The following is a 115,343-nucleotide window of genomic DNA, read 5'->3' on the forward strand; positions in this document are numbered from 1 at the left end:
GGACTCATCTCGGGGAGACGGTCCTTTCAACTATTCGAGATTTGGAATGATCGGATCCCCGGATGGGGCTTGTATCGGCACTGACTCTTTGACATTCTCCGCCCTAGGGCGGGAATCTGGCTGTCTCTCGTGCTCAATACAAGCCAGGGCTTCGTGGTTGCGATCCTCGAAGCCCTGCTCCGATTCCACGAAGCATTTTACCCTCCGTGGTAATCAAATATTAGCTCTTTTTATTATTTGAGGCTGTCTCAGTCGGATTTTTCAATCCTTCATGAGACAGCCTCTTAGCAATTGTTTTTTGAAAAAACGATTTAGTTGGCGGAGCCTTCTTCCTGCTGCGGAACAAGAACAACACGAAGAGGAACGCGAGTGATGATTTCGCCATCAAGCGTGATGTCCACGGAGTAGGTACCGGCGTTGGCAAAAGAGAGTCCCTGGAAGTTCATAATCAGGTTGCGGGTGAAGAAGGAAGCTCCTTCGGGCAACTGAACATGCAGATCGCCGGAAATGGGCATGCGTTCCTTGTCAAGAGCTTCACCGTCTTCGTCAACGATGCTGATGCCGAGTTTATGGTCACCTTCGTCTTCGGGGGTCAACGTGATGCGGAGAGCAAGAGCGCAGGAGGGATGCACAACCGGGGTCTGGCGGGCAAAGAGAGTGTCGAAAGCGCCTTGGACGCAAAGTTTGCCCTGATAGTCTGCAGCGTAGTCGCAAAGAGTGGATACTTGGAAGTCCATAGTGTCTTGTTGGATTATTTATGTTAAACCGCCGTGTAAGAACGTGCGGCAGCTCTTTACAAGCTAGTACCAAACTCGCCATCTATCAAGCCTAAGAGGAATGTTTTTTTGTCATTTTGGATATTCGTTCAAGTTGGGCATTGTCCCGGGCCCCTGCGACATGTAGAAAAGGAATAGGTTTGTTGCAGCACAATTCATGATCCGGCCCCTACAGTTCATTCAGAAAAAAATCGGACATTGGCGCTTGCGTATGTTGCGTTTGCTTGCCGGGCACTTGCCTTGGTTGAGCCGGGATGACGGTTCCATGCGCCGCGATGCCGGGACGGTCGTCGATTTGTTTGCGACTATTTTGATGAGGCACCGGCATATCAATGCCAAGGATGCCGATGCTGCATTGGATATTTTGCGGTATACGTTTCCGGAGGTTGAACATTACTGGTTGGCGTCCCGTCTGGAACAATCCATGTCTGCTTCCTATACGGTACGTGAAGTGCTGGCCGCCGCCGCCGCCGGACGCGACGAAGCGGAACGCATAGCCATTGCTTTGGAAGTATTGTCCTTGTTGAAGAATTCGGGAGATCAGTCTTCCCTGGGCAATCTGTTTGAACGTGTCACTTACGGTCTTGAGCTTCCCGGCGCCGCCGAGGGGCTGATGAATCTGTTGAATGTTCCAGGGACTGAAGCGGAAGATCCGGCCTTTAGCGTTAGTTTTTCTTCATCCGGAAGAGGCGAGGTTGCCCTTCCGGAATCGGATGCGGGGGTAGAATTTCGCTTGATTCGTTGTTCTCGCTTGGTGATGGTCGTCAATGACGGGAAGAAATCCCTGATTGTCCGCGGCCGTCCTTTGGCTCCCGGGCGGGCCATGCCGTTGACGGTGGGGCAGGTTGTCGTCATTCCTTCCGGCCCGATCAGTTACGAAGACTTTAATTTTTTCCTGGAAGCCAAGCGAACCGGGAGGAAGGAAGCTTTCTTCTTCTTTGTTCAGCACGACAGCCTCCAGATCACGCGTGTCCGTAATCGTAACAGTCTGTTGAAGATCATGATGGGATTGCAGGGAGATGTGACGATCCTGCGTCCCGATGTCGATTTCCGAGTCGGAAACAAAAAGGTCGAACCGGGGGAAATTACCGAACTTTCCTACCATACTCCCTTCATGTTGCAGGGAGCTGGTCCGTTCCTTCTCAACGATATCAAGGAAGTGACTTCCGATATCGGCAAGCAGTTCCAGATCGATCCTGCTGCACGTAAAGTACGTGTGACGAATATGCCGGAAAAGGCGCGCAAAGGGGATTTGCTGTTGACTCCCGGATTGGCTTCGGACGTCGTGTTCGAGGTATCGTTCTCCAGCGATACCAGTTCCGGGACACTGGACGTTTTGGAAGCAGCCAGCCACATATCCGTCAATAACAGAGTCGTGCGCGGTCGGATGGAGCTGCAGGATGGCGATATCATTAAACTGAATGCTTTCCAGAGTTTGAGGTGCAATTTTTCCTCAGGCGTTCTGGATGAAGAATACAACGCCATCCGTTCGCTGTGCGTCGAGAGCGTGACAAAGGATTTTCCTCGTTCCGGTCGTGTTGTGGACAATATTGACTTTGAAGTCAAACGCGGCGAGATGGTGTGCATTCTTGGTCCGAGCGGATCCGGGAAGAGTACTCTTCTTTCTATTTTGGCGGGGCACTTGCGCCCGACTCGCGGTCGTGTCCGCTACAATGAACAACGCCTTTACGAACAGCCGGAAAACCTGCGTCCCTATATCGCGTTCATTCCCCGCGAGGATATCTTGGATGCTTCCATGTCCGTGGCTGAACACATCGCCCAGGCTACTATTGTCCGGCGCCCGCGTCTCCAGCGTGCGGAACGCATGCGACGCGTCAATGCCATTCTGAAATTTTTGGGATTGACGCATATTGCTTCCCGCCGTGTTGGGGGGCCTCATGAACGAATGATTTCCGATGGGGAGAGAACCCGTCTGAATCTGGGGTTGGATTTGACGGGGGGGTCCGACGTCTTTCTGATGGACGAGCCGATCAGCGGGCTATCGTCCAGCGATGCTACCAAGGTTGTTGAAACTTTGGAACGTCTGCGGCGCGACAAAATCGTCATTGCCACGATGCACCGTCCGAGTGCCAACCTGATGAATCGCTTCGATAAGATTCTCGTGCTTGACCATGGCGGGCAGATGGCTTTTTGGGGGGAACCTGCGGCGATGATGCACTATTTCCGCAAGGCTGCGACCGATATGGGGATTCAGGTTTCGGCGGACAGCATCAAGGCTGGTGGCGCTGATTATGTCTTTGAAGTTTTGGAGGCTCCCTTGCAGTGGCACGACAGACGGCGTCTCCAGCATCCCCGTCTCTGGCAGGAACGCTTTGAAGGCTTCCGGTTCCGCAATTCAATGGGAGCCGATTTTGGTGCGGCACTGCCGAAAACCATGCTGGGAACCAGCGATATCATTCCTCCGCCTCCCAAACGTTCCGTCATTCAGTTTTGGAGGTTGTTCCGCCTGTGGCTGGTGCGTACCTTTCTCGGGAGGGTTCGCAGCCGGATGGGCTTGTACACAACTTTGCTGGAAGGTCCTTTACTGGCTCTGCTGATAGCGATGACCCTGCGGGCATCGTCAACTCCGGTGTTTACCTTCAAGACAGCGTTGCACATTCCTCCATACTTGTTTTTATCGTCTGTTGTGGCGATGTTTTTTGGTTTGACCGGAGCGGCGAGTGAGATATTGAAGGATAATCCGTTGCTCAAACGCGAAAGCAATTACCGTGTTTTCGTATCGGGGTATATTGCGGCCAAGGCCTTGGTGTTGACCTTTCTTGCCGCTATTCAGTCCGCTTTGTACTTGGTCATAGGCAACGCCATTTTGCAGGTGAATGAGATGTTCGTGTCGTATTGGTTGATCATGGTGCTGACGGCATTTGTCGGTGTCAGTATTTCTCTGCTTGTATCTGTTTTTGCCAAGACCGAACGCGTTGCGTTGAATATGGTGCCCCTCGTACTGATCCCGCAGGTATTGCTGGCTGGGGCGATGATTCCGTTCGAGGAGATGAATCAGTTCATCCCCTGGTCGGCTCACAGGACGGATGAGAATGGTAGGTTAAAGCCCGGACGAGTCCCTCTTGTGGCCGAAGCGTGCCCATTGAGATACTCCTATGAAATGTTCGTTGTGGATCAGGCAACCAATAATCTGTGGGAATTGGAACGTTCTAAAATTCAGAAAAGCGTCGATATCCTGAAGAACAAGCCCGGCATGCTTACCTCGGCTGAAAAGGATAAGATGCGTATGTTGCTACGAGGATTGACGGCTATTTCATCCCTGGAAGCTACCGACGCGGACGAGGCAAAGCGCCATTTGCGCGCGCTACGCCGGTATGCCATGGGGGATTCCGAAGAGGGGCTTGATACCTATATCAAGGATTTGGAGAAGGTCAAAAAACAGACGATGGTGTCGTATTTCGTCAATGACCGTATCCAGGGTATTTACGAATTTGCCGAAGCCCAGCGACAGAGCCGCGAAACGGTAGATCGTCCGACGATTTTCCTGGCCCATCTTCAGCCCATTCCCTGGATGGGAGACGGCAAACTTCCGGACGATCCCGGTTATAGCGCAGATCATGGTACGGTGGAAACCTTGTGGAAGGACGGGGTCGTCCTGTTTCTCATGGGATTGATTCCCCTGGTTGTTGCCGGATGGGCCGTGAAGAAACGCATGGAAGTCAAAGTGCCCGTGACCCGTTTTTGACGATTGGGGTGGGAGTGCCGGTGAAATGTCTTCCCTTGATTCGGCAGGAGAGGTAGAATCTTTCTGCCTTCGACAGGGGAGCATGCCGTGCTGAGACAGGATACCCGTTCCGCGTATCCGAAACCCTCCGAACCTGATAAGGTTAATACCTTCGCAGGGAGTCGCTGAGTTAGGTCCTGCCGTGCATGGATCTCTGAAGGAGGTTGTTTTATCTTCATCAACATTCCTTCCATGACTGACAACACCAAGAATGTTTGCCTTTCCTACCCCGGATCGTCCCGCGTGTATGTCGCCGGGAAACTTTTCCCCGGGATTCGCGTTCCCTTCCGCGAAGTTTCCCTGAGTGAAACCATCTTTCCCGACGGTTGCCGGGAAGACAATGCTCCTGTCCGGTTGTACGATTGTTCCGGTCCCTGGGGGGACGATTCTTTCTGTGGATCTGCTGATCAGGGAATTCCCTCGTTAAGGAAGGATTGGATTACTTCCCGTGGCGATGTGAAAACGGTGGAGAACTCCCACGGCTCATGTCTTGTTTCGGACGGCTCCCATCCGGTAACTCAGCGGTGGTATGCATCTCAGGGAATGGTGACTCAGGAAATGGAGTTTGTCGCCATCCGTGAAAATCTGGGAAGGGAAGCAGCCTTCAAGGCGGTGTATGACCGCTTTCCCCATGAGAAGACGAGACCGGAAGAAGCGGAACGCATGCTTGAAAGTCTTTCCGTAATGCCGCGACCTTCCGCTCTGGAAGCGGAAAAAGGATTCGGTCCCGGCAGTCTGGTCCGTCGTGACAGCCTTGATTTCCAGCATCCCGGAGAACGGCGCTGCGGATGCCGGATGCCGGTTTTCTACACGCCGGAATTTGTCCGTGACGAAATTGCTTCGGGCCGTGCTCTGATTCCCGCCAATATCAATCATCCCGAATGTGAACCGATGATTATCGGTCGCAATTTTCTGGTTAAGATCAATGCTAATATCGGCAATTCTGCTCTCGGTTCAAGTTTGGAGGAAGAGGTGGAGAAATTGCGCTGGGCTATCCATTGGGGGGCGGATACTGTCATGGACTTGTCCACGGGAAATGACATCCATGCCACCCGTGAAGGTATTCTCCGCAACTCCCCCGTTCCCATTGGCACGGTTCCCGTGTATCAGGCTTTGGAAAAAGTTCATGGAAGAGTAGAGCAGCTGACGTGGGAGATCTTCCGAGATACGCTTGTAGAGCAGGCGGAACAGGGCGTCGATTACGTGACCGTGCATGCCGGGCTTTTGCAGCGGTTCATTGCCCATACGGCCCGCCGTATGACCGGTATTGTGTCGCGCGGCGGCTCCATTATGGCTCAGTGGAGCATGCTCCACGGCAGGGAAAACTTCCTCTACGATCATTGGGACGAAGTGTGTTCCATTCTTGCCGCCTACGATGTGGCCGTTTCCATCGGGGATGGTTTGAGGCCTGGTTCCATTGCGGATGCCAATGATTTTGCCCAACTGGCGGAATTGGAAGTGCAGGGAGAGTTGACCAAACGCGCCTGGGACAAAGGGGTGCAGGTGATGAATGAAGGCCCGGGGCATGTTCCCATGCACCTGATTGCCGAAAACATGAACAAGCAGTTGGAGTGGTGTATGGAGGCGCCGTTCTATACCTTGGGGCCGTTGGCTAGCGATATTGCCCCCGGTTATGACCATATCACCGGAGCTTTGGGGGGCGCTGTGATCGGTCAGCTCGGATGTTCTATGCTCTGTTATGTCACGCGGAAGGAACACCTGGGATTGCCGGACAGGGAGGATGTCCGCGAGGGAGTCGTGACCTACAAGTTGGCTGCCCATGCGGCAGATCTTGCCAAGGGGCATCCTTTTGCGCAATACAGGGACAACGCTCTCTCCAAGGCTCGTTTCGAATTCCGTTGGGAAGATCAGTTCAACCTTTCGCTGGATCCGCAGAGAGCTCGTGAATACCACGACCTGACGCTGCCGCATGCCAATGCAAAGAACGCTCATTTTTGTTCCATGTGCGGCCCCAATTTCTGTGCCATGCGTTTGTCCCAGGATATTCGTAAAATGGCCGGGGAGAACGAGCCTGAATCCTGAACAAACCGGAGATTTGATCCTTATGAACGGAGAGAAACCAGCCTTTGATTTCTTCTGAAAAAGTTTGTTGTAAGGGCGAATTGGATTGTCAGCAAGGGACTCATATGCCAAAAGAACGGTTGTTTCCCTATGAAAAATCGATTCCTGCTCCTGACGTTGACCGGCATTGTGGCTGCAAGCTCCGTGCTTGAAGCCAGGGTGTGGACTAATGGAAACGGAGCGACGATTGCGGGAAACCTGGTCGAGGTACGCGATGCTGAATTGGATATCCTGCTGGCCGACGGGAGGCGGGTAACGATTCCCCGTAAGATTTTGTCCGGAGTGGACAATGCCTATGCCGATGAATGGCTGCGCCGTTCTCGCGATGGGGAAGGACCTCCTCCGGAGGACCAGTTCCCTCAGCCGCAGCAAGTAACGGATACGAGTACTGACAAGAAGGTTGTGCCGACCAATTGGATGGATCCGTGGCCGAAAAAGTCGGGATATGATGGCGTCATTATGTTCAAGGTCCTTCAGCAGCTGGACGGGTACAGCGTCTATGAGTCCGATCATTTCCGGATAGAATCTCCCAAACCTTTGGATCGTACGGAGCTGGATGCCTTGTTCATCCGGTTTGAATCGGCTTTGGCCGCTTTGGCCGCGCTGCCGTTTAACCTTCGCTTGGCAATGGCTCCTCCGGTGCGGTATGTGATACGAGTTTCTTTCGACGATGCCGGCTGGAAAGAATCCGGGGGAGGCGACGGTGAAATGATCGGGGTTTCCGGTACACATTTTATCGTCCGCTTAAATAGGACGGATCCGGATTTTCCTGTTAGTATTGAATTGAGAAAGAGAGCGACGATTCCGGATTTTTCCTACTTGAAGCCCATCCATATCATGACCCATTGGGTCATGCAGTTCTTGGGCAAAATCTATTGGCTGAACGAGGGACTGGCTTCCTACATGGAGGTGATGCCGGAAAAGGAAGGCATGTTCGATTACGAACATGACATCGCTTTGTCGGCCCGTTCCGTTCCGCGTACAATCCGCAAAAGCAGTCTGTCCCTTCCTTCCTTGGAGAAGATTTTGACTCAGGAAGGTGCCCCTCAAGGTTCCGAACGGGACTTGATGAGGATGAAAGCCGGTGTTTTGTTGGTTACCGTGTTCTTTATTCGCATGGATCGTGGCGGAGGAGAAATGAAAAATCTGCGTCGTTACCTCCAGCAGATCCAGCGCGATGGAAAGGGGAATCCGGTTGAGTTGCTTCTCGATGGCAGAACATGGGAGGAATTGGAAAATGAGATAGTCGACGCATGGCGTCCTCACCGCGTAATCCTGAAATTCGACAGCAAGTGATGCCGGTGTCCGAATGCCATTGGCAACGGTTGGCATGCACGCAATTAAGCATTGATCGCGGACAGGAGGCATAGTAGTTCATCCGTATGATACGAAGCGTTCGCGGATGGTTGTTGTCACTGGGTATGGTTTGTACTGTCCTGGCGGTCGATTCATGTCCGGGAGCTGTTTCTGAACCACCTCCTCTGGATCCCGGGGTTTTCATCGGTGTTCCGTCTCTTGCTCCGTCCCGGGGCGAGGGTAGAGGGGCAGCCGTTGTGCCGGCCTCGGAAAATATTCCGACTGCGGAACCCGTAGCGGAGGAGAATATCCCGACTGCGGTGCCGGTATCCCCCGAGGAGCTGGCTCCAGCCAATACTCAGGCCGTCCAAGTGCCCGTTATACCCAAGGCATCCCAAATCCCGGTGGATCAGAACAAGACTCAGGTTGCCATCCTGTGCTATCATGATTTTAGCGAGGAAAAACCTGTGACGGAGATGCGTATTCGTACCTCTGTTTTCCGTCGTCAGATGCAGGCATTGAAGGATGCAGGCATGCCCGTTATTACCCTGAAAGAATTCAGGGAATGGAAGAATGGCGACCGTCGCCTTCCGGAGTATTGTGTGATGATCACGGTCGACGATGGCTGGAAAAGCCTCTATACGGACGCCTTTCCGGTGTTGAAGGAAATGGAATTTCCGTTCACGGTGTTTCCCTATACCAATTATTTGACTGGCCGGGGGGCGTCGTTGAGTATTGAACAGGTTAAGGAAATGGTGCGTGCCGGGGCTACTCTCGGAAGCCATTCCACAAGCCATCTCTACCCCTCGGCATGGAAGCGAGTCCAGCGTAAGGGGCAGGAAGCCTATTCCACTCTGATCGACCGGGAAATCGGCAAGTCTCGGGAGTGGCTGCAGGCCAATTTTAATGTACCGATTGAATTCTACTGTTATCCCGGAGGGTATCATACGCCGGAAATGATCGAAAAACTGCCGACATACGGTTACGTGGGCGCTGTGACAGTCGTCCAGAGGAAGACCTTGCATGAAACGGACAATTGGCAGATTCCCCGTTACGTCGTATTTGGCAACAATCCGAGGATTTTTGCCAATGCCGTGACGTTCCATCCTTTGGGAGAATCGGGGGCTTCGGGGGTATCCGATTCCGGGGCAGGAAGCATATCGGTTGCCTCCATGTCTTCCTCATTGCTTCCTCCTCCTATGCAAACTGTTCAGCCTACTGCCAATGCCGTGATTGCGGATCTAGCTCCCGTCATATCGATTGATTTGAGTAATGAACGGGATGTAAATCCGGACTCTATTGTGATGATGATCAATGGATTGGGTAAAGTTCCCGCTTCCTATGATCCCGTCCGGAAAATGTATTCCTGGAAAGCGAACCGTCCGTTCCGTGTCGATACCGTGACCGTGTTCGTATCCTGGAAAACCTTCTCTTCTTCCCAGCCGCAGAGTGTCCGGTGGCAATTCGGTGTGTCGGAACCCAAGTCTCATTATGTGCCGGCAAATGTTGTAAAGTAACACTCTCTTCAATTTTCAATTTGGTGTTGACCTTAGGAATAAAATTGTGTTGATTGCGGGCATGGATTCGCCATAGAGCGGATCACAGACTTCTATGTTCAATTTTCAATTTGGTGTTGACCTTAGGAATAAAATTGTGTTGATTGCGGGCATGGATTCGCCATAGAGCGGATCACAGACTTCTATGGAAGCCCGTGGCACGGGCAGGCAATAGATGGGGAATACCGGTGAAAATCCGGAGCTGTACCGCAACTGTAAACGGAAGCATGCTTCCGTAAGCCAGAAAACCAGCCATGGGAGTTGTCCTATTTGACCGGCGAAGTACCGGTTTTAAGGCGTTACAACTATGATATGCTATAGAAAAGCACTCGAAATGGGTGCTATTGCTGTCGGTCTGGCCCTTGTGGCTTCAGGCCAAGTCTCTCTCGGAGCGAATGCTGACAATCAGTCGGCAACCCAGCCAGCCGGTGCTCAGGAGCAGAAAACTGTACCTGCCCAGACTGTCGCTGTCTTACCGGAAATGACTGTTTCCTCCCATTATGTAGGAGTGCCATACACGTCTTCCGGCGTCTCTGTGAGTATTATTGATCCGAAGGCTTTCGAAGAACGCGGGATTGAAACTCTTTCCGGCGCCCTTGCCCGTACTCCTGGCGTGTATATGCTGGAAGACGGTAGTATCGGCCAGCGCGGCTCCATGGGATACATGACTGTTCGCGGCGTTAATTTGGCTGGCGGTACATCTTTGATGATCGACGGCATGCGCGTATCCGATGTGCGTAATGCCATGTCGTACGACAGTCTTGGTTCCGGCCCGGGACAACTTTATGGCCAGGGTAGCCTCTTTGACTTGGGTGGCGCGGAACTTGTCAAAGGACCTCAAGGGGCCGTCTACGGCAACAACTCGTATGCCGGCGTTTTGGCTCTTTCTACACCGGAAGGATCGGGCAAACCCTCCCTTTCCATTTTCAACGAGGCTGGTTCTTTTGGTTCCTATACGGGAACGGTGACGTCTCAGGGCAAAATCAAAAAACTGGGCTATTTTGTAGGAGTCGGTTTTGAAACGACCGAAAACGATCTTCATTATTTGGGGGCTTCCGGTCCTTATGCCTACCCCAATCCGGGACAAGCCAATAATTACGGTGATTTTCGCCAATGGCAGGAAGCTCTGCGCCTGACCTATGATATTAACAAGGACAACAAGTTGAGCTTGACCTACCGCCGGATGGATTCGCAATTGGACAATCCGAGTTTAGTCTATGGAGCAACAGGTTCGACTGTTGAGCGCGACCGTTTCGATATGCGCAGCAACTTGTTGACTGCAACGTTGGATTCCAACATCAACAAGATCTGGTCGACTACCTTCATGATGGGGTACTATGACCGTCATTTTAAGGATAACCTGATCGACGGAAACTCCTGGACGGATCACAGCAAGTTTCAGATGGAATGGCGTAATGCATTGACGTGGAATAGGGAATGGAAAACAATCCTTGGCATGGCCTGGGATCGTACGGATTACAGCTGTTTGAATAATTACGTCGATATCGACGAAATGGAGAGCAATCTCGCCTGGTTTGCCGAACAGATGTGGTCTCCGACCCGTTATCTGGATTTCAGTGCCGTCGGCCGTTTGGAACACAGCACCATCTGGAACAACAATGCTACATGGCGTTTTGCCGGATCATGGAAAGTAAACGGCCGTGAAGATTCTCCGACTCGAATTTTCGGTTCCGTTGGTTCCGGTTTCCGCGCTCCTTCCGAATGGGAACGCTACGCGAATTGCAATATAGGAGGCTGGCCGTATATCGGCAACCCTGATTTGAAAATTTCCCGTTCCCTTGGCGGCGATCTGGGCATTGAACAGCGTCTCGTCAAGAACCATTACCTGACGGTTACCGGTTTCTGGACGCGTATTAATGACATGATCAATTCCAAAACGGGTTATACGACTCCCGGCGACTATTCTACCGGCTTCTCCACATGGGAAAATACAAGTCATGGCACGATGACTGGGGTGGAAACTTCCCTGCGCGGGGAATTCAGCTGCGCCTGGAAACCCGGCTACACCCTTGGCTACACCTACGTGATGCCCAAGGATAATGATGGCAAACAGCTTCTCGGGACGGCTCGCAATACGGTCAGCGGTGAAATCCATGTTTCACCTCTGGAACGCCTGACTACCGGTCTTGGTATTTTGTCCGCCAGCAACCGTTGCGATACATCGACATCGGGCGGCAAGTATCTGGATGATTATGTAACGCTACGTTGGTTTGTCCGTTATAAAGTGACGGACAACATGACTCTGCATTTCCGTGTGGAAAACCTTCTCAACGAGAAATACATCGTGACGAACGACTACAACTTCGGTGCCTTGCAGGCCCGTGGAATCGGGGTGTTCGGCGGTGTTACCCTTGAGTTCTAAAGATCGTTTCTTCATATTGTTGTTGAATTGCTGAAAAGGTCCATCCCTGTCGGGAATCCTCATGTTCGGTAGGCGAAGACCGGACGGAAGATTCTTCTGCGGGGATGGATTCTTTTTTCTGATGGATGAACGGCGGTTTTTCCCGCATGATATCTCCCGATGCTCAAGTGGTTGTCAATCATGGCTGCGGCATTTGCCGCCGTATTCCTGGCAGGAGTATGGTGGTTGTCGCGCGATGTAAGGGAAGGACTGGATACGGGGAAGATGAGCATGGCTTCGGGACGCGATGGCATGCCCGCGTATTTTGAAGGATTTGTCGGGCGTTGGAATCGGGAGGTTGCCCATTGGCTTGCTTCGGAAGTTGAACGATTGAAGAGGGAAGGAGGGGATCCGGGGGAACTTGATTTGTTGAAAAAGCGGACCCTGTCGGGTGATTTTTTACAGATACTCCCCTCTTCGTCACTGCCGGGAGGACTCGTTTGGCAGGATGGTATGGACCAGCCGGATATTGGTGATCCGAGAGCCATGAAAGGCGGTGAAATCGATATTTGGGGAGGAGTGATGTTCCCTTCCACGTTTCGCCCTTTTGGCCCGGAGAGTACTAGTTTCTTCGGCTATTCGATGTACGGTCAGGTAGATATGAAACTGGTTGCCATCCATCCCCAGACCGAAGAGATTATTCCAGGTCTGGCGGATCGTTGGGCCGTGTCCGGCGATGGCAGGAAGATCTACTTTCATCTGGCTCCTGAGGCTGCCTATTCGGACGGTTCTCCGATCAAGGCGATGGACTTTATCCTGTACCTTTGCCTGAGGACGAGTCCGGCTGTCAAGGATTCCCTCTATTCCAATGAGGTCAAGAAACAATTGGCCGGTATCCGCGTGTACGGGGATGACATTTTGGAGATGGAATTGCCCCGTGCCGTTCCGTGGGCTCCTTTCAAGGCTGCCGGTCTTCTAGCCCCGGCTCATCCGGGATTTTACGCGGATTTCAATGCCGGATACGTGGATAGATACCAGTGGCGCATTCCTCCCGGAACGGGAGGATATATTCTGGATGCGAACCGAATTGTCCGGGGTAGGGCGCTGACGTTGAAGCGTGTGAAAAACTGGTGGGCAGCCGACAGGAAATACTATCGTTATTCGTGCAACGTGGATGCGATTACGCATCACTTTTTCCGGTCGGATACAAAGGCGTATGAGATGTTTCGTCTCGGGCAGTTGGATTATTTGACGGTGTATAAGCCAGAATTGTGGGAAGCTCTTCTTCAGATTCCTCCCGTCCTCGACGGGTATGTTGAGATGGTTTCCTTTACCCGTCGGTTTCCGGAGCCTCCCTATGGCATTTACCTGAATACGGGAGCTCCGCCACTTGACAATATTGATGTCCGGACGGGGCTGTTATATGCCATGCCGATGCAGGAAATACTCGATAGCTTGTTCCGGGGGTACTTTTCCCGGTTGTGTTCTCTAACGGACGGATATGGCAGTATGACGGCTGATCTGGCATGGCCGGATTATTCGCCCACGAAGGCGCGAGCGTATTTTGCCCGTGCCGGATATAGCCGGGTGGGACCGGACGGTATTCTTGTCAATGGGCGTGGAGACCGTCTTTCTATTGAATTGGCATATGCCGAACTTTCGCCATTGATCGGCAATGTTTGCCGCAAACTGAAGGAGGGAGCCAGGGCTTGCGGGGTTGACTTGCGGCTGGATCCGTTGGACGGTTCTGTGTGTGCCCGCAAGGTGAATGAAAAAAGGCATATGGCTGTGTTTTGGGCGACGATGTTCGATTACCCCGTCCCGAATCTCTTTCCGATGCTCCATTCATCCCAGGGCAGGGATGCTGCGGGGAGGCTTGTCTCCAATACGGAGAATGTGTTTTCCATAGCCGATGCGGAATTGGACAGTGCGTTGGCGGAAGCCGCGGAAGCTTCCGGCAGGGATGATCTACGGAGGGCTCTCAAGAGGATTCAAACACGAGTTCGCGATTTGGCCATTTGGGTGCCCGGCTGGAAGGACGATTCTGCAAGGATGGCTTATTGGAGATGGATTCAGTGGCCGGATTCGGAGACGACGCGTTTTTGTTATCCTATTATTTTCAACCCATTGGAGTCACATCTTTACTGGATTGATCCGACTATACGACAGGAGGTGAATGAGGCCAGGAGAGAGGGGAGGAAGTTCCCCGAATCCGTGAAGAGGATTTCCCCGATTGAGCCGGAAGGATGATCGCCGGGAAGGCGATTGCCGGAATATGAGGAATTGCGGGTTTTTGACTTGGCAATTGGAGAATATGTGTACAATAAGGAGTAAAGGATATTCCGCGTCTTCTGCTATGAGCCGGAGGCGGACTTTTGGAACCCGATAAGCTTATTTTGACACCCATGGAAGAAGACCTGAAACAATTAGCCGTTCAATCGCTTGAAACTCTCCTCCAATCGCTTGGTTTCGAAGGGACTGTAACTCCTGAAGAGATGGACAATATCATTTGCCTCCAGATTAGTTCTCCGGACGCAAAATTCCTGATTGGAGAAGATGGAGACCGCCTGGATGATTTGCAGTATCTCGTCAACAGGATGATTCAGCACAAAATCCCGGATGCTCCTAGGGTGAAGGTGGATTGTGATTCTTACCGCCAGCGTCATGAGAAGAAGCTTCTCGACAAGGCGCTCTCCATTGCGGAAAAAGTTAAGGAAACGGGCAAGCCTATGAAATTGTATCCCTTGAATGCGTACCACCGTATGCTTGTTCATAATGCCTTGAAAGAAGTTCCCGGTATTGTGACGGAGTCTGAAGAGGGCAATGCCCGGTTCAAACGGATTACGATTCGTCCGGAATGATGAGGATGGTTCGATCTACGGAAAAGGGCTCCTGCCGATTCCTGTTGAAGCGATGGATTTATGGGTTCCTCGTGCTTGTAGCGGGGGGGGCATGGCAGGTTTATGGTGCGGTCGAATGGTCTCTTTCTCCGGAAGGTTCTGAAATACGTGCACGCTCGGCAAAAAAGGATATACTTTATCTTTACGTGTCTTCACAGCCGGGGCCGGCGGAGAAAGGATGGATGCAGTGGTTGGATTCCTCCCGGTTTGATGAATCGGGATTGGACGGTAGTTTTGTATTCTGCAAATTGGAGCTTCCTTCCGGAAGGGTTAATCCTGGCAGTCCGGTTACATCGGAGGTGTTGGGGCGTGCCGCGCGTCATGGCGTGAGAATGTTGCCGACGATGATTCTTTGCGATGAGAAGGGCAAGCCGTATGCGATGGCAGTTGGAGGATCCCGGAATGATGATGAGGCGGATACCCTGGCGGCCAGGCTTCTTCTCTTGCGCGGGGAGAAAGCCAAGCGTGATGAAATGCTGGCCCGTGCTTACGCTGCGCAGGATCCGGAGGAGGCCGCTTCCATGGTGCTTCTTGCCCTGGAACATGTTCCGGTAGAATCCTGGGCTCTCCATTATGCTGCATGCATGCACATGCTGGAGAAATCCTCCTGTGCCGATGCCAGGTATCTAGAAGCTGTTGCTGCGTCAAAGCGTATCCTTCATGAAGAGGCGTTGGGGGATCTGGTCCATAAGTTTTCCTTGCTTGTCGGGGAAAAGGAAAGGGAAGATGTTTTGAAGGGCTTTTTGCATTTTTTAGAGGAAAAGGATCTGGAAACACCGACAAGGCAATGCGTGCTTGTAGCCTATGTTTATCCTTTGTTAGTCAATAGGTGTCGGGAACTCTTCCGAAAAATAGGTTCCAACTCACCTGAACTTGAGAAAACATTCAACCGTTCTGTGGAGGTCTTGGAAGAAGCTCGAGATCTGGATCCTGCCTCCTACTGGGGACGAATGGCACATGAAACCCGCGAGAATTTGAGGAAGGCTCGCTTGGCTGCCGCCCGCTACGATTGATTCCTTTGATCGAAGTCCTGCGAATACAAAAAACCGCCATTCCGTGAAAGAATAGCGGTTTTTTGTCAGAAGAAAAATCCTGTAATGAACGAGGAAGAAACCGGGTTAGCAGCTCAATTCGCGGCAGAGGTCGATGATTTCGGGATTGACCGAATATTTTTGGCCGGCAACGGCATTCAGCGATGTTGTGGCGTAACTCCCGTCGCGGTAGACCATGATCTGGTTGTTGTTACCCTTGTGCAGAGCTTCTACGGCACGGGTGGCGAAACGTGTCGCCATCAGGCGGTCTCTCGCAGTCGGGGAGCCGCCGCGCTGAACATGGCCCAGAACGGTGAGGCGTGTATCCATCCCCGTTTTTTCATTGAGCCAGCGAGTCAGATACTGAGCGACACGCGTTCCTTCGGCGACGACGGCGATGATGTAGCCGATGCCTTCTTCGATTTGAGGGCTCAGACGGCGGTAGATGGAGTCGAGGTCGTAGGGGATTTCAGGAACAATACAGATATCAGCGCTGCTGCAGAGAGCCGTGGTCATGGCCAGGTATCCGCAATCGCGCCCCATCGTTTCCACGACAAATGCCCGGTGATGTGACTGAGCCGTGTCACGGATGGAATCAATACAATTGAGAATGACGTTTTGGGCGGTGTCTACACCGAGGCAGTAGTCCGTCGACGCAATATCATTGTCGATCGTGGCGGGAATCCCGGCAAACGGGACTTCGAAATCATTGTAAAAGTCGTTGAGGGCTCGGAAGGATCCGTCTCCTCCCATGATGATCAGTTTTTCAATGCCTTTGGCCTTCAGGTGTTCGTAGGCCTGTTTGCGATATTCGTACTGGAAAAACCTTTTGGAACGTGAGGAACGCAGAAGCGTGCCGCCGCGGTAAATCAGTTCATTGGTAAGGTTGCGGGATGGTTCTTCAATCTTTCCGTCGATGAGTCCTTCCAGTCCGTCGTATACCACGTATGGACGCATTGAGAGATGTCGTGCATGGTCCACGGCGGCCTTGATGGCGGGATTCATTCCTGCTGCATCACCGCCCGATGTCATAATGGCTATTCCACTCATTGGCTGAAGGTATCGTTAGTAGTTCCGAAATTTAGCGTATATGATGTGGGAGGAAAAGCAAGTCCCGAGTTTTTTGCTGGCACGATATAGGTGGAATAGGCATGATTCCGGCATGGTATCAATCGCAGACCAATTGCTCCAGGCTTCCGCGTTTCTGGCGGATGAGATGGATTCCCTGTCGTTTTCCTTCCCCGTCGCTTATACGTATAATCCGCTAAAGTATGCGTGGGCTCCGTATGAACAATATGTACGCCGGTATGGAGATTCGGAGAAGAGGACTTTTTTTCTGGGGATGAATCCCGGTCCTTTCGGGATGGCCCAGACGGGTGTTCCGTTCGGGGAAGTGGATGCTGTCAAGAACTGGCTGGGTATTGAAGCTGCCGTGGGGAAGCCTTCCCTCATGCATCCGAAAAGGCCTGTGGATGGATTTGCATGTAAGCGCTCCGAGGTAAGCGGCAGGAGATTGTGGGGGCTCTTTCGTGATGTCTATGGAACTCCGGAAACATTTTTCAAGGATCATTTCGTCGTTAATTTTTGCCCGCTTGTCTGGATGTCCGAATCCGGAGCCAACGTTACTCCGGACAAGCTGTCCGCAGACATTCAGGAGCGTATTGACGCTCTGTGTCTGTCTCATCTTGAGAGTATGATACGGATTATGGAGCCGGAAATCCTTGTCGGTGTAGGAGCTTACGCGACGAATAAATTGAAAGATGCCTCCTCTGCCATGCCGGATCGTACGTTTACCATCGGTACTCTTCTGCATCCTAGTCCTGCGAGTCCGGTTGCCAATAAGTTTTGGCCTCAGCGTCCCATGGAACAGCTGCGCGACCTGGGTATTCTGCCCGTCGGTAAATAAACGGGAGGCGTAATAAGAGAAGCGCCTCCATCGTCCGGGACGGTGGAGGCGGGAAAATAGTGTTCCTCCCTGAAAGGGGGGAAGAACGAATAGATTGGCGGGATTATTCTCCTGGGACGACGGTTGCGTCTTTGGGGCCTTTTACTCCCTGCTTGAATGGATCGAACGGGATGGCTCCGGTAATACGGAGGCTTCCATCGGGAAGATAGACGAGAGAAGGCTGGTAACCATTGATTCGCTTGTAGTATTGCAGGGATTTCCTGGTTCCGTCCGGAGCGATGATTGCCCCGGCGTAGATGGTTGGTGTCGTCAAAAAAAGAACATGAAGGTTAGCCTTGGAATCAATGCGGCATGCCGGGTCGAAGAAGCTCAACCATTCCCCGAGTCCCGTGGCATTGATGGGAGTACCCACCTCTCCGTCCTTGACTTGAACGTACAGGTGGGATTTTTGGTTATTTTTCATGCTGCAGACGACGTACTTGCATCGGCGGCCTCCCGGAGGAGTTGCGATCTGGGACCAGACGGGCATGCCGGACATGATGGTGAACATTTTTTTGCCCGAGGAAAACATGGTGCGCATGTCCGGGCCGCGGACAAGGGCTGTCGCCTTGTAGTTGCCGTCACGGGAAAAGTCGTAGAAGTGGCGCAGGTTGATTCGGCGGGAAACGCTTTTACCGGTGGGGATGGAGAGTGGAGGAAAGTTGGCGAAGCGCGATTGGGGCAGGGGCATGCCGCCGTCGTTGCTTTCGACGTTGATGTCGAGCCAGGAGATTTGGTCGCTGCTGCTCAGATGGATGGGAGCTCCGGTGTTGTTGCTGATGGTTAGGCGAACGGTGACAGGTTCTCCGCTGAGGAATTGTTTTTTGATTGGTTCCATTCTGACGATCAACTGGGAAAACGCCGGGAGGCAGAGAGCTCCTAGAAGAAGAATGAATGATAGGATACGTTGCATGATAGAAGGGGATGGTGTACGAGAATCGATGGCAGATTGTTTTACTGGAAGATTCGCAGGTACGACGACTTCCGATGTTATTTATGTATGTATGACCGGTGAGGGGGATAAATCAAGGGAATTATTGTTCGTGAACGGTACGGAAACCAATTGTTTTGGATCTGATGTCCTGGGATGGAACGTAGATGACTCGTTGTTTTCCGGGGAGTCCGCTATGTCCTCCGCAGACAATGGGGCGTTCCGCTTCCATAGGCATGGAGGGATCTTTTCCTTCACTGGATGTCCATTCCGATACTCCGGAATTAAAACCGCACAGGTTGTGTTCTCCCACGTCCCGGAGATAGTTGTCAACAGGACCCATAGGATCTTGCCCGTGCGTAGAAACCCGGTCGGCAATCGTTTTCCATTCTTCCAAGGTAGGAAGGCGGTATCCTTTCCATTTGGCATAGGCATAGGCATCCCAGAAATCGACGTTGAAGACAGGCGTCCGCATACTCATGGCATAGTCTTCCCAGACCTTGCCATGTTGGGCGGCATCGAGCATGGCCTCCCAGTCGAGAGGGGTGTGACCGGTTTTTCCTGGAGGCTGATTGGGATGGTCGTATGACTTGCGTCCCTGTTCCGGCATGTTCTTGATGGAGTCGAGAAAGTTTTTGTAGGCGCCGATGGTGACTTCGTATGCGTCGCAGATAAGGATGGGGGCTCCGTTTCCCGGATTGATGGGGATTCCCATATGGTCGCGCCCATCGAAAACGGGATGTGTCAGTTTAGGTTTTGTAGCGGTGGAATGATGATCCGGATCATTGTTGCCGATGAGAAGGAAAACCGCTCCGGCGGCAAGGATGGCGACAATGGCGACCAGAAGGATCTTGTAACGGGATAAAGGAGAAACAGGAGATTGTTCAAGAAGTCCAGTGGTGGCGTTTTGCCCGATCCCCAACTGGTCTTCGACGGTATCCACCATTTCGGCTACGTGCTGCCAGGTGAGCGTTTTTCCTTCCTGCCCGTCCCGCATCCAGGTGGCAATAGTACCTATGCGGGTGGCTCCGGGCACGTTGGGGGTGATAAGGGAGGGAAGAATGTTGCCGAGGGAGATCATGTCCAGGGCAGATGTGTCCGGCTTTCTTGTCCCGGGAATGACCGGGTTGATCATGCGGAATCCTCCGCTCGAGTCTTCAAAAAAGGAATCGGGAGAAATGGGAGAAGTGGCGAGATTGTGGGAATCGAAGAATTCTTCTGCCTTGCTGACGGTTTTCAGTAGCTCCAGAAGTTGATGGGTGCTAAAGGTTTTCCCGATGCTGATGGCATTGTCCAGTCTGGCCCCATCCGGTTTTTCATAGCTGAAGTACCATTTCCCGTCGGTCTTGCTGGCTTCGTAAACGGTGGTGAAAAGGGGAGAATCGACTGATGCTTTGACACGAACCTCATGAAGGAACTCCTGGATGGATTCCTCGGTACTCGTTTCCGGATCGGGCATTTCCAGGATGACTTTGCGGCTTGTGCTAATTTGGATGGCGTCAAAATACAACCGGCCATCCTTTTCTTTGATCAGGGAAAGAAGCGTGTAGTCGCCTAGAGTACAGGGGAAGGAAAGTGTCATGAGGGAGGAAATGCAGGGTTATTGAGCTGCGGGAAGGAAGTCGGACATTTGTTGAGCGTCAAGAATAGAAGAACCTCCTTCTTTGGGGGGAAGGAGCCCTTCTCCGTAATTGTCGTCCTGGTAGGGTACATCCGGTTTTTTCATCTGCATTTGCTCGATGAGGAACAGAACGCGCGGAGAGGCGTAGCAGTCCATGGGCTCTCCTTTGTAATAGAGTTTGGCGGTGAATCCGAAATATTTGAGATCGCCGTAGGCAGCGATTGCCTCTTCGGTCAGAGGAGGCATGTGGTAGCGGACTTCAAGGGTTTCCTCCCCGTCAGCCCAGTCAACGGGTTCGCTCATCCAGCGGACCTGGGGTTCTTCCGCTCGCGTCAATTCGATTTTTCGTCCATTGACGGAATCGTAGAAGAGGATGGGGATGTAGAGGTCTTCCGGGCGGATATTGAGCCCTTCTTTCATGAGAATGGGAATGGTCAGGACGACGCGTTGTCCGTCTCCCGCGTTTTCTTCCTTGTACTCCAGAATGGTACCGAAAGCCATGTCTCCCCGTCTATCGGACGGAGCCTCGAAACCGGTCTCGAGGTGTTTGGCGGCCATTTGGCAGTATTTGCCGGCTTTGTCGCGCATAGTGAATACTTTGAGGAAGTATTCACGGGACTTTTCGGCATTGCGCAGAGCCTCGTAAGCGAGGCCGAAATAGTAGAGGAGGACGGGATTGCCCGGTTCAAGAGCCGAAGCTTCTTCGAGTTTGAGAACGGATTTTCTCATGTCTCCTTCGATTTGGGCATAACGGGCTTCCTTGAGAAGCTGGGCAAGCTGTGGGGGAAGGGGGATATCCGGTTCTTTGCGGGTCTTGTTTTCGGCGTAATCCTGTACATTGTTCGGTTGACGGATAACGGGCGGAGCAATGACAGAAGGCTGGGGACCTGAGGCTTTTTGATCGGCATCCCGTAGCATTTCCTCAACGGTTCGCGGCCTGATAGATGTGATGAGTTCGTCGGGTAGGGGGGGCTGTGGCTTGTCGGGCACGGGATCTTTCTTGTCAGGAACCGGCTGTTGTATAACGGGCGGTGGAGGGGACGAAAGCTTGAGTGTCAGTGCGATGCCTACTGCCATCAACTGAATGAAGGCAAGGCAGCCAAGCACAATGTATACGCGGCGCAAGGCCTTTGTTGATTTTGGGGGATGAGGCATCTCGGTCTGCTGCATGAAACTCGTTGGGCTGCTCTGTTTAATCTACTCTTCCTGTCCCGCTCTGTGAAACAAAAAATAAGAGTTGCCGAGCTTATCCGGCCTGAGGAAGAAGAGCAAGGGACTTTATTGAGGTTTCCGGCTTTTCTTTTGACCGTATATGTCCGGAGATATCTGGAGGGGAAGGGATATCATGTTTCGTTTTGAGATAGGATATTGTCCGGGAGGATCGACTGTTTTCAAGGAGGCTCTTTCCAAGCCATTCTGCTTCATGTGGTTGAAGATACACTGGGTAATAGCCTGAAAGCACTGAAAGGAAAAACTTATCATACGGTACTTCATTCTGTGGATTTGGTGTATCCGCTGTTGTATGAAAATAAGCGAATTAAATATGTAGGGTACTGAAAGGAAATTGTACTCGTGTGCGTATTCATCCCTGTTATGAAAAGCTTTTTCCCATTATTGTTGATGTGCATGGTGTGTTCCGGAGCTGAATTTGTCTTTTTGGATGGAGCAACGCCTTCTCTTGTCGGCAGCCATATATCGACTCAGGGGGGATTTTTGAGATATTGGGATGGCGTCGGCAGTGGTGCAGAATGGAAATTTGCCATTTCGGAGAAAGGAATGTATTATCTGAATTTAAAAATGGCATCTCCGGCTGGCCAGGGCGGAGTTGCGGAAATTATCCTGGATGGGAAGAAGGTCTGCGATTGGAATGTCCCTTCAACGAAGGATTTCAATGATTTCAAGACAGTTCGCGTTTGGCAGGGACAACTGGAGGCCGGAGAACATACGTTTCGGATTGTGGCTGGAAAGTTAAACCAACAGTATTTCATGGATGTGAAATACGGTTTTTTATCTTCCGATTCGTCCGAAAAAGCCTGGGAGGATGCAGTCGGGAGAGAATGCGCGAAAATTGAAGAGACAATGAGTAAGGTTTCGTCCTGGAACGAGTCTTTGGTTGTAGCTTCCGGACTGTTGAGGAATGGCAGATTGTTGCCGGATTCGGAGAACCGCCTTCGTGTTTTGCTGGAGAATGGGTTTCCTCACCAGGAAGTATGGCTTCGTCAGGATCTGGGCAAGGGAGGAATGGAGCTGCTGCTTTCGGAGGATTCCGTTGTGTTGATTCGGGGTGCGGTGGAGAGAATGCTGGTCAATATCCCGGAACTGAAGATTTTTTCGGATGAGATCACTAGACTGAAACAACATCCGGATGCCTCTTTCTCCCAGTGGTGCGGATTGTATGAACGCATGGGCTATGCAAGGCGCCAGGTCCGTTTGGATCGAATCAGGACAAAGTCTCCGAAGTTTATTTTTGCGAAACACCATGTTTTTGGCAGCGTCTCCGGCATTTATTTGATTACGGAGACGGAGGGATCCAACAAGAAATCAGCCCTTTGCACTCTGGATTTAACGCAGGACAAGGATGGTGCCTTTGCCCGTGAGGAAATGCTGGTTGATCCAGGGGAGGGGAGTGTCCGGGATCCTGAGCTTTCCTTCGATGGAACGAAGCTTCTTTTTGCGATGCGTCCGACGAGGAAGAATTACAATTCAACTTTTTTCCCGGGCAAGAGCCAGGGGGATGTCAATCTGGCTTCATCGGGATGTCCGGAAAGCAATTATCAGATTTACGAACTGGATCGTACGACTGGCAGGATTCGCCCATTGACGACTCCTGAAACTTATGGCTCCAGCATGGAACCCTGTTATCTGCCCAATGGTGACATCATGTTCAGTTCCTCCCGCATCGTCCAGCACATTACCTGCGGGTGGGGAGACCTGAGCAATCTGTTTATCATGAACAAAGACGGCAAGTATGCCCGCCGTGTCGGATTCGATCAAACGAATACGGCTTTTCCGAGCTTGCTCAATGACGGTCGCGTGATTTTCACAAGGCGCGACTACAATGATCGCGGCCAGGCCTCGGCCCATGCCCTCTTCCAGATGAATCCCGACGGGACGGCGCAGACGGAGTTCTACGGCAACCAGACGGGGTTGCCCAACAGCTTCCATCATGCGCGGGCTATCCCGAACTCCAACAAGGTGATTTGCATTATCGGCGGATACCACACGACGCAGGGAGGCAAGCTGGCTCTGATGGATGTTTCCAAGGGTGTGGAATTGGATCAGGGAATCGTGGAAATGCCCGGATACAGGACGCCGAAAAGCGGCAATGGTTATGATGACCGGTATGGCAAACAGGGGGAACAGTTTTCCAATCCCTATGCATTGACGGAACGCGACTACCTCGTGTCGATAGCCCCGCACAACGGAGCCGATTATTCCCTGTATTACTTGAATGACAAAGGAGAACGGGAACTTCTGGCGTCAGACCCGGGCACCTCCTGCCTGCAGGTGATTCCGGATGCTCCGCGCAAGCGTCCGGGAGTACGTCCCTCCGAGGTTGATTACACGAAGGATGAGGGTATTTTTTATGTACAGAATGTATACTATGGCGAAGCGGCCCAAGGGATTGAACCGGGAAGCGTCAAGAAGATCCGCGTGATTGAAATGCTGTACAAAAATGCAACGATCGGGACAGGGCGTGGCGTAGGCCCTGGAGGTTGCTGGGATACGGTGATGCCGACGGGACATGGCCTTGCCTCCTTCGATTCGAAGAAGATTATCGGCGATGCAACGGTCTATGAAGACGGTTCGGCGATGTTCAAGGCACCTGCTCGCAAGCCTGTATACTTCCAGCTTCTGGATTGTAAAAACCGGGTCATTCAGACGATGCGCTCGTGGGCGACGCTGATGCCGGCAGAGAAGTTTTCATGCGTCGGCTGCCATGAGGACAAAAACAAGACGCCGCTCAACCCGCTGCGTCGTACGATTGCGTCGATGAAGCCGGCGGAGGAGCTTGAGCCTTTTTATGGTCCACCTCGCGCCTTCAGTTATATTCATGAGGTACAGCCCGTGTTCGACAAGCATTGCATAGCCTGTCACCGCGAGGGAGGGGAAGGGAAGAAGCTTTTATTGACGTCCAAGCCTTATGTGGATGATCCGGCGGCTAAACGTCGGTATTACCGTTCCTATTTCGAACTGACGAAGGCACGTCCGGAAAATGGTCACAAACCTGAGGAATTCGGATTCTATCCCTCGGATAAGGTATGGGGACCGCGTATTCTGGGGCAGCGTCTGCCGGACGAACCGAACAAGTATGTATCGTGGTACACCCGGTTTGAACTGATGCACCAGTATCCTCCCTACAGGGCTGGGGCCGTCCGCAGCGGATTGGTCAAACTGCTCGAAAAAGGGCACAAAAATATCAAATTGACTCAGGAAGAATGGGATAAGATCTGTGCATGGATCGACTTGAATATTCCATTTGCCGGGGAGTACGATGAATCCAATATCTGGTCGGATACAGAAAAGGCCTTCTACAGGGCAAGGGTGAACGAACGTGCCAGAAACGAGGCCATCGAAGCTCGCCATATCCGTGAAATGATTCAATTCGGCCACAAATAACCAACTGTTTTGAACATGAGTTTTTTCCATAAACAATGGAGAGGGATCACCTGTGTGATGTTTGGAGGTGTGGCTGCCGGTTTGTCCGGTGCGGCGGATTCTTCTATCGATATTCCGGATCGCGCGCGGACGGAACAGATTGTTTCAGCTTGTTCCGGGGTGTGGAATTCGTGGAATCCGCAGGACAGTTTTTCCAATGACTTGCCTCGGACGGCATTGCTTGGCAACGGTGATGTCGGGATTGTGTCGGGAGGGAGCGGAATGGAAAAAACGTATTTGATTTCCAAATCTGATTTTTGGTCCTGCGGAAATTTAAAAGGTAAATTCAGTGCGGATAAACGTTATAAAACGCAACCTTTGCCTATTGGCGGTGTGACGATCAGACCGGTTGCCGAGTCCTCGGCATTGGCGGAAACAAAATCTTTCCATGAGAAATTGGATATTTGGAAGGCATGTCTGGAAACAGAACTGACGGGAATGAGCGGCGAGTCCGTATCCATGAAGGCATGGATGGCGGCAACGGAGAACGTGTTAATCGTCGAGTTGAAGTCTCCGGAGGCTATGGATCTGGAAATCGATGTGTGGTGCAAGGCTGATCAGGAATGTTTCCCTGCGGATGTGGGTACGGACGAGAATGCCGGGGCGGTTTCGAGGTGGACCTTCAATGGAGCTCCTGAAAACCCCGCTTCATGGCGTTCCCAGGCAGTGCTGGCTCCATCCGTTGTCCATGCCGGCTTGCCCGACCATTGGAAGAATAAATCGGAAGCAACTGTTTCGAGGATAGTTCGTTTACAGCCGGGACAATCCTCCTGGCTGGTAGTTGCTATCGGAGGGGGAGGGCAGACCTACGGACACGATGGCAGGCTGAAGGGCTGGGACCCTTGGGTGAAAGCCCGGGAATTGCTGGGCTTGGTTCGGAATGAGGCTGGTGTTGCCTCTCTTCTCAAGTCCCATGCCGATTGGTGGAGGGAGTATTGGACTGTTTCTTCTATCGACCTGTCTCCGTCCGATGAAGAAACGGCTCTGGCGGAGCGTTATTATTACGGAGCCCAGTATTTGATGGGGTCGGGTATCCGGAATGGAAAACTTGCTCCGGGACTTTTCGGAGTCTGGCATACGACGGACACGCCGAATTGGTCTTCTGATTATCATCTGAATTATAATTTTATTGCTTCGTTTTACGGGACGGCATCCAGCAATCGGTGTGATTTGCTGATGCCTGCCGCAGAAGCCATGCTTGCGATGGAGAGGGAAGGAATGGAGCGTGCTGCGAATCAGATTGAACTGCAACGGATTAACAGGGAATATGTGAATTCCCGTTCCGCTCTTCGGAAGGGTATTGCGGATGCTATTCTTTACCCCGTTGGGATTGGCCCGTGGGGGACTGTTACAGATGATTCCTACCATCGTGAACTCCTCAATGTTTCATACAGTTCATGGCCGATTATCCAGTATTACAACTATACGCTTGACCGTGATTTTTTGGCAAGGACATACGGGTTCTTGAAAAAATGTGCACGGTTGTATGAAGTCTGGCTGGAAAGGGATGAGGATGGAAGGTGTCTTCTTGTAGCCGGGTACAATGAGGGTTCGTGGGCGCATAATCCCGCTGTTGAGCTGGCGACGGTGAAGATGTTGCTGGCGTTTTTGATCAAGGCATCGGAGGAATTGGATATGGACGCCGGAAAACGTAGCTTCTGGAAAGATCTTTTGACTCGTCTGCCGGAACAGCCGGTTTCCGAATGGAAGGGTAAACCTGTTTTCTCTCTGGCAGAGAGGGAATGGAAAAAGAACACATGGAAGCAGTTGGACAATCCGATCCCATGGGATGGAAATATCCTTCCGTTGGATGTGATTCTTCCGGCCGGAGAACTCGGGTATTATTCCCCGGCGGAACAGCAGCAAGTAGGTAGGAATACGATTGATGCGTTTGGGGATGGAGCATGGGGGCAAATCAATAATTTTCCACGTATTTTCTATGATGCCGTCCAACTTCGTTATCCGGCGGAAAAGATTTTGAAACACATGGCGGGCGTTCTGAAAAAACAAATGGGAAATAATCTTGCCGTTCGGGATGGCTATCACGGTCTGGAAAAAGTCGGGGCGACGGCTGCCATCAACAGTATGCTGGTGCTGAAACACAAAGGTGTGATCAAGGTGTTTCCCAATTGGCCTAAGGATCGAAACGCCGCTTTTTCACGGTTGAGGGTTCCGGGCGGGTTCCTGGTCTCGGCTGCCTATGATGGTTGTCGGGAAACGGTCGTGAAACTGGAAATAACAAGCTTGCTGGGAGGCCGGTTGACGATGGCTTGTCCGTGGGAATATGGAACTGTGGTTGCCCTGGATTCTTCCGGGAAAAAGCTTCCCATTATCGAATCCTCCGAACCGGAATGGAATGAGCGAACTTTGTCGTTGCCGGAAACCCGGGCTGGAGAGACCTATCGTTTTTCTTCTTTCCCATGAGTGAATGGGAAAACGGTAGATATCCGGTGTCGTGAGTGAAAGGCAGAAGGATGGAGACTCGTATACTTTGATGATTATGAAGCTCCTTCTCTTCTCTTTTCTGGCTTGGGGGTGTCTGGGTACTGCCATTGCAGCCTCCTCTTCTTCTCCGGAACCTGTCTCCGTAGTTGCGGATAGCGGAGTGTCTTTGCCTTTCATTTTTCTGGATGGAAGCGAAGCCCGGTTGACCGGGCGCGGTGTGACGAAGCGCGGCGGTTTTGTCCGTGACTGGACAGGAACAGACAGCGGTCCGGAATGGAAATTGGAGGTTCCTGCGACGGGTACGTATTATTTCTGGCTCATGATGGCATCTCCGGAGGATCAAGGGGGAACGGCTGCCTTGTTTATGGATGGACGGGAAAAGTCTGTATGGACGATTCCTTCAACTGGAAATTTCAATGATTTCCAACTGGTATGCATGTGGTCGGGAGAGTTAGAAAAAGGGGAACATGAAGTTCTCGTGAAGGCCCGGGAATTGAAAGGCAGGTTTCTGATGGATGTAAAATATGCTGTGTTGTCGTCCAGTCCGGTTCCGGAAGCTTGGGAACAAGCCCTTGCAAAGGAAAAAAAAGCAGTGGAAGATAGGATTCTGAAACCCGGAAAATGGTCGGAAACTTTTGCTGCTGTTTGTGATGTATTGCGGTGTCCGTTGTCGAAGAAGAATGTAGAAACGGCGGGGCGCCTTATGGAAAAAGCCTTCCCTCACCAGATGGACTGGTTGAAACAGGATGCGAGTAAAACGGTTGAAGAACTTTTCTCCGTGCCGGATATGAGGGCATTGCTTGCTGATGCCGTGGGTGTGGCGCTGAAAACCGTGCCGGATCCGGAGAACTTTGCTGCAGAGGCGGCCCGATTGGAACGGAACGATTCCTCTGCTTCGGTTAAGGAGTGGGTAACCCTGTATGACCGGGTGGCATATGCCCGCCGGCAAATGCGTTTGGATCGAGTACGGGCTTTGGCTCCGAAATTGATTTTTGCAAAGCACCATGTTTTTGGCAGTATCTCCGGCATTTATCTGATTACGGAGACAGAGGGCTCCAACAAGAAATCGGCCCTTTGCTCGCTGGATTTGACTCAGGACAAGGATGGGGCCTTTGCCTGCGAAAACATGCTGGTGGATCCTGGCAAAGGAAGTGTCCGTGACCCTGAACTCTCGTTTGATGGAACGAAGCTCCTGTTTGCCATGCGTGCGTCCAGGAAACATTTCAATTCCTGTTTGACGTATTCGCACTACGCGATCTATTGTCCAGCGCCGGAACGGGATCATTATTTGGAGAATGCCTACGGATGTCCCGAATCAAATTATCAGATTTACGAACTGGATCGTACGACTGGCAGGATTCGCCCATTGACGACTCCTGAAACTTATGGCTCCAGCATGGAACCCTGTTATTTGCCCAATGGTGACATCATGTTCAGTTCCTCCCGCATCGTCCAGCACATTACCTGCGGGTGGGGAGACCTGAGCAATCTGTTTATCATGAACAAAGACGGCAAGTATGCCCGCCGTGTCGGATTCGATCAAACGAATACGGCTTTTCCGAGCTTGCTCAATGACGGTCGCGTGATTTTCACGAGGCGCGACTACAATGATCGCGGCCAGTCCTCGGCCCATGCCCTCTTCCAGATGAATCCCGACGGGACGGCGCAGACGGAGTTCTACGGCAACCAGACGGGGTTGCCCAACAGCTTCCATCATGCGCGGGCTATCCCGAACTCCAACAAGGTGATTTGCATTATCGGCGGATACCACACGACGCAGGGAGGCAAGCTGGCTCTGATGGATGTTTCCAAGGGTGTGGAATTGGATCAGGGAATCGTGGAAATGCCCGGATACAGGACGCCGAAAAGCGGTAATGGTTATGATGACCGGTATGGCAAACAGGGGGAACAGTTTTCCAATCCCTATGCATTGACGGAACGCGATTACCTCGTGTCGATAGCCCCGTACAACGGAGCCGATTATTCCCTGTATTACTTGAATGACAAAGGAGAACGGGAACTTCTGGCGTCAGACCCGGGCACTTCCTGCCTGCAGGTGATTCCGGATGCTCCGCGCAAGCGTCCGGGAGTGCGTCCCTCCGAGGTTGATTACACGAAGGATGAGGGTATTTTTTATGTACAGAATGTATACTATGGCGAAGCGGCCCAAGGGATTGAACCGGGAAGCGTCAAGAAGATCCGCGTGATTGAAATGCTGTACAAAAATGCAACGATTGGCTCGGCAATGGGTAAAGGTCCCGGAGGTTGCTGGGATACTGTGATGCCGACGGGACATGGCCTTGCCTCCTTCGACTCGAAGAAGATTATCGGCGATGCAACGGTCTATGAAGACGGTTCGGCGATGTTCAAGGCACCTGCTCGCAAGCCTGTATACTTCCAGCTTCTGGATTGTAAAAACCGGGTCATTCAGACGATGCGCTCGTGGGCGACGCTGATGCCGGCAGAGAAGTTTTCATGCGTCGGCTGCCATGAGGACAAAAACAAGACGCCGCTCAACCCGCTGCGTCGTACGATTGCGTCGATGAAGCCGGCGGAGGAACTTGAGCCTTTTTATGGTCCACCTCGCGCCTTCAGTTATATTCATGAGGTACAGCCCGTGTTCGACAAGCATTGCATAGCCTGTCACCGCGAGGGAGGGGAAGGGAAAAAGCTTTTATTGACGTCCAAGCCTTATGTGGATGATCCGGCGGCAATGCGTCGGTATTACCGTTCCTATTTCGAACTGACGAAGGCACGTCCGGAAAATGGTCACAAACCTGAAGAATTCGCCTTTTGGGAAACAGACAAGGTTTGGGGGCCTCGTCCATTGGGCAAGCGCCTGCCGGACGAACCGAACAAGTATGTATCGTGGTACACCCGGTTTGAACTGATGCACCAGTATCCTCCCTACAGGGCTGGGGCCGTCCGCAGCGGATTGGTCAAACTGCTCGAAAAAGGGCACAAAAATGTCAAATTGACTCAGGAAGAATGGGACAAGATCTGTGCATGGATCGACTTGAATATTCCATTTGCCGGGGAGTACGATGAATCCAATATCTGGTCGGATACGGAAAAGGCCTTCTACAGGGCAAGGGTGAACGAACGTACCAGAAACGAGGCTATTGAAGCACGCAATATCCGTGAGTTGATTCGTGACGGACAATCGTAAAAAACACTTGAATAATCAATTTTTAAGAGCAAAACAGTGACGGACGCTCGGAATCGTGAAAAAAAAGGAAAGTTTTCCGCACTTTTCACTTTCCTTGATGGATAAGAAAGGTTAAATATTTCTTCAGTCCGATTAGTCGGAATGGCGTTTTGATTCTACCCATGAAAGAACAGGAACAACAGTACAGGAAAATGAGTCTGGATGGCCCTCCGTCGCCAGTTGCCGGAGGTGTGCCTGTCCCTGTCGTTCAGGATGATATGGAGGAGGCTCAGCGCAAGCTGGAAGAACTCCGTCGTAAAAAGGCGGAGATTGATGATTACAAGCGGCGCATGGAGGAAATTGCGCAGAAGAAAGCCCGCTTTATTGCTGATCAAAACGAGTTGGGCGACCGGATGTTCTCCGCTGTGGAAAGGATTGAGCAGGAACTGGAAAGCCTTGCTAATGAAATCAAGGAGCTGGAACAGATCCGCCTGTGCTTTACCAAGGATCTGAAGGTTCTGGGGGCGATCCGCCCCGATGACTGGGGACAGGATAATCTGGAACAGCAATTAACCGATGCTGCTGAAATCATGGATCATTGTGAAGCCGATTATAATGATGCGGTCGATCACTGCTCCCATATGCGCCATACCAAAGTATTGACCCGTTCCCGCAAATCTTCCCGTCGCCTGCTGATCTCTTCGCGTGAATTTGTGACGCAGTTCATCCAGGGTTTTTCCTTTCACCTGCCGTTGTTTATCTTGTTAGTCATCTTATACGCAATCGTCAGTTGCGGTCACTCCAACAATTTCTAATACCATGTTTCTGAGAAAAAGAAAACAGAGAGATTCTGAATTCAGCGATTTGGATCGTGCTTCCCGTGAGTTGATGCAGAAAATCAGCGAACTGGAAGAAATGGTCGGTCAGGGATCTCCCGTTTCCATGCAGCCCCAGCGCAATACTCTTCCACCTCCGGACAGAGTGCGGCAAACACGCCAGCAGAACACGCTGAAAGTAGCCGTCGCACGGGGTAATGTCCGTAATGCCAGGCGTGAACTTCATGAGAGTACGGCTCTTCTGCTGGTTCTCATTTGCTCCATTGCCGCTTCCACATTCTGGATCATTCGTCTGCTGGACCAGGGTTGAAAAATATCTCCCAGCATGACCTTATTTGCTGTGTCTTCCCAGGAGATGCCTTGCTAGACTGAGTCTGCCCATGAATCAGCCGCATATTGACGTTGCCTATATTGCCCGATTGGCGAGTTTGCACCTCACGGAAGAGGAAGTTGACCGCTTTTCCGAGGATCTGACTAAAGTTCTCAACTATGTTGATCAGTTACAGAGTTACGACGTCACCGGAGTAGAGCCCATGTACCATCCCTTGCCGGTAATGGATGTTATGCGCGATGATGTAGTTCTTTCCGGTCTTTCGACAGAGGAAGCTCTGGTCAATGCTCCTCAGCAGGCCTCGGAGCAGATTCGCGTGCCCAAGGTTGTTGAATCCGCTTGATTTCCCTTCGGATCCTTTTCCCCACTATTTTTCCTTTTGCCTCATACTTTTCCTAGATACATGTCCCTGCCTCTAAAATCCCTTGCCGAGTGGAGAGATTGTCTACGCGACGGCTCCGTTTCTTCTGTCGAACTCGTCAACATGGTGGCTGATGCTATCGATAAAGAAGACGGCGCAACTCACGCCTATCTTTCCTATGACCGGGACGCTGCCCTGAAGATAGCCCGGAATGTTTCTCAGGATTCCCTCCTGGCCGGGATTCCCATTGGCGTTAAGGACAATATTAGTGTCAAGGGGCAGCCGACGCGTTGCGCATCGCGCTTTCTCGAACCTTATGTTGCTCCTTACAATGCTTCGTCCGTCGACAGAATGATTGCGGCGGGAGGCATCCCTCTGGGACGCATGAACATGGATGAATTCGCCATGGGATCCACCGGGGAAAATTCAGCTTTCGGACCGACTTACAATCCATGTGCTCCCCATCGGGCGACGGGAGGATCATCCAGTGGTTCCGCTGCCTCGGTTGCGGCCGGTACCGCTATTGCCGCATTGGGCTCCGATACCGGCGGTTCCATCCGCCAGCCGGCTTCCCATTGCGGAGTCGTAGGATTGAAACCTACCTATGGCCGGGTTTCCCGGTATGGACTTGTTGCGTTCGCTTCGTCCCTGGATCAGATAGGACCGATTACGCGAGACGTACGCGATGCCTCGATTCTGCTGGAAGCTATCTGTGGTCATGATCCTAAGGATTCTACCTCGCAGAATCATCCGGTGGAGCATTTCGAAGATGCCGTTGGCAAAGACATCAAAGGGCTTAGGATCGGAATCCCCAGGGAATATATGACTTCTGGCAACCATCCCGGTGTGTCCGAGGCCATATCCGGTGCTCTTGCCCGGTTGGAATCCTTGGGGGCTGAATTGGTGGAAATTTCTCTTCCGCATGCCGAAGCCGTTGTGGCTGCCTACTACATTATTGCTTGTGCGGAAGCTTCGTCCAATCTGTCCCGCTTCGACGGAGTGCGTTATGGGCGTCGTTCGCCGGACGTATCGGATCTTTCCAACCTTTTCGAACTTTCTCGTGAGGAAGGCTTTGGTCCCGAGGTTAAACGCCGTATTATTTTGGGCACTTACGTTTTGAGTTCCGGCTTCTACGATGCCTACTACACCAGAGCGCAGAAAGTTCGCTCCCTTGTTGCCGGAGACTTTGCCCGCGCCTTTGAGAAAGTAGATCTGATTGCCGGTCCCACTGCCCCGGCTCCGGCTCCCCTGCTTGGTGTGGCGGCTTCGGACCATCTCCAGACCTATCTGGCGGACATCTATACCATTCCTGCCAATCTTGTCGGACTTCCCGGAATTTCGGTACCCTGTGGTACGGCTGCGGATGGCGACGATCTCCTTCCGGTTGGTCTCCAGTTTCTCGCTCCTCACTTCAGGGAAGAGACTTTGATCTCGGCCGGATACGCTTTGGAGCAAAGCATAAAATAATTTGAATGCGGCTTTTGTCTGCCTTCGCGAATTCCATTATTTCCCGTGAGAGAGGGAGGTGGGGAAGTCTTATCGTAAAATGAATTTGGAAAAGGATACTCCTTAAACTATATTGATTCCGTTAATGAATCATGTCCCCTTTTTCTTGAACCCTGAAGCCCGTAGTGCCAGATCCATCCATTTGAGACGTTGGTTGGCGGACAGGAAAGGCCTTTTTGATATTGTGGAGCCGACATCGCCGGAACACATGCAGGAAAGCCTTAGGGAATGTGCTCGTAAAGGTTTGGAAACAGTGGCTGTTGCCGGTGGAGACGGTACCTTGCGTCTGGCTGCCGGAGCCTTGGCGGGAACGGAGACCAAATTAGTCGTTATACCCTCCGGTACTGTCAACGTCTTCGCTCGTGAAATAGGCATTGGTTCCGGTAATTTTGATCGTGCCCTCCAGGCTTACAATCAAGGCTGCATCAAGGAAGTGGACGTTTTTGCGGTGAATGGCGAACCCTTCCTGCAAATGGCCGGAATCGGTATTGATGGACGTGCCGTGGAGCTGACTACCAGCCAGGCCAAGAAAAAATGGGGTCCTATTGCTTATGGTATAGCTGGTCTCAAGGCTGCCTGCGAACCTCAGCCTCGTCTTCGTATAACCCTCAGTGATGGAAGAATTGAAGAAGGCATAGCCGTGATCATGGGCAACGGCGCCCGATACGGCGGTTCTTGGACTATGTTCGGAGATGCAGACAATGCGGATGGTTTGCTGGATGTCCTGGTATTCAGACGCCACATGGGAACCATCATCAAAGACTGTCTTCATGCTTTCCTTCGCGGGGGATTCAGTCCGGTCATGAAGGGAGACTTTTCCTACCTTAAAGTGGAAGGTTGTTCTATAGATCCTGTTGACACGCCTGCGTCTTATGAACTGGATGGCGATTTCGGTGGGCATGGTGCCCTCAAAATTGAAAAACACCCCGGGAGCCTCAAGGTTTTTGTCCCGTCTTCCAAACCTTCCAAGTAATTTGGAATCAATTTCTTAGGAAATATTCTTCTTTCGCCATTTGTCCTTCTCAAGAAAAAATAAACCTGATATCAAAAAATACTTGCCATCGGGCTTTTTCTTCACTATAATTTTCCCCGTCCTCACGGGATACCGAGACGAAAGTCGAGGGGCATTAGCTCAGTTGGTAGAGCGCTTCAATGGCATTGAAGAGGTCAGCGGTTCGAACCCGCTATGCTCCACCAAATAAAGCCCGCAAGTTAATCGCTTGCGGGCTTTTCTTTTGCTTATTTTCAATGAGTTATGAAGAGAAATAAGGCTTTATGAGGAGTTTGCGGCGATTTTCAAAAAGGTGTGTCATTTTCATGATTTGAGGCTTTTTCCGTTGAATTTCTGAAAATAATAGACATAAAAGACAAAGAATTCGCCTATGGGACGGTCTCTCAAGTTTGCAATCCACAAAACGAAGCGCGGTAAAAAGACTCTGTATAGGATCTGGCTGCCGGCAAGGTTTTCCGCAAGTGGCAAAATTACGGCTCTCTATTATGAGACTCGTGATGAAGCAGCGCGCGATCAGATGATGCTACGCGATCGCTTTTCACAAGGCGAGCTATCGGATAATAATGTGCTGGCTCCTACTCAAATACGTGAAGCCAAGGATGCATATGGGTTACTAAAAGATTCTGGGTTGGGTTTGTCTCTTCTTGATGCGGTAAAGATTGGTATTGAGCAGCAGAAGGCTAGGATGGTCGGCCTGTCTGTAAATGAACTGATGACGAAGTATAGGGATGTGGTGTCTGCTGACAGGGGGTGGTCGGTGAAGTATGAGGGAAATTGGCGCCATTATTCTTCACGTTTTGTTGAGGTGTTTGGCGGTAGGAATGTGGCCGATCTTGAGGCGCATGATATCAGGGTGTGGCTGGCCGATTCTTTTAAGAGTGCGACGTATTTCAATTCTGCTCTGGGGGTGTTGAGTCCGGCGTTTACCTGGGCGGTGAAGCAGGGGATCATTTCCAAGTCTCCGTGGAGTCAGATTGAGAAGAGAAAGATTGTTTCTTCAGATGGCGTGGATGTGTTTACGGTGGAGGAAGTCAAACGTCTTCTGGCTTCGTGCAGGTCTTACAAGGATGAGGAGGGGCACCCGATGGCTGCTGAGGATGGCCATGTTGAAGCGATTTACAAGCTGGATTGTACGGATGCTTTGCTTCCGTTTGCTGTGTTGTTGTTCGCAGGGATTCGCCCGGAGGAGTTCCAGAAGTTGACGTGGGATCACGTGCTGTTGGATGAGGGGTTTATTAATGTTCCCCCATCGATCGCGAAGACTCGCGAGGTGAGGCATGTGGCGATCAAGGATAATTTGAGAAGGTTTTTTGAGGCTGTTCCGGAATCAGATCGGAAAGGGCTTTTGAGGCCGACGAATTGGGTAAGGAAGGCGAAGATTGTGCGAAAGGCGGCCGGCCTTCAGAACAGGTCCGATGCGGCGCGCCATTCGTTTGCGTCGTATTCTCTGGCAATTGATCCGAATATTGACCGTCTCCGTGAAGATATGGGGCATGCCAAGGGCTCGGATATGCTGTTCAAGCATTACAGGGCTGCTGTCTCAAAGCAGGCTGCCGAGGAGTATTGGCAAATTGGGTTGGAGGAGATGTGAGTCCATTTTGTTGGATGTCACAAAATGGTAGGACTTCTTGGATTAAAGTCTGGAATCTGCCAAGCGGGTGCAGTTCTCGGAGGGAGGGCTATTCGTAGTGTTTGCGGAGGGAGCGGATGAAGATGGTTGCCGTTTCTTCGTCTACGGAATAGATGATGCGGTCTTTGGTGTTGATGCGACGGGACCAGTAACCGGAGAGGTTGCCGACAAGCTGCTCGGGTTTGCCTTTGCCAGCATAGGGAGTTTCAAGTATTTCCAGCAATAGGGCAGTTACTTTCTGCGCAGCCTTGCGATCTGCCTTTTTCCAAAAGGCGAGATCTGACAGGGCTGTTTTTGAGAATTCAAGTTTCATGCTCCAGGGGTGTTCATGAAGTTCATGAGGTCATCCGCTGTCATGATGATGGTTTCCCCACGGCGTTTTTCTTCGAGGGACTGGTCCAGGTGGCGTATGTTGGACGGGGTGTCTAGCTGGTGGATGGTTTCCATCCACGAGTCGTATTCTTCACGAGGGATCATGACTACTTCTCGCTGCCGCGATTTGATGATGACGGGCACGGAATCGTCGACGCAGGTCTTGATGGTATCGGCCAGATGCTGCCGGGCTTCACTGTATGAAAGGGATAATGGGGTCATGAATAAAACGTACAAGTTTTCTGTACTCTTGTCAAGTGGTCTCTCGGAGGGAGGGCTGACCTGTTTCTGTTTACGCAGTCACGCATTCTGCGCGATTCACGGTTGCCCAGTTCAAGGTGTTGGGGGAGGAATGGATTTACCAACCGTCTGGCATCTTCGTATCTGGCTTTTGGGCCATTTCTTGCATGTGAGCCAGGTGTTTTTTGCGCATTTCGTATTGCTTCTTGTCGCACATGTCGGTCATGATTTTGTCCTCTAGTTTTTCGAATGCGAAGAGGACGTATATGTATTGTATGCAACAAGAAAGCAGGAGGCTGGCTCCAAGGCTGATGATGAGATTGCCTATAATCGGAGTACCAAGTACTGTTTTTGTGGAGAAAAATAGTATAAGGGATGTGAGGAAGCTCAACAGGACGAGGTTTGTCAGGCAGCAGCTGGTTTCTTCCATGTTCCGCTTTGCGTATTCCTGAGGGCAGCCTTGGTCTACCAATTTGAGGGAATAATCAAATGCCTTGATCCGAAGGTTGTATGAAGATGCGGATAGGATGGCGGCAATGGCCGCAGTGAGTTTGAAGAAATCCGGTATGCCTGGCCAGTAAGCGATGACGGAGAAGCCGGAATAAGAGAGGCAGGCCCATATACCTATGCCTAATACGGCGGGCAACCATACTCCAAGCTGGGTACGGAGGAATCCGTTTCTGAGCCGTGTACGGATGGTTGCCATGTGGCTAAATTGTATTTTCTTCAACAAGTGATGTCAACCATTCCGATAGTTTCCTCATAGCAGCAGGTGAGTTGATGACTCCGGCATCAAAGGGGATGTCGAGGGTGGCGTGTGGGACAAGTTTGTCTTTGGTGATGGTTATTCCATTTTTGAGTTTGATTTTCAGGTTATCCAGGTCGGTCTCAGATATACGCGATGCGAGCAAGGTGATTGTTTCCAGATTTGAATGGCGTCTGCCTCCTGGTGAAATGGTCACTTTGATGCTACATTCATCCAATGGATTTTTGCCGTCTGTTTTGACGATGGGATCTTCCAATGAGTCGATCAATGCCGAGGTAAGCGATTGGGCATAGTCGCTTCTCTCGCTCCCGGAAGCATAGGATAAATCGATGGAACTAACTCCGTATTTTGAGATTTGTTTTTTTACATCAATGCAAATTTTATTTTTCAAATTAATAACTGCGGAGGAAAGCACCCTTGAATCGAGGAACAACCAAGAGAGGAATGACTGGAGGCGGGCATCTCCATTATTTGAATTGGAAATATAGGCGATGTGGTTGCCGGTGATTGCGAAGACAATGGTGCTTTCTACAGGCGGAGCTACGCCTGCTTTTGTGACTGGTTCTGCGGAGGTGATAAAGACGCCTTCTTTGGATTTACCTTTTGCAGGAACGTTTTTCCCCTCTTCTGCAATAATGATGCAGCCACATTTGCATGCTCCGAATTTGGCCAATTCCATGTTTGGAGCCATGAGTTCTTCAAGTGCATTGGAATTAGCCCTGCATTTTCTACTGATGACGGTCACTCCTTTGTTTGCAGATGCCAGTAAGGCCGCATCAAACAACTCCTCAAGTGTTTTCCTGGACTCCCATTGAGAAAAAAGGTCGTCTCTGGATTCTACAGTACATTCCCGGTAATTGGCTTTTCTTTTAAAGTAAGTTGTCTCCATGGCAGCACGAAATTATTATCTTTCCATTTGACGATTATTGTTTTCCTTTCGCATCCATGTAGCGTATATAGGCATTCATAATTTCTTTGCCTTCAGGGAATGGAATTATGAATCTTCTTACCCCTGAAATTCCTGGAATATTGATTTCAAATACATTGTTTAATTCATTTGAGAATGTAATTGAACTGAATGGGATCCCCGCGGACTCTTCATCACGTTCTATTTTGACGCCATCAATTATACCTCGTTCGTCTTTACTCCACTGAATTATTTTTACGCTGTTTTTCATTGCTTTATATTTTTGAATTTTTCAGAAAAATTATATCGTTATTTGATCATGTCGAAGTTGTCTAAATAATAGTAATCAACTTCTTCGGTGATGTTTCCGTTGTAGAATTCGAGTTTCCCGTTATTCATTCTGATTTTAATGGATGCATTACCGTTTGGATAACTGATGGCACCTTTTCTGATGAGTCGTTCTAAATCAATGGAACTTAAAATTATGTAGCGATTGATGTAGGCGCTGTTTGTCAGGTATCTGAAAACAATGGTGTAAAAAATATTTGTATTTGTGTTATTGACAAAGTTGTTTGGCTTTATTATGACGGATATTTTGTTGTCAGCAAACAGGGTTGTCTTTACTTGGATGAAAAAGAATTTGTCATTTTTTGAAGCTGTGATGTCAATTCCTTCATCAACGGACATGATGCTGGCACTGTAGCCTCTGAATAATAATTCGCTGACTACTGCAAATTCTCCTGCTTTGCCGAAATATAGTTTTCCGGTATTTGCCGTTATCCCTGTTTCATTGAAGGATGATGCTTGAGGCTGTTGCTGTGCAGGAAATAGAGGGAGAGCAGTTTGTGAGTTTTTGTCTGGGCGGATTGAGGATTTTATCTTTTTAGGAGGAGCAATAGAATAGACTCCTTTTTTGGGACGTCCAGTTTTGGGGTTGATCGTTTTTTTGTAGATTTTGTTTGTTTTGCTTTTGACGCTGGCAGCAAGAAATGCATTCACCCTTTTTTGGATATCCGTAGATTCCTGGTCTTTATACTCATCAATATTTGATTTAATGTATTCTGTAATTTCATTCACATGAAGAGACGATTGGTTCTTCAATTTGAATACAAGTGCAATAGCTTCTTTTATGGTCATGATTATTCGGAGATGAATTTGAGTAATTTCCCTATGGTTCCGCCGAGGGCTTCGATGTCAGAGCCAACGTCGGAGAGAAGGCTTTTGAGGTGTTTGAGCTTCTGTTCTGCTGTTTGAGCTCTCTGCTGCCATTCGGATTCCTGAATGTTTGCTGTGTCGGTAGCTTGGATGGGGATATCAGAGACACCCCAGAGGTAGTCCATGGAGACACCAAGAGCAGATGAAATTAGGAAAAAACGTTCAGCTGACGGTATAGATTTTCCTTTAGTATAGTCTGAGATCGTCGCTTGACGAATGCCTGTAATTCGTTCCAATTCACTTTGACTTAACGACTTCTCACGAATAAGAGAGTTGAGTCGAGCTAGATATATAGAAATATCTGTAGTTTTTCCTTGCTCGTTCATAGAAAATTCTATAGTTGTTTTCTCGTAACGGTTCTCCATTGGCACGGTGTGACCGTCACGCAATCTGAGAAACTACATAAAACGAATGAGAAAGGGAAGAAAATCATGACGCTAACACCAGAATATTTAGCTGGGCGCGGCTATACGATTTCACGCGCGGCGCGGGCCGTCGATGTGAGTACGACGCATTTGCGTTTGGTGCTCAAGGGGCAACGCACGGGAAGCCGGGAGCTGCTCAAGAAGTTGAGGACGCTGCCGAAGTATCATCCGATTACTCCGCGTGTGAGCTATACGGAGACGAAACCGGAAAAGTGATAGGCGTAACGGAAAACCGATAGAAGGCCGTATGAAGTCATTCCTGATTCACAACTGGCTCAATGTCTTAGGGATTCTCTGCTGGCTGTTCAATATCGTTTGGATTTGTCTCAAGATACGGAACCGAAACTCATAACTATCTGATTAATCAATCATAAAACTGAAACACAAACCTCAGGAAATCATCATGAAAGAAAAACTGAACTACTCGAATTGCACCGAAATAACAATGGAATGCTATGTCGAACTTCTCCAAAAGGGAGAAGTCCTTCTGACCGGATTCCCAATGAGCACAATCTACCCGACAGAACCCGCAGATGAGTTCTGGGGATCAAGGGAAAGATACAGGGTTGTAGGCTACTCGAAGGATGGAGCCACTGCCGTTATCTTGCCTAGCGTAGTTTTCGATGTATGTCGTCAACTTTCCGCTCGATATCCCGAATCTTTGCTTCCAATCGATCGAGAACAACCTTCAAATCAGCAATTTGGTGAGCAAGCGTCCCATACATTACAGGATTAGCTTGGTGTTTTATTTCATCAATAATCTGAGATTCACTCATAGGGCTTTAATGTAAACAAAAGGAACAGGGCGCACAATCATTTCCTCATAGCGTGTGCGAGCAAGGCCGAGACGAGACTGAGGCAGTTCCACCCATTTTGAAAGGAACAAAACAATGATCTATTACACGGTCAATACCGTAGAAAAACGAATCTACGAAGACGAAACGGACAACGCGCTCAACGAACGTGAAGCGCGAGCTCTTATCAAAGAATACACGGATCGCATTAGCGAGCTGGAGGATTGTCTACAGACTCTTGATTACTCCTATGGTCCCGATCCCATGGACGCCTACAAAGCCCGTATTGAAGCTCTATGAACGAAGAACCCGTGATTGAAGAACTCAAGAAACTTGGATGGTACGAATTATGAAAAAGAACCCAACTGATGAAATCAGAGAAATAGACATGGATGATGTCTTGACGAGTGCTGAACTTGTGAAGGAGTTCCCGAAGTTTTTCACTTCCCAGCCGTCTGTTGTGAATTATGCGCGGAATTATGGACTGCCCCATTGGGGGTTGAAGCCTAGGACGTACAGGTTTTCCCGCAAGGAAGTGACTGAATGGTTGTGGGCTCAATATCACTCTGGAAGTTCTCCTTTTAAGGCTGAGTCAAAGCTGAAGATTGTGAAATGAACCTATCTGATGAAGAGGAGGAAGTCGGCATGAAGGATGTGATCGAAGGCATCGCGTTTGCGCTGTGTGTGGCCGGGTTGCTCGGCTGCTTCTACCTGATGGATGCCCTGTTTTGATTTTTCCAAAAAGAAACCGCCCCGGACGGCATCCGGGAAACGAACCAATACAACAATAATGAATACTGAAGAACTGAAAGAAATCCTTGAAAAGCACCGGAAATGGATTAACGGCGAAGATGGCGGCAAGCGTGCCTACCTGAGCGGTGCCAACCTGATCAATGCCAACCTGCGCGATGCCGACCTGCGCGATGCCAACCTGAGCGGTGCCAACCTGAGCGGTGCCGACCTGCGCTATGCCGACCTGCGCGGTGCCGACCTGCGCGATGCCAACCTGAGCGGTGCCGACCTGCGCTATGCCGACCTGCGCGGTGCCGACCTGCGCGATGCCAACCTGAGCGGTGCCAATTTAGGATTTGATTGTTGTTTTGCACGTGTAAAAGGTCAGCCGATTTACCAAGTGTGCGGAGTTGGTCTATCCCGTCGTACTTTAACCTTGAACGCCAAAGGATTACGCAATGATTGGGTTTGGTTTGCTGGGTGTTTCCGCGGAAATGAAAAAGATTTGCGGAAGGCGGTAGAAGGAAAGTACGGGAAGGATTGCGATTACATGGATGCCATTGAGTTTTTAATCAAAACCGCAAAACGCCATTCGGGAGACTTCAAGCAGGAAGCCTAAAAAATGGCGGAAGTCCGCGGCAACGGACGACCGCCTGTAAACAATGATTTCTATCAAAATATCTACAGACATATGACTACTAGAACAGTACGCCCGGATCAAGTTGAAAACACGGGCAATAATTCACAGGAGGGTTTGATTCCTTCTTTTTCTTCGGGCGGCGGTGCGTTGGCTGCTATTACCGGCAATGCGGCGGCAACGTCAGTTCTTGCGTCCATCTGGGTGGCGAAGCAGTTTCCGCGCAATTTGGCGGAGGTAACGGCGAGGATGAGTCAGGCGTGTTCCAGGCTGTCTTTGGCGCAGTCGGCTACGTATGCTTTCCCTCGCGGCGGAACGACGGTGGAGGGGCCGAGTATTCGACTTGCAGAGGCTTTGATTTCTGCCTGGGGGAATGCGGAAGCGGGCTGGCGCGAGGTTGCCCGGCATTGGGATCCTCAAGGGGCTGATGGGCTGGGTTGCAATGTTTCGGAGTGTGTGGCGTTCTGCTTCGACAAGGAAACGAATGTTCGCCGTGAGATTGCTTTTACGGTGAACCATACTCGCGATAAGAGCGAGGTTGATTCGCGTGGGCGAAAAACAGGAAAGATGTTGCGCGTGCCGCTTGATAGCGAGCGGGATGTGTATGAACTGTGTGCCAATATGGCGAGTCGCCGCATCCGTGCTTGTATTTTACAGGTGTTGCCGGGGTGGCTTGTTGATGAGGCTCTTGAGGTAACGGCAAAGGCGATTAAGGAGGGTGATACTCGCCCTCTGGCTGATGTTGCCCGGAGTATGGAGGCGAAGTTTCTTGAGCTTGGCGTGACGCGCGATCAGTTGGTTGCCAATCTGGGTCACTCTATTGAGGAGATTACCCGGCAGGATGTTGTCCGGCTTGGGAAGATTTACAACTCCATTAAGGAGGGGATGGTTTACGTGAAGGAGGTTTTCCCGCCTGTTGCGAAGAAGCCTGATATTCCAGCCGAGCCTCTGGACCCGACTGTGACGGATGATATCCCGTTTGTGAATGAGGTTGCCGCTGCATCTTCTGCTGCTGAAGAACCCCAAACCCTGCTTTGAACAATGGAACTTGTTACTCTTAAAATTGAAACGCGCGGCGAGGTGTTGTACTCGAACCTGAAGGAATTCCGTGAGTCTGTTAAAATGGCTTTGTCGTCTATCAATCAGAAGCCAGAGACGGATGAGGATTTCGGGAAGGCTGAACTCGACGTGAAGGCCCTGAAGAATGCGGAGTCTGTTGTGGAGCAGGCAAAAAAGGAAGCTCTTGCTCAGGCGGAGGACCTGCAAAAGCTTTTCGCAGCTCTCGATGAGTCGAAGGGCGAAATCAGCGCGGCTCGTCTGGGGTTGGAGAAGGTGATTGATAAGCGCAAGAAGGAGATCCGGGCGAACCTTGTTGACAAGGCGAAGGATCGTCTTGATTGCGCATCGCATTTACGGAGTCGCTACGATGATTTGATTGAAAGCTCTATTAAGGGAAAGCGGACGATCAGGTCTATCCAAGAGGGGTTGGATGTGGCTGTGGCTTGCGCGAACAAGTCGATTGCTGAGACGAAGAAGGTGATTGATGAGTTTGTGGCGGAGTACGGAGAAGACATGGTGATGGATCGCGAGGAGTTGGAGATCAAGCGGGCTGATGTTGTGGGCGTTGAGCTCAGGCGTCGTCTGGAGGTCAAGCGGGCAGCGGAGGAAAAGAAGCGTCTTGAGGAGGAGGCGAGGATTGCCCGCGAGGCCGAGAAGGCGGCGAGAGAGGAAGCGGCGGCGAGGGATTTACCCCCTGCGTTGCCGACGTTGCCCGAACCACCGCCGAATGTGTCTTTTGTGGGAACTGTTTCCAAAAAGAAAACAGTTCAGGAGACAGAAGAACAAGAGCTTGCGGGGTTCTGTGCCCGTGTGGTTTCTGTGTTCGGCGGATTGCGTGCAGCCCGTGAAGCCTTGAAGCATCCCGGAAATATTGAACTGGTGAATGAGTTTGCTTCATCGGTGAATGAAGCATTTGCCAAGCTGAAGAAGGGAGGAAGCGCTCAATGAAGGTGTGGCCGAATATGGAGCAACGCTCTGAGGAGTGGTTTCGGGCGAGGGCGGGGCGGTTGACGGCGAGTAATTTTGGAAGGTTGCTGACGCCGACGGGGCGGGATTCTTCGCAGTGGGAGAGTCTGGCTATTGAGTTGTGCTGTGCGTGTATCCGTCCGGATGAGGTGCAGTGGGAGGGGAATTTCCATACGGACCGGGGGGAGGCTTTGGAACCGGAGGCTTGCGAGGAGTTTTCGCGGCTGATGGGGCTGGAGGTGGAGGAGGTTGGGTTTGTGACGCAAGATAACAATTTGATTGGTTGTTCTCCGGATCGACTGATTCGGGTGAATGGTGCGTTTGTGTCCGGCCTGGAGGTGAAGGCGCCACTGTCGAAGAACCATGCCCGGTATCTTCTGAAGGGGGAGTTGCCTGATGAGTATAAGGGGCAGGTGCATGGGGCGATGGCGGTGACGGGGTTTCCGTGCTGGTATTTTATGTCGTATTGCCCGGGTTTGGCACCGTTTATCAAGAAGGTGTGCCGGGATGATTATACGGCGAAGCTGGAGGATGCCCTGGAGCGGTTCGTGATTTATTACGCGGATTTCCGGCAGAAGACGATGCCAGTTCTGTTGGGAAGGGGGGAGTCATGAGACTGGTGAATGAAGCCTATAAGAGAGCAATCAATTCGATTTGCGAGAGGATTGCGAGCGACGGATGTTTTGATGTGATGTTCTACCAGAATTATTTGGGGGAACACGTTGTTGAAATCCGTAATGTATTACGCTCCGATGAGGATTTTGTGTCTATTTCGGACAAGTCTCCGCGTGTTGTTTGGGACGAACTTCGCGAGTTCTCGCCAATTGAAGATATTATTTAACTACTAACCATTTATACAATTATGAAAAAGATTAAAAAAGTTTATCTCATACCTACTTTCAAAGATACGATTCTTGCTTTTACGGATTTTACAAAGGCTTGGAATTATGTTTGCGAGCACCCTGATTGCATGATTTGTGACCACAAGGGGAAGCCGATTGCCCGGTTTGCACCGGTGCTTGTTCCGCAAAAGGAATTGCGAGTTTGTGAATCCGAGGCGTTGGATCCGCACACGGAGAAGATGAATTCGGAGATTGATGCTATTTGTGATGCGGTGAGGGATAGTATTGGGATTCGCAAGTATGAGAAGATTCGCCAGGATGCGATGAATTCGAATATCCCATTGGCTATGAGTTTTTCCGTAAAGGTTGAATTTTCGAGGCATACGGTTACGGCAAGTTCTACTGGCCGCATTTCCGTGAAAGGTGAGGGGATGGCGACGATTCCCGATTTTGACCAGCCTGAATTTGATTTCAGCGAAGAAGACGAGGAAGAAGAAGATTATGAAGACTTTTAAGAATCTTCCGTTGTTGACTGTGATCCTGCCCCATCCGGGGCGGGAACTTAGCCCGAATGGTCACAAGCCGATGACGAAAAAGGGCGCCATGATTGCGAACAAGATGGCCGTGACATCGAAGAAGAAGGCGCGTGAACTGGCGAAGCTCAAAGCGATTGAAGCTGGTGCAAAGGAGTTAACGGCGAAACCAAATGCGTACAAGATCTATTGGTATTACATCGGTCAGAAGCGCGATGCCGACAATACGGTTGCTTCGTGCAAGGCGTACATGGATGGAATTTGCCAAGCGATTGGAATGGATGACCGGGATTTGGAAATCGTCGGCGTTGAGCGTGTTTATGACCGGGTAAGACGCGGGCATGTTGTGATCCGATTTTATGAACGTGTGCTGATGGAGAAAGGAGGTGACCAATGATTCATATCCTTCTATCCATCAAGCAGCCTTTTTCCGGGAAAATCTTGTCCGGAGAAAAGACATGGGAACTGCGGAAAAACGTACCGCGTCTCAAAAAAGGCGACTCCGTAACGCTTTGGCTTTACGAGTCCGGAAAAGATGGGGCGAGGGCTATCATCGGCAAGTGCCGGATGGTGTCCTATGTGGCTCTGCGTCATATGCCATTTGGGGATGCCCTGGATTTACTGATGCGTGAAGCATGCGTAACGGCTGTTCGCATCTACTCCTATCTCCCTTGCTACGCCTGGGGAGTTCAGGACCCCGTGAGGCTGCCCGCCGCCGTGCCGCTCTCCGCCATTGGCCTAAGCCGTCCGCCTCAGAGTTGGCAGTACCTTACTGACGAACAGGCGGCTATATTGGAAGGAGGCGAACGATGAAAAAAGGATATAGCGTTTACGTGTGGCGACTTGTCGTAAACAGGGAAAATGGAATCAATGTTGAGCCTAAGCCGATTTTGATCGCTGAAGGACTCAATACAAAGAATACAGCAAAAAAGTTTATCGAGTTCTACAAGTCTTATAAATACAAGCTTCGGGGCGCGAAATACGAAATCCGTGAAGATGGAATATCTTAACATACCAACTGCCTTGTTCTCTTCCGCTGAGTTCATCGGTGCGGAACCCGTTCAACGTGCAACGTGGATTGCCTTGCTGGCGTGGTGCTGCGAACAAGAGAATGGAGGAATAATCCATGAATGCCGGTCATGGGGAATGCGTCGGTGGATGCAGACATGCGGCGTTACACAGGAAGAAATCGGCGAAGGCTGTGAGCTTTATTCCTGGGATGGGAATAATCTGATGGTTTTCGGTTATCCCAAACACATTCAGGCAAATCTTGAAGTTAAACGCACGATTGCTCGGGAAAACGGGAAGCTTGGAGGGCGTCCTCGGAAAACCAACGTTGGAACCGATATCGAAACCAATGTTGAAACCGACGAAAAACCTATGTCGGTTTCTAAAAAAACCGATGTTGGAACCAACGTCGAAACCGAAATAGGAACCAACATAGAAACCGATATTGCAACCTATGGAAAAACCGTAAGGAAGGAAGGAAGGGAAGAAAGGAATAATATAACTACTACTACCACTACCCCCGCACGGAGCGATGTTGATCCATGGCCGTCTAGCGTCGATGAAGTCGAACGCTACATGGCAGCCCAGGTTATGAAGCCCAGCGATGGACAGCTACCAATCTGCGCCCAGAAGTTTTACGACGAAATGGAGGCCGTGGGCTGGAAGAACAAGAAGGGAATCCCCCTTGCGAACTGGATGCCTCTTGCCCGGCAGTATGCAGCCAATTGGATGCGCAATGAGGGGCAGGATATGGCAAATGGGCTCAGGCAGCCCAAGAAACAAGGAAACGTCCGCATGGACACTAACGACTTAGGAATCAAATGGGAATGAATGATCTAAAGAAAATACTCGAAGAACAAAGGTTTGAAGAGCGGATGAAAAAGCTCATGGAGCATGCCATATCAGACGATGAAGCTGCTCGCATTGAGGAGCTGAACCGACGTGTTGAAGCAGAAGAAAATGCGCGATACGAAGCTGAGAACGGCACTCCAGATGTCAGGCGTCTTGTCAGGGCTGGCTTTGGACGACGTGAGGCGGAGGCTGTCTGCCATGGAAACCTGAAGGGCGACGGGTGGCATGCGAAGCTGAAGCGAGTCCTGGAGATCATGGACGGTAAGGGTATTGCCGTGTTGGCTGGCGACTGCGGAACCGGGAAAACGGTGATGGCCGCTGCCATTGGCAAGGTCTGGCAGGAACGAAAGCGAGATGTCCGATATGTTCGGGCAGCTGATTTTTTCTGCGGGTTAAAAGCGACCTGGGCGAAGCAGTCAGAAGTTGGCGAGAAAGACTATCTCGAAGAGTTCCGGGAAGTGTCGTTGCTGATTGTTGATGAGATCCAGGATAGATCGGCTGGAGACTGGGAAAACATGATCCTGAACACGCTGATTGATCATCGGTATGCCGACATGATGCCGGTGCTGATACTGACCAACAAAGTAGGCAATGATGCCGTGGCGACATTGCCGAGGTCTGTGGCGTCCAGAGTCGAGGGCACTGGAAGCTTTGTTTCGCTAGACTGGGGAAGCTACCGAAAAGGAGGTGCAAGGTGAATAAGTACAAAAACAGAGAGGAGAAAAGCAATGACTGAACGGATTAATCATCCAGGTATTATCTTCCCCGACCCTCCGCGGCGCAAGGTGAAGGTGAGTGAATCAATGAGCGAACCGCCAGACTGGGGCATGACGACGAGGGATGCGGCGCGATTGCTTGGGATAAGCATGAGCGGGGTACGCGCGTATCTTGCCAGGCACAAGGTGCGTTGCGTGAGTGTTAAGGGCGTCCTGTATTGGAACAGGCACAAGGTTAATTCTCTCGCCAACTCCAGACCTGATCTTGTCGAGGGGCTGCCGAATGGGTGGGTATCAACCCGTGAGGCGGAGGTGATGCTCGGAGTAATCAGGGCGCGGCTCTACTATCTTGTGACTCACGGTAGGTTGACGGAGCGTAAGTTTCGCGTGAGGGGCAGGCGCGGGATCAGGGAGGTCAGCGGATATTCTATCATAGAGTTAGAACGTTTACATCATGAGAGACAAGCCCGGTTAACGACGTATTCCGAGGCGAAGTAAGTATCTGAGTTGTAAAAGTGTTATGCCTCACCTGGGTTTTCTGGGTGGGGCATTTTTTATGTTGCATGAATGAACATGATGGGGGTATTCTGTGATTATGTTGAATGAGAACACTACACATAAAAACATACAGAGTCTGATGGCTCAGTATTTCAAAAATGCTGGATTCAGAGTAGAGGAATGCTATGAAATTCAGTTTATTGTTGATGACCCTATAAAACCGGATATTGTCGCAGAAAAAGAATTTCCACTTGGAGGTTGGCATTTGCTATTCGGAGATGCAAAAGACCCTGAAAATGAATATATAGGTTGTTCTGATACAGAGGAACGCATAACTAAATATATTTTTACTTTGATTGAAATTGTAAATAATGATGAAAACATCAAAAAGGCTACATTTGTTATTGGATCATCTGGTTCATCTGAAATATATAACAATTGGAAAAAATGGATATCAAGAACAGTAGGATTATCTATATATGGAAAACGAAATATAATTTACAAGGGAATTAAATCAAAAGTTATCGATTCGAAAAACGGTATCTATATAATATGGGCCACTGTTGAAAGAAAAGACCCACCGGAAGAAGGATTTTATGACAAGGTGCTAAAAAGTTTAAATATTAATATGCAATAAAACCAGTGTAGTAATAAATCACGCGTTCATTCTTATTATATGTATATGTGGCATGAATACCGCCGTATATTGGTGAATTGAACTTGAAGGACTCCCGGGTATCATTTTGTTATGATATTCGGGAGTTCTGATTTTTGTGAGTTATTGCGCCGAGCGCGTGCCGGTGGTCTGACGCTTAGCCAGGTGCAGGTGCTGTCTGTGCTGGCGATTGCACCCTCTACGGTGCAGGAGATCGGGGGATTGACGGGGCTAAGCGCCGAAGGTGTGGTTAAGACGGTCAAGAGGCTCAGCGAAATCGGAGATGTGGTTCCGTCTGGTGTGGCGACGACTGCAACGAAGATGGCCCGTGTGTGGAGGCTCAGTGAGCAGGGCGATGGCTTTGTAAGGAGGTTGTCCGATGGCAGGATTGACGGATAAGCAGAGGGAGTTTTGCAGGCTCTTGGTCGAGGACAGATTGTCCAAACCGGACGCATATCGTAAGGCTTTCAAACGCAAGGATTTAAGTAATCCAGCGGCATCTAAGGCGGCAAGCAGGTTGTCCAAGGATGATGAAATTTGTCGCTATATTGATGAATTAAACGCCGAATTGGACAAAAAAGCCATTATGAGTAAACAGGAACGCATGGAATGGCTGTCTCGCGTGGTGCGAACTCCTATGAATGCCGTTGATGGTGAGTCGGATCTGTGTCAGGAGTACACAGAGACACAAGGGGACACATTTTCGTCCACGAAGTACAAAATGCCTTCAAAAATTCAGGCCATACAAGAGCTAAATCGTATGGACGGTGCTTATGAGCCGGAGAAGGTGGAGACAACTGTGAGTGTGGTCGGCTCCGTGCTGGCTGGAATTTTATCGAGTCCTATCATCAAAAAGAACCATGAGCGAGTCTGAGCAACTTAAAGAACTCCTGGAAGACAGGAAATGGAGACTGAACCATCTTTATTGGATCACTGACAAGAACGGGCAGTTGATTCGCTTCCGGATGAAGGATGAACAGGAGAGTTTTTATGACAGCATCTGGTACAGGAATGATATCTTGAAGGCTCGTCAGCTTGGGTTTTCGACCTTGATCGCGTTGCTGATTCTTGATGCTATGATTTATAATTCCAATTTTTCAGCAGGAATTATTGACAGGACAATTCCGGATGCGCAGCAGAAGCTTGGGAAGATTAATCTGGCATACGACATGCTTGACTATCTCCCTATGGATCCAACTGATGAGGATATTGCTTTGGCTCATGTTGGAGCGGAGATAAAAAAGTGGTGCCCGGTTGAATCGAAAAGCAAAACCGAGATGTGCTTCAAAAATGGGTCGTCTGTTAAAGTCGGAATGTCGATGCGTGGAAGAACTCTCCAGCTTCTTCATGTGTCGGAAATGGGCTATGTTTCAATCCATGACCCGATGAGAGCAAGGGAAATTCTGACTGGAGCCATTAATTCTGTGCCTGTTGATGGGATTGTCATTCGCGAATCGACGCACGAAGGGGGAAGATTTGGTCTCAACTACGAGATGACGAAAAAGGCGATGGAAATGTCGGGGCGGGATTTGTCGCAGTTGGATTTCAAGTTTTTCTTTTTCCCGTGGTGGAGAAGTCCTGAATATCAATTGCCTGTCAATGGAGAGGTAAGGATGACGGAGGATCAGAGGAGATATTTTGCGAGCCTGAAGGAGGCTGGGATTGAGTTGTCGATGGAGCAGATTGCCTGGTATGTGTCGATGGAGAGGACACAGGGGTATTCGATGCGTCAGGAGTATCCGAGTACCCCGCAAGAAGCTTTTGATCGTCAAGCCGAAGGCGCGATTTATGGAGCGATTTTCAGCCAATTGAGCGAGCAGGGACGGCTTAATTGCCGGTTTGAGTTTGACAAAATGGCTCCCTTTTACGTGTCGTTTGATATCGGGATGAGTGACTCCATGTCTATCTGGGCTTTTCAGGAGATGAGGACGGAACATCGAGTGCTTGATCACTTTCAGGCAAGTAACGAAGGTTTAGGATTTTATGTCCAGCTTCTGCGTGAGTGGGAGCGCAAGTACGGAATGATCCGACGGGTTTTCCTCCCTCATGATGCTGTTAAGAGAGATTGGGAAAAGACAAGCTTTGAACAACGCCTGCAGGAAGCGGGATTCATAACAAAGGTTGTTCCGCGGACTCCGGATATTTGGCAGGGCATTAGCTCGACAAGAGACTTGTTGAAGGATTGCGTATTTCATGAACGATGTGGTGAACCTGTTGTTGCTAATGGTGTTGAGTATATTTCAGGGCTGAATGCTCTGATGAATTACAGATCTCAGCCTCCGGGAACTAATGGGGTGATGCGGGAAATGCCCTTGCATGATATTTGTTCTCATTCTGCGGATGCGTTCAGGACTTTTGCCGAGGCATTTGCAAATGGCTTTGTGGACTCATACCAATCTGGGATGGTCAACACGAAGCATAAGACGCCGAAGACTGGCCCCGGTGCTTTGCGGCTGAAGTGGAGATAACGGACAAAGGTGTATTTTTTATTCCCAGAAATATGGCCATGATGTGGGCATGACAACGAAATGCGATCATACGGAGGCCATTGCCAAGGAGTTTTACGCCATCCTTGCCGATGAAAATGCTGTTGACAAGCCGTGGAAGCCTTGGAATGAACTTACTGACACCCAACGCAATGCAATCAAAGTGCTTGCTCAAAAGGCACTTCCGATCATCGGCAAGCATGCCCTGGGTGACATTAAAGACTACCTTGGAGACAAAGCCGCTGGCGAATCGGGCTTGAAAAAGATCCTGCTCTGGCTTGCGGCCGCCGCTGTCGGAGGGCTTGCAACACTGGGGCTTTCCGGGTGTGGGCATGATGTACACGTTACACCTGACGCCACTGTTATCACTAAAGATGGTTCCGCCATGGTGATTCGCAAGGGGTTCTTCAGTTTCAGCCAGCCGACGCCAAGCATCATTGATCCCCCCGTGATTGTTCAAAAGGGCAAGTGATTTTCTCGGAATAGTGCAAAAGAGAGAGAAAGCCCCGGCCTGTAGTGTGGTCGGCCAGACTGCACAAAAACGCGTTCAGGCCGGGGCAATCCAACTATAAAAGAATACTTACAAGTTCAATTTATGAAAATAATCACTGAGTTGATGGTTTACATCTGTGTCGCGTTTGCGTCTATGGTGTTTGGTTATTCTACCGCAAAAGACAAATATAACCCAGTAGGATCGATAGATGTCGATGCCAAGGGTTTTGGATATATCGTGTCTGTCCCCAAAGGTAAATCAATAACACTCAGAGCACCAAGCGAGCGCGAAATTACTGTTGTCCCTGATGCTAAACATTTTATCGGAGAAGATCATGAAGATTGCGATTGATATAGGACATGCGAACGGAACGGGATCACGTGGAAACGGGATGGAAGAACATGCTGTGGCAACAAAGATCGGCACCCACTTAGCTGTGATGCTGGAAGAAATGGGGCATAAGACGGATGTCATCGACTTTCCTGAACTCTCGAATTCCGACGACCTGAATAAGACAATCAAAGCCGCCAATGAGGGATGTTATGAGTTGGGTATCAGCATCCATTGCGATTGCTCCGACAATCCGAATGCACATGGTGCCCACGTCTGTTACTACTCGGCATCCGGTCAAAAAGTGGCAAAATCCATCGCCGATAGGCTTTGCAAAATCCTTCCGGGACGCGCAGAGGAGACCGTCAAGCGTGACAATCTCGCCGTCCTGAAGAAAACCAAACCCGTTTGGGTGCTCGTCGAATGCGGGTTCATCAGCAATGCGGATGATGCGGAGATGATGCGCACGGCACCCAACACAATCGCCCAGCAAATCGCGTTGGGCATTCAAGATTATTGTCATGTGTGAACCATTCAAAACATGGGGTTCGGAACTCATTAAACGCTACGGGATCGCCGTGGTGGGATTTATTTTTGCCGCATGGGTCTATTCGGACTTCAAGAATTTGATCGGTGAGTTCTCGGAGTTTCAACGCCGTCAGGTTGAGGTACAAGCCCAACAGACGGAGATTTTACGTACAATGGATCTGAGGATTCAAAAACTCGAAACGATACGATGAAGATTGACGTATGCTATGATTTAGAGGATGTACAGCCATCCAGGCTGCAACTTCAGCGCGGGGAGAAGCTCCAGCTTGAAGTGTGGTTCCATGGCCCGAACTGGGACAAGGTGTATGATCCGGGGCTTGCTATCAAGTTTGGCGCGAAAGAAGCCGGGAAATATTCGAGTAGTGAGCCGATTATGGTGTACTGCGATACTTTCACTCTTGATGAATCCGGCTGTTACAAGGGTGTCCTGCAGCTCAACACAACAAACCTCCTGAACCTGATTGGCGATGAGAAGTCTGTGACGCTGGATGCCCAGTTTGAATTTTCAGGCAAGGATACCGTGTACAAGACCAAGCTGTTGAAGCTGGTTGTCTCCAATGACATCATTAAGGGTGATGAGGGTGTACCTGTGCCTGCGCCGTCATACGTCACCAAGGATGAACTCGGACAGGAGGTCAAGTCTCAGGTGGATGGCATCATGTCGGACAAGATGGACGAAATGGCTGGCATGGCAAACGATGCGGCGGCAAGTGCGGAAGCCGCCGAACAGTCTAAAAACAATGCTGCTACATCGGCCACGAATGCGGCAAACAGTGAATCACTGGCTCAGAAATGGGCGATTAACCCGCGTGATTTACCCGTGACTGGATCAGGTGCGACGGCTAAATATTCATCCTCTCACTGGGCAACCTATGCACAACAGTACGCTCAGACGGCCAGTGATGCGGCGACTTCGGCGGCAAGCAGTAGAGCGGATTGTGAGTTGTTCAAGAATTTTGCCTATCAGCAGGCGCAGGCATCTGCTGATAGTGCGGTTGTGAGTGCTGCTCAGGCTGAGATTGCGGCTGATTTGGTGGCTGGCGTGGCCGGGGTTGGTGATCAGGTGGAGGCGGCACAAAATGCGGCGGCGACTGCGGCCTCTAAAGCAACGGAGGCGGCCAATAGCGCGACGGCTGCAGATAACAGTGCGACGGCGGCGGACAGTTCCAAAAAAGCGGCGGCAACGTCAGCATCAAACGCTAAAACGTCGGAAACAAATGCGGCTAACAGTGCGAAGGCGGCGGCGGACAGCAAGACGGCTTGTGAGGGTATTCTGGCTCAAATGCAGGGGCTTTTGAAGAATGTCCCCTTGCTGGATGGAGACAATATCTTCACCGGCATTAACCAGTTCCCAGGTATCAATATCAAAAACAGCGACAATAGTTCTGTTTACGGGTTGGGCTTTTTAGGTACAACAGGATCATTCGGCTTGATCTTGGCTCCTTATCAGGACTTCCAGAATTTAGGACAGTCCCCGTTGTATTATGGGGCTAATGGGAGATGGAACATTTATGGAGGCGGCGGAATCAATCTAGGAGGCAATCTCACCGTGACTCATCAGGCGACATTCAATAATGGCATCATCAATAATTCCGGCATTTACTACACACCAACAGGAACGCCTGTGCAAATAGGCGCAGTGACAACAGCCGCAGATGGGGTTTACCATGGCTGGTTAGTGATGAATAACGGGGAAGTTAATGGAGCTCAATTGTCAGCAAAAGCTATGACTACTACAGGAGTATCACCTGATCCAGTCTTGGCGTTTACCGATAGGACTGCGGTCCTGTACGCAGGAGGATTGGACATGAGGTCTCATAAAATTCTCAATGTCGCTTCAGGCACAGCTCCCACGGATGCGGCCACGGTTGCCCAGGCCGGAAGCGGTGGTTCGGTGCCGGAAAATGTGATCACGACGGATAATATTGCCGAACATGCTGTAACGAGCATCGACGAGCATCATGGAGATTTGCTATTGAGCGGAGCTTTCAATTGGGAGGAAGACCCCGGACTACCCGGATTATGGTACGGTCAACTTGAGTTACCGAGTGAAATTATTACAACTGGCAACATTGCGAATTATGCTGTAACTGAGTTGGGCGGGAGACGTGGTACACTCGGAATTGGCACGAATTTGAGTTTTTCGGGTAATACGCTGAATGCCTCTGGCGGTGGAGGAAGCGGAAGCGTTGATCTTTCGAACTACAGAGGGAATGTGAGTATTGCCGACCACAGCGGATATAATATTTTGAAATATGATTCTGATTCGGACACGATCACGATTGGTTTTTCGAGCAGGAAAGTACATGTGGAGTCTTTTGATTTTGAGGTACAGACTCAGGATCATGTGTCTCTGAGTATGGGATCGGGAGTGTTTGAAATTGATAACAATTCAGAGATCAGGATGGTTGCGAATGGTCTTTTTTATAATGATACTCCAATCAATCCGTATGCAACGCCTCTTGATATCTAATTTTTTATGATGATGAAGCCACGTTTTTTTGTTTTTTGTTACCGGGGGGACGCGAAGTTGCTTCCCGGGCGTATTGAGAACATCCGCTGGGTGTTCCCGGGTGCTCCGATTCATTTGATTGACGACAAGGAGAACCCCATATCTCCGAAATGCGCCAGGGAGTTGCAGGAAATGGGGGTATTGTATGAGCAGTCGGATTTTCCGCGTTACGGAAATTTGAATGGTCCGGGGTGCATCATTGGGATGCTGGATGTATATGCGAAGCACCTGAAAACGGATGAAGTCCTCATCAAGACGGATGCGGACAGTTTGTTCATTGACCGTGATTTTCTCCAGAAGGCAGTTGGCGCGGGGTTTGGATTTATGGCCGCACAGGTTGCGGATTACCTTTTCGGAGGGTATTTTTATTTGATCCGCGCTGATGTCCTGTCATTTGTTCGAAGGTGGCTTCCGTCTCCGTCTGCGATTTTGCAGGGGGCGCATGAGGATGTCACTATTGGCTCCCTTGCCTATACGTGTTCGCTCATGCTGAATTACCACTGCCAAATTTTATATGATGGCCGTCTCGGTGGGAGAACGGGAGGGTTTGCCTACAAGCATGAGGGTGATGAACGCGTAAAGTATATTGATCGCCTGTTCAAAAAAGATGGGAAAATCTGGATGATGACATTGGGGAATCCCGGCATTGGCAAGGATCAGGTGCTTGAAGTGCAACGGTTGATGCTGGAGCGAGCCAGGCGGGAAGAAGAATCACAAGGAAACAATAAAAAGGAGGAAGACAATGGCAACGTTTGATCAAGCGGCAGCGGATGCCGCAGCGGCGGCGGCCGCATCAGCCAAGACGGCAGCGGAAGCGGCGGCATTGATTCTGAGCAAGTACGGCGATTTTCAATCATCGGCGAATGAACTTGTTTCTCAGACGGCGCAGACTCTTCGGGGCGAAATGACAACATCGGAGGCGAATCTTCGTAGTGAGTTCCAGGCGGCGGATTCGGAGTTACAGACCGCCCTTAATGCGACGAATACGAATGTGGCGGACAACTGCGTGAAGTGGACTGACAAGGCGACGAAGACGAAGGCGGGCATTGTGCAGATTGGCGACAATTTGACTGTTGATACCACGGGCAAGATATCGGTGCCAGTTGCGACAAATTCCACATTGGGCGTGTCTCGTCCGGGTAATGGCATGTCTGTGTCCAATGGTGCGTTGACTTATTGGCTTAACGGTCACCAGGAAGATTTCACCCTGAAATCCACAAACGGGAAATCCCTGCTTGTCCTGAATGCCGATTATGCGGCGGTTTCTTCTGGGGATCAGGGGTCCGGATCCGGAATCACCCTTAATGGAAACAATGCAGGTGGCATAATTGCGCTGTCGAGTCCGAAGATTGGGGCTGGAGCCTTGCGTGCTGTTGCTGGCGGAGCAGTCTATGCGCCATGATGAACGCGATTGAGGAGACACTGGCGTATTACTCGGATTCGGGGCGGCATCCTGATGTTGACAGGTATTTGCATGAGCGTTCCGGGGTATGCGTCTGGTCTCCTGAGATGGTTTTGATGGCGCGCCCGGTTGATTCGGGTGCGCCTCTTCGTTATGTGACGGATCCGGCACACGGGTTCCCAGTGGACAAGTGCGATGCCTGGCACATTCATTATGCGGCTGGCGATTTGTCGGGAGTGTCGGATGTTTTGATGCTGTCCAGGATGTTCCGATGGGTGACTTTCCAGCGGTGTTTTAGGGGTGATGGCAGGTTGCACAAGGTGGACGGACAAAGGTGTATTTTTTATTTTTGCGGTCGGCGCTCATGATTCGCTCATGAGTTTCAAGCAATCCGCACCACCTCCCGCCCCTACTCCAACGCCGATTACGGATGCCGGTGATTCCAAGTTGGATGCAAAAGATAATCTTCAGGACAAACTCAAGAAGAAGCGCGGTCTGGCATCCACAATCAAGAAGCCGGCAGCAAGTTATCTTTCTGGCGGCGGCACGACTGACGGCAATGGCAATCAACTTCGTAAGACTCTTGGGTAATGGACGATCCGCGTGCAAAGGAAGTCATCAAGTCGATGGAGGGTCTGGAGGATCTCCGCCGTCCGTGGGAGGGTATCTGGGACAAGTTGCGACGGCGCATCATGCCCAGACGCGGGACGGATGAGACGCAATCACAGATTCCTGATGATGATATTTATGAGTTCTCTTCGGTGGCCTGCGAGTCCCTTAACACTCTAGCCGCTGGTCATCTGACGCATATCACGCCGTTTAACCAGGTATGGTTCAAGTATAATGGCTTGGTTAAGTCTGACGCGTCTGACAAGTGGTACACTCTATGTTCTGAGCATACCTGGTCTGTGCTGGGTAGGAGTAATTTCTATTCCGAGGCACACGAGATGTATATTGACAGGTGCCTCTATGGCATTGGCTGTTTGTATATGGGAGGTGAGACGGCCAGGACGATCTCTTTCAAATACATTCCATGCAAGACCTATGCGGTGGCGGAGAATTCGTCCGGGACTATTGATACTCTGGGACGCCGGTTCAGGTTTAGCGCGAAGCAAGCTGCCGATGAATGGGGTGAAGACAATCTTGGGAAGAAAGTCCGTGAAGCTCTGAATGACGAGAAGAAGAAGTATGATGTCTGCTTTGAGTTCATTCATCTTGTACGACCTAGAAAGAAGTGGATGCCGGGCAAGGTGGCTGGCAAGGATCGGAAGTTTGAGAGTATCTATGTGTCGGTGGAGGATGCTATTGTTATTGAGGAGTCGGGGTACTATGAATTTCCCTTCCTGGTGACGCGCTTCCTGAAGTGGGGATCCGGTCCGTATGGGTTGCCTCCCGGTTTGTTCGCGTTCCCGGATATCCGTCGAGAGTTGTTTCTTGACGACACCTTGGATACTCTCGGTGAATTGTCCGCTAATCCGCGTTTTGCTATCCTGGCTCAGCAGTCGGGTGAAGTTGATATGCGGGCGGGCGGCATGACTGTTATTTCCGAAGAAGCGGCAAGGCTCAATATGCCGCGCGAACTGGGAACGCAAGCGCGGTATGATATCGGAACTGATCGCCTGGAGAAGACGGAGGAGAAGATCCGAAAGGCTTTTTATGCGGATGTGTTCCGCATCGTGTCGAATGTCGATCGAGAGATGACGGCAACGGAAGTTGTGGCTCGACAAAGCGAGATGGTGCTTTCTTTTGCTCCGGCGTTTACGCTGATGGTGTCCGATTTTCGCCCGTGGCATGAACGCTTGTTCGCCATTCTAATGCGTGCGGGTGAATTTGATCAATTTGGTGCCCCGCCCAAAGATGCTATTGAGGTGTTGCCCGGCGATGAGCGGAGAGTACTTGATCCGGTTGTGACCTACAGCGGCAAGATGGCTCTGGCTTTGGATCTCCTTCAGGGCGACGGGATTGACAAGGCGATGCAGTTTGTGGGCGGGTTGGCTCAATTTGATCCGGGAGTACTGATGAATATCGACCTGGACAAGTTGACGAGAATGAAGTGGCGAATGAATCACGCGCCGGAGGATCTTTTGAATGATGAAGAAGAGGTACAGGCAGCGAAACAGCAGCAAGCACAGGCTGCCGCTGCGCAACAAGAGATGGAAACTGCGGGTGCTGGGGCGAAGGCGGCCAGAGATGGCGTTGATGCGGCAGCACGTGCAAAGGAAGCTGGAATTGACTTATGAACATCAAAGACAAACTAGGAAAGCTGGAAAGATATTTTGTCCAGAAGAAGCGTGTCTATCGGCGCGTTTTTGGCTCTAGTGATGGTCGGTATGTCCTGAAGGATCTGGCGAAGAAGTTTGAGGTTAACTTGCCTGCTTTTCAAGGAAGCCGGGGAGCATTTGATCCTCTGGATGCCATGCGCAGGGACGCGTACAAGGAAGTTTTTGCCTACATCGAACTGTTGGCGAATAACACAAACAAAGAAATAGAAGAAGATGATACGACGCTTATTGATGGGTAATATGTTCTGCCGTGAAGAAGCTCCTACTGGCGGCGGTGAAGGTGGCGGCTCTGCTGCTCCTCCTCCGGCTGGTGGCACGCCTCCGGCAACTCCTCCGGCTGGTGGTGATGGGGCTACTGAGGTTCCCAAGCTGTTCAGTGGTGGCAATGATGCTCCTCCTGCTGGTGGTGAGCCGCCTGCTGATACTGGTTCTTCGGATACCCCTCCGGCTGAGGGTAAATCCTTGGCTGATTATCTGAGTGATCCTCAGAAGCTGTCCGAATTCCGCAAGCAAATGGGAATCCCGGATGCCCCGGAGGCGTACAAGTTCGACGCGCCGGAAGGTTTGGATGATTCCATGAAGGCTTTGCTGGCGAAGGCTGGCGTGGATTACGGCATTGCGCCGGGTGCCATGGCTGGTCTGGTGAAGGATTTCACGGCCGCCCAGGCTATGGCTGATGCGGCTGCCGAGCAGTCTTATCAGCAGGATGTGGGCAAGCAGTTCAAGGATCTTCAGTCCGAGTGGGGACAGGATTTCAAGGCTCATTGCGACAGTGCTGCCGTGGCGGCCAAGAAGCTTTGCCAGATGGCGGGCGTGGATCCTTCCGTTCTTTCCCAGCGCGGGATTGATGACAATGCCGCTCTGGTGAAGGTGTTCTACAAGGTTTCGGAATTGCTCGGAGAAGGTGCCATGAAGGGTCTTGGCAATGAACAGTTCCGAAGCGGCATGGAGGAAGCAAGACGGATTGAATCCGATCCGACACATCCGCTTCATGAAGCCTATATGAATTACAGTCATCCAAACCATGCTTACGCCAATAGCCAGTATGATCGTTTGATGGGTATTCAGGGCTTCACGCAATAACGGACAAAGGTGTTGTTTTTATTTTAACCGGATTCCGCAAAATACAGACACAGCGAAAGGTAAAATATTATGTTACAAATTCCAGACCATTATCAGGTAAAATATACCGGCAAGTGGGGAGGTCTTCTTCAGCAGCAGACTTCCAGACTTGAAAAATACACGACTGTCGAGCGTGGGCTTGACGGCAAGGTTGTTTTCTTCGATCAGTTCGGGCTTCTCGACTTCGATGAAAAAACTGAACGCATGGGCAAGACTGTCCTCGACGAGGCTCCCACCATGCGCCGTTCCATGCGTCCGCGCGTCTTCACCAAGGCCATTGGCTATGATGAATTCGACGGTAATCAACTCGGCTCCCTGGACGTTCCTGTTTCCAAGACGATCGAGGGGCTTCGTTCTGCTGCCGGACGCCGCATGGACGACGTGATGATTGCTTCCTTCCTCGGCACCAACTATGTCGGAGAAGAAGGGGTTACTCCTGTTGAAATCCCGGAGTCTCAAACTGTTCCAGGCAACTATGTTGAAACCGGAACTGCCAAGGATTCCAATCTCACTGTTGCCAAGCTTCGTGCCATTGTGCAGAAGTTCCAGGAGAATGAAGCCTGGGGACAGGATTCGGAGAACTACGGCGACAAGCTTGTGATGGCTGTGACGAGTTCACAGATCATGAGTCTGTTGCGCGAAACCGAAGTCAGCAGCTATGACTATAATAGCGTCAAGGCTCTTGTGGATGGCAAGGTTAGTAGCTTCATGGGTATTGAGTTCCTCCGTACACAGCGTCTTCCGCTTGTGAACGGAGTACGCACCTGCCTTGCGTGGGTGAAGAGTAAGGCTCAATTCGGCTTCTGGAGTGATTTCAAGGTCAAGCTTTCCATCCGTGACGACATGGACGAAGCTCTTCAGATTCGCGCGAAGTTTGCTTGCGGGGCTACTCGCTTGCAAGAAGAAGGCTTTGTGAAGGTTCTTTGCAAGGAAGGCGCATAACTCAAACGAATAGAAAGGAATTAATAAAATGGCTGAACATTTTTCAAAGGTCGCGAAGTTGCAGAACCAGAGCATGACCTGTACGGGGCCGCTGACGGCGAACAGTACGGATGTGTCTCCTGTGGTCTGCATGGCTACGGCTGTTGTCGAGATGAAGGGCACGGAAGCCGTGAATGATACGATCAAGCTGGTCTATCTGCCCGGTAATGCTGTTGTCCTGCCGCATCTCTGCCGCGTGCAGGGTGCCGCTCTGGGTGCCGCCCTGAGTGTCAAAATCGGCGACGGTGTTGACGATGACGCCTACTCGACGGCGTTGGATATCAAGGCTGCTCACGACGTGGCGTTTACCGGGGGTGTTAAGGCTCCTGTGAAGCATGACGGCGGGTACTGGGTGACGGCTACGGTGACGGCTGCTACGACGCCTACGGCTGGCGCGGTCACGAATGTGCTGATTGCCTACTCGGTTCGATAATTCTCTGTTGGTATTATTGTTGTATGTTCCTGGGGGCGGGGTTGAGAGGCTCCGTCCCCAGTTTTCTTTTACAGGCTTATGAAAAAGGAAGACGTGTATAATTTGGCCCTGGGTCGCGTGGGTGCAGCAAGGTATGCGGAGGGATCGCCGCAGGGGTCGCATTGCGTGCGGGAATATGCCGGCGCACTGAATGAATTGCTCTGTGCCGGGCGGTGGAGTTTCGCAACCCGTGTGGAGATGCTTTGCGGGTGTCCGCGGGAGACTGGCACGCATTACGCTTTGCCGGATGATTGTATTCGTCTTTTGGAGTGTCGTGAGCCGCATTGGGAGCTTCTGGGGCGTGAGTTGGTCGTAGAGGGAGACGGGCCGGAGCGGTTGAGGATTACGTATTTGACGCGTGATTTGGATGAGCTGCCGGATCATGCGCCTTTGTTTATCGATGCTCTTGTGTGTCTGCTGGCTGCCAAGATTGCGCCGGGTGTGACGGGTGACTTCAACCTCACTCAGGCTCTCAGGCAGGAGTATCATTCTGTTGCTCTTCCGGCTGCCCTTCATGCTGAGATGGTGCAATCGTGGAGTAACGACCAACACCCCGAAAGAGGGATCCGGAACAGGTCTTTGAGGAATAGGAGGGGGAACTGGTCGATATGATTCGCAATGCTTTTTACGGGGAGATTTCCCCTTCGGCTGTTCTTCGTGCAGACTTTGACAAGTTCCATCAGGCGTGTTCATCTCTCGTCAATTTCGATATTGATCAGATGGGAGGTCTTCAGCGTCGCCGCGGCCTGAAGCACATGGCCGATGCGAAGTCCGGCAGCAGGATTATTCCGTTTGTGTACAATTCGGGCGATACGGCAATCATTGAATTGTCTAACACTCATGTACGGGTGTTCAAGAATGGCTCATTAGCCAACACGACGGCTACCAGTCTGTTCAGCGGTTGGAGTCAGGCCGCCTTGCGCCGGATCCGGTATCAGCAGATCAATGACGTAGTGTACCTGGTGAGTCCCGACATGCCGCCTTATATGCTGACGCGGTATGCGGATAGCAACTGGCAGCTTGAGAAAATTGCTTGGGATAATATCCCGGAGGAAACGTCTCTCTATCAAGACGACCTCATGAAGGCTATCAATGGGGAATTGTCGTGGTCTGGCGTGGATGACGTCCTGGTTGGCGACATTGTCCGAGTTACACGCAGGCTTCCGGGGACGTCTCTGATTCATCCCAAGCCTTATGACCAGTCCAGCTCAACTCCTCTTAACCAGATTGTTTTGAGAGGCATGTCTGTCCAGTACAGCAGCGGATCGACAATCAATTATTATACATGCATCCAGGACTGGGATCCGAGTTATAAGGGAGAGTCTAATGATCCGGGATCGTATGGTAATTATTTCCGCTGGGGGGCGTTTGTCACCGGAAAACAGCCTTTGCCTTGCAAAACCGCATGGTCTGTAACAACGGCGGGCGAGTGGAAAGCAGGCTGGTATATCGTCCGGCAAAAAGAGGGTGCCGGGGTTCTCAATGGGTATTTCGATTGGGATTGGGAAACGATGAAATACATGGAATCCTCAGATGGAAATATGCGTAATTATTCGCTTTCCGGCCTGGAGGATGATCTATGCTTGATTGGCCTTGTGATTTGCTGGTCGAGCGGGAACAATGTGGGAAATCCACAACTTGACGTGGACGGCTTCGACTTAAAGCAATACTGCAAAATCACTTCAAAGAGGCCTGGATTTGCCGGGTTCGTCGTCTCTAATTACATCGGGCTTTCCGGCTCGTGGGAAACTCATGACTGGTCTTTGGAGGCATTCGGCCACAAGAACGGTTACCCCCGCGCCATTGGCTTCCACCAGGACCGCATCTGGTTTGGCGGTACGGCCAAGCAGCCGCAGACTGTTTGGGCGAGCGCGGTTGGTGACTACTACAATTTTGACGCTGACGAGGATGGGGCTGATGCCTCTCTTCGCTTCACGATGGCCGCCAGTGGCCAGAACATGATTTGCTGGATTTCTCCTCAGCGAGGGCTTGCTGTTGGGACGACTGACGCGGAATGGACGTTGACGGGTGACAAGGGGATTATTGATGCCGAGGGGTCTTTCTTTTCGGTTCAAAGCCATGTTGGTTCTGCGGCTGATGTTGATGCTGCAGGTATTGAAAACGGCCTTGTGTATGTGCAGAGGGACAAGCGGCACGTCAGGCAGTATGCGTATAGTTTAGAGGCTGACGGCTACATGGCCGAGGATCTTACTTTGCTGGCGGATCATATCCTGCAGGCGGGTGTTGTTGAGGTGGCGTACCAGCGCAGCCCTTACCCTGTCCTGTGGTGTTTGCTGGCTGATGGGACGTGTGCTTGTTTGACGTATAACATGCTTCAGCAGGTCAAGGCATGGGGGAGAGTCGATACAGACGGCTCCATCAAGAGCATTGCTATCCTGCCGCGGGCGGATGGTTTGGCCGATGAGGTCTGGATGCTCGTCGAGCGTAGCGGTTCATGGAGGCTGGAGGCGATCAAGCCGGACAATCCTTTTGTGGATGGTGTCTCTGACTATACGTCTGAAATGATCACGAATGATCTCGAATTCGTACAGTCCATGGGCGCCAAGAAGCAGGATAGCAAGCTGATGGCTTATGTGAAGAGGGATGGCGACAATGTGGTGACGGTCAGTAATGACGGCGTGGATTGGTACGCTCCTGGTATCGACGCTTCGGAGATGGACGGCTGGACTGCGTACTGGGGTATGCCGAAGTGGGATTACTCGCACCGGGCGGGCATCCGCGTTTCGGGTAATGGCAAATTTGAACTATACGGAATCAAACTATGAGCTTCAGTAAAGAAAACTTCGGGTTAGGAGGTATTACCGACAAGGGAACCCTGAATGCGATTGGGAACACGGCTGGCGTTCTGTCGGTCGGATCGTCAGCACTAGAGGGGATTATGGGCTATCAGTCTGCCATGGGTCAGGCACGAGTGCTTGATCAGAATGCGGCCAGTCTGGATCAGTCGGCACGGCAGACGCTGATTGATAGCGGCATCAATGGTCGTCGTGGACGACTTAACCAGGCGGAGGCTGTTAGTCAGGCTAATGCGGCTCTTGGCGCACGCGGGATGACTGCGGATGGATCAGGCGGCAAGCAGAGTCTCTCTATCGCTCAGCAGGCGGAGGTGGCCATCAATGATGCGGCGGGTAAGGCTGTACAAGAGGCTCAGGTGATCAATTACCAAGCCAATCTTAAACGATGGGAGGCGAAGCAGACGAGGAAGGCTGCCAAGTGGGGTGTACTTGGGTCTGCCGTGAAGACGGCGGCTCAGGTTGGCGGAACTCTTGTGGCTGGTCCCATTGGAGGACAGATTGCCGGTACTGCGGCGCAACAATTCACACAAAGATAAAACAATGGCATATATACCATATTACAAACCAGCGGACGGGCGACTTGGCAACCAGGCTAACCCAGGATACGGAGGCATGGCCGCGGGAGCGGCGGCGAATTCTCTTCGTACCGCATCGCAGGCTATGGCTTTCATTCAGGAGAAAGCGGGCAACCAAATTGAGAAGATCAACAAGATTGAAGACGATGGAGCTGCGTCTGGATACAAGATCAAGGTCAATGACATTAACGCCCAGCTCCAGGCTAAGATTGCGGCAGATCCTTTCGCGTTCGATAAACATCTGAAGTGGGCTGACGATGCGGCCGCCAAGATCAGGGAGCTGAAACCGACGTTCAACAACCCGGAACTTGCTGCGCGGTATGGAGGCAACCAGCAGGAAGAGGACGCGCAGGTGTTGCTTATCAATACGGCGAAGGGGGTGCAGGTGGGCAGAATTCAGGTTGCAGGGAGAAATGCCAGGGCATTGACAGATATGTACATCAAGCAGGGAAATTATGATGCTGCTGTTGAATCTACGAAGTCAAATCCAACTCTAACGGAAGATGAATCTCAGGCTCAAAGTTGGGAAATATATGGAATGAAAGAATTTAATGATATGAGAAATCTCATTAATATATCCCCTCAAGAAGCCGCAAAACGACTAAATGATCCTAGTGATCTGACTTATTTGACATTACAGCAAAGGAATGCTCTAGAATCCAGCCTTGCGCAATACAGAAAAGCAAATGAAGAGAAGATCTATAAGGACAACAAGAGTGGTAAATTGACTCCTGAGATGGTCAGAGATGGCGTTAATAATGGATTTATCAGGATTGGAGATGCAAATATTCTCATGCTCCAGGCATCCGGAAGAATGGACTTCGCCTATCCTATCATGCAAAGAAAAGCCCGCTATGAAGCCAATGCCGCCCCAGATCCAATTCTCCCAAATGGAAAGCCAAACCCGGAATTTGAAGATTGGGCGGGGCAGTTTACAACTAGATGGAAGGGTCTGAATTTGAGTGAAAAGGATATTGGAAATATTATTAATGGAATGAAGGATGTGGATCCTGAACATCCTGATATTGACGTTACCGGGCTTCTTCGGATAGCGAGAGAATCAGGAAATCTCAACAAGAACTATTCTCCATATAAGGATAATGGCGGAACTCTTTTAATGAGATACAAGGATGGGGAAAAAGTACCTCTGATGGATGAAAAAGGAGAGAAACGGAAGGATGCTGCAGGGAATCCTGTTCTTTCCAACAGATATATGCTTTCTGAACAAGAGGCATACGAAAATGAACAATGGGTTGATGTAAAATTCAGGGAATGGCGGCAAACAACCGAAGGAAGAATGGCTTCTCCTGCCATGCAGGATAAGAAGATCCGGGAATTGATTGGTGCCAGAACAGGAAAATATTTTTCTCATGTTACCGTGCAAAATTTCGGGAACCGGGATGAGCAGCAAAAGAGTCTTGCTTATATGCGATGGGGGCGCGAACGGAGCCGGCAGTATGCAAAATCGTCTATTGACTTGGAGAATGACGCTATGATGGAAGCGGCAAAATCTTATGCCGCACGTACTGCGTCTATTGATATGAAATACACGAAAATTAACGAGAATGTTCAATCGAAGGGAGTTCTTGTTTCTCCTGATATTGCAATGAGCCTGCCGGAGTCCGTTAGAAGAGATGTCGCATCTGGCAAAGTGAAATTGGAAGATGCTGTATCAGGAGCGGAAATTACAATGACTACATCAGATGGGTACAGGATTAAAACCCGTATTGTTGGCGTGGATAAAAGTCTTGTGAATGGACAGATTTCCTTTGGAACACTTGAAGCCAATGAGAGATGCTATACTAATGGCTCCAAGCCTTCTTTGAATGGAGCCGTCATTACAATACCGAAGGATAGGAGCATGCCGCCCGGATACAAGAAGGTTGGGATCATTAATAGCGAGGATGATCGCTTAAAGGGCGCAGACGCCGGGCTTGTGCCTATTGATCAAACTGGAATGCCGTATGGAGGAACCATGGATCCTGATGATCCTTCTCTACTTCCACCGCTAGAGGAAGAAGTAGAGCTTGCACAACAAATGTCCGATTTTCGATAATGCCATGAATGCACAAACTTTTTCTATGCCGGGCCAACTAACTGGCGGCAATGATATTTTTTCAAAATTGGGATTAAATAATCCTTTTATAGTTGATTCTCAGGAAGATTTTGAAAATGCGTGGGATTACCTGCCTGTTTTGAATCATGAAAGCGAGATGCAGAAGAGACTTGTTTTTTCCATGATGGATTATGAGGACCGCATGAAAGCTGTCGGGAAAAATCCATTACAGGAAATGAGAACTTCAAGGGCTGTCAGGAAAACCGATTTCGCTACATATGCTTCCCTTGATTTGGAAAGCCCGGAGGTGTTTCAAGAGGCAAAAGACGCTCTCGGAGATGAGGCGGATATTTTGAAATCGATGCCGCTGGAATCACGGAAGGATTGGGCGGTTGGAGCGGCGACCGAAGCATATTATGGAACGGATACAATGATGAACCGGAGTCTTCTTGCGGAAAGATTGAAGGCAAAGGATTCCGGAACTGATTCTATTTTTGAGACCTTGCGTACGATAGGAGACAAAAGGCGAAATGAATTCTTGCGAGTTAAGAATGAGGTTTCCAAGGCTCGTCAAGCTGCAGTGATGTATGTTCTTGGCCGATCTGGAAGGGATGACAATATCGGAGGTGAACCTGTCTTTGATAGCGCCGAAAGCTTGCAAGAATGGGAGCGTATCCGATGGAGCACATATCATGCACGGGATTGGGCCGCCAAATGGACAAAGGAGTTCATGCAGCAGAAATATGGCGGGAGCCTGAGCCAGAACGGACTTGTCAAGTCGCTGGCAGCATTGAGGATAGATGATCAGGAGGCTTATTATCTTGTCATGGATGCTTTTACATCCGAGATGAAGGGCGAACAGGACAATAATATTCCTTTCCTGTCGGCTGGGGCAGGTGAATTGTTTCGCACAATCAGAGGACTTCGGTCTACTGTCCTTGGGATTGTTACCAAGAGCTTAACTCCAGAGGAAAGCCAGGTTCTAATTGATTTGAGAAGTGTGGCCGACTTGTCATGGCAGGCTCCAGAGGGATCCGGGATTGCAAGAGATATTGTTGATGGAGCAGGGACGGCAATTGCACAAACTTTAGCTTTCATAGCTACTAAAGGCGGAAGCGTTATTGTTGGAGGGGAAGAAAAGTTTCGTCAGAAGCGGGCAGAGGGCAATTCAGTCTATCAATCTTTTATTGCTGGTGCTAGTAATGCTGTTGCAAACTATGCTGCCGAAAGAGTAACTCTTGGATCATTCGGGCAACTTCGAAGGTTCGGTATTCGTACCCCGTTCGGTAAAATGAACGGAGCTGTGGACAATTGGATAAACAAGGGTGGCTTATTCAAAAGGTATGCTAAAGGGACAGCCGTAAACACATTGGGTGAAATAGGGGAAAACTTTGCTACACCCCTTGTGGAATATGGCCTTGATAATAGTCTTTCCTATATGCTGGGGGCTGGGAAATTAATGAAGTGGGAGGAAGCGATGAATGAATTTCATGCGGCCGCTGATTGGAAAACAAACGTTGAGACATTTTTGGTGTCTGCATTGATGGGGGGAGTTACTGCCGGTTATGGAAAGATTGATCGTGTCAGGGAAATCCGTGATGCCGTGCGAGAAATGGGGGCTGTTCAAAGAAATGGCATCTTAAAGGTTTGCGAATCTCCCGATTTGCTGCGCGAGCTGGGAGCTACAGAGCAGGAAATTGCAAGGATTTCCAATACTGCCAACCCGGATAAACAGATTGGCCGTTTTCTTGATATGAAGGCAGCCTGGAATCTCAGACGGCAAATTCAGACAGATGAAGAAAAACAATTGGGCGGCAATGATATCGACAAGTCATCAGCACCGGAAGAATCACAATCCAGCCAGACGGAAGAGTTATCAGAAACGGACGTTGTGGCTGTTCCCATTGATTTTCCATCCGTGCGGGATCTCATGAAGGCGGGAGAGATTGATTTATTTGAGCGGGGTGATGACGGGTTGTGGATTGCGACCAGACGGGATACTGGCGAAAAACTATCTATGGATGAAAACCAGGCAATCCATTATATGAACGCTCAATTAACCGCGGCGCAGAGGCAAAATATTTTTGTCGAAGAAAACAGGGCGTCCGCACGTGGAGCCGTCGAGTATCTTCAGCATAAGGACCTCGGACTTGTTTTTGAGAGAATGAATGGAGTCCAAACTATTGCACGCCTGGAGGCACAAGCCAGGATTGCGAGCGATGCTATCGCCAAACTCAACCTTGAGGGAGCAAGGAACGCCGAATCACTTGTTGAGCCGTCTTTGTCCAATTATATGCCTCTTGGCGCCATCCGTGATCTTCCTGGCGGACTCCGCGAGCGCATACGTATAGAAAATGAAATGGCAGGCCGCGAAGTCATTACTGAACAGAATGCATCGACGAATGCCTACAATTTTATTCTGGATGACGGGAAAGCCTTGATTAGATGGGTTGAAGAACGTGCTTCCATGAATGAAATTCTTGAAGAAGGAATGGAAATTTTTGCCAGGAGAGACTTTGCCAGACGAGGAGGAACCCAATGGCATATCGATAATTTGCGGGCATTGCAGATGACTGAGTATTACAAGAAGCTGGACTTGGGAGAACTTGTTCCCGCAGAGGGAAATGTGGAAGAATCCCGTGTTGTTGAGGCTTTGTCCAGAGTCGGCAAATCCGTCATGACTAACAGGATTGATGAAACGAAGCTTCCGGAACAAAGCCGCAGGTTTATCAATTGGCTTAAAAGAGTATGGGCGGCTATTCGTAATCTCGCCAGATTGGGGGCGGCTGTGGATAGTGCCGCAAAATCTGGAAAGATTGAGGGGGATTGGCACAGGTTTGTCTATGAGATGGCCGGAGTTTCCAGTGAAAGCTATAGGCTGGAAGGCAATAAGGCTGCCTCTGATATGATTCGGGAATCATCCCGGCATGCAGCTGGTTTTTCCGTTTCGGAAACAATAAGGTCTCTTGAGGGAGATCCCAATAAGAAGAATGTCTTTGATTTTGTGGATCGTATTTTTGAGAGCAAGGAAAAAGACAAGACGAAACTTGGCGCGATTTCGTATAGAGAGGTCTCACTCAGAGAGATTGAAGACATTAAAAGCGGTTTGGGAATAGATGTTTCCGGCATGATGCACGAATTCAGGGCGGAGGCAATTGCGCACGCTATCAATAGGCACGGGAACGACAGTTCATTAAACAGAGGCCAGCTTGATCTGACGAAAGAAGATATAAAGCTTATTCTGGATGTGATTGATAATTATGATGCCATGCATTTCAAGAAAGGGGATGGGAATTCTTCGTCAGTGATTTACGTTAAACAATACCCGCATGGAGAAATTCACACGGTAGAGAATGTCATAGAAACAACCATGAGAAGAAGTAAAAAGCCCAGGCTGTCGTTTAAAACGGCCTGGGTTAGGAGTACCATTGGATCAATGCCCAACACAATGGAGGTTTATACTCCCCGTACTTCCAGAGAGATTAAGAATGAAAATGATTCCAATGTCAATGGGAAACCGGGTGTAGATTTCTCCGTTGCTTCCCGTGAGTCATTCGATAATTTCATGCGTAAACTGGATAACTCGGGGCATGCCGCGAAGGCGAAGTTCTGGGATGCTACAGCAAAACGGACTCGCAAGGAAATCGACCGGGTAAACGAGCTATTGAAAACATCAAAGGCGAAAAGAGTCGATTTCTTAAAGGCTGTCATTCGTTCATCATCTGTAATTAATACGGCAGCCAACATGCTTCCGCGTGGCTACAAATTTGGCATAGATCCGTATGTTGCCTGGATGACAAAGTATGCCGAAGCTGCTACTACGGGAAAAATGAAGTTGGATGATGTTCCCGATTTCATTTCAGAACCAATGGCAAAGAAAATTGATGAACTTGAGGCGGCGCATGGAGTTGAATCCTGGGCGGAAGAGAAGGCCGATGTGCTTTTTCGTCGATTCCTGGACAGAGTGGATGAAAAGATTGAGGAGTATGCAGCCGATAAATATAGAGAATCATTAAGGCGAATTGCGGACGGAAATCTGAGTGTAGTCAATAAAAAGACCGGAAAATATGGCGTATCTCGAAAAATGGGGGCCGAAGATCAGGCTATCCTGATGAGAATAAAAAAGTACATGGATCTTGATGGGAGCCAGATGCAGGGAGCTATTGCCGACTTGATGGAGCAGCAGAATAATATTGCCGCTGATTCCAGGCTGGGAGCATCGGATAGAAACCGTCAAATGAATGAGATAGACATGGAAATACTGCGACTCAAGACATTTGGAAATATTGAAGAAGCTTCCATTGATGAACTGAGTACTGCGGTTGATATGCTTCTTGATTTTGTTTCATCCGGGAAGGAACGATGGAAAAAGGTTCTTGATGATCGTAAGGAACGTATTGACAAAATCGCTGATGAGATCATTACGGAATCCACTATTAAGGCTGAGAGCGGCAACACATTGACAAAACAGAAGGTGGCTGAGTGGGAGGATAGTGATGGTAAATTGCATAAAGGAGGCACTCCTACACCAATGGGTAAAATGCTTGCTGCGGTATTTAATGGTCCACAGTTATTTGAAGTATTGAAAACAATACCAGGAGTTAGCCGATACGCTGATGAGTTTGGCCGTGAACTTGGATCAGTATCAACGCAAGTAGATACAAGGATGGATGGAATCAGAGATCGGCTTGTCAAGGCCACGAAGAAAATAACGGGCAAGAAGGGACGCGAGTTTTACAGATGGCAGAATGATGCATTAAAGGTACGAGATACAGGAATATGGATAAAGCCGGCAGAGGCGCACAAGAAAAGCATTTCAATAGATGATGCAAAGAATTTTATTGAAACTGATTTTTCGGGAAGTGATTTTGTCCCAGCAGAACGTGCGGCAATCAGGGATGCTTTGGAAAAATACAACGATAGGAGCCAGGAAGAGATTGATAAAGATCAGCATAAAAAACTGCAATATGAATATGTGACGTATGGTGAGCGCCAGAAATATGTAGCTAGTAAAATGTCTGCATTGAACGATTTGCTTGGGTTGAGACAAAGAAGATACAGGCTCAATTATGCTCTTGCCGGGTTCTCTGATGATGTAGTTACAAAGATCGAGAAATTTTGTGGCAAGGAAGTACTTGAGCTTGGTGAATATATGAGGAGGGAAATGGATTGGAACCGCGACAAGGGAATAGCTCCTGTGTATGAAAAAATGTTTGGTGTTCCATTTGCATCCGAGGAAAATTACTGGCCGGGGCAGTTTGATGTAGCTGAAACACTAAAGAGCGACAAAGATGATAAGGCTACTGGTGGAACACCATCGGGCATGTTTGGAGGATTCAATCGTTTCCTGATGTCTCGAATTCAACATAATGCCAAACCTGATCTAACAATGAGTGCCACAGAGGTTTATTTGAGGCACATGGCGGAAACAAATACATGGGTATGTACTGCGGAAACTCTCAATAACGCCAAGACGCTTCTGCGAAGGAAAGAGGTATCTGATGCTATCAAGTTAAATGCTGGCGAATCTTTTTATAGTGCACTTATTGACAGAATCAAAATGCTTGAGAACGCAGGAATGAAAGATTCCGGACGCTTAAAATCTGATTTTGCAATGATGCGGGCATGTATGGGACCTCAAGCATTAGGTCTTTTGTCAGGCAATGTGAATACAGTTATCCGTCAGTTGGAGGCAATAGCTAATGGAGCTGTGGCTCCTGGTGTTTCTCCGGCCGCATGGATTGGGTCTATGGCTCGTGTTTTAACAGGGCGTTCCAATAATACCGTTGCAAGGCTCTGGAAGAGCGATATATTCAAGCGTCGTGTAAATGGCGCCAGGGATGGACGGTTTGATATCAAGATGGCTACCGATGCAATGTCTACGCCATCAGGAATGCATTATCCCGAATTACTGCGGCAAGTGCAAATGGGGTTGGTTCCAATGGAATATGTGGACGCAGGGGCAAATGTTCTTTCCTTTGCGGCTGTATATGATTCCAAGGTGTTGGAATACAAGAAGAGGATTGAAGAAGAAAATAAAAGTGCTCCAGCGAAGGAGCGTTTAAGCGAGAGTCAGATTGAAGATCAGGCGAATGAAGCAGCACGCAATGATGTGGAATACGGTCTTGCTGTTAGCGCCGCACCGATTGATCCTTGGACCAGATCATTATTGTCCGGGACATGGTCTCAAGTATTTACGTTCATGGGGAATGATGCCATAAAATCAGCGGCCCGTTCAATTATGTACCTAGAAGAGGGAAGGATGCTTATGAGGCAAGGCAAGAAGATCGATGCCTGGAAGCAGATGGGAAGAGCTGGAGCTTCGTGGATTATATCGGGTTTGTTGAATCAGATGCTCGCCTTTGCTATCGACTGGTTTAATGATGATGAACCTGGTATGCCGGAATGGGAAGATTATATGCTCGGTATTTTTTTTGGTCCAGCAAACGCTCTTCCGTTTTTTGGTGGTATCAGTGAAGCATTAAATTGGGGGGCTGGGGTCGAACAACGATTTGGAGGAACAGGAAACGCCTTGTTTAATCCGGTCGGATCTGCGAGAGCATTGACAAAAATATGGAAAATGGCAAATGACGATAAGGAAGACTCATGGATTGACTATGCCAAGGCTGGGGCCAACGTTGTGAAAAGCGGCGGTATTGCTGGCGCCGCGACATCAAAGGTTCTAATGGGATCGACAAAGTTGGGCGGGAAGATTTACGCAACTGGACTTATGGGATCAACATTTGCTAATCTATCGAAATTTACTGTTGGGTTGTTGGACAATCTCGGGATACAGGATGATGCTAAGGATAGAAAAGAACTGAAGGCGCAAATAAGGAAAGAGATGAAAAATGCAAGAGAAAAATAATAGACAAATAAAAGACAATGTTTTCATAACTAATTTATTATAAATAATTATTTGGTGAAAATCTCTTCAATGGCATTGAAGAGGTCAGCGGTTCGAACCCGCTATGCTCCACCAAATAAAGCCCGCAAGTTAATCGCTTGCGGGCTTTTCTTTTGCTCGGGGAAGAACGGAAAGTTGGCTTCATCTTCACTCATTTTGTCGAAGAGTCACTCTTCTAGCTTGCCGGTGGAGTTGTTGTGGTTTGTGCCGATGAAGGGGGATGTATTGCTGTTGCCCGTGACGGAACCGGAGGAAGAACACTGGCTGATTGAACCGTCGTTCATGCCGATGAGTCCCCCTGTGTTGTATGTGCCGGTTACGTCGCCGGAGGCATGGCTGAAAGCGATAGGGCTGGTGGATGGATTTCCGTAGTTTCTACTGACTGTTCCGACGAGTCCTCCGGCATTGGCATTGGCACGGATATTCCCTTGAGATTGGCAGTGTGATATGGAACCGCAGTCGTTGTGACCGACAAGTCCTCCAACATTGAGAATACCTGTTACCCGGGCGTTACTGGAGCAATCTGAGAGGACACCTTGGGTGGCAAGGTCGATGGCGTTGGACGGAGCGGTGTTGGCACAGTTGACTCCGACGAGTCCGCCAATGCTGTCGCCATGGCATGAGGCAACGTCCCCGGATGTGGAGGAATGTGTGATGATACCGTTGTTTTGTCCGACAAGCCCTCCTGCTACGGAAAAGGCATGGATGTTTGCCTTGGCGGAACACGTGTCAATAGTTCCGTCGTTAGTTCCGGCCAGGGCTCCTGTGTAAAGATAGCCTTCGATGGTGGCTTCAGAGAGATGGAGATTCTTGATAAGCCCCCCCTTTCCAATATATCCGAATAGCCCGTTATGATGATTGCCGGGGCGTTTGACATTGAGATTGGAGATTGTGAATCCTGCTCCGTCAAATGTACCGGAGAAGGGCGTGTGTATATCGCCGATAGGTATCCAGTCGGAAATGGAAGCTAAGTCAATATTGTTTTTGAGGGTATAGTGACCGGATGGATTATTGCGAATTTGCATGAGCTGGGAGGCTGTGCGTATTTCTCCGTTGACGATGGGAGGAGGGGGGAGCGTTCCCATGGGGCCTTCCGAGGTAGGTTTGCAAGGATTCACGTCGGCCCGATACAGGTAGAGATTGCCGTATGAGTGGGCTCCTCCATGGGTTTCGCGATCGAATGAGAGCATGTAGTATTCTTGTCGGTTCGTATCGGCATTGCGGAAGGGAATGATGACGGGCCAGACATTGTAGGAACGCGGTGAACTCTGTATATTCAGCCGGACGGGGTGATTCATGGATGGATAACGGAGTACTTCGCAGTTGTCCACGTTACGTCCGAAGAAGACATAGTAGTTTCCGTCTAATTTCTGGAACTGAATGCCAGTACATGGCGCTTGTGTGTAACGGGCGATTTCCCGGTAGGAACCGTTCCACGTATCGGATTCGAGAAGGGGAATTTGGTAGCCGCCCCGGCTGGAGTCGCACATAACAAGTCGCCATTTGCCCACGGATCTGTCATAAATCAACGAGGCGTCTTCCTCATTGGACTGATCGGGGTATTGGACGGAGGTAACGGGGACGCATTGGAAGGGAGTATGCCGTGGATCCTTCGGGATGAGTCCCGATTTGATGGCGTGCGGACGTTCATTGTGGGCGGTAGGCATGGCGATCCACTCCTGGGTTATGGAATTGTAGATGATATCCGCAGCATGGAAGGTGGCGTAGTGATTGCGGTTGTCGGGATTGAAGAGGAGAATGCCCGTGATATTCAGTTCTCCCGTTTTGAGGTTGAGGCGGTAAATGCCTTGGTAACTACTGTGGATGTCGTAGCCTCGGACGCTCATGGCAAGCCAGATGGAGTCTCCTTCCTGCAGGATGGTTCCTGTTTCGTCATGCAGGGGCTTGGGGTCGGCTTGAGCGGCTCCTCCTGTGATGGCATTGTCGAATCCTGAGAGTGTGAGGCGAGAATCGGAGGCTAGTCCTGCGACGAGACTCCCTCGATAAGTTTCGACAACGGAAGGATTGGAAAAATCGGTCTGGATGTCGATTTTGTAATCAAGCAGAGTATGTTTTTCTTTTGTCTCTTCCCAGACACTCAAAAAGCAGCGACGTATATTATTCCCGATGGATTCCGGGATGAAATCCGCCTTAATTGTGAATGGGGGATGGAGTCGGGCTTTGGAAAGAACTTTATCGATTACCCGAACTCCTTGGACATACACTTCAAGTCGAAGTTCAGGGGCTTTTGTCTGGCCGTTTGCATGATTGACGCACGTAAGGACAATGCGGTTGTTATCGTCCTTTCGTATGTCGATTCCGGCAGAACTGCCGCTTGTCCAATCCGAAATTCCCAATTCGTAGATTCCGCATGGAATATGCTGTCCGAGAGGGAGTCGAAAGGAAACATCGGAGTTGCCGATGTTGTGGAGCTGCAGGCCGTCCTGTGTGTGCGTTTTGCGGATAGGGGAGGGAATAGGTCCGGCTGTGTCCGAGGCTATTTGCTTAAGATCGAGTGTAGCAATGTCGATTTTGGAGGTGAAGAGATTGCGGTGACTCCAGATTTTACGGAATGACAGATGTTCCGGGAGAAGTTTCTCTCCTGTTCCAGTATCCGGTATTCTTGGCGCGGACTGCTGGGACTGGGCTGAGGGCATGATTGTCTGACTGGTAGTTGGAAAAACAGCAAAGAAAGCGAAGAGCACAAGAGACAAGGAACGGCACAAACGATGGTGTGTGGATTTCATCTGTTATTATTTACGGAGATGGAGAGGAATTCTTTCTTTTCCGTTTGCTGTTTCGGAGAAGATAGGAAAAGTGGAGGACATTGCCTCTCAACTCTGGCCTTACAGATTTTAGCGATGGGTGTTGCCGTGAATTCGACAAAGTTGCGCTATGTCTTTTTTGTTGTTGAACAATTGATTAAAAAGAATAACGTAACAATATTAGATTTTCAAAATTTCGGAGGAAGACTTCATAAGGAGACCGATCTGGTTGCATAGGTAATAATGTCGGGGTCCTATTGGTACTTATGTATCGGTAGGGCCTCGCATTCGTTGTTACCCTTATGAATTTGGAGAGAAAGAAGAGGGGGACAATCTAATCCGGAGATAGAAGTTCGGTATTCTGCAGAAACAAAAAGACACCGTGCTATTGCAGGGTGTCTTTTTAGTCAGATGGCGAAGCGGACGGGGCTCGAACCCGCGACCTCCAGCGTGACAGGCTGGCGCTCTAACCGAACTGAGCTACCACTCCGTGACATCTGCTTGTGTCGCATTCGCTCTGGTAAGCGAGGACGTGGGGTTTATAATTACATCCGATCCATCTGGCAAGAAAAAACTGTGTTGAGATATCGAATTTTATGAGAAGCTTCGGGAAAGATGAGAGTCGGCAGCCCTTTGAAGATTAAAAGATCTTTTGCAAATTAACAGAAAGAAGAAGTGACACAATGACGTACTTCACATTGATGAAGTTGTCTATTTTTGATTACCTGCTCGGAAAGGGAGTGCTTGTTTTTCTGGGGATACTATCGGCATGGACTGTTTCGGCGTCGACGATGGAAGAGTGCTACCGGAAAGCTGATGGATACCGGGCGTATTACGAGGAGGGCTGCAGCTGGGGATATGTATCTCCTCAATGGATTTCTGGAACCGGGGATTTTTGGTACACTTCCTACCGGGATGGACGGAAGTCGTTTTTGAGGGTGAACTCATCGGATGGAACAAAGGAACCGGCATTTGATCATGATCATGTTGCTGAAGAATTAAACCGCCTGTCCGGAGAAAAGGCAAATCCCGCATGGTTACCCTTTGATGTCATCACGGGAACTCCTGAAAGTTTGCGCTTCCGTGTGAAAGACAAGGAATTTTGTTACGATACAGTCGGAAAAACTCTTTCTCCTGCACCCGAAAGCAGGGAGATCCAGCACAAGCCGAACAATCCCAATTGTTCTCCTGATGGAATGTACGAGGCATTTGTCAAAGAGAACGATTTGTTCCTGCGGAATAGTAAAAACGGTATGGAAGTGAGGCTTTCATCCAATGGTACGGCTGAGAATCCGTACTGTTTACCCGTGTTTTGGGCTCCGGATTCCAAGGGGCTGGTCTGTTGCCGCCGGGTGACGGCTCCCGTGCGGCATATTACTTTGATCGAATCCTCTCCCAAAGATTCCGTGCAACCCCGCGAACGGTCTATTCCCTACGTCAAACCCGGCGATCCTTTGGATGTGGTGCGTCCTATTTTGTTTGGGACGGAAGCCGACACGGGGATAGAAATATCCTTCCCTGAGCCGGAACAACAGTTTTCCTTGGGGGGAATCCGGTGGTTGCGTGACAGTTCCGGTTTCACCTTTGACTACAACAAACGCGGACACGGCTCCTACATCGTGTATAAGGTAGACAGGGAGAATGCGTCCAAGGCCCGCCTTCTGATTGAGGAATCCTTCCCGACTTTTGTTAATTATACACGCCTGTACCGCCATGATCTGGAGGATACGGGTGAAATTGTGTGGATATCCGAACGGGATGGATGGAAGCACCTTTACCTGTTGGATGCTGAGACGGGGAAGGTGGTGCGGCAACTGACGTCGGGGGAATGGATTGTCAAAAAGGTTTTACATGTCGATGCTGGGCAAAGGACTGTCTTTTTTATCGGATGCGGCCAAACTCCTGGCGAGGATCCTTACTTGGAGAAACTTTACAGAGTATCTCTCGATGGGGGTACTCCCATTTGCTTAACTCCGACCAATGCTACGCACGGAATTGATTTTTCACCGGATTATTCGTGCTTTGTCGATACGGCTTCCCGTGTGGACATGCCGCCGGAAACGAGTCTTCGCGATGCCCGAACAGGTCGTGAAATCCTGAAGCTGGAGAAATCCGATATTACACCGGCTCTGAAAAGGGGCTGGAGACCTCCGACCGTGTTTTGTGGCAAAGGAAGGGACGGTCAGACGGATATTTGGGGTATCATTGCTTTTCCTCCAAATCTTGTCCCCGGTCGTAAATATCCCGTTATCGAATATATTTATGCCGGCCCGCATGATTCTCATGTACCTAAATCTTTCAACATGGAACACGAGATGGTGCGATATACCGAGTTGGGATTCATCATGGTGATGATCGACGGTATGGGTACATCCAATCGTTCCAAGAAATTTCACGATGTTTGCTGGAAAAACCTGAAGGATGCCGGTTTTCCCGATCGCATTGCCTGGATGAAGCAGGCAGCGAAGAAATACCCGGTTATGGATTTGTCCCGCGTCGGCATCTATGGCGTATCGGCCGGAGGTCAGAATGCTTTGAGTGCGTTGTTGTTCCACCCGGAATGGTACAAGGTGGGTGTCTCCTCATGCGGGTGCCATGATAACCGCATGGATAAAATCTGGTGGAATGAACAATGGATGGGGTATCCGGTAGACAAGTCATATGAAGAGTGTTCCAACGTTGTCAATGCCGGTAAATTGCAAGGGAAATTGATGTTGATCCTGGGGGAAATCGATGACAATGTCGATCCGGCTTCGACCCGTCAGGTCATACATGCCTTGGAACAGGCTGGCAAGGACTTCGAATTTGTCCTGATTACTGGTGCGGGACATACAATGGGTGGAAAATTCGGAGAACGTAAGAGACGGGATTTCTTTGTCAAGCATCTGCAGGGAATAGATCCTCCGAACAGGAACGCTGCCCACGTTCCTGCCGCCAAAACTCGAACATAGTCTCCGGAGAATATACCGGAGGGAAGGGGGCGGATGCGTGGAATTTTTCTTACTGCCGGGGCTGAAAAAGTTCCGGCAGTTGCTCCTGTAGCTGCCGGCTCGTTTCCTCAGAAGCGGGGAGGATATACGTGACGGCGGAGTCTCCTTTCAGGTTCTTGAGAGATACATCGGCATCATGCTTTAAAAGCAGGCGGATAACACGGACTGCTGCAGGATTCAGATTCCCATCCTGATCGATCAAATGCCTGCACGCCATCATCAGCGGGGTTTCTCCATCATGGGAAGCCCTATTGACGAGAGCTTTATATTCCAAAAGCAATTCGATGGACTTGATCAAAACCTCTTTTTTATCATCATTCTGTCGCGGGAAGATGTGGTCGCAAAGGTCGCACAGAGGAGTACGTCCGTATTCCGGCGAAGGATCAAGAGGATTATCGTCAGGATCCTTCCATCTGACATTGGGATCGGCACCATGTTCTAGAAGGAGACGCTTAATGACTAGATCGGAATAATGGCCGGTAGTGATAAATAACGGAGGGTTTTCGTCTCTTGTCTCGTTGGGATCAATTCCTTTCTCCAGCATCATGCGAACAACTTCGGAACAACCGTGCATAATTGGGATACAGAGCGGATTCCTCCGTACTCCGGAGGCTTTCTTGTACGATGGATAATTCCCTCCCAGAGCAGGATCTGCCCCCAGGGAAAGGATGAGGCACGCTATTTGTTCGTTATGGCTTTCTAGACATGCTTCCTCGAAGGGAACGAGTCCATTGGCTTTTTTATTAAGATCCGCTCCATGGTTGGCAAGTATCCGTATGAGATCCAGCCGTCTTTCAACTGGAATATGACTATCTTGTCCCCATGAACTCAGAGCACAACTTAATGGAGTAGGACCGTTTTCGGTGGGAATAGATCCCATGCTTGTCTTGATCTCTGCAGACTGATTGGGGGCTGCCCCCAATTCCAGCAAATGCAGGGCCAGCTCATTTTTTCCAAAACAGCAGGCATAATGAAGAAGAGTCATATGCGATTCCCCCGAATGCCTGGCATTGCCGGAAGACGCTGTATCGAAAATGATACGTAAAAGGCCGTTCATTCGGTAATTTCTGATGAACTGGTTCTTTTTCTGGATGAACTTAGAGAGGAACATACTGCTGGTCAAATCCTCCAACGTGAATGGATCGTCCGGCATTGGGATGATGGTGGCTTTCATGGAAACATAAATTTCCTCAATTTGCTGACGGTCCTTTCCCGTCCACACTGGATTGAAAACCAATTTATTGGGCGTATTAGACTCCAAATTGCAGATCAATACTCCGGAGAGAACTACAATGGCCAGACAGGCTATCCCCCAGATAAGAAGATTATTCCGAAGTCTTTTTGTCATTTTCTTCCATTATAGAGCGGAGCATGGAAAATCTCAAGTCGCATCTTTTCCTGCCATCTGCAATTGATCTCCAACAATTTGATCGTCATTCGCTTACTCAATCATCAAGAGAAAAGACATAATTTCCTCTTTTCCTCCTGCGTTGCATCCTTTATAAACCTTTTCGTGTTGCGCAGGCAACGGGCTCGTAGCTCAGCGGTTAGAGCAGGGGACTCATAATCCCTTGGTCGTAGGTTCGAACCCTACCGGGCCTACCAAGTTTAAAACCCCTTGATCCTCTAAGGTTCAAGGGGTTTTTATTATGTTCGGAATGGCAATTTTAGAGGCTTCCGAAATGTCGAAAAACGGTTAAATAACGGTCAAAAACGACCGAAAAATAAGTTTTTTGATTGGATAATGGGTATAGTTTTTGACATGGCGAAAGCTCCGAAATTTGAGGTTCAGGCAACTCGGAATGGACTGTTTGCAATCTGTATTCCATCAAATATGTCTTCATCGGGGAAGGGAGGGAAAAGATATTTTAAAAAGAAGTCTGATGCTCTCGATGCACAGACAAGACTTAGGCGTCGCCTCAACCCTTGATCGCAGGTTCGAATTCTACCGGGTATAAAGCTCATAAATAACTTAACCATAACGGATTAATATTTTTTCTTTTCTCTTTTCCGAGGCAATGTCAAAATGAGCCGGGCGGCATGGAGAGATGTACTATGTCATGTTTGACATGTATATTTATTAAGGACTTCAGACTTACCAAGGCTACGTGCTTCCAGAAGGTTTTTTCATTTCCTACGTAATAGATACACGTAGTCAGGGAAAGGGGAAATTTCTCATCCGATGGGTTATTGGTGCTTTGACGGATCAAGCTGGGAATGTTATCTTGTGTAACCTCTCTACTAGAAGAGGATGGTGAAATTCGGGAATCACACCGAATGAACTAGATTTTCGTGAAAAGGTGTAACCAACCGAACATGAGTTACGTCTAGATAGCGAATCCCAACACAATCAAACACCATGAACGATAATAAAGAAGAAATTAAGATGGAAGAACTCGACGAAATCGTCGGAGGTTCTATGACCGCGACATTGACTTCTTGGACGAACGAGGCTGGAATCCCTTGCATTAAGATTGAAGTAACAGGAGGTTCCAGTGTTGGTCACTTGACGATCAAAGCTTCCGACCTTGATAAATACAAGGAACGCCATTCCGACTGGACATTCAAAATGAACCAGTAGCGTTGCTGCTGAATCCAACCATCTATATCAGGAGGTAATGGAGAAATCCATTCCTCCTTTTTTGTTTGGTAGCTACGGGTTGGCAGGAACATTAATTACATGTCAAGATGTTCACTATCTGCATACTGCACTGGTGAGTCCGATGTTTTCAATTGAGCTTGTTTGAAAGATAATTCGGCAGGCAATCAATTGTTCACATGCTATTTTCTAGAATCTACGGACTCCTTGTCTATTTTGCAACTGTGTTTCTTTCTCTGCTCAGTTGAAGGTAGATTTTTCAGGTTTTTGATTCCTAATTCTCTCCTGATGTTGGTATTGCCCGTGGAGATGAATCCCCAGCCGCGTTTATTGAAGGCCGGAGTGGGGCCGGAATTGGGCATTCTGGCATTGCCGAGGGATGGAAAGACGAGTGTTGTTCCTAAAGTTTCCGGGGAAAGGAGAATGTGAGGATGACTTCCGGCGATGATGTCGAAACCGGCGGCAGCAAGCCGGCGGGTGCATTCCGTTTGAGCTGGGGTGTATTTGTCTGTGTTTTCTCTTCCCCAGTGGATCATGATGATATTCATATCCGTCCGGTTTTTCCATGAGAGGACGGATTCGAGCAAGGCTGCCTGATCTTGCGGAAGTCTTGCCAGATGGATAGTCGGAGAAACAGGTGGATTCAGAGCTTCGTCGTGAGCTGCTCCCCAGACGGCAATCGTGCGTTCCCCGATGCGAACGATGGCGGGCGAAAGGGCTTCTTTGACGGTGGTGCCTGCTCCGACTGTTTGAATGCCCGCATTGTTTAGGTAGCGGATATTTTGGAGAAGACTCTGTGGGCCTCCGTCTTCCGAATGATTGTTGGCGAGTGAGGCGACACGGACTCCGGCTTGTTTGAGCAGGGCAACCTGGCGTTCTGGAGTGGAGAGAAAGGTGTATTTCCTTCCCTGTGGAACATCCTCCCGAGAACATGCGATACTTCCTTCGACATTAGCCATTACCAGGTTGTAATCTTGCAGGGAGTGGCACAGTCTGTCCCAGAGGGTATCTTCTCCGATTGCTACCACGTCACCGAGAAGGGCGATGCTAACTCCGGGTTCAGTATCTCCCAGCGTCCAGACCGAGTGGGAAAAACGTTTGTAGCGCTTCCGGAAGTCGGCCAGTGTCAGAATTTCCGGTTACCCGGAGAGATGATGGATGACGAGATCTTCCTGTCCCAGGGAACCGAGCGGTGGTTTGTCTTGCCACAAGGCGGCGGAGTGGTTGACGGCATCCACAACAAGACCTGTAGATTGTTCTTCCGGGGTGAAGGGGATTCTGGTGTCTTCAGTCTGCAAATTGCCGAGGAGGCGCATGTACCGGGTGAGTTCCCGGGGACTGCTCCAGGGGATACGGTGGCCGTTTCTTCTCCAGGCGTAACAGATCATGTTGGCACAGTCATTGCCTAGCCCGGTGCCTGCAATCCATTGTCCCATGTACGGAATACTGCCGACCCCATACATGTAGGGCGTGCCGAATTGCTCGGATAGGGCGGAGTGGAACCCCTCTCCCTCGGTGATGGCGATTGTAGCGGGCAGGCTTTCCCAAACCTGGCTTCCGGCCAGTATGGCGACCTTCCACCACGAGCGCCCCAGCGTGATGCCGCGCCTCCAAGTGTCGTTGTCCAGGAAAGGATCCTCGGTTTCCGCGACGAATTGTTCTTTCCAGAGGATACAGTTTCCGGCATGTCCGGTGAAACTGGCCCCCTTGCTGTCTTCCGGCTTGAGATTGGCTATGGAGGCAACTGGGGTGAGACGGTACCAGCGGTAACGCCGGGGGATGACAGGAAGATCGTAGATGTCTCCGGCTTCCAGATGGTGGCGTTGCCCGGCATCCATGCGCCATGTCCCGTCCAGCGAGGCTTGTATATCCGTGAGGCCGACTTTCGGCACTGTCTTTTTGTGGGATTCGAGGATGTTTTCCCACGTTACATCCGGCCGGGCGGAGGAGAAGCGGCTGCGGTGTGCGGTCAACAATGCCCACAGGGAATCTGGTGCCTGTTTCCAATCCAGCTGCGGGATGGATTTTCCCTGCTTTTTGAAACTGGTTGCCATACGCGAAGTATCCTTTTCCGGCAATGGACACCCGTTGAGCAGAACATGTGCCGGATGGGTCTGAAGTGAAAGCCGGATAGCTTTTTCCCAAAGCCGCCAAGCGGTTGCATCATCCTTGTGCCATGGGCGGGAAAGACAGATGCTGATGGCACACAGGTTGTATAGTCCGGTGACCTGTTTCCAGCATTCTTCCAAGGCTTCTTCCGGGTGGAAAGCGTTGGCGAAAGCATCCAGATCGATGCTTGCCAGCCACGGCAGACCTTGGTCATTGGGCAATTCTTCCCAGCGAGAGATGGTTTTCCATCGCTTGCTTAATGAGCCGAATTCCCGAGGATCGATTTCGAGACGACCGTCCAGATAGGCGACGGCGTCCTGTGTCAATTCGTCAGGGGTCTGGTTCTGCAGTAATTCCTTTGCCGGCATCCAGTAAACGGAGGCAACTGGACGCGGCATCAGAGGTTCCAGCCAGTTGTAGCATTGGATACGTCCTTCTTTTCTCCATTGGTCGAGACGCCGTGCCCGTTGCCTGAGATTGTTTATGCTTAGGACACCGTCGCGGATGGCATCGGAATTGGTCGCAGCATTGGAATCCGGATGGGCATCAACGAGCAGAAGCCTGTAATCCCGTGTACGGTCTGTTGTTTCCGTAAAGAAGGTGAAACTGCCAGTATGGCTTTGTTCCAGATAAATTACCGGCACAGCGGCATATGAACCCCATATCCATGCTACTGCGAGTAAGGAAAAGAGACGGCGCATGGTCAACGGCAGGGGGGAAGATGGGGCTTTTGTGAGAGTTTGCGATAGAGTTTCAGATTCGAAATGCCAGTCTGCTTTAGGCCTTTTGGGTTGTGATAGACGGATTTGATGACAAGTTTGAGGGAGGAGATTTTGAATGGACAATCATTCAGGGAAATCCAGCGATCTATTGGTTCCTCGCTGGATTCAAACCTGACGGGGCGTTGCCAGGTCCCACCATTGACAATGACTTGCATGGTTTCGATGTTGTCGTAATTGCGATTTTGTTCGGCTGGTTTTCCATTGCCCTGATTGTTTGGACCAAGGACTCCGGGATAGAGAGAGATGGCTCCGATACGGGCGGGTTCCGGAAGGGTGATCGTGAGAGATTCTTCTCGTTCCGGAGTCATAGGTTCACTGATCCATGTTCGAGAGTTGTCTGGTTTGTAGAGGAAATTGAAGGCCTTGTTCAATTTCACAGCTTTGTTTGCCATGGAAGAGACGGTGATTTTGGATGAACCAATGTCCATGCCTTTGTACCATTTGCCCAAGCGGTTGAAGACGTAAGCGCTGTTGGTCGTTTGTTCCCAGTCGTTACTGACACCATCCCCTTGGTAGTGAGATCCCATCTCGGGAAGAACCTGGATGATAATGTCGTCCTTCAAACCGGGCTTGAGGTTGTCGAATTGCCAGATCCAACTGTGACCGGAACGTTTGAAGCGATTGACGGGGGATTTGAAGACGACTTCGTCGGTATCGACTGAGCGAGCTCTGATGGTGATACTGCCCCGTTTGATTGGCCCGTTCCAGACGGCGGCTGTGGAGAGGCGATACACCATATTCCGAGGAACGACGGTTATATTTTCGCTGACGCTGTAATCACTCTCCTTGATGTGCTTCATTTTGGTTTCTATGACCAATTCCGCTTGTTCATGTGCTTGCAGTTCCATGGTGGAAACAATCCAGCCATACATGGATAGATTGGCTGTTTTATCTTCTTCAAGGGGGACGGATTGTAGTTGCAATTCGTTTGGCAGCTCTTTTCCGTTCAGGCTGGCTTTGTAAGCTAGGACAGGATTGTCCGAGGGGCGTTTCGATGAGTCGGAGATGGAAGAAATATATTGTACGTCCGGATTTGCTTGGGTTTCAACTGGGAAGCCGAAACGGACGGTGACGGGGGCATTCGTTGTGTTCCTGAGCTTGTATTTGACATGAATATCGGCGTAAGTGTTCCACAATTCGATGACAAGGTCTTCCTCTTCCATGGCAACCTGGCTGACTCCTTCGAGCTCGAAGGGCTGGACATTGCCTCCCCCTCCTCCTTCCGGACTGTTGTAGCCTCCCCCATTGCCCAAGGCACAGGGAACAAGCGAAAGCCCCGCCAACAGGAGGCCGAGGAAAAGTTTCTCCAACATATTAATCTACGGATTAATGTGAAATTGAGGAAAGAAGCAAGACAAAATGAAGATGATTTTGAGAATGGAAGCTCAGGACTGCGTTCCTTTGAGATTGAAATGGGAGAATAATTGTAATATGTTTTCTCCAGCATTAATTTACAGATCATGTCGCTGCGTTCCATTCTCCTGACTTCCTGTTCCGTGTTGCTGTGTGCATCCGCTTTTGCGGCTATCCCCGGTAATGCTCAGAAGGCCCCTGTGCCGGAACCGGTTCCTTTCAAGCCTCGGGCGATCGATCTGGACTTTTGTCCCGGTGGCATTGCTCTGGATGGCGACACTCTCTACATTGCCGTCGTGGGGCAGGAACCGAAAACCGGAGAGAAGGATGAGGACGGTGGCGTGGCAAAACTCAATCTTGCCGATGAAAATGCCAAACCGGAGATGATTACCGAAAAGGGGTTGTACAACAGTCCTACGGGAATTTGCGTTCAGGGTGACTACCTCTGCCTCAGTGATGTGGACAATGTGTATATCATCAATAAGAAGAATGCGGATCTTGATGGCGGGATCAGCGTTTCCATGGATTTGCCGATGAAGCAACTCGACGGCATTACGTCGTTGGGCGATGGACGCGTGATTGTGGCAAGCCGTGACCTGAATAAGATTTACATTGGCGATATTCGTTCCAAAACTTTCGCGGAAATTGTGACGAAGGAACCGCTCCATGCTCCCAGCGGCGTTTTCTGGGACAAGGAGAACAAGATTCTCTACGTGGTGGAAGATGCCACGGAAACCGTCAACAAAAAGGAGAAACCGTCTGGCCGCATTTTGGCCGTCGATATTACTTACGGGACCGTGACGGAGATGGAAGGCATGGCAGGCAAGAAACTTCGTGGAGAATACGGAGCGGTCGCCAGTGATGGCAAGATGCTGTATTTCAGTGATAATTCCAAGGAAGGGTTCCCGGAATCCCTCCAGCGTTTGGATCTGAAGATCAGGCGTACAACGAATGTGGCTCCTCTGGCGATGAAGGGGATTTCCCATTTCCTCATCCATGGCAATCAGTTGATTGTACCGGCGATGAAGGACAAAAAAATCTACATTTTCTACATCAAGAAATAGGAAGCTTCTCTCGTTTCCTCTTGCTCTTTCCCTCTTCTCTGGGAAGGGAAAGGTGGCGTTTTTTCTTCATGACAGGCGGGAAGTGTTGCGTTTGGCATTTGCAAATGTCTGGCCCGGAATGTATCATCACGGGCATGCAACAGTCGTATTGTTCCAGCCTGTACAGGTACCAACGCCGGACTACACGCGAGGTGATGGTCGGAAATGTCGGAATCGGAGGAGGGAATCCCATTCGCATCCAGTCCATGCTGACGTCCGACACACGGGATACGGAGGCATGCGTGCGCGAAGCCTTGCAATTGGCTGATGCCGGATGTGAAATTATCCGTCTGACAGCCCAGACTAAAGTATTTGCCGCTAATCTGGAACATATCTCCCGCGAACTGAGAAGGGCCGGATGCTCGGCTCCTTTGGTGGCGGATATTCATTTCAAACCGGATGCTGCGATGGAAGCGGCTAAGTGGGTGGAGAAGATCAGGATCAATCCGGGTAATTTTATCGATAAAAAGAAGTTTGAAGTTCGCGACTACACGGACGATGAGTATGAAGCCGAGCTGGATCGTGTCCGGAAGGAGTTTACTCCGCTCGTTCAGTTCTGCAAGGAACACGGTCGTGCCATGCGTATCGGTTCCAACCATGGTTCGTTGTCCGACCGTATCCTGAACCGTTATGGCGATACTCCGGAGGGGATGGTGGAAAGCGCCTTGGAATTCGCGCGTATTGCTCGTGACCTGGACTATCATCAGTTGGTTTTTTCAATGAAATCCTCGAACGTAAAGGTGATGATAGCGGCTTATCGTTTGCTCGTCCGACGCCTGTACGAGATGGGGGACGATTGGAATTATCCGATCCACCTGGGCGTGACGGAGGCCGGTGGCGGCGAAGACGGACGGATTAAGAGTGCGGTGGGCATCGGTTCTCTGCTTCAGGACGGCATTGGGGATACCTTGCGTGTTTCCCTGACGGAGGACGCTGTGTGCGAAGTCCCTGTCGCTTTTGCTCTTGCAGCCCCGTTCCAGCCCTCCGTGAAGGCGGATTCTCCCGAACTGCCTGTCGCAGAACCTCCCGCTCCGTTCGATCCTTATGCCTACGAACGCCGCATGGCCGGGCTGGCGATGTGTTATGGTGTCCGTCTCGGGTGGGACAATCCCGTCCGGGTGGCTCTGCCCCATGAGGCCTTTGACGTGCTTTCGCGCGAACGCGATGCCTTGGGTGAGTTTATCCCGGAACTGGATCTCGACAGGCTGGAACCCGTTGCTGTCGATCCTCTGGATGATGAAGCTGTCGAACAATTGACGGAACTGCCAGAACCTACCGTGGTGACTGTGAAGGACGGTTGCCCAATGGATGTTGCCGATGCCTTCCGACTGCTGGCGGCACGGATTGAAGGGCGTCATCCGATCTTGCTGAAGGATACTCTTTCCCCGGATTCTTCACCGGGCGGAGAGTTGGCCTTGTTGCAGGCCGCCCGTGCTATCGGGAGTTTGTTGAGCGACGGCATTGGGGACGCGGTGCTTGTCCAGGGAGAAAAGGATCCCCATGCGGCTTTGTTCCTTTCCTACAATATTCTTCAGGCAAGCGGTTCCCGTCTGACGAAAGCTGACTATGTGTCCTGTCCATCCTGCGGGAGAACCTTGTACAACATTCAGGAAGCTACGGCGCGCATCAAGGCTGCAACCGGACATCTGAAGGGGGTGAAAATCGCTGTGATGGGGTGCATTGTCAATGGCCCGGGCGAGATGGCCGATGCCGACTTCGGCTATGTGGGCGGTGCCCCCGGCAAGATCAATTTGTATGTGAAGAAGGAGCCGATCCGATTTAACATTCCTCAGGAGGAAGCCGTGGACTGCCTGGTCGATTTGATCCGGGAACATGGACGCTGGGTGGATCCCGCTTCCTGAGGAGGATTTCTCTATGGGAAACACGGACATGGTTGCACCGGAACAGGATGATGCTCCTTCCTTGTTGATTAGCGGGGGAAATGGAGGGCTGGCCCGGTGTGTGCGGCAGTTTTTTGGGGATCGCGGCTGGCGTGTTGTGGCGCCTTCCCGTATGGAACTGGATGTGCGTGATTGTGTGGGAGTAGAGGAGTTTGTGGCTTCGCATGGTTCCTTCGATTGCGTGATCTGCAATGCGGGAATAACGGGAGACCAGTTGCTGATGCGCCAGTCGGAGACCCGCTGGGATGAAATCATGGACGTGAATTTGCGTGGTGCTGCCTGGTGTGCCGCAAGTGCCGCCCGCGGCATGAAACGTGTGCGGAAACCGGGCAGTATTGTCCTTGTCGGATCTTATGCTGCTTTGCACCCGGGCGCCGGACAGGCTCTTTATGCTGCTTCCAAGGCTGCTTTGGTGGGCCTCATGAAATCTCTTGCCCGCGAATGGGGTGGGGACGGTATCCGCGTCAATCTGGTGCTTCCCGGTTTTATGGAGACTCCGATGACAGAGAGATTACCGGATCATGTGTTTGAGAGAGCCCGGAAAAAACATGTGCTGGGCGCTTTCAACACTCCGTCCCATGCGGCGGAGTTTCTGTATTTCCTGCACGCATCCATGCCGTTGACCTCGGGACAGGTCTTTTCCCTGGATAGCCGGATTTTGTAAAACTCCTGCCAAGTGTGCTGCATGGGTTATTTGGATAGCCTGAGCACGGGGACTGTTTTGCCTTTCAGGGCTTCCGGAGTCAGGATAATGCCTTCCGGCGTAATATCCGGAGCAGGGGAGCCGTCCAGGAATTCGGCTTTGGAAAATCCCTTGGGCATGGGGATGACGAGGGCTTCCTTGCGTTCCTGGGAGGAGGGCTGCATGATGAACAGATAGGTGTTTTTGCCTTTGGTCGTGGCGGCAACTCCTTCGGGGAGGCCTGGAATGGAAACCGGACGCGTTTCATAGACGGCTTCACCATGAATCCTCAACCAGGATCCGACTCCTTTCATGGCCAGGGAAATGGCCATGGGGATAGTGCCGTCCGCCTGAGGGTTGACATTCAACAGGAGATTACCCCCTTTGACAGTACATTCGGCTAGCTTTAGAACGAGTTCGTCTTTGCTCTTGATATTGGTATCATGGCGGTTGTATCCCCATTTGTCGCCGATAGTCATGCACGCTTCCCAGTCGATTCCGGCATAGCCCTCCGTAGGGATACTCTTTTCTGGAGTTGTGAAATCTCCGCAGCGCAGGTCAAGCCCGTCGAGTTTGGTTAGTCCGAGGCCGGTGAACGAGTAGAGGCGGTTGTTCATGATGATGCCGGGTTGGAGCTTGCGGGCCATCTTGATGAGTTCTGGAGCGTTCCATCCCGTTTTTCCCTGCATGTCTCCCTGAGAGTAGTCCCACCAGATGACATCGACTTTGCCGTAATTGGAGAGGAGCTCTTTGACTTGGGCCTGGAGGTATTTCTTGTAAGCCTCCTGATCCCGGGGAATTTGTTTGGATTCCAGCATGGCGGCCTGCTGCTTGGGATAGCACAGGTCGGGACAGATTGTGTAGTCGTAGGAAGGGTGGTGCCAGTCGATGACGGAATGGTAAAGGCCGATACGGATGTTTTTGGCACGGAAGGCATCGGCATATTCTTTGACGAGGTCTCGTCCGCTCTTGTGGTCGAAGGCATCGAAGTCGGAGACGTCACTCTTGAAGAGGGCGAAGCCGTCGTGGTGTTTGGTCGTCATGACGGCATAGCGGCAGCCGGCCGCTTCGGCGAGTTCGGCCCATTCTTGGGCGAAATTCTCTTTGGGTTGGAAAAGAGGCAGAGCTTCCGCTGCGTAGGTGTCGGTGTCCAGTTCTGCGTTCTTCTGGATCCATTCCGATCCCATGGGCTTGCCCTTCCAGTCTCCGGCCAGTCCGGAGTAAAGTCCCCAGTGGATGAACATGCCGAACTTGGCATCGCGCCACCATTTCATGCGGGCATTGCGTTCTTCTTCGGATTCCGTATAGGCGGCGTGCTGGTCGTCGGATTTCCGAGGATCCGGGGCTGCTTGTTGTACGGCTGGTACGGGAGTTGCTTTGTCTTTTTGGACTGGCGTATCGTCAGCAATGCCCGGCAGCATCGCACAGAACAAGAGTGCCAGGAGAGCGGGGACGGATGGATGCGGGCGGCATTTCATGGGAAAGGGGGAGGGAGATGATGGAAGGCGGTTTATATGGTATCCACGTTGGGATAGCTGCCGATGGTTTTGAGGATGGAACAGTTCTGTTCCACTTCTTTCAGCGCGCTCAGAAGGGGCTCTTCCCGGGAATGACCGACAATATCGACATGGAAGACGTATTCCCAGTTGACGACCTTGGATGGGCGGGATTCGATGCGCGTCAGATCGATGTTGTAGCGGCGGAAAATGTCGAGAACCTTGACGAGCGTCCCCGGCTTGTGATTGATCTGGAAGAGAATGGATGTCCGGTCATTACCGGTGGGCTGGGTCTCCTGCTTGCCGATGATGGCGAAGCGCGTCGTGTTATTGCAGTTGTCCTGAATATCCTCCGCCAGCAGTTCGAGTCCGAAAAGTTCCGCACAAAGAGGGCTGGCAAGGGCTGCTGCTCCGTCCCCGGCATGTTCCTTGGCAATTTGGGCAGCCTTGGTGGACGAAGTGGTGGCGACAATGTCGGCTTCCGGGTAGTGGCGGTGCAGCCAGTTGCGTGTTTGCCCGAGGATCTGGGGGTGGGAATAGATGGTGGTGATCCTGTCTTTCGGCGCTGAGGAAATGAGACCGTTGCGGATGCGTAGGTGAATTTGCGAACAGATTTTGAGTGGAGATTGGACGAAAAGATCCATGACGGCTGTGACGGCACCCTCTGTGGAGTTTTCCACCGGGACGACTCCGTAATTGGCCTTGCCTCGGCTGACTGCGTCAAATATATCGGCAAAGTTCGGTTCCGGTATCAGTTCTACGCTATGACCGAATTGTTTGAGAGCCGCCTGGTGGGACCATGTACCGGGAGGCCCCAGATAGGCGACGCGGATATTGCCTTCAAGCAGGAGGCCGCAGGAGATGATTTCCCTGTAGATGGAATAAAGCGCTTCCTTGGGGAGGACGCCGTTGTTGAGTTTCTCCAGTTTCTGCATGAGCAACGCTTCTCTTTCCGGTACGGAAATCGGGGCGTTGCGGGCCTTTTTGTATTCGCCGACCTGGCGTACGAATTCGTATCTGTTTTTCAGCAGGTTGACAATTTGGGCATCAATGCCGTCGATGCTGTTGCGTAACTCGGAGAGATCCATGGAAAACTGACTGATGATGTGTGAAATTGGCAGATTGACGTCTGAGGCTGGCTCCCCGGGAGGAACTGCCGCAGAGTATAAAAAGAGCCTGTGGGTAATCAAGAGGAATCGGGCTTTGCCGGGACATGATGGCACTGATTCGTGCTCTTCCTTGGAAACGGGAAGGAAAACCTCCATGAATCGTGAAATTGGCAAGGGCTAAATTTTGAGATGAATGGGAAAATGTAGAGGATTCTTGGCGGCGCGTGGAGGATGTGGTAAGGTGAGAGCCTAATCAACCATGAGCAGGGCGTTAAAAAGGATTTTCGTGCATGGGTTCCCGTCGCTTTACGGCGGGGCGGGGACGGAGCTGCACCACCAGATGATCGTGTGGCGGAAGATGGGAATGGATGTCCACCTCATCCCGACCGGGGACGGTTTCTACCCGGAAAGTCTCTATGTGGAACTGCTGCGGCTGGGGGTGGTCATCCACGCGGCGGACGACTGGACGGCTCTGGAGCCGGGCGACCCGGTGATGGGGTTCTGCAACAGCGAGTTTCTGGACGCCATCCCGGAGATCCGGAAACATACGAAGCGCACCGTCTTTGTGAACTGCATGACATGGCTCTTCGACAAGGAGAAGGAATTGATGAAGGAAGGGCTGATTGCCATGTTCCTCTACCAGAACGAGGAGGTGAGGCAGAAGAACATGCCCCTCCTGCAAGGGCTGAACGCGGACCCGTCCGTCCGGTTCATGACGTTTAAGCCGTACTTCCACAGCGACGCCTTCCCCTTTATTACGGAGAGGACGGACGAGTACTTCGGGTGCGGGCGGATTTCCCGCCAGGACGCGGACAAGTTCGCCCGGAACACGCTGCAAATCTATGAATACTTCGTTTCCCCGGTACCCAAGCGCGGCCTCTTCCTGGGGTTCGACCACCGGAGCGAGGAGAAGATCGGCAAGCCCTACGACTGGATCAGGACGGCGCGGGACCAGACGGAAGTTTCCCAGCAGGAATTTTACAAGCACTGCAAGATCGTGCTGCAACCCACGGACACGACGGAGAACTGGCCGCGCGTGGGCTTTGAGGCGATGGCCTCCGGCAGCGTGCTGATTGTCGATAACCGGGGCGGGTGGCGGCAGATGGTGGAACACGGCAGGACCGGCTGGCTCTGCGACCATGAGAGGGACTTTATCTACTACGCCTCCCGGATGGCATACGAGCCGCACTGGCGCGACGACATGGCGGAGGCGGCGCGGGAACGCGGCCTGGAACTCGGCGGGCTGGAAGCGTCGTCCGCCAGTTGGGAGGAAGTGTTCGACGCAATGGCGAAGCTGCCCGAATAGGGACAGGAGGGCAGCGAGTCCCTACATCCGAAACCTTGGGTTCCCCTCAATCACACGAAACGAGCTTATGAACGAGAAGAAGAAAGTTTCCATCCTGGTGGGCATCTGTTCCGGCCAGGGGCTGGAGGAACGGCGCAACGCCGTGCGGGACTCCTGGCTCCGGCACCCGCAGGAGGGCGTGGAGTGCCTGTTCTTCATCGGCGGCGAAGCGGCGGAAGAGGAACGGGGCGATACCGTAGGGCTGGACGCCCCGGACACGTACAACGGGCTTCCGGCCAAGGTGCTGGCCTTCTTCCGCTACGGACTTGAGCACTACGACTTCGACTGGATTTTCAAGTGCGACGACGACACGTACCTGGACCTGTCCCGGCTGCCTGAACTGGCGGACTCCCGGTACGGCCTGATCGGGGATGCCCTGCTGGGCGAGCGGAAAGCCCCCAGTGGCGGGGCGGGCTACTTCCTCTCCCGCGCGGTGGTGGAGGAGATTGCCGCCAGGCCGGACGTGCCGCTCACGGGGGCGGAAGACCTCATCTTCGGGAAGCTGGCCCTTGAAACGGGGGCGGAGTACCTGGTGACGCCGAGGCTCTTCCTCTCCAACGTGCGCTACCCGCTGCCGGACAACGACACGGTGACGGCGCACTGGTGCATCCCCTCCGTGCTGCGCGCCATGGACGTGCTGCGTCACGGTACGCCCGCCGCCGTGTACAGGGGCATCCACCCCCACTGGGACGACTCCTTCCTCTTTTACCGGGAGGGGGTGTTCCGGAGGGCATCCTCCCCGGACTTCGGATGGTGGAAACTCGGCGGGGAGACCCGGGACACGCTGACATTGGCCTGGAAGCGGTGGGACCCGATGGAACTGGAATGGAAGGGGGAAAACTTCCAAGGCCCCTCCGTGACCCTGGCGAGGCTGGATGGTTCCCGCTCGCTCTGGGAACTGCCGCCTCCGGACGAAGGAGCGCTGGAATGAGAAGGCAATTCCGGGCGTGACAGCACTTCCAAAAAAAGATAAAAAGGCGGGATGGAAAAGAGTTCTGACGGTACGGAGCCCAAGGAGATCATGGAGATCAAGGCCTATATCTACATGACGTATGAGAACATGCTCAAGGTATTGGCCGGAGGAGCCCTGAAGGTGCGCACCATCGACGAGTGCAATGATCCCTACGAGCAGATGCCCGCCGGACCGGAAGGGGAAAAATGGTCGAAAGAGTATGAGATGGCGTTTATCTGCTTTTCCTCCCTTTACAATTCCGTAGCGATGTGGGGGCATTACGGAGACAAGCACAAGGGCGTATGCCTGGAGTTTACCTTTCCCCTGCGCCAGCCAGCTCTTTACCCGCTAGACGTTGAAGACGAGCCCCCCTATTATATTCTGGATATTGAACTGAAAGAAGACTCGCTTCTTTCGTTTAGCTGGAGAAAGCGGGATAAAACCCATCTCCATTATTGTGTGCTGTTTAACATGAAATATAAGAAAGAGCGCCCAGCATTTGATTATGGCATGGTCGGAACCAGCATGATGGGTGACCGCCTGATGTGTAATCTAGATGAATGTCTCTTAACAAAAGATAAATCTTGGCACTATGAGGAAGAACTGCGGATACTCATCCCCTTGCCGGAGAAGAATATTAGGAAGGAGGAGGACTATTTCGTAGATTGCTTCCACAAGTATTTGACGGGGATTATCCTGGGAATCAAATGCCAGAAGGACGCGGAAAGCGTTAAGAAAATTGTCGAACTTTTCCGGAAGGACGGGGACGGACCTATCCAGGTGTACCAGGCCCAGTATTCCGAAAAGGCATTTGATGTTCGCGTCCCCGGGATCGACAAGGCCCCGGGAACCCCCTAGAGCCGGGGATTGAGACAACAGCAAAAGAGCGGATGCCATGTACAAGATACTCGTCGTAAGTTTGCCCGGTTCCCCGAAGAGGGAGGCCATAAGCGCCCGGCTCCTGGAACAGGGGCTGGCCTGGGAGTGGGTGGACGGTGTGCGCCTGGAAGCCGTGGAAGAAGCCGCTCCAGAGGAGTACAGCGACCTGGAGGCCTACCGCATTCCGCGACTGAAGACGGACCCGGACTACATCCGCCGCGCGGTGGGCTGCAAGCGGGCCATGCGGAATGCGCTGGCGTGGGCCGCGTGCTGCGAGGAGGAATGGGTGGTCATCCTCCAGGACGACGCGCGGGTGATGCCGGAGTTTGACGTGAAGCTGCGGGATCTCCTCGGCAAGGCGCCAGCCACCGCTGGAGCCGTGATGCTGCATTACGAGGGGAGCGCCGTCCTTGATTGCGGGGAATGGAAGGAAGTCACTGGAGATTTGCGCAGCATGGCCGCCTTTGCCGTGCGCCCGTCGTACGCTGAGGCGATGGAAGATTTCCTCTCCTCCTGGGGAGGCGAGGACGACCGCATCTGGGCTCCCCTTGTCCGGCGAGGCGACCTGATCCTGGCCGCCAAGCCGATGCTCGTCCGGACCAACCACAAGGGAAGCGACATAACCAGCGGCATTCCGGAATTGACCGGATATTGGAAATAGGTTTCTCAGGAAGAAGCTTTTATGTGGAAGAGGCGTTCCAATGCTTCCTTAGCCCTTTCATGTCCCTGATCCGCCGCTTTTTGAAGCCATTTTTTTGCTTCCGGCATGTTTTGATAAATTTTATCCGGATCATAATATTCTGCATCTCCTGCATAACACAAGCCCAAGGCATATTGGGCTTCACTGTCACCAGCTTCCGCTGCTTTTTTCCATAATTCCAGTGCCTTATTGACATCTTTTTTCAAGCCTCCCAACCCCATGGCATAAAAGGTTCCCATGTTACGCTGGGCAGGTGGGGCACCTTGGGCAGCCGCCTTTTGAAGCCAATGAATAGATTTTTCCAAATTACCTGGTATCTCTTTTTTTTCCATATAACAAATACCCAATGCTTGTTGTGCATCCATATTTCCTGCTTGTGCCGCTTTTTCCCACCATTCCATCGCTTTGTCCCTATCTTTTTTCATCCCTCCTAATCCTGCATAATAAATCAACCCCATATCATATTGTGATCGAACAACTCCTTGATTTGCAGCTTTTTGAGTCCAATAGACAGATTTTTCCGGATTCTGGGGTATAACAGAAGATACATCCTTATCATCATTTCTGTAGAGCAATCCCAAACTGGCTTGAGCATTTGGATCTCCTTGTTCCGCCGCTTTCTTCCACCAGTATTCAGCTTGTTTCAAGTCTTTTTGAACAACCTGCCCCTGATAGTAGAAAACACCCATATTATATTGTGCTTCTTTGTTTTGATTAGCCGCTTTCTCAAACCAATAGAATGCTTTTTCCAGATCCTTCGGAACACCTAATCCATTATAATAATAACGCCCAAGATTATTTTGAGCATCTTTGTCTCCCTGATTAGCCGCTTTTTCAAACCAAAAGAACGCTTTCTTCTCATTTTTGGGTATGCCAAGCAATCCCTCCGAATAAATAGCTCCCAAGTTGTACTGGGCTATTGCAATTCCCTGATTAGCCGCTTTTGTAAACCATTCCATAGCTTGAGGAATATTTTGTTCTACACCTTTTCCTTGCATGTAGCAATCCGCAACAAGATATGCTCCCAAAGCATTTCCCTGTTCAGCCGACTTCATTACCCAGGTAAACGCTTTTTCATAATCCTGTGTAACTCCAATACCTTTTCCGTAACAGAGGCCCACTTTGACCTGCGCATCCGCATCGCCTCCTTGAGCCGCCTGCAAGAGCTTCTCAAAACTGCCATACGTCCCAAACGGCGATTCCTGCGGAATTGCTGCTTTTCCAGGAGTTTCCTGTTGCTGGGCCCATACGGATGGCATTTGGAGGAACAGCCCCGTGACGAGCAGGAGGAGAGGCACCCGGGCAGGAAAACGCCAGAGAGCGCCTCTTGACGACCTGTCCTTAGCTGTCGCCAAAGACAGGCTCGATGTTGTTTTTAATATCATTTGTTTCATTGTTTTTATACGGGTTAAAAATTCCACTTGTATCCGATTTGAGCAGAAAAAGATGGTCCGGTAGGTCCCAGCGAAATCGAACCCTGTCCGTATAGAGCCGAATGTGCACCTGTAGGAATAGCCCCTTCTACTCCAATTGTGCCGGAGCCGCTGAATTTGTTGCCTGGATTGGAAACAGTGCCGCCCGAAAACGAGACGGGGTCCTTACCTTCCTGGGTTGGATATGATGTACTGACTGTGAAAGATCCGCCCTTTCCGGCTACAAGCTCAGGCGTTGTGCCCGTGAAGGAGGCTGTCAACATACCCATAAGAGAGGCGAGGACGACCGCATCTGGGCTCCCCTTGTCCGGCGAGGCGACCTGATCCTGGCCGCCAAGCCGATGCTCGTCCGGACCAACCACAAGGGAAGCGACATAACCAGCGGCATTCCGGAACTGACCGGGTATTGGAAATAGGTTTCTCAGGAAGAAGCTTTTATGTGGAAGAGACGTTCCAATGCTTCCTTAGCTTTTTCATTTCCCTGGTCCGCCGCTTTTTGAAGCCATTTTTTTGCTTCCGGCATGTTTTGATAAATTTTATCCGGATCACAATATTCTGCATCTCCTGCATAACATGATCCCAATACATATTGTGCTTCACTGTCACCAGCTTCCGCTGCTTTTTTCCATAATTCCAGTGCCTTGTTGACATCTTTTTTCAAGCCTCCCTCCCCCGTGGCATAAAAGATTCCCATATTACGCTGGGCGGCTGGATCTCCTCGGTCAACCGCTTTTTGAGTCCAATAGACAGCTTTCTCTGTGCTTTTGGCAACACCTTTTCCCATCAAATAACAAACGCCAAGAAAACATTGTGCTTCTCTATCTCCCTGATTGGCTGCTTTCTCAAACCAAAAGAACGATTTTTTTTCGTCTTTAGGTATGTCAGGCAATCCCTCCAAATACATTGTCCCCAAATTGTGTTGTGCCATTACATTTCCCTGGTTGGCCGCTTTTGTGAGCCATTCAATAGCTTGGGGAATGTCTTGTTCAACACCTTTCCCTTGGAAATAACAACCCGCTACTGTAGTAGCACTCAAAACGTTTCCCTGTTTGGCAGATTTCATGGCCCAAGTAAACGCTTTTTCGTAATCCTGCGTAACTCCGATACCTTTTCCGTAACAGAGACTCACTTGAGCCTGCGCATCCGCATTTCCCTCTTCAGCAGCCTGTAAGAGCTTCTCAAAACTGCCATATGTCCCAAACGGCGATTCCTGCGGAATTGCTGCTTTTCCAGGAGTTTCCTGTTGCTGGGCCCATACGGCAGGCATTTGAAGAAACAGCCCCGTGACGAGCAGAAGGAGAGGCACCCGGGCAGGAAAACGCCAGAGAGCGCCTCTTGAAAACCTGTCCTTAGCTATCGCCAAAGACAGGTCCGATGTTGTTTTTAATGTCATTTGTTTCATTATTTTATACGGGTTAAAAATTCCATTTGTATCCGACTTGAACAGAAACAGATGATCCGGTAGGTCCCAGCGAAATCGAACCCTGTCCGTATAGAGCCGAATGCTGAGTTACAGGGATAGATACTTCTCCCCCAATTTTTGCAGAACCTCCGAATTTGTTTCCTGGATTGGAAACAGTGCCGCCCGAAAACGAGACGGGGTCCTTACCTTCCGGGAAGGGATATGACGTACTGACTGTGAACGATCCGCCCTTTCCGGCTGCAAGCTCAGGCGTTGTGAACGTGAAGGAGGCTGTCAACATACCCGTAAGGGAGTCGGGGATGGCATTGCTATCCGGTTGAAAGAACGAGTGATCCAAAAGTTCCGACAAGGTGAATACATCACTGATCTGTAACTTGTCCATCGGGAAAAGCCCGTACACACCTGAGCCCAGCCATTCATTGCCATGGCACAATTTGATGCACCACTTTTTGAGCAGTTCGCCGGTAAGGCCTCCAATCATTCCCGCCATCCCGCTTTTCGGGTCGCAAGGCTGCTGGGCCGCGAGTCCCAGAACGTCGATGGCCTGGGTGTTATGGGCGAAGACATACAGGTTCAAACCGGCCACTTCCCCGAGGGGGTCGCGGCTCAACCATCTGCCGTCGAGCGGCGAGTAGTAGCGGAAGTTGTAATAGACCAGGCCCAACTCCGCATCATAGAACTCACTACTCCACTGGAAGGGATTCTCCAGCGTGCCCGTCGCGGTGACGGCCCCGTAGGGGGAGTAGTCATATCCGGCTACCAGCCGGGACGAGGAATCAAGAACGGCGCGGATGTTTTTATTGCGATCCCAGGCGTACGTATACAACGCGCCGCCCTTGAGCAAGCCGAGGGGACGGGACGCTATACCTCTAGACAAATCCCACAGGACGCCGTGGCGCAGGGACGCGCCGTTGCGCGCGTCTATACAGGCCACCTGGAGATAGCCAAGGTAGAGGTAGTGGTCCTGCACTGTGACGGAGCCATTCTTCGTCACCTTCTTCATGCAGCGGCGCCCCCGGTAGTCATAGGCGCATTCCACCACGATACCCGAGGCCGTATTGCTGAAACGGATGGGGCGTTTCTCCGCATTGTATTCCACCGACCAGATGCCGGTGGAGGTCTTCACCAACGTCTGGCAGCCATCCAGGTTACAGGCCGGGACGAAGGGGGACGCCGTGCCTTCCTGAATCCGCGTGTACTGGTTCAGGGCGTTGGACTGGTACGTGAAGGCGGTGGAAGCTTCCCGGGCCGCCGTCCTGTTGCCGATGTTGTCATAGGCGTAGGCATAGGAGTTCCCGTGCCAGGTGACGGTTTCCATCTCATTGCGGGCATTGTAGGCAAAGGAACCCTGGATGGGCGAGTCTCCCGAACGCTGCCAGGAGTCGCTGGCAACACGCCGCATGATGTCATACGACTGGGAAGCGATCAACAGGGGAACCCCGGTAGAATTCTGGAAGAGGTAGCCCGTTTCCAGGTCGCGGTGTTCGTCATACGTGATCTGCTGGGTGACGCCCTGGGGCATCGTGAGGGTCTGGAGCAGATTGGTGCCCTCCATGTAGCCGAAGGAGAACTGTTTGGAGACACCCTGGACGGCAATGGCGCCCGAGGCATACCTGCCCACGGCGTCATAAGAGAACGAGGTGTCCAGGATGGAGGAAGCCCCCTGTTTCAGCAGAAGGCCTTCCAGGCGGCCCAAGCCGTCCATTTTGTTCTGCAAGACATGGGAGACGCCGCCGATGGAAAGAATCTCCTTCTCCGGAAGGCCATGGGCATCGTAGGTGAACGTCCTGGTTCCCGCCGCGTCCTGCACGGTCGTGAGCCAGCCGAGCCGGTTGTGGCCGTAATGGATGGCGGGGGTCACACCATCATCGCAGGAGACATCTATGAGTTCCCCGGTGGCCGCGTCGTAGCTCCGCGAAAGCGTGCGCCCGGCGGAATCCGTACTGGAGGCCAGGCGGTTCATCTCCCCGTACTGGAGGGAGACGGTGTGGCCATCAGCATAGGTTGTCTTCGTAAGAAGGCGCGCCTGCCATGCGTATTCCCAAATGGTCGCATCCCCGTCCGTACGGGTGCGAGGGTCCTGGGAAATGACCGTGCCGGGAACCCGGAACGTCTTCATTATCGCCAGGTTGCCGTCCTCGTCGTAGCTGAAGCAGACGGGAGGGATGCCATCTCCGAAGGCGGCGACGACGCGGGCGTTCTCATCATAGATGTACTTGGCCGAGCGTTGCAGGGCATTGGTGTGTTCCGAAAGCCTCCCGGTGGCCGGGTCATAGGAGTAGGATTCCGTGGCTCCCGCCGCATCCGTCTTCAGGACGGGGCGCTCCATCAGGTCGTACTTCACGGAGGAGACGTTCCCGCGGGCGTCCGTCACTGTGACGGTGTAACCAGTGGAGGTGTAGCTCCTGGATTGGGTGGTGGAGACACCCGCCTGGTCCGTGGAGGAGACGACAAAGTCGTCCGTCAGGCACGTTTCAGCCGTGATATTGGAGGCGGGAAGAGAAACCTTCCGGACGCGGACCGTGGGGGCGCCGTATTCCGTCCACTCGGTTGTCACGTTGCCTAAAACGTCCGTGGAGACCACCTTGCTTTCCAGCGTGGAACTCAATTGAGAGACCAGTTCCGCCCGGGAGCGGACGAGGGGAAGGCCCGCCTCATTGTAGGAGGTTTCCGTCATCACCCGGTAAACTCCATCCTCCCGCTCCTCGTAAAGATTGGCGTAGTCAATCACGCGCGAGTTCTGCGGGGTGGGAGACGGAGCCATGGGAAGCACCTGGCGGCTCCGGTTGCCCATGGCGTCATACTGGTACTGCGTCAGAACCCCGCGATCCGTGGAGGAGACGAGCTGGCTTTTCCCGTTGTAGAGGTTCGAGAGGACGAGCTGGTCGGAGAGCATCGTGTTGACAGGGGATTCGTAGGTATTGAGGAGCTTGCCGTCTCCGTCAAGTTCATCATAACCCAGAACCCTGCCGTCCTCCAATTTACGCGTCACCTTCACCCCGTGGGAGGAAGGTTCGTAGTGATAAACGATGGTGCGCCTGCCAACAGCGGCGTAGCTGTGCGTGGAGCCGTCTTTGTTCTTGATGAGGGTGGCCTGCGCCCCGGAGGGGTAGACGACCGTCTCCTTCAGGCCGTATTGCGCGTAGAGCCACGTCGTCACGCGGCCCGTGTAGTCCGTTTCACTCGTGACCCGGCCCAGAATGTCGTACGTCCTGGAGTGGGTACGCTGCATGGAGCCGACATCCTCCCGCAAGTGGAGGATATTCCCGGAGGAATCCCGCGTATAGGAAATGATAGACTCCGGCTTGGTGTCCGTGGCGGAGCGGATGATTTCCACAAGCTGGCGGGAGGTATTGTAGGCGTAGGAGAGCATCACCCCGTCCTCGTCCACCTGGCGGAGGGGGCCGCAGCAGCCCCATTCCGCCGTGCTGACGCGGCCATTGCCCCTCGTCGTTTTGATGAGGCGCTTCAGGGCGTCGTACTGGTAGTCCTCGGATGAAATGAGGCTCCAGCCCTGGCCGGTATGGACGTATTTTTCCTCACGGGCGACGGTTTCATCTTCCGCCAGGTAGCGGATGGTTTTTTCACTTTGGCCGGGGACGACGGCATCGTTGACGCGGGTTTCTTCCGTGACCTTCCATTTGGCCCCATGCAGGGAGGTGTCTTCATACGACGTGCATTTCTGGACGCCGGAGGCATCCTGCTCCATCTTGACACGCCCGCGGGAGTATTCATTGGCGGCGCTTTCTCCCCAGGTCTCCGTGATGGTGGTGACGGGGCTGGTCTCCCCGGTGATCCAGGTGGTGACGACTTTTCTCTGTACGGTCGTGGAGTCGTCGTAAGTGAAGATGCTGCGCTTGAGTTCCTGTTCCTCACCCGTTACCAGGTTCATCAGGGTGACTTGTTCCATGGAGGGGCGGAAGTCATTGAAGCGCTGGTCGGCGTAGACGGTATGCACGACCTTTTCATAATCCCCGTCCGTCCAGGGGGAAGCCTCCATGATGACGCGCCCTTGGGAGTCGTACTCGTAGCGGGTGTAGCCGCCGCCCGGCAGGGCCTTGACGGAGACGCGGAACTGGTCGTTATAGGTATAGGAGGTGGTGCGTGCCAGCATGGTGCCGTAGCCTTCCGTACGGCTCAGGACAAGCCAGCCGCCATCCGTGTACTTCTTTACGACGCGTTCACAGAGGGAGGGGTCCGCAGCCCCGAATTTTTGGACGGTCTTGATCTCCTCCCACTTTTCGCCGGGAAGCATGTTGCGTTCATAGGTGGTGACGACGCGCTCGTCTCCCGAGCCTTCGGTGATGATGGTCTTATTCCCCTCCACGCGGCGCTCCCTGGTAAAGGCCTGGAGGCCCGCTTCCTGACTTGTAATGATCATCGCCCCTTTGACGGGGTTCCACTCGTAGGAATAAATCTTGACGGGATCTCCCTGCGGGACGGCTTCTCCGCGAGCATTCCTGGAAACCTGGGAGACTCCGTATTGGGAGATGGTGAGGTTGTTGGAGGAACGGCTGAAACTCAGCATGCCGTCCCTGGAACTGGTGATGCTGTTGATGTCCCCCTGGCTGTTTTTGGAAACCTGGACCTGGGAATCGTAGGACTGTTTCGAGATAACGGCTCCGGTCTTGGTGGTCATGGAATGGACGCTGCCAGTGGAGAGGTTCAACGTCTGGGAAGAGCCGTCCGGCTGGACAACTTTAGCGAATGAGGCGTTGCCGGTGGTGCATGGCGTCATGTCCTCATTCAGGTACTGGGCCAGAGAGAAATCCTTCCGCGAAGCTCCGGAGCGGTCTGCCGTCGCCGACCCGTCGCTGCCCCTAAAGGACATCACGCCCCCGGAGGTCAGGCTGATGCTGAGCGAGTTGGTGGAAGAATCGTAGCTGGACTTCATTCCCATGGGGGAATCGTAGCTCGAATCAATGGAAAAGAGGTCTCCAGCCCTGGAGGCCGCATTGCGCATGCGGGAAGCAGGAGCGGGATTACCAGTGATATTGACGGCGCCGTCACACATGCCGCCATCCGGCGTGCCGCCAAAGCCGATGCGCCCGGCGTAGTCTCCGTCCCCGTTGTTGCAAATATCATCGCAGGGATCAGAACAGGATTGGCAGGGATCACTTTCCTTGGTCGGCGGAACGCTGCTGGAGCTGGAGGACTCGGAGGACGAACTGGAAGAAGGCTCCGAAGAGGAGCTGCTGGAGGAAGAGGAGGAGCTACTGCTCGAAGAAGATGATGAAGAAGAACTGCTACTTGACGAGGAAGACGGCACGCTGGAACTCGACGAAGAGGATGGTACGCTACTGCTCGATGAGGAGGATGGTACGCTACTGCTCGATGAGGAGGATGGTACGCTGGAACTTGACGAAGAGGAGGGCACACTGCTGCTCGATGAGGACGTGGGAGGGCTTGACGAAGATGAGGGAGAACTGGAACTAGACGACGAGGACGGAGAACTTGAGCTTGCCGACGAGGAGGGGGTGCTGGAGCTTGCCGAAGACGAGGGGAGAGCAGAGGAACTGGAAACCGGAGCAGCGCTGCTGGAGAGCGAGGGGGCCGCCCCGGGCAGACGGGAGGCGGGGGTGGCGTTTTCCGGATTGGAGGCCGGAGAGGCGGAATCTGAAACAGGCGTATTCATGACAGGACGCAAAATGAATGGTTTGAGCACACACAGGACAGAAAAGCAGGAATAAAAACCTTCCTGTCACTCTACACAATCAATCTTCAAATCTCTTGCGTCAAGATTGAAAGTGATTTATTTGCAGATTTTTTATTTTTTATTTTCTTGGTGGATTTTTTCGAAAAGAAGCAGTAGATTAAAAAAGGTCTTTTGCTCTGCTGATGAATAAGTCCCATCATTGTCTGCTGTCCCGGATGCCGGGAGAATTTTTGGAGGGTGGAGAAGATCTTCCTTCCATGCAGAATGCCTCCCGTCTGGATGATGCGGAACCGAAAAAGTTCATCGCTGTCTGTTTGGTTGTGCGCCGTCTGGAAAACCTGGACAGGTTGCTCCCCCTCTTTATGGTCCAGCCTTACGGGAACTGCCATGTCTTTGTCGCCGTCAAGGGAATGACGGAGGACAATTTCACCTCCCTCGTCCTGCCGCGCTATGAATACTGGATTAGACAAGGGTGCGTCACGCTCCGTCACTATCCGGGCAAGAACCAGGTTTCCGATCTGATTGATACGGTGCGAGGAGTGGAACTTTCACCGTATGACCTGTTTGTCTTTCCCAGAGAAGAGCTTCTGTGTTCTTCGGGATTTTTGGAACGCATCAACCGATTGCATGCCCGGCTTTCTCCGCATCATTGTTCCTATGAGCAGGGGGAGTGCCGCATGTTGACGACGCGCAACGGCGTCCAGTACGCGGAACCTCCCGCCAAACCTGCCAACCCTCTTTTCTACACGTTGACTAGGGAAGCGGCGGAATCCCTGATGGAGTGCGAACGAAACCCGGCGCAGCTTGCCGGGCTTTACCCTGACCGGCGGGATCCAAAACACGGAGCTTATGGACACGATGCCGATTCCCTGATGATGCAGATGGTCAGCTATTACGGAGGTGAGAATCTCTCTAGCATGGAACAGGAAACTTCTTTCCTGCTATGTCCCTCTCCAGCTGTCAGCCTGAACAATCCCCTGGTGGAAATGGAGGAAAGCCTGCATGAGGCCATGACGGATGATCCGGTCAGTGCCGAGTACCTGGTGGAACTGGAACATCCGTACTGGACGGACTGCTTCCGCATTCTGGGCATAAACGGCTGCCGCGTGAAACTCCCGGAAAAGGCAACTGTCCTGCGCTTCACGGAACGGGAGCTTGTTCTGCAATGGGAGCGATGGGGAAGGGAACAATTCATCCGAGACAAGGAGGAGGGTCCCTACCGCCTGTACCATACCGCTGTTCTGCGTAGGAAGGGTGCCGATAATCCCGGCAGGAGGCAGGAATCCCTTGACTTGGTGGAGATGGCTTTGGCCGCTCCTCCGGTGCGCTGGGGCGTGTGTGCGGTGGCCTTGCCCAGGGAATCCTACTATTGGCTGCGCGACTGGATTGAGTTCCACCTGCGAGCCGGAGCCTTCCGCGTCGTGATTTATGACAACACGGGCAGCACTGGCAGCCGCAGGGTTGATTCCGTCTTCCGGGCAGGGCGTTTACAGCGTAGCGGAACAAGCAAGCGGGGGGAGGAATACGGAAGGCTGACGGCACATTTGAGTGACGAAGATATTAAAAGCAAGCTTGATGGTTTGTCGGCCCGGTACGGCCGGGAACGGGTGCGCATCGTGCCGTGGCAGCCGAGAGATCCGGAGACGGGACAGATCATTCATGGTCAGGTGGAGGCCTATGAAGACTTCATCCGTCGCTGGGAGAAGGAACTGGACTGGTGTGCGTTCCTGGACATGGACGAATACCTCTACTGCCGGTCGGGAACGAGTGTCGGTACCATTCTGGAACAGGTGGAGGCAAAAACGCCTGACGTGTCCCGGATCATGCTGAAAGCCTGGAAATTCCGTCAGAGATGGAGCAAGGACGGTCCGCGCGACATTCGCCGTGACATGGCTCACCTGCCGATGTCGGACGGCGGAGAGAAGAATTTAGTACGTCTGTGCGACATCAAGGCAGCGGACATTCATTGGTACTGGAAGATGAAACGAGGTACGCGGTGCGTAATTGCCGATCCGGAAGGGTTGGCCTTTTGCCATTACAACGCATCTGACAAGGAAATGGAGAACGGCCCTCTCCATACCTTGATCCGGCCGCGGGATTTCCTGACGGCGGGAATAGAGCACCGTTGAATCAAAAAAACCGCCGTAAGTTATTGAACTTACGGCGGTTAAAATGGTCGGGTTGACAGGATTCGAACCTGCGACCCCCTGCACCCCATGCAGGTGCGCTACCAGACTGCGCTACAACCCGTTTTGGCATTTCATGAGCATCTTATTTAGAGCGGCTCGTGAGGGCGGGGACGTGTATATAGTAAAAATTTGGTATTGGCAAGAGACTTTTTTCATGGCACAGACTTTTCCGTCATGAAGCAAGTACAAGTAGCAGTCGTTGGAGCTAGTGGTTACACGGGGCAGGAATTATTGCGGATTCTTTTGAACCATGCTGGCGTTCAACTGGTTTGTGCAACGTCCCGGCAGTATGCCGGGAAGCCGCTGTGGGAGATTTTTCCTCGGTTCAGAAAAGTTTCGGGAGCCGATCTTCTTTTTACGGATTCTGATGTAGATGCCATTGCCGGAACCGGGGCCGAGATGGCCTTCTTGGCTCTTCCTCATGGCGTGTCAGTAACCTATGCGCGCGGATTGGTGGAAAAAGGCATTCGCGTCGTGGATCTTAGTGCGGATTTCCGGTTGAGGGATCCCGAGACATATGAAGAATATTACGGAACCAGTCATCCGGATGTCCCCTTGATGAAGGAGGCCGTATTCGGGTTGCCGGAGTGGAGGAAGGACGAAATTGCCGGAGCTCGTCTGGTGGCGTCGGCTGGTTGTTATCCGACGAGTATCATGTTGCCCCTGATTCCTCTGCTGAAGAAGGGATTGCTGGAGTTGGAAGGTATTGTCGTGAATTCCTCCAGCGGAGTGAGCGGTGCCGGGCGCAAGGCGAATGTGGATCTCCTTTTCTGCGAATGCAATGAAAGCGTGCGTGCCTATGGCGTGCCGAAACACCGCCATTTGAGCGAAATCGAACAGGAACTTTCCTGGGCTGCCGGAGAAAAGGTCGTGATTTCGTTTACGCCCCATCTGGTTCCCGTCAATACGGGCATTTGTACGACGATCAGCGCCAAACTGAAAGCTGGCAAGTCTTTTGACGAGGTGGAGTCTGCTTTGCATGCTGCCTACGATGCTTCTCCGTTTGTCCGTCTGTTGGGAAGGAATCGTCCGGCGGATACGAAGAATGTAACCCGTACGAATTTTGTAGATCTCGGTTGGGCGTGGGATGAGCGTACTGGTCGTGTTGTTCTCATGAGTGCGGAGGACAATGTCGTGAAAGGGGCTGGAGGGCAGGGGGTACAGTCGTTCAATATCATGTTCGGCTTTAAGGAAACGGAAGGATTGATCCTTTTGTAAGGCCGGAGGATTGGAGAGGGCTGAGTTATTTTTTCCGAATCGCGCGTTTGGGGCTTTTCAAATGTGCGGTTCGGCTTCATGATTTGCGCGTACGTTTATTCTACGAACATGGATATCACTTCCTACAAACAGGTACAGGGGGGCGTTTGTGCGCCTCAGGGATTCCTTGGCAGTGCTGTGAGCTGCGGCATTAAGAAGCCGACTGCAACCCGGCTTGATCTTGCGTTGATTTATTCCGACAAACCCTGTGTATCTTCCGGCACGTTTACGACAAACCGCGTGAAAGCGGCTTGCGTGAAGGTGACTCAGGCTCATTTGCGCCGCAGCAATTTGCAGGCGATCGTGGCCAACAGCGGCAATGCGAACGCATGTACCGGAGTAGAAGGTGTGGAAGTGGCCCGGCGCGAATGTAAGCTGATAGCCAGGGAACTGGGGTTGAAATCCTCTGAAATAGGGGTCTGTTCGACGGGGGTGATCGGTCTTCCGATGCCGATGGTGCGTATTGAACCCAGGATGTCCGAATTGGCAGCCGGCCTTGCCTGCGACAAGGGGGAGGATGTGGCCAATGCCATCATTACGAGCGATACGTGCAACAAGATTGTTGCCATTGAAATGATGATCGGCGGCAAACCTGTCCGCATCGGCGCCTGTTGCAAGGGCGCCGGCATGATTTCCCCCTGCATGGCGACAATGCTTTGCTTTATAACGACGGATGCCGGAGTAAGCCGCCAGGTGTTGGACAAATGCACGCATGATGCCGTAGAGCAGACATTCAACCGCATTACGATTGACGGCGACATGAGTACGAATGATACGGTGCTGGTTCTCGCCAATGGTGCGTCCGGTGTCAGTATTGAATCGGAAGAGGACATCAGAACCTTTCATGAAGCTTTGACTGCGGTGATGCTTGAACTTGCCAAAAAGGTGGTGCGTGACGGTGAACGGGTGACGAAATTTGTGACGGTACAAGTAACCGGCGCCCGTAATTTCTCGGAAGCGAAAATGGTGGCGGAAACCGTATGCAAGTCTTTCCTCGTGAAGTCGTCGTGGAATGGGAATGACCCGAACTGGGGGCGTATTATCCACGCAGTGGGTTATTCCCGTGCGCGTGTCCGCGAGGAACTGATCGATATTGATATTGCCGGGCTGCCTGCCTGCCGGGGCGGCTTGCAGACGAATACTCCGTCCGACGATTTACGGGAGGCCGTATCCGTGCCTGAATTCTCGATTGTGATCAATCTGAACCAGGGAGATGCCTCCTATACGGTTTATACCTCCGATATTTCCCCGGAATACGTGGACTTTAACCGTTCCGAATACGCCTATTGGAACCAGGCAAAGGTGGACGGCCTGACCAAGTAACGCGATTGAACTTTCAAGGCGGGATCCCCGGATGTTTTCTGGTCCGGGGATTTCGCATTTTTTTGATCTGGCTTCGGCAAGGTGCATGAAGGGCGGTGGAAACCATGGGAAAAACGGGCGCAGACTCCGGAGGGAATTGGAGCCTCCGGCGGAGATTCTGGCGCGTGTCAGGGAAATTTTAGAAGAATGCTCATTCCGGGTCGGGCAGGTGATGCGGACATGCAGCGAGGGATGCGGAGGAAGAGCCGGCTGTTGCCGTTTCCGTGAAACCGGGGAAGTGCCCCATGTGACGTTGGGTGAGGCATGGGTCGCCTGGAAGGCGTGGCGTGCCACAGGGCGTGTCCGTATTGAACTGCCCGGGGATGGGGCATGCCCTTTTCTGGATCCGGTGACGAGTTTGTGCAGGATTTACGCCCACCGTCCTTTGGCATGCCGATCGCATTTTTGTTCGTCGGCAGGTGGTGTCGTTCCCAGGAAACTCGTTTCCGATTTGCTGCAGGAATTGGAGGATATCGATTCCCGGTGCGGGGGAGATGGTCCGGTGCGTTTGCCCGATGTTGAAGAACGTCTTGCACGGAAGTAAAAAGTGGATTCTCATTGACATGTAGTTCCATCTTTGCAGGATGGAGACATAGTAAACTGTCGATTATTTTTCTTTTCATGAAACTTAGTTTAATTTCTCGCTCTCTGCGCCGAGGTTCTGCCGTTGGCTGGCTTTTGCTGATACTGGTGGTTGCCGTCGCCGGTATCAGTTATTATATTTATATGGAGCGTGCAGAGAAGGCCCGCATAGCGATGCTTGACCGCGAACGTCTTGCCCGGGAAAAAGAAGCTCGTGAAGCTGCCCTTAAGATCATAGCTAATTTGCAGCAGCAGAACATGGAGCTTTGGAAAAACGTTGATGAAAGCATACGTCTGGCCCATGAAGCCTGGCTGCGTGAAGAGGAGGCTCGCCGCCTTGCCGAAGCCCGACGTCGGGCCGGAGAGCATAAACCTTCCAAAGTGGAGGTGACTCCGGTCGATCAAGATAAAAAAGATCCCCGTGTCGCCGTTTTTGACAAATCGGTGGCGTTGTCCGGAATAGCTGCCGGAAAGAAGGGGAATATGGATCGCATGAACGAGGTCCTGAATGTGGCTTGCGATACGAATGAGTGGAATCTCTTCAAAGCGTTTTTGGAAAAAAATATCAAAGATCTTCTGGCGCGCGTAACGCGTATGAAAGAATTTAATATGGAGGTTTATTCCGAAAGTCCATTGATGCCACAGGCCGTTGCCATCTATAACCTGATTAAAACCCTTCCGGAGGAGACTCTTGTCGAATTGAATGAAGCGGTCGAAGGTGGGGATTCTTTTCTGAAATACATCCTGACCAACAAGGACAATTCCCTGATCAATCTTAGCCGTGCTGCCACCGGTTCCGAAACGGGCAGTGACTGGGAACGCTATTTGAGAACCTGGCATGTTCTTTGGAAGAAGAGTTCTCCGGAATGGAGAGCCAAATACCAGCCTTTGGCGATTGCATGTAGCATTGTGAGGGAGGATCAATTGGGAGGATGCCAGACTATCGGACAGATGCCGATGGATATTGTCCAGGTGTACGATCGATTCTGTGCCAGTGCCGAAGCGGGTAAGTTGAAGACGGATATTACAAAAATGGAACCTTCAGACCTGATTTATGTGGTCAATGTCCGTCTTCCGTACTCGGAAATGGAATGGGCTCAGAAAAATGTTCACCTTTCCCGCAAGAAATGGAGTTCTGCCTATCCCATGGTACACTACCTGATGGAGCGGGCTACCCAGAACAAAAACCCGTACAAGGAGTATACCCTGAAGGAAATCCTGAAAGAAGGCGGGGTCTGCCGCGACCAGGGCTATTTCGCAGTCAATACTGCCCGCTGCAACGGTATTCCGGCAGCCTACGTCACCGGCGACGGAAACCGTGGCCCGCATGCGTGGTTTGTCTACATGGATTCAGCTACCCATTGGCAGAGTGCGGGCGGTTATGGATATACGTCCGGAATGACATCGGATCCTCAGACAGGCAAGCGTGTTCACGAATCCCTGTTTGCAATGCGTTCCGACCCTAAAACAAGCGGATCACGTAATACGCAGATGCGTGACTTGCTCACCATGTCCAATCTCCTCAAGGATTTTGGACTTGATGATGCAGCATGGAAACTGCTTGCTCGCGCCCGTGAAATCGCTTCGACCCACCCCTTGCCTTGGGAAATGTCAATCGACTTCATGAAGAATAAGGAGCCCAAGCCAACCACTGAGCAGTGGAAGGAAATGTCCGACAGCATCCGGAAAAAGTTCAAGAACAGGCCTGATTTCCTTTCCCTTGCGGAAGAGATTGACGAAGAATTCGTCCGTCCCTTCCAGGATAGCAGTGACACGGCCAAGGCTCTTGCCCGTGAACGCCGCCAGCTTGATCGTTCCACCAAGGATGGCCGTGCCGACCTTTCCGTTCAATCTCTCCGTCGTCAAGTGGATCATCTGCTTGAGGGCGAGAAGAACGATGAAGTCAATACATTGTTCAAGAAAGCTTTGCGTGATTATAGCGGCAAACTTGATACCCTTTCTTCCGTGATGGACATGTATTGGGGCTTCGCTAAAGACAACCCCAAATATACGAACCAGGCCCTCAGCTCCATGGAACGCATCTACCGCTCCAAGGTGGAAACGGGTGGGGATTATTTCAAAATCTCCCAGGAAGTCCGGCTTCAGAAAAAACTGGGTAATTTCTTTATTGAAGCGGGCGATGACCGGAAAGGTGAAAAAATCATCAAAAAAGCGGAACAGCGTCTCGAAACCGCTAAAAAGAATGCCTGATCTCCGATCTTCTTGCTGCATTCCTGGGCTGTCCTTCATTTTGAAGGACAGCCCAGGAATGAAAAAGCAAGTGATGTGATAGGAGAGTATTATTGTGCCGAAATGTAACAGGCCGGATAGTCTTGAGAGGGCATCCAGGTAGGCAGGTTTTTGACCTCCGCTTTGGCTTCCGGAGAGACGGGAATGCGCCAGGTTTCGAAATATTTGGCGAGGTTTTTACCGGCACCTTTGGAAAGTTCGACCATGAGCCAGTCCCATTTGGCGTCGTTGGATGTCTTTTTGGCATCGTACGGGTTTGCGTGGTAGGCGATGGCAGCTGCGCGGAAAGGTTTGAAGCCGATGCCTTTCATGAGGTCGGCAAAGAAAGCGAGGCGCAGGGAATGATCCCGGTTTTCGTGGTATGTTTCCGTTCCGGTGAAGTAGGCATTCAGTTTCTGGGCAAGGGATTTGGATTTGAGTCCTCCCCAGGCATTGGAAAAATCCAGTCCGATACCTTGAACCTGGCAGATCAGGGAAAAGAGATTGACTGTGACTTCGCCCAAGCCGTCGAGGCGGAAGGGAGGCGTTTGATGGTTGTGTCCCAATTCATGCCAGAATCCCCAGCTTCCATGTGTGAGGAGGGAGCCGGTAGCGATGGGTTTTCCCCAGCCGAACAAGCCCATGGCCGGGTAGCCTGAGTGACCGGACCCGGCGGAAATTTGCCGGTCTACAACAATACGCATGGGTGATTTTAATTTGTTGGGGAATTTGTCCCAGGCGATCAACCAGTCTTCCAGAGCCATGTTTTTCTGGAGGCAAGCGGCGATGGACTGTATGTCCGGACATTGCTTCAGTTGGTTGATGGCGAGGGTGACAGTCAGTCTCGGTGTCTGGATTTCTCCCCAGGGAGCGGTGGTGGTGGCTAGTTGCTGTTTCCAGTCGTCGGTGGAGGTTTTACCCAGGATGAAAATCGGGCTGGGAACGGCAGGGGATATGGTGACGTCAAAGGGCTGGGTTTCATGCTGGTTGCCGTTGACGCAGACGTAGATAAGGCCTCCCATGGGGTTTGTAATTTCCGTCGTGGTACCGGTGACGGGTTTGGAAACGGTGATGTCGGGGAGACGGCTCCATTGCTTGTGCCGTTCTCCGAGTTTATCCTTGTGGCAACCGATGCGAACATCATAAATGTTTTTGTTCCGTTTGCCTTCTTCCTGGCGAAGAGTGACGTTTTCCGGGAAGGTGACAGTTACCTTCCCGCCGGGAGGTGCATACAACCCTGTACTGTGCCAACCGGCGAAAGAGGGATCGACTGTGATTGTACGAGTGACAAGCTTGACGTCTTTTTCCCCGGGCAATCCGGGGTAGTCGGCTGCAGCCGGGCAGGCCGAAAGGGAGGAGGGATCTGCCTTGTGCCATGATTTACACAAGGACTGGAGGGAGGCTCTTTGAGTGTCGTCTTTCCCGGATTTCCATTTATTTTGTGCTGTGGGGAAGCCGTTCGGCATCTCCATTTTGGCGGCGTCGGCCCAGTTCCATGTACCAGCGGGTTTGTCTCGGTCTGTGTGAATGGTGTTTTTGGTGGCGGGAGCAAAAACGGGAGAATCCGGCGAGAGGTCGGAACCTTCGGCGGATTCGGAGATGAGATAAGTAACTGCTGTAATAGCCAGTAATCCAAGTGTGTAGAGCGTGGGCTTCATGATATTATAAGAAAAAGAATAACATAATTATATACTCCGGTATGGGCGTGGTTGTTTCACACGAATTGATTTTTTGAGATCTTTCTTTTCTTTGTCTCCGGATTGGAAAAACCTCGTAAGTTTTTTCTTTCCTTCTGCGTACTTGTAACATCGCAGATGTTTGGTACCTTGTTGAATTGATCGGATAAGTAGCTTATGAAACGAAAAAATCTCTATAGAATATCCTCCTGTCTCATTTTTCTAGCATGTAGTACGGGAGGTGGCGCCCAGGAAACTCCTGTTGCCGATGACTACAAAAATCCGGCGCTGCCTCTTGAAGAGAGGGTTGAATCCTTGTTGAGTCAGATGACATTGGAAGAAAAAGCCTTGCAGCTTAGCCAGGGTGTTCTCGGACAGGATTACAATGTCAATAATCT

General features: G+C 51.2%; 96 protein-coding genes, 4 tRNA genes and 2 riboswitches (1 of these 102 running past the window's edge). Of the genes, 72 read left to right on the forward strand and 28 right to left on the reverse strand.

The genetic code is table 11. From position 1 onward, the window contains the following. Positions 1–311 precede the first annotated feature (311 nt). Positions 312–737 carry a hypothetical protein gene (locus QET40_RS06530; protein WP_280126372.1) on the reverse strand — a complete coding sequence of 142 codons (426 nt, stop codon included), beginning with the start codon at positions 735–737 and terminating at the stop codon, positions 312–314. A gap of 196 nt (positions 738–933) precedes the next feature. Between QET40_RS06530 and QET40_RS06535 the strand changes: the two genes are divergently transcribed. The 8 genes from QET40_RS06535 to QET40_RS06570 all read left to right on the forward strand — a co-directional run bounded on the left by QET40_RS06535 (position 934) and on the right by QET40_RS06570 (position 15,730). Further along, complete coding sequence (locus tag QET40_RS06535) at positions 934–4,482, forward strand: ATP-binding cassette domain-containing protein (protein WP_280126373.1); 3,549 nt, start codon at positions 934–936, stop codon at positions 4,480–4,482. A gap of 64 nt (positions 4,483–4,546) precedes the next feature. Further along, positions 4,547–4,659: riboswitch (TPP riboswitch) on the forward strand. Positions 4,660–4,713: 54 nt separating this feature from the next. Next, positions 4,714–6,564 (forward strand): phosphomethylpyrimidine synthase ThiC, encoded by a 1,851-nt coding sequence (gene thiC / locus QET40_RS06540; RefSeq protein WP_280126374.1) that lies wholly within the window; start codon positions 4,714–4,716, stop codon positions 6,562–6,564. A 129-nt stretch (positions 6,565–6,693) separates the two neighbouring features. Then, positions 6,694–7,899, forward strand: a complete 1,206-nt coding sequence (locus tag QET40_RS06545) for a hypothetical protein (RefSeq protein ID WP_280126375.1) — start codon at positions 6,694–6,696, stop codon at positions 7,897–7,899. Between the two features lie 86 nt (positions 7,900–7,985). Then, complete coding sequence (locus QET40_RS06550) at positions 7,986–9,416, forward strand: polysaccharide deacetylase family protein (RefSeq protein WP_280126376.1); 1,431 nt, start codon at positions 7,986–7,988, stop codon at positions 9,414–9,416. 178 nt (positions 9,417–9,594) lie between these two features. Then, positions 9,595–9,727, forward strand: a riboswitch (cobalamin riboswitch). Between the two features lie 35 nt (positions 9,728–9,762). Continuing rightward, positions 9,763–11,838 carry a TonB-dependent receptor gene (locus QET40_RS06555; protein WP_280126377.1) on the forward strand — a complete coding sequence of 692 codons (2,076 nt, stop codon included), beginning with the start codon at positions 9,763–9,765 and terminating at the stop codon, positions 11,836–11,838. Between the two features lie 180 nt (positions 11,839–12,018). Then, on the forward strand, positions 12,019–14,067 hold the full coding sequence (locus QET40_RS06560; RefSeq protein ID WP_280126378.1) for an ABC transporter substrate-binding protein: 2,049 nt from the start codon (positions 12,019–12,021) through the stop codon (positions 14,065–14,067). A gap of 155 nt (positions 14,068–14,222) precedes the next feature. Then, a complete protein-coding gene (locus QET40_RS06565) occupies positions 14,223–14,678 on the forward strand; it encodes a R3H domain-containing nucleic acid-binding protein (protein ID WP_280126379.1) in 456 nt (151 codons plus the stop codon). Positions 14,679–14,683: 5 nt separating this feature from the next. Then, positions 14,684–15,730, forward strand: coding sequence for a hypothetical protein (locus tag QET40_RS06570; protein WP_280126380.1), 1,047 nt, complete (start codon positions 14,684–14,686; stop codon positions 15,728–15,730). A gap of 105 nt (positions 15,731–15,835) precedes the next feature. On the opposite strand, the gene QET40_RS06575 is transcribed toward QET40_RS06570, so the two are convergent. Further along, complete coding sequence (locus QET40_RS06575; protein ID WP_280126381.1) at positions 15,836–16,780, reverse strand: 6-phosphofructokinase; 945 nt, start codon at positions 16,778–16,780, stop codon at positions 15,836–15,838. A 130-nt stretch (positions 16,781–16,910) separates the two neighbouring features. On the opposite strand from QET40_RS06575, the gene QET40_RS06580 reads away from it, so the two are divergent. Then, on the forward strand, positions 16,911–17,654 hold the full coding sequence (locus tag QET40_RS06580; protein ID WP_280126382.1) for a uracil-DNA glycosylase family protein: 744 nt from the start codon (positions 16,911–16,913) through the stop codon (positions 17,652–17,654). 103 nt (positions 17,655–17,757) lie between these two features. Here QET40_RS06580 and QET40_RS06585 read toward each other — a convergent pair whose 3' ends face one another. The 3 genes from QET40_RS06585 to QET40_RS06595 all read right to left on the reverse strand — a co-directional run bounded on the left by QET40_RS06585 (position 17,758) and on the right by QET40_RS06595 (position 21,370). Then, positions 17,758–18,606, reverse strand: a complete 849-nt coding sequence (locus tag QET40_RS06585) for a hypothetical protein (protein WP_280126383.1) — start codon at positions 18,604–18,606, stop codon at positions 17,758–17,760. Between the two features lie 121 nt (positions 18,607–18,727). Continuing rightward, positions 18,728–20,206 carry an SUMF1/EgtB/PvdO family nonheme iron enzyme gene (locus QET40_RS06590; protein ID WP_280126384.1) on the reverse strand — a complete coding sequence of 493 codons (1,479 nt, stop codon included), beginning with the start codon at positions 20,204–20,206 and terminating at the stop codon, positions 18,728–18,730. Positions 20,207–20,224: 18 nt separating this feature from the next. Continuing rightward, a complete protein-coding gene (locus tag QET40_RS06595; RefSeq protein WP_280126385.1) occupies positions 20,225–21,370 on the reverse strand; it encodes a hypothetical protein in 1,146 nt (381 codons plus the stop codon). 468 nt (positions 21,371–21,838) lie between these two features. Between QET40_RS06595 and QET40_RS06600 the strand changes: the two genes are divergently transcribed. From QET40_RS06600 to QET40_RS06645, 10 genes are all read left to right on the forward strand, one after another. Then, positions 21,839–24,865, forward strand: a complete 3,027-nt coding sequence (locus QET40_RS06600) for a hypothetical protein (protein WP_280126386.1) — start codon at positions 21,839–21,841, stop codon at positions 24,863–24,865. A 15-nt stretch (positions 24,866–24,880) separates the two neighbouring features. Beyond that, on the forward strand, positions 24,881–27,328 hold the full coding sequence (locus tag QET40_RS06605; RefSeq protein ID WP_280126387.1) for a hypothetical protein: 2,448 nt from the start codon (positions 24,881–24,883) through the stop codon (positions 27,326–27,328). 76 nt (positions 27,329–27,404) lie between these two features. Further along, positions 27,405–30,518 carry a hypothetical protein gene (locus tag QET40_RS06610; RefSeq protein ID WP_280126388.1) on the forward strand — a complete coding sequence of 1,038 codons (3,114 nt, stop codon included), beginning with the start codon at positions 27,405–27,407 and terminating at the stop codon, positions 30,516–30,518. A gap of 161 nt (positions 30,519–30,679) precedes the next feature. After that, positions 30,680–31,312 (forward strand): hypothetical protein, encoded by a 633-nt coding sequence (locus QET40_RS06615; protein ID WP_280126389.1) that lies wholly within the window; start codon positions 30,680–30,682, stop codon positions 31,310–31,312. Between the two features lie 4 nt (positions 31,313–31,316). Further along, on the forward strand, positions 31,317–31,643 hold the full coding sequence (locus QET40_RS06620) for a hypothetical protein (protein ID WP_280126390.1): 327 nt from the start codon (positions 31,317–31,319) through the stop codon (positions 31,641–31,643). A 70-nt stretch (positions 31,644–31,713) separates the two neighbouring features. Further along, positions 31,714–32,007 carry an Asp-tRNA(Asn)/Glu-tRNA(Gln) amidotransferase subunit GatC gene (gene gatC / locus QET40_RS06625; protein ID WP_280126391.1) on the forward strand — a complete coding sequence of 98 codons (294 nt, stop codon included), beginning with the start codon at positions 31,714–31,716 and terminating at the stop codon, positions 32,005–32,007. A 60-nt stretch (positions 32,008–32,067) separates the two neighbouring features. After that, a complete protein-coding gene (gatA, locus tag QET40_RS06630) occupies positions 32,068–33,492 on the forward strand; it encodes an Asp-tRNA(Asn)/Glu-tRNA(Gln) amidotransferase subunit GatA (protein ID WP_280126392.1) in 1,425 nt (474 codons plus the stop codon). A 145-nt stretch (positions 33,493–33,637) separates the two neighbouring features. After that, positions 33,638–34,504, forward strand: a complete 867-nt coding sequence (locus QET40_RS06635; protein ID WP_280126393.1) for a diacylglycerol kinase family protein — start codon at positions 33,638–33,640, stop codon at positions 34,502–34,504. Positions 34,505–34,652: 148 nt separating this feature from the next. Continuing rightward, positions 34,653–34,728, forward strand: a tRNA-Ala gene (locus QET40_RS06640). A 185-nt stretch (positions 34,729–34,913) separates the two neighbouring features. Continuing rightward, positions 34,914–36,134 carry a hypothetical protein gene (locus QET40_RS06645; RefSeq protein WP_280126394.1) on the forward strand — a complete coding sequence of 407 codons (1,221 nt, stop codon included), beginning with the start codon at positions 34,914–34,916 and terminating at the stop codon, positions 36,132–36,134. Between the two features lie 88 nt (positions 36,135–36,222). On the opposite strand, the gene QET40_RS06650 is transcribed toward QET40_RS06645, so the two are convergent. From QET40_RS06650 to QET40_RS06680, 7 genes are all read right to left on the reverse strand, one after another. Continuing rightward, positions 36,223–36,486, reverse strand: a complete 264-nt coding sequence (locus QET40_RS06650) for a Txe/YoeB family addiction module toxin (protein WP_280126395.1) — start codon at positions 36,484–36,486, stop codon at positions 36,223–36,225. After that, positions 36,483–36,767: a type II toxin-antitoxin system prevent-host-death family antitoxin gene (locus QET40_RS06655; RefSeq protein WP_280126396.1), complete on the reverse strand. Its 285-nt coding sequence runs from the start codon at positions 36,765–36,767 to the stop codon at positions 36,483–36,485. The genes QET40_RS06650 and QET40_RS06655 overlap by 4 nt, the downstream gene beginning before the upstream one ends. A 136-nt stretch (positions 36,768–36,903) precedes the next feature. Beyond that, complete coding sequence (locus QET40_RS06660; protein ID WP_280126397.1) at positions 36,904–37,491, reverse strand: hypothetical protein; 588 nt, start codon at positions 37,489–37,491, stop codon at positions 36,904–36,906. Positions 37,492–37,495: 4 nt separating this feature from the next. After that, on the reverse strand, positions 37,496–38,440 hold the full coding sequence (locus QET40_RS06665) for a hypothetical protein (protein ID WP_280126398.1): 945 nt from the start codon (positions 38,438–38,440) through the stop codon (positions 37,496–37,498). A gap of 34 nt (positions 38,441–38,474) precedes the next feature. Continuing rightward, positions 38,475–38,729 carry a hypothetical protein gene (locus QET40_RS06670; protein WP_280126399.1) on the reverse strand — a complete coding sequence of 85 codons (255 nt, stop codon included), beginning with the start codon at positions 38,727–38,729 and terminating at the stop codon, positions 38,475–38,477. A 38-nt stretch (positions 38,730–38,767) separates the two neighbouring features. Beyond that, complete coding sequence (locus QET40_RS06675) at positions 38,768–39,595, reverse strand: hypothetical protein (RefSeq protein ID WP_280126400.1); 828 nt, start codon at positions 39,593–39,595, stop codon at positions 38,768–38,770. A gap of 2 nt (positions 39,596–39,597) precedes the next feature. Continuing rightward, positions 39,598–40,038: a helix-turn-helix transcriptional regulator gene (locus tag QET40_RS06680; protein WP_280126401.1), complete on the reverse strand. Its 441-nt coding sequence runs from the start codon at positions 40,036–40,038 to the stop codon at positions 39,598–39,600. A gap of 66 nt (positions 40,039–40,104) precedes the next feature. Here QET40_RS06680 and QET40_RS06685 point away from each other — a divergent pair, with 66 nt between their 5' ends. The 13 genes from QET40_RS06685 (at position 40,105) to QET40_RS06745 (ending at position 48,219) form a co-directional block, all read left to right on the forward strand. Continuing rightward, on the forward strand, positions 40,105–40,314 hold the full coding sequence (locus QET40_RS06685; RefSeq protein WP_280126402.1) for a hypothetical protein: 210 nt from the start codon (positions 40,105–40,107) through the stop codon (positions 40,312–40,314). A 674-nt stretch (positions 40,315–40,988) separates the two neighbouring features. After that, on the forward strand, positions 40,989–41,192 hold the full coding sequence (locus QET40_RS06690; protein ID WP_280126403.1) for a hypothetical protein: 204 nt from the start codon (positions 40,989–40,991) through the stop codon (positions 41,190–41,192). 49 nt (positions 41,193–41,241) lie between these two features. Continuing rightward, positions 41,242–41,508 (forward strand): hypothetical protein, encoded by a 267-nt coding sequence (locus QET40_RS06695; RefSeq protein ID WP_280126404.1) that lies wholly within the window; start codon positions 41,242–41,244, stop codon positions 41,506–41,508. A gap of 174 nt (positions 41,509–41,682) precedes the next feature. After that, positions 41,683–42,243, forward strand: a complete 561-nt coding sequence (locus tag QET40_RS06700) for a pentapeptide repeat-containing protein (RefSeq protein ID WP_280126405.1) — start codon at positions 41,683–41,685, stop codon at positions 42,241–42,243. A 72-nt stretch (positions 42,244–42,315) separates the two neighbouring features. Then, positions 42,316–43,299 carry a hypothetical protein gene (locus QET40_RS06705; protein ID WP_280126406.1) on the forward strand — a complete coding sequence of 328 codons (984 nt, stop codon included), beginning with the start codon at positions 42,316–42,318 and terminating at the stop codon, positions 43,297–43,299. 3 nt (positions 43,300–43,302) lie between these two features. Continuing rightward, on the forward strand, positions 43,303–44,268 hold the full coding sequence (locus tag QET40_RS06710) for a hypothetical protein (protein WP_280126407.1): 966 nt from the start codon (positions 43,303–43,305) through the stop codon (positions 44,266–44,268). 14 nt (positions 44,269–44,282) lie between these two features. Continuing rightward, positions 44,283–44,900 (forward strand): lambda exonuclease family protein, encoded by a 618-nt coding sequence (locus tag QET40_RS06715; RefSeq protein ID WP_280126408.1) that lies wholly within the window; start codon positions 44,283–44,285, stop codon positions 44,898–44,900. Further along, positions 44,897–45,127: a hypothetical protein gene (locus tag QET40_RS06720; protein WP_280126409.1), complete on the forward strand. Its 231-nt coding sequence runs from the start codon at positions 44,897–44,899 to the stop codon at positions 45,125–45,127. Before QET40_RS06715 ends, QET40_RS06720 begins: the two co-directional genes overlap by 4 nt. Before the next feature lie 21 nt (positions 45,128–45,148). Next, a complete protein-coding gene (locus QET40_RS06725) occupies positions 45,149–45,643 on the forward strand; it encodes a hypothetical protein (protein ID WP_280126410.1) in 495 nt (164 codons plus the stop codon). Further along, a complete protein-coding gene (locus tag QET40_RS06730) occupies positions 45,630–46,058 on the forward strand; it encodes a hypothetical protein (RefSeq protein WP_280126411.1) in 429 nt (142 codons plus the stop codon). Before QET40_RS06725 ends, QET40_RS06730 begins: the two co-directional genes overlap by 14 nt. Next, complete coding sequence (locus tag QET40_RS06735; RefSeq protein ID WP_280126412.1) at positions 46,055–46,474, forward strand: ASCH domain-containing protein; 420 nt, start codon at positions 46,055–46,057, stop codon at positions 46,472–46,474. Before QET40_RS06730 ends, QET40_RS06735 begins: the two co-directional genes overlap by 4 nt. 210 nt (positions 46,475–46,684) lie before the next feature. Further along, a complete protein-coding gene (locus tag QET40_RS06740) occupies positions 46,685–47,500 on the forward strand; it encodes a hypothetical protein (RefSeq protein ID WP_280126413.1) in 816 nt (271 codons plus the stop codon). After that, entirely contained in the window at positions 47,497–48,219 is a 723-nt protein-coding gene (locus tag QET40_RS06745) for an ATP-binding protein (RefSeq protein ID WP_280126414.1), read from the forward strand. The genes QET40_RS06740 and QET40_RS06745 overlap by 4 nt, the downstream gene beginning before the upstream one ends. 47 nt (positions 48,220–48,266) lie before the next feature. On the opposite strand, the gene QET40_RS06750 is transcribed toward QET40_RS06745, so the two are convergent. Beyond that, positions 48,267–48,389, reverse strand: a complete 123-nt coding sequence (locus QET40_RS06750; RefSeq protein WP_280126415.1) for a hypothetical protein — start codon at positions 48,387–48,389, stop codon at positions 48,267–48,269. 485 nt (positions 48,390–48,874) lie between these two features. Here QET40_RS06750 and QET40_RS06755 point away from each other — a divergent pair, with 485 nt between their 5' ends. From QET40_RS06755 to QET40_RS06865, 23 genes are all read left to right on the forward strand, one after another. After that, on the forward strand, positions 48,875–49,372 hold the full coding sequence (locus tag QET40_RS06755) for a hypothetical protein (RefSeq protein ID WP_280126416.1): 498 nt from the start codon (positions 48,875–48,877) through the stop codon (positions 49,370–49,372). A gap of 144 nt (positions 49,373–49,516) precedes the next feature. Further along, positions 49,517–49,789 (forward strand): helix-turn-helix domain-containing protein, encoded by a 273-nt coding sequence (locus QET40_RS06760; protein ID WP_280126417.1) that lies wholly within the window; start codon positions 49,517–49,519, stop codon positions 49,787–49,789. Continuing rightward, positions 49,770–50,264 (forward strand): terminase small subunit, encoded by a 495-nt coding sequence (locus QET40_RS06765; protein ID WP_280126418.1) that lies wholly within the window; start codon positions 49,770–49,772, stop codon positions 50,262–50,264. The genes QET40_RS06760 and QET40_RS06765 overlap by 20 nt, the downstream gene beginning before the upstream one ends. Further along, a complete protein-coding gene (locus tag QET40_RS06770; protein WP_280126419.1) occupies positions 50,251–51,858 on the forward strand; it encodes a hypothetical protein in 1,608 nt (535 codons plus the stop codon). The genes QET40_RS06765 and QET40_RS06770 overlap by 14 nt, the downstream gene beginning before the upstream one ends. Positions 51,859–51,907: 49 nt before the next feature. Continuing rightward, positions 51,908–52,348: a hypothetical protein gene (locus tag QET40_RS06775; protein ID WP_280126420.1), complete on the forward strand. Its 441-nt coding sequence runs from the start codon at positions 51,908–51,910 to the stop codon at positions 52,346–52,348. A gap of 123 nt (positions 52,349–52,471) precedes the next feature. Next, positions 52,472–52,720, forward strand: coding sequence for a hypothetical protein (locus tag QET40_RS06780; protein WP_280126421.1), 249 nt, complete (start codon positions 52,472–52,474; stop codon positions 52,718–52,720). Further along, positions 52,704–53,228, forward strand: coding sequence for an N-acetylmuramoyl-L-alanine amidase (locus QET40_RS06785; protein ID WP_280126422.1), 525 nt, complete (start codon positions 52,704–52,706; stop codon positions 53,226–53,228). The genes QET40_RS06780 and QET40_RS06785 overlap by 17 nt, the downstream gene beginning before the upstream one ends. Beyond that, the gene (locus QET40_RS06790; protein ID WP_280126423.1) at positions 53,221–53,439 is read left to right on the forward strand and encodes a hypothetical protein; all 219 of its coding nucleotides are present in this window, start codon (positions 53,221–53,223) and stop codon (positions 53,437–53,439) included. The genes QET40_RS06785 and QET40_RS06790 overlap by 8 nt, the downstream gene beginning before the upstream one ends. Continuing rightward, positions 53,436–55,721 carry a hypothetical protein gene (locus QET40_RS06795; protein ID WP_280126424.1) on the forward strand — a complete coding sequence of 762 codons (2,286 nt, stop codon included), beginning with the start codon at positions 53,436–53,438 and terminating at the stop codon, positions 55,719–55,721. Before QET40_RS06790 ends, QET40_RS06795 begins: the two co-directional genes overlap by 4 nt. 6 nt (positions 55,722–55,727) lie before the next feature. Next, positions 55,728–56,516, forward strand: a complete 789-nt coding sequence (locus tag QET40_RS06800; RefSeq protein WP_280126425.1) for a hypothetical protein — start codon at positions 55,728–55,730, stop codon at positions 56,514–56,516. After that, positions 56,503–57,162 (forward strand): hypothetical protein, encoded by a 660-nt coding sequence (locus QET40_RS06805; RefSeq protein WP_280126426.1) that lies wholly within the window; start codon positions 56,503–56,505, stop codon positions 57,160–57,162. The genes QET40_RS06800 and QET40_RS06805 overlap by 14 nt, the downstream gene beginning before the upstream one ends. Next, complete coding sequence (locus tag QET40_RS06810; RefSeq protein WP_280126427.1) at positions 57,159–57,530, forward strand: hypothetical protein; 372 nt, start codon at positions 57,159–57,161, stop codon at positions 57,528–57,530. The genes QET40_RS06805 and QET40_RS06810 overlap by 4 nt, the downstream gene beginning before the upstream one ends. A gap of 7 nt (positions 57,531–57,537) precedes the next feature. Then, complete coding sequence (locus QET40_RS06815; RefSeq protein WP_280126428.1) at positions 57,538–57,753, forward strand: hypothetical protein; 216 nt, start codon at positions 57,538–57,540, stop codon at positions 57,751–57,753. Beyond that, a complete protein-coding gene (locus QET40_RS06820; RefSeq protein WP_280126429.1) occupies positions 57,753–59,402 on the forward strand; it encodes a portal protein in 1,650 nt (549 codons plus the stop codon). Before QET40_RS06815 ends, QET40_RS06820 begins: the two co-directional genes overlap by 1 nt. Further along, positions 59,399–59,683, forward strand: coding sequence for a hypothetical protein (locus QET40_RS06825; protein WP_280126430.1), 285 nt, complete (start codon positions 59,399–59,401; stop codon positions 59,681–59,683). Before QET40_RS06820 ends, QET40_RS06825 begins: the two co-directional genes overlap by 4 nt. Continuing rightward, on the forward strand, positions 59,658–60,527 hold the full coding sequence (locus QET40_RS06830; RefSeq protein WP_280126431.1) for a hypothetical protein: 870 nt from the start codon (positions 59,658–59,660) through the stop codon (positions 60,525–60,527). Before QET40_RS06825 ends, QET40_RS06830 begins: the two co-directional genes overlap by 26 nt. 69 nt (positions 60,528–60,596) lie before the next feature. Continuing rightward, a complete protein-coding gene (locus QET40_RS06835; protein WP_280126432.1) occupies positions 60,597–61,508 on the forward strand; it encodes a phage capsid protein in 912 nt (303 codons plus the stop codon). 28 nt (positions 61,509–61,536) lie between these two features. After that, a complete protein-coding gene (locus QET40_RS06840; RefSeq protein ID WP_280126433.1) occupies positions 61,537–61,980 on the forward strand; it encodes a hypothetical protein in 444 nt (147 codons plus the stop codon). A gap of 78 nt (positions 61,981–62,058) precedes the next feature. Further along, positions 62,059–62,631, forward strand: coding sequence for a hypothetical protein (locus tag QET40_RS06845; RefSeq protein WP_280126434.1), 573 nt, complete (start codon positions 62,059–62,061; stop codon positions 62,629–62,631). Further along, positions 62,628–64,805, forward strand: a complete 2,178-nt coding sequence (locus QET40_RS06850) for a hypothetical protein (protein WP_280126435.1) — start codon at positions 62,628–62,630, stop codon at positions 64,803–64,805. Before QET40_RS06845 ends, QET40_RS06850 begins: the two co-directional genes overlap by 4 nt. After that, on the forward strand, positions 64,802–65,371 hold the full coding sequence (locus tag QET40_RS06855; RefSeq protein ID WP_280126436.1) for a hypothetical protein: 570 nt from the start codon (positions 64,802–64,804) through the stop codon (positions 65,369–65,371). The genes QET40_RS06850 and QET40_RS06855 overlap by 4 nt, the downstream gene beginning before the upstream one ends. A gap of 4 nt (positions 65,372–65,375) precedes the next feature. Beyond that, positions 65,376–67,466, forward strand: coding sequence for a hypothetical protein (locus QET40_RS06860; RefSeq protein WP_280126437.1), 2,091 nt, complete (start codon positions 65,376–65,378; stop codon positions 67,464–67,466). A gap of 4 nt (positions 67,467–67,470) precedes the next feature. Next, positions 67,471–74,334 carry a hypothetical protein gene (locus QET40_RS06865; RefSeq protein ID WP_280126438.1) on the forward strand — a complete coding sequence of 2,288 codons (6,864 nt, stop codon included), beginning with the start codon at positions 67,471–67,473 and terminating at the stop codon, positions 74,332–74,334. A 206-nt stretch (positions 74,335–74,540) separates the two neighbouring features. Here QET40_RS06865 and QET40_RS06870 read toward each other — a convergent pair whose 3' ends face one another. Beyond that, on the reverse strand, positions 74,541–77,030 hold the full coding sequence (locus tag QET40_RS06870) for a GLUG motif-containing protein (protein WP_280126439.1): 2,490 nt from the start codon (positions 77,028–77,030) through the stop codon (positions 74,541–74,543). A gap of 520 nt (positions 77,031–77,550) precedes the next feature. Beyond that, a tRNA-Asp gene (locus QET40_RS06875) sits at positions 77,551–77,628 on the reverse strand. Between the two features lie 211 nt (positions 77,629–77,839). Between QET40_RS06875 and QET40_RS06880 the strand changes: the two genes are divergently transcribed. Then, complete coding sequence (locus tag QET40_RS06880) at positions 77,840–80,089, forward strand: DPP IV N-terminal domain-containing protein (RefSeq protein WP_280126440.1); 2,250 nt, start codon at positions 77,840–77,842, stop codon at positions 80,087–80,089. A 49-nt stretch (positions 80,090–80,138) separates the two neighbouring features. Here QET40_RS06880 and QET40_RS06885 read toward each other — a convergent pair whose 3' ends face one another. Next, positions 80,139–81,476, reverse strand: a complete 1,338-nt coding sequence (locus QET40_RS06885; RefSeq protein ID WP_280126441.1) for an ankyrin repeat domain-containing protein — start codon at positions 81,474–81,476, stop codon at positions 80,139–80,141. 181 nt (positions 81,477–81,657) lie between these two features. Here QET40_RS06885 and QET40_RS06890 point away from each other — a divergent pair. Both QET40_RS06890 and QET40_RS06895 read left to right on the forward strand, forming a co-directional pair. Continuing rightward, positions 81,658–81,733, forward strand: a tRNA-Ile gene (locus QET40_RS06890). A 754-nt stretch (positions 81,734–82,487) separates the two neighbouring features. Continuing rightward, positions 82,488–82,709, forward strand: coding sequence for a hypothetical protein (locus QET40_RS06895; RefSeq protein WP_280126442.1), 222 nt, complete (start codon positions 82,488–82,490; stop codon positions 82,707–82,709). 200 nt (positions 82,710–82,909) lie between these two features. Here QET40_RS06895 and QET40_RS06900 read toward each other — a convergent pair whose 3' ends face one another. The 3 genes from QET40_RS06900 to QET40_RS06910 form a co-directional block, all read right to left on the reverse strand. Continuing rightward, entirely contained in the window at positions 82,910–83,755 is an 846-nt protein-coding gene (locus tag QET40_RS06900) for a CapA family protein (protein WP_280126443.1), read from the reverse strand. 111 nt (positions 83,756–83,866) lie between these two features. After that, positions 83,867–85,537, reverse strand: a complete 1,671-nt coding sequence (locus QET40_RS06905; RefSeq protein WP_280126444.1) for a hypothetical protein — start codon at positions 85,535–85,537, stop codon at positions 83,867–83,869. A gap of 2 nt (positions 85,538–85,539) precedes the next feature. Then, complete coding sequence (locus QET40_RS06910; RefSeq protein WP_280126445.1) at positions 85,540–86,931, reverse strand: DUF4424 family protein; 1,392 nt, start codon at positions 86,929–86,931, stop codon at positions 85,540–85,542. 147 nt (positions 86,932–87,078) lie between these two features. Between QET40_RS06910 and QET40_RS06915 the strand changes: the two genes are divergently transcribed. From QET40_RS06915 to QET40_RS06925, 3 genes are all read left to right on the forward strand, one after another. Beyond that, positions 87,079–88,035, forward strand: coding sequence for a hypothetical protein (locus QET40_RS06915; protein ID WP_280126446.1), 957 nt, complete (start codon positions 87,079–87,081; stop codon positions 88,033–88,035). A gap of 134 nt (positions 88,036–88,169) precedes the next feature. Next, positions 88,170–89,936, forward strand: coding sequence for a (E)-4-hydroxy-3-methylbut-2-enyl-diphosphate synthase (ispG, locus tag QET40_RS06920; protein ID WP_280126447.1), 1,767 nt, complete (start codon positions 88,170–88,172; stop codon positions 89,934–89,936). A 28-nt stretch (positions 89,937–89,964) separates the two neighbouring features. After that, positions 89,965–90,639 (forward strand): SDR family oxidoreductase, encoded by a 675-nt coding sequence (locus QET40_RS06925; RefSeq protein ID WP_280126448.1) that lies wholly within the window; start codon positions 89,965–89,967, stop codon positions 90,637–90,639. Positions 90,640–90,665: 26 nt separating this feature from the next. Here QET40_RS06925 and QET40_RS06930 read toward each other — a convergent pair whose 3' ends face one another. Then, complete coding sequence (locus tag QET40_RS06930; RefSeq protein WP_280126449.1) at positions 90,666–92,135, reverse strand: alpha-L-fucosidase; 1,470 nt, start codon at positions 92,133–92,135, stop codon at positions 90,666–90,668. Between the two features lie 32 nt (positions 92,136–92,167). Then, positions 92,168–93,418: a prephenate dehydratase gene (gene pheA, locus QET40_RS06935; RefSeq protein ID WP_280126450.1), complete on the reverse strand. Its 1,251-nt coding sequence runs from the start codon at positions 93,416–93,418 to the stop codon at positions 92,168–92,170. Positions 93,419–93,521: 103 nt separating this feature from the next. Here pheA and QET40_RS06940 point away from each other — a divergent pair, with 103 nt between their 5' ends. Next, the gene (locus QET40_RS06940; protein WP_102729267.1) at positions 93,522–94,568 is read left to right on the forward strand and encodes a glycosyltransferase; all 1,047 of its coding nucleotides are present in this window, start codon (positions 93,522–93,524) and stop codon (positions 94,566–94,568) included. A gap of 46 nt (positions 94,569–94,614) precedes the next feature. Here the strand turns inward: QET40_RS06940 and QET40_RS06945 are convergent, their stop codons facing one another. Then, on the reverse strand, positions 94,615–95,253 hold the full coding sequence (locus QET40_RS06945) for a hypothetical protein (RefSeq protein ID WP_280126451.1): 639 nt from the start codon (positions 95,251–95,253) through the stop codon (positions 94,615–94,617). Between QET40_RS06945 and QET40_RS06950 the strand changes: the two genes are divergently transcribed. Genes QET40_RS06950 through QET40_RS06960 form a run of 3 tightly spaced genes read left to right on the forward strand, consistent with a single transcriptional unit; the run spans position 95,236 to position 97,099 of the window. Further along, positions 95,236–95,538: a hypothetical protein gene (locus QET40_RS06950; RefSeq protein ID WP_280125985.1), complete on the forward strand. Its 303-nt coding sequence runs from the start codon at positions 95,236–95,238 to the stop codon at positions 95,536–95,538. The two genes, QET40_RS06945 and QET40_RS06950, sit on opposite strands and share 18 nt — an antisense overlap. 51 nt (positions 95,539–95,589) lie before the next feature. Beyond that, positions 95,590–96,417 (forward strand): DUF2971 domain-containing protein, encoded by an 828-nt coding sequence (locus tag QET40_RS06955; RefSeq protein ID WP_280126452.1) that lies wholly within the window; start codon positions 95,590–95,592, stop codon positions 96,415–96,417. Positions 96,418–96,454: 37 nt separating this feature from the next. Further along, positions 96,455–97,099: a hypothetical protein gene (locus QET40_RS06960; protein ID WP_280126453.1), complete on the forward strand. Its 645-nt coding sequence runs from the start codon at positions 96,455–96,457 to the stop codon at positions 97,097–97,099. A 5-nt stretch (positions 97,100–97,104) separates the two neighbouring features. Here the strand turns inward: QET40_RS06960 and QET40_RS06965 are convergent, their stop codons facing one another. Genes QET40_RS06965 through QET40_RS06980 form a run of 4 tightly spaced genes read right to left on the reverse strand, consistent with a single transcriptional unit; the run spans position 97,105 to position 105,008 of the window. Beyond that, the gene (locus tag QET40_RS06965) at positions 97,105–98,532 is read right to left on the reverse strand and encodes a tetratricopeptide repeat protein (RefSeq protein WP_280126454.1); all 1,428 of its coding nucleotides are present in this window, start codon (positions 98,530–98,532) and stop codon (positions 97,105–97,107) included. Between the two features lie 14 nt (positions 98,533–98,546). Then, positions 98,547–98,933 carry a hypothetical protein gene (locus QET40_RS06970; protein WP_280126455.1) on the reverse strand — a complete coding sequence of 129 codons (387 nt, stop codon included), beginning with the start codon at positions 98,931–98,933 and terminating at the stop codon, positions 98,547–98,549. Positions 98,934–98,992: 59 nt separating this feature from the next. Then, positions 98,993–99,973 carry a tetratricopeptide repeat protein gene (locus QET40_RS06975; protein ID WP_280126456.1) on the reverse strand — a complete coding sequence of 327 codons (981 nt, stop codon included), beginning with the start codon at positions 99,971–99,973 and terminating at the stop codon, positions 98,993–98,995. 13 nt (positions 99,974–99,986) lie between these two features. Then, on the reverse strand, positions 99,987–105,008 hold the full coding sequence (locus QET40_RS06980; protein ID WP_280126457.1) for an RHS repeat-associated core domain-containing protein: 5,022 nt from the start codon (positions 105,006–105,008) through the stop codon (positions 99,987–99,989). 109 nt (positions 105,009–105,117) lie between these two features. Here QET40_RS06980 and QET40_RS06985 point away from each other — a divergent pair, with 109 nt between their 5' ends. Continuing rightward, positions 105,118–105,684: a hypothetical protein gene (locus tag QET40_RS06985; RefSeq protein ID WP_280126458.1), complete on the forward strand. Its 567-nt coding sequence runs from the start codon at positions 105,118–105,120 to the stop codon at positions 105,682–105,684. A 148-nt stretch (positions 105,685–105,832) separates the two neighbouring features. Beyond that, positions 105,833–107,779: a glycosyltransferase family 92 protein gene (locus tag QET40_RS06990; RefSeq protein WP_280126459.1), complete on the forward strand. Its 1,947-nt coding sequence runs from the start codon at positions 105,833–105,835 to the stop codon at positions 107,777–107,779. Positions 107,780–107,823: 44 nt separating this feature from the next. On the opposite strand, the gene QET40_RS06995 is transcribed toward QET40_RS06990, so the two are convergent. Further along, a tRNA-Pro gene (locus QET40_RS06995) sits at positions 107,824–107,900 on the reverse strand. A 113-nt stretch (positions 107,901–108,013) separates the two neighbouring features. On the opposite strand from QET40_RS06995, the gene argC reads away from it, so the two are divergent. The 4 genes from argC (at position 108,014) to QET40_RS07015 (ending at position 113,251) form a co-directional block, all read left to right on the forward strand. Further along, positions 108,014–109,057, forward strand: a complete 1,044-nt coding sequence (argC, locus tag QET40_RS07000; RefSeq protein WP_280126460.1) for an N-acetyl-gamma-glutamyl-phosphate reductase — start codon at positions 108,014–108,016, stop codon at positions 109,055–109,057. Between the two features lie 108 nt (positions 109,058–109,165). Next, on the forward strand, positions 109,166–110,419 hold the full coding sequence (gene argJ, locus QET40_RS07005) for a bifunctional glutamate N-acetyltransferase/amino-acid acetyltransferase ArgJ (protein WP_280126461.1): 1,254 nt from the start codon (positions 109,166–109,168) through the stop codon (positions 110,417–110,419). Positions 110,420–110,504: 85 nt separating this feature from the next. After that, on the forward strand, positions 110,505–111,002 hold the full coding sequence (locus tag QET40_RS07010) for a YkgJ family cysteine cluster protein (protein WP_280126462.1): 498 nt from the start codon (positions 110,505–110,507) through the stop codon (positions 111,000–111,002). Positions 111,003–111,079: 77 nt separating this feature from the next. Then, entirely contained in the window at positions 111,080–113,251 is a 2,172-nt protein-coding gene (locus QET40_RS07015) for a hypothetical protein (RefSeq protein WP_280126463.1), read from the forward strand. Positions 113,252–113,340: 89 nt separating this feature from the next. Here the strand turns inward: QET40_RS07015 and QET40_RS07020 are convergent, their stop codons facing one another. Then, positions 113,341–114,927: a M60 family metallopeptidase gene (locus QET40_RS07020; protein WP_280126464.1), complete on the reverse strand. Its 1,587-nt coding sequence runs from the start codon at positions 114,925–114,927 to the stop codon at positions 113,341–113,343. 195 nt (positions 114,928–115,122) lie between these two features. Here QET40_RS07020 and QET40_RS07025 point away from each other — a divergent pair, with 195 nt between their 5' ends. Further along, positions 115,123–115,343, forward strand: partial view of a glycoside hydrolase family 3 N-terminal domain-containing protein gene (locus tag QET40_RS07025; RefSeq protein WP_280126465.1) — the 5' portion only. The gene runs 1,990 nt beyond the window's last position; 221 of the gene's 2,211 nt are visible here — the first part of the coding sequence; its start codon is at positions 115,123–115,125; its stop codon lies beyond the right edge, outside the window.

The organism is Akkermansia sp. N21169, assembly GCF_029854675.1.
In the GTDB taxonomy this organism is placed as follows: Bacteria; Verrucomicrobiota; Verrucomicrobiia; order Verrucomicrobiales; family Akkermansiaceae; genus Akkermansia.

Bases quoted from the DNA above. Each gene is read 5' to 3' on its own strand.
- QET40_RS06530 (WP_280126372.1), bottom strand. From the start codon at position 737: ATGGACTTCCAAGTATCCACTCTTTGCGACTACGCTGCAGACTATCAG.
- QET40_RS06535 (WP_280126373.1), top strand. From the start codon at position 934: ATGATCCGGCCCCTACAGTTCATTCAGAAAAAAATCGGACATTGGCGC.
- thiC (WP_280126374.1), top strand. From the start codon at position 4,714: ATGACTGACAACACCAAGAATGTTTGCCTTTCCTACCCCGGATCGTCC.
- QET40_RS06545 (WP_280126375.1), top strand. From the start codon at position 6,694: ATGAAAAATCGATTCCTGCTCCTGACGTTGACCGGCATTGTGGCTGCA.
- QET40_RS06550 (WP_280126376.1), top strand. From the start codon at position 7,986: ATGATACGAAGCGTTCGCGGATGGTTGTTGTCACTGGGTATGGTTTGT.
- QET40_RS06555 (WP_280126377.1), top strand. From the start codon at position 9,763: ATGATATGCTATAGAAAAGCACTCGAAATGGGTGCTATTGCTGTCGGT.
- QET40_RS06560 (WP_280126378.1), top strand. From the start codon at position 12,019: ATGGCTGCGGCATTTGCCGCCGTATTCCTGGCAGGAGTATGGTGGTTG.
- QET40_RS06565 (WP_280126379.1), top strand. From the start codon at position 14,223: ATGGAAGAAGACCTGAAACAATTAGCCGTTCAATCGCTTGAAACTCTC.
- QET40_RS06570 (WP_280126380.1), top strand. From the start codon at position 14,684: ATGGTTCGATCTACGGAAAAGGGCTCCTGCCGATTCCTGTTGAAGCGA.
- QET40_RS06575 (WP_280126381.1), bottom strand. From the start codon at position 16,780: ATGACATCGGGCGGTGATGCAGCAGGAATGAATCCCGCCATCAAGGCC.
- QET40_RS06580 (WP_280126382.1), top strand. From the start codon at position 16,911: ATGGTATCAATCGCAGACCAATTGCTCCAGGCTTCCGCGTTTCTGGCG.
- QET40_RS06585 (WP_280126383.1), bottom strand. From the start codon at position 18,606: ATGCAACGTATCCTATCATTCATTCTTCTTCTAGGAGCTCTCTGCCTC.
- QET40_RS06590 (WP_280126384.1), bottom strand. From the start codon at position 20,206: ATGACACTTTCCTTCCCCTGTACTCTAGGCGACTACACGCTTCTTTCC.
- QET40_RS06600 (WP_280126386.1), top strand. From the start codon at position 21,839: ATGAAAAGCTTTTTCCCATTATTGTTGATGTGCATGGTGTGTTCCGGA.
- QET40_RS06605 (WP_280126387.1), top strand. From the start codon at position 24,881: ATGAGTTTTTTCCATAAACAATGGAGAGGGATCACCTGTGTGATGTTT.
- QET40_RS06610 (WP_280126388.1), top strand. From the start codon at position 27,405: ATGAAGCTCCTTCTCTTCTCTTTTCTGGCTTGGGGGTGTCTGGGTACT.
- QET40_RS06615 (WP_280126389.1), top strand. From the start codon at position 30,680: ATGAAAGAACAGGAACAACAGTACAGGAAAATGAGTCTGGATGGCCCT.
- QET40_RS06620 (WP_280126390.1), top strand. From the start codon at position 31,317: ATGTTTCTGAGAAAAAGAAAACAGAGAGATTCTGAATTCAGCGATTTG.
- gatC (WP_280126391.1), top strand. From the start codon at position 31,714: ATGAATCAGCCGCATATTGACGTTGCCTATATTGCCCGATTGGCGAGT.
- gatA (WP_280126392.1), top strand. From the start codon at position 32,068: ATGTCCCTGCCTCTAAAATCCCTTGCCGAGTGGAGAGATTGTCTACGC.
- QET40_RS06645 (WP_280126394.1), top strand. From the start codon at position 34,914: ATGGGACGGTCTCTCAAGTTTGCAATCCACAAAACGAAGCGCGGTAAA.
- QET40_RS06650 (WP_280126395.1), bottom strand. From the start codon at position 36,486: ATGAAACTTGAATTCTCAAAAACAGCCCTGTCAGATCTCGCCTTTTGG.
- QET40_RS06655 (WP_280126396.1), bottom strand. From the start codon at position 36,767: ATGACCCCATTATCCCTTTCATACAGTGAAGCCCGGCAGCATCTGGCC.
- QET40_RS06660 (WP_280126397.1), bottom strand. From the start codon at position 37,491: ATGGCAACCATCCGTACACGGCTCAGAAACGGATTCCTCCGTACCCAG.
- QET40_RS06665 (WP_280126398.1), bottom strand. From the start codon at position 38,440: ATGGAGACAACTTACTTTAAAAGAAAAGCCAATTACCGGGAATGTACT.
- QET40_RS06670 (WP_280126399.1), bottom strand. From the start codon at position 38,729: ATGAAAAACAGCGTAAAAATAATTCAGTGGAGTAAAGACGAACGAGGT.
- QET40_RS06675 (WP_280126400.1), bottom strand. From the start codon at position 39,595: ATGACCATAAAAGAAGCTATTGCACTTGTATTCAAATTGAAGAACCAA.
- QET40_RS06680 (WP_280126401.1), bottom strand. From the start codon at position 40,038: ATGGAGAACCGTTACGAGAAAACAACTATAGAATTTTCTATGAACGAG.
- QET40_RS06685 (WP_280126402.1), top strand. From the start codon at position 40,105: ATGACGCTAACACCAGAATATTTAGCTGGGCGCGGCTATACGATTTCA.
- QET40_RS06690 (WP_280126403.1), top strand. From the start codon at position 40,989: ATGATCTATTACACGGTCAATACCGTAGAAAAACGAATCTACGAAGAC.
- QET40_RS06695 (WP_280126404.1), top strand. From the start codon at position 41,242: ATGAAAAAGAACCCAACTGATGAAATCAGAGAAATAGACATGGATGAT.
- QET40_RS06700 (WP_280126405.1), top strand. From the start codon at position 41,683: ATGAATACTGAAGAACTGAAAGAAATCCTTGAAAAGCACCGGAAATGG.
- QET40_RS06705 (WP_280126406.1), top strand. From the start codon at position 42,316: ATGACTACTAGAACAGTACGCCCGGATCAAGTTGAAAACACGGGCAAT.
- QET40_RS06710 (WP_280126407.1), top strand. From the start codon at position 43,303: ATGGAACTTGTTACTCTTAAAATTGAAACGCGCGGCGAGGTGTTGTAC.
- QET40_RS06715 (WP_280126408.1), top strand. From the start codon at position 44,283: ATGGAGCAACGCTCTGAGGAGTGGTTTCGGGCGAGGGCGGGGCGGTTG.
- QET40_RS06720 (WP_280126409.1), top strand. From the start codon at position 44,897: ATGAGACTGGTGAATGAAGCCTATAAGAGAGCAATCAATTCGATTTGC.
- QET40_RS06725 (WP_280126410.1), top strand. From the start codon at position 45,149: ATGAAAAAGATTAAAAAAGTTTATCTCATACCTACTTTCAAAGATACG.
- QET40_RS06730 (WP_280126411.1), top strand. From the start codon at position 45,630: ATGAAGACTTTTAAGAATCTTCCGTTGTTGACTGTGATCCTGCCCCAT.
- QET40_RS06735 (WP_280126412.1), top strand. From the start codon at position 46,055: ATGATTCATATCCTTCTATCCATCAAGCAGCCTTTTTCCGGGAAAATC.
- QET40_RS06745 (WP_280126414.1), top strand. From the start codon at position 47,497: ATGAATGATCTAAAGAAAATACTCGAAGAACAAAGGTTTGAAGAGCGG.
- QET40_RS06750 (WP_280126415.1), bottom strand. From the start codon at position 48,389: ATGCTTATCCCAAGCAATCGCGCCGCATCCCTCGTCGTCATGCCCCAG.
- QET40_RS06755 (WP_280126416.1), top strand. From the start codon at position 48,875: ATGGCTCAGTATTTCAAAAATGCTGGATTCAGAGTAGAGGAATGCTAT.
- QET40_RS06765 (WP_280126418.1), top strand. From the start codon at position 49,770: ATGGCAGGATTGACGGATAAGCAGAGGGAGTTTTGCAGGCTCTTGGTC.
- QET40_RS06770 (WP_280126419.1), top strand. From the start codon at position 50,251: ATGAGCGAGTCTGAGCAACTTAAAGAACTCCTGGAAGACAGGAAATGG.
- QET40_RS06775 (WP_280126420.1), top strand. From the start codon at position 51,908: ATGACAACGAAATGCGATCATACGGAGGCCATTGCCAAGGAGTTTTAC.
- QET40_RS06780 (WP_280126421.1), top strand. From the start codon at position 52,472: ATGAAAATAATCACTGAGTTGATGGTTTACATCTGTGTCGCGTTTGCG.
- QET40_RS06785 (WP_280126422.1), top strand. From the start codon at position 52,704: ATGAAGATTGCGATTGATATAGGACATGCGAACGGAACGGGATCACGT.
- QET40_RS06790 (WP_280126423.1), top strand. From the start codon at position 53,221: ATGTGTGAACCATTCAAAACATGGGGTTCGGAACTCATTAAACGCTAC.
- QET40_RS06795 (WP_280126424.1), top strand. From the start codon at position 53,436: ATGAAGATTGACGTATGCTATGATTTAGAGGATGTACAGCCATCCAGG.
- QET40_RS06800 (WP_280126425.1), top strand. From the start codon at position 55,728: ATGATGATGAAGCCACGTTTTTTTGTTTTTTGTTACCGGGGGGACGCG.
- QET40_RS06805 (WP_280126426.1), top strand. From the start codon at position 56,503: ATGGCAACGTTTGATCAAGCGGCAGCGGATGCCGCAGCGGCGGCGGCC.
- QET40_RS06810 (WP_280126427.1), top strand. From the start codon at position 57,159: ATGATGAACGCGATTGAGGAGACACTGGCGTATTACTCGGATTCGGGG.
- QET40_RS06815 (WP_280126428.1), top strand. From the start codon at position 57,538: ATGAGTTTCAAGCAATCCGCACCACCTCCCGCCCCTACTCCAACGCCG.
- QET40_RS06820 (WP_280126429.1), top strand. From the start codon at position 57,753: ATGGACGATCCGCGTGCAAAGGAAGTCATCAAGTCGATGGAGGGTCTG.
- QET40_RS06825 (WP_280126430.1), top strand. From the start codon at position 59,399: ATGAACATCAAAGACAAACTAGGAAAGCTGGAAAGATATTTTGTCCAG.
- QET40_RS06830 (WP_280126431.1), top strand. From the start codon at position 59,658: ATGATACGACGCTTATTGATGGGTAATATGTTCTGCCGTGAAGAAGCT.
- QET40_RS06835 (WP_280126432.1), top strand. From the start codon at position 60,597: ATGTTACAAATTCCAGACCATTATCAGGTAAAATATACCGGCAAGTGG.
- QET40_RS06840 (WP_280126433.1), top strand. From the start codon at position 61,537: ATGGCTGAACATTTTTCAAAGGTCGCGAAGTTGCAGAACCAGAGCATG.
- QET40_RS06845 (WP_280126434.1), top strand. From the start codon at position 62,059: ATGAAAAAGGAAGACGTGTATAATTTGGCCCTGGGTCGCGTGGGTGCA.
- QET40_RS06850 (WP_280126435.1), top strand. From the start codon at position 62,628: ATGATTCGCAATGCTTTTTACGGGGAGATTTCCCCTTCGGCTGTTCTT.
- QET40_RS06855 (WP_280126436.1), top strand. From the start codon at position 64,802: ATGAGCTTCAGTAAAGAAAACTTCGGGTTAGGAGGTATTACCGACAAG.
- QET40_RS06860 (WP_280126437.1), top strand. From the start codon at position 65,376: ATGGCATATATACCATATTACAAACCAGCGGACGGGCGACTTGGCAAC.
- QET40_RS06865 (WP_280126438.1), top strand. From the start codon at position 67,471: ATGAATGCACAAACTTTTTCTATGCCGGGCCAACTAACTGGCGGCAAT.
- QET40_RS06870 (WP_280126439.1), bottom strand. From the start codon at position 77,030: ATGCCCTCAGCCCAGTCCCAGCAGTCCGCGCCAAGAATACCGGATACT.
- QET40_RS06880 (WP_280126440.1), top strand. From the start codon at position 77,840: ATGAAGTTGTCTATTTTTGATTACCTGCTCGGAAAGGGAGTGCTTGTT.
- QET40_RS06885 (WP_280126441.1), bottom strand. From the start codon at position 81,476: ATGACAAAAAGACTTCGGAATAATCTTCTTATCTGGGGGATAGCCTGT.
- QET40_RS06895 (WP_280126442.1), top strand. From the start codon at position 82,488: ATGAACGATAATAAAGAAGAAATTAAGATGGAAGAACTCGACGAAATC.
- QET40_RS06905 (WP_280126444.1), bottom strand. From the start codon at position 85,537: ATGCGCCGTCTCTTTTCCTTACTCGCAGTAGCATGGATATGGGGTTCA.
- QET40_RS06910 (WP_280126445.1), bottom strand. From the start codon at position 86,931: ATGTTGGAGAAACTTTTCCTCGGCCTCCTGTTGGCGGGGCTTTCGCTT.
- QET40_RS06915 (WP_280126446.1), top strand. From the start codon at position 87,079: ATGTCGCTGCGTTCCATTCTCCTGACTTCCTGTTCCGTGTTGCTGTGT.
- ispG (WP_280126447.1), top strand. From the start codon at position 88,170: ATGCAACAGTCGTATTGTTCCAGCCTGTACAGGTACCAACGCCGGACT.
- QET40_RS06925 (WP_280126448.1), top strand. From the start codon at position 89,965: ATGGTTGCACCGGAACAGGATGATGCTCCTTCCTTGTTGATTAGCGGG.
- QET40_RS06930 (WP_280126449.1), bottom strand. From the start codon at position 92,135: ATGAAATGCCGCCCGCATCCATCCGTCCCCGCTCTCCTGGCACTCTTG.
- pheA (WP_280126450.1), bottom strand. From the start codon at position 93,418: ATGGAGGTTTTCCTTCCCGTTTCCAAGGAAGAGCACGAATCAGTGCCA.
- QET40_RS06940 (WP_102729267.1), top strand. From the start codon at position 93,522: ATGAGCAGGGCGTTAAAAAGGATTTTCGTGCATGGGTTCCCGTCGCTT.
- QET40_RS06950 (WP_280125985.1), top strand. From the start codon at position 95,236: ATGGACGTGCTGCGTCACGGTACGCCCGCCGCCGTGTACAGGGGCATC.
- QET40_RS06955 (WP_280126452.1), top strand. From the start codon at position 95,590: ATGGAAAAGAGTTCTGACGGTACGGAGCCCAAGGAGATCATGGAGATC.
- QET40_RS06960 (WP_280126453.1), top strand. From the start codon at position 96,455: ATGTACAAGATACTCGTCGTAAGTTTGCCCGGTTCCCCGAAGAGGGAG.
- QET40_RS06965 (WP_280126454.1), bottom strand. From the start codon at position 98,532: ATGAAACAAATGATATTAAAAACAACATCGAGCCTGTCTTTGGCGACA.
- QET40_RS06975 (WP_280126456.1), bottom strand. From the start codon at position 99,973: ATGAAACAAATGACATTAAAAACAACATCGGACCTGTCTTTGGCGATA.
- QET40_RS06980 (WP_280126457.1), bottom strand. From the start codon at position 105,008: ATGTGTGACGGCGCCGTCAATATCACTGGTAATCCCGCTCCTGCTTCC.
- QET40_RS06990 (WP_280126459.1), top strand. From the start codon at position 105,833: ATGAATAAGTCCCATCATTGTCTGCTGTCCCGGATGCCGGGAGAATTT.
- argC (WP_280126460.1), top strand. From the start codon at position 108,014: ATGAAGCAAGTACAAGTAGCAGTCGTTGGAGCTAGTGGTTACACGGGG.
- argJ (WP_280126461.1), top strand. From the start codon at position 109,166: ATGGATATCACTTCCTACAAACAGGTACAGGGGGGCGTTTGTGCGCCT.
- QET40_RS07010 (WP_280126462.1), top strand. From the start codon at position 110,505: ATGAAGGGCGGTGGAAACCATGGGAAAAACGGGCGCAGACTCCGGAGG.
- QET40_RS07015 (WP_280126463.1), top strand. From the start codon at position 111,080: ATGAAACTTAGTTTAATTTCTCGCTCTCTGCGCCGAGGTTCTGCCGTT.
- QET40_RS07020 (WP_280126464.1), bottom strand. From the start codon at position 114,927: ATGAAGCCCACGCTCTACACACTTGGATTACTGGCTATTACAGCAGTT.